Genomic DNA, 112793 nt, shown 5'->3' with positions numbered 1-112793 from the left:
GTCTCCGGACTGGCGGCGTTTTTTGCGGCTGCAGCATCTGAGACGGTCCGCGAGCAGCCGCAGCTGCAAAGAGTGGGGGAGTGACCGCTTTGGCACAGGGGTGGGGCCTGGGAAATTTTGGGGTCGCTAATGTTGGTGCGGGTTTGCGGGCGATTTGAGGCCTGTGGGGCATCTTGGCCGCTTTGGCACCGAATGGGCCGACCAGGGGCACAGAACGGCCAGAATGGGCCGTTAGCGCGCTGAATAGGGCTGCGCGTGGGATTTCAGGTTTCCCTTGTGTATCAGGCGCTTAGGGGGCATGTTTGGCCGCGTAGCCAGGAATCTGCCTCTGTTCCAAGGTCGGAAGTCTTGAGGTCGGAAGCTGTTCCGCTTCCAACCTCAGAATACTTATACAAATCAAAGAGATACTTGGATTGGCTTCAATCTTCATAACTTCCGACCTCGTAGGAGGTTGGTAGTGAGAGATTGAGCATTTAAAGGCGCATCGCAAAGAAAGACGCCCAACCTGCAGGAGGGTGGGCGTCTTTAAAAGTGTGATGGCGAGGCTTTAAAACAACGCTCGCTGCCTTCGTTCTGGTGGGGCTGTCACCCCTAGACTGGCCACGATTCTGACCACCTGACCTTCGGTAAGACCATGTTCTGCAGCGATCTCACGGGCTGTCTTGTCTGAGGCATAGTCCGCCGCGATGCGTGCGTTGCGCACCGCCAGCAGGGCGCGCTCGGCCTTGGGCAGCTGGAAGTGCTGCAAGCCGCCGTACTCCTGGCTGAGCTTTAAAAGATTGTCCAGGCCGATTAGGGCCGCATAGGGGTGGTCGGCTTGAGCGCGGTCCACCGTGGGAAAGTAGACCCGCAGACCGCCATAGACCCTGACCAGGGCCATGGTGGCCTTTAAACCGACCAGGCGCTCAAAGTCCTGCAGCAAAGGTGGCAGCAGGTCAATGGGAACTGGGATGGCGTGGGTCATGTAAAGGAACTCCGGTGTTGAGGCTATTGGCGCAGGGTTGCTTTGGCGCGGTCCAGCATGGACTTCAGGGCTTCGATGACCTTGGATGCCATGGCGGTAGGGAGGAATTTCAGATCAGAGAAGCTGGTGCCGGTTGTCCGGGCCACGAAAGCGAGCAGTGCGGCATCGCCGCTATCTCGCAGGCCTCCTGCCTGGTCGAGCTTTTTCCAGAGCCACTTGATCTTCTCGGGTTGACCAAAGGGTTTAAAGGTGGCTTTCGGTTTAAAGCCCAAGGTGGACATGTGGGCCAGCACCTTGCCACGGCCTGCAGCGTCGAGGTCAGCGGAGCTGGATTTGCCTGTCAGGTTCTGAAGATGGAAGCGGTAGTCATCCTCGCTCCAGCCGAGAGCGGAGCGGCCCTGGTGGATATGACCCAGCTCGCGACGGCGCAGGGCGGCCTCTTGGGTGGGGCTGGAATGAGCTGTAAAGCGGCGCGGACCGTATTGAGTCATGGCATTTAAACAAGTGAGGTGAACAGGCTGCGCTGCGGGTCTGCATCGCGGTGCTGGAGGAAGCAGGAGGGGCAGAGGTGCTGATTGCGGCCAATCTGACGGGCGTGGGCCTTACATAGAGGCGTATCGCAGGTCTTGCTCTGACCAGTAGGTGCTTGGCCGTCGCAGAGATAGTCGCTGGCCACCATGCAGATCTGCTCGTGGCCAGCGATGAGGACGCGGGCACCGCAGGGATCGGGTAGCTTGGAGCCACGCATGTGGACCATGCCGAAAGATGTGCGGTAGTAAGGCATCAGTGCGTTACCTGCGCTGAAGGAAGTGCGGTCACGAGCGCAGCGGCTGCAGGTGTCGTAGCCGAGGCAGAGCAAGTGCCTGCCAGACCAACGCATAGCCGGAAATCGATGATCCCGACCAGGCCCAGCAGCCAGAGGACGATCACGATGGTCCCAACGTGGTGACGAATGGTTTTCATCGCAGTTGCCTCGGTTTTGACGGAATGGCAGCGGTCTCGCCATGAGGCATGCGGACTTGGTTGGGGCGAACCAGCTTGAATTCCACATTTGGCTGATCGGCTTTCACCTCGTAAACAGAGGAGGTGCCACCGTCATAGTGCTCGCGGCACTCGAAAGCGTCTTGCATCAGCTCGGCTACCTTCATCGCTTTTGCAGAGGGCAGCAGATAGTCGTAATGGCCGATGGTTAGGCAGGCCATCTGCACGGCTTTGGCGGGGGCGCGGCTCATGTCAGCAACCCCTGCGCGGGTATGCCGCCAATGCCGTGCTGGAGCTGGGCATCGCGCCCAGCCATAAAGCCAGCTGTGAAGTGACCGGCGTTCAACTTGCGGCCTACCAGCGTGTTTCGAACCTTGCCCTGAGTCATCTCACCGTATTCACGCTGGATGTAGGTGAGCAGCAGTTGCTTGTCTGTCGCAGGTTGGGCGAAAGCTCGCACTTTCTCTTCCACGCCAGCAACCCAGCCCGCCGCGAACTGATCACCGCGCACAGTCTTGGTGGCCTGCTTGCAGTTGCGGGGCTGCTTGGCAATGTGAGCTTGGCGCTGGCGTGCACATTGGCGCACCAACACTTCGCAGGCATAGGCGGCAATCGTGTGCGCATGGCTGATACCAACGAACACCCACTCACGCTTACGGATGAAGTTGCCTGCAGAGTTGAAGTCTTCGCTGACGATGGCGAACTGCTCGCAGCCAAAAGCGCTGGCCACAAGACGGACCAGGCGTAGCTCCCAGGCATTGGCAGCCGAGCTGCTGGCGCGGGCTTTGGCCTCACCCACATCCAGCAGCGAGATATCGGTTTCCTCCAGCTTGAACTGTTCCATGAGCTTTTGTGCCTGGCGCAGAGCAGTCGCTGCCTCGGCCTCATTGGCGCTACGGCTCATGGCCAAGCATTTCTTGATTTTCTTGAGCGCTTCGTCGCGTGTCATTGGGGCTCCTTGGTGTCGATCCAGAGACCGTAGGTGTTTCGACCAAGATGGCGAAGAGGCACGGGATAGCTGGCGGCGGTCGTGATGCGCCAGTTGGGCTTCTGGTCCACCTGGTGGAGAGCCGCTACGGCTTCTTGCACCTTGGTTGCATCAACGTCATCGCTGGCATCAAACGTGACGACGGTTTTCCAGGCTCCTGCGGTGTTGACCTGCAGTTGCGCGGGGCGGCGTTGTGTGGGGGCAATTGGCATGACCACTCCTTTAAACGTCCGTGGGGCCGATGGCCTGCTTGACGCTGCAGCTCAAGACATGACCATTCCCCAAGTCGATATTCAGAACATTGCCGCCCAGGCAGTTCAGCCCAATGACCGTGCGCAAGGTGAAGTCCACGATCTTGGCCGTCTGGACAATGGGCAGGCCTTCTGCACCATCGCAAGTGCAGACCGAGTGCGCGACGTCAGTGGTGGTTGCGGTGCGGGTCGTGCTCATACAGCCGCCAGGTCCAATGGAATGGCCTTGTACTGGTCCGAGTCACCAATACGCTCGTACACACGCACATAGATTGCGGTGCCGGTGGTCTGGATGCTGTCGCGGATGGCTTCCATGGCGCGCTTCCATTCGGCGTCGTCAATCTCCAGGCGCATCAAGTCAAGCACAGCCGAGGTCTTGATCTGGCCCTTCGTGTCCTTGCTGAAGGCGCGGTCTACGATGGCGCGGATGTTGTCGTTGGCTCCCTCGCTCCAACGCGCAATGCACTGGTTGATCAAGGCTTTGGCCGCTTCGATCTCCTCCGTGAACTGAATGCGGTCGGCTACCGAACGCTGCACCTTGTACTTGCCGTCATAGCTGCTGATGGACACATTGCCCTTCTTGCCGCCCAAGGTCACTTCATAGCGCTCGCCAGCAATCTTGATCAGGTCGGCCATATCGCCCAGGGCCTTCTTCTTGAACTCAGACAACGCTTGATTCAGCGCCGAAGCTTGGGTTGCCAAGTTGCGTGCGACCTCATCACGCATCAGGTCTTGCTCGCGCACATTGGCGCGGGGCACCAGATGGCCAAGGGCGTTTTTCATATATCCATCAGGAGTTTTTTCAGACATGGTCATTCCGTTTTTGTGGTGGTTAAAGGTTGCGTGGATCAGCAGCGCTGGCCACGACTGGGGATCTGGCCGAAGTCCAGTGCACCCTGGCGAGCAGGGGTGAATGCGGGCGGCACATAGTTGGTGCCGTGGAAATTGAAGGTGCGGGGTGGAACCAGCTCAACTGGCTCGGCTTGCTTGATCGCTGGGTGTTGCTGCGCAGCCTTCTTGTGCGATGCGCGGGTGCCAGGGAACATGTCATGGGCGGAGGGGCTGATCTCCCAGGTACGGAAATTGGGCGAGAAGCGAACCCATCCAGCGATGCTCAGGTTGTTGAGACGCTTGGTGATCTCATTGGCCGTCTGTCCCTTCATTGCAGAATTCAGCTCGGTACGGTTGGTAGGGCCGAATTTGCGCAGGTAATCGACAATGGCTTTGGACTCCGCGATCAAGGTGGATTGATGGCGCATTGCAGGCTCCTAGTGCAGATATGAAGGGGGCAGCGCATCCGCTTCGGGCATTTGCGCGGATTGGTTCCTGATCTCGGCCTGCAGCATGTCTGCAGCGCTCGCCATGGCATTGCAGGCCCTCGCAACCTGATCCAGGCAGCCACGTTGCTTGGCGGCGTTGAGGTAGGCGGTCATCAAGGCGTTGAGGGCAATTCCGGTTTCGGCATTGCCAAGCACCTGCAGCAACTTGTTGGACAGCTCTTGAACCTGAATGAAGATCTCGTCGCTAGGCATGTTCATGCGAACACCCCACGCATCTCGACATATCCAGTGATGGAGGCAATCAGGAAGCTCAGGGCCATGAGCATCACGAAGAAGAACAGCACCACGGCAACCTTCTCGCGGCGGCTCATGGGCGCATTGCCTGCGTGTTCAATGGTCCAGCTGGGCAGCTGGGGCTTTTGAGTCTTTGAAGACTTAGGCATGAAGGTGTTCTCCTTTAAGTAGTTGAGAGAGACGCTCGCGGTGCATGAGGGTGAAATCGGAGTAGTCGTCGGCGGCGCAAGCGATGGCGTAGCGACGGTCGACCTGGTAGGCCCGCATCAGGCGTTTGGCGCGGCGCTTGATCCAGCCCAGAGGTGGGCGTTGGTAGTCGGCTTCGGACATAGGCAGTGCCAGGTTGATCACCAGCGGCAGCTGGCCGTCTTTACAGAGGTGATGCATTGCTGCCCTCCTGAGCTGTGCTGATGGGGATGACCTTGCGACTGCCTCGGGTCTTTAAAGGGCGGGCAACAGGCGGTGCGCTGGCATCTCGGTGCTTGCATTGACGGCAGGCCTGCCAGTGCTGCATCTCGCGTGGGCTGGATGTCGGAGCCTCGCGGTGTGCATAGGATCGGCATTGCTCAGCGGTGATGACCTGGTCATCACCACCGGACTCCGCTGTGAGGTGCGGGCAGGAGTAGCGGCCAAAGGTGTGGACCACCTTGTCAGCGATGCGGTCTGTCTTTGCCGTGCCATCTCCATAGCAGCCGCTGCCATTGAGTACCTGACTCAATGCAGCAGCGCTGATGCCGAGCTGTCTGGCGACCTGGGCACGCACTGCCCCTGGCTGCTGAACGCGGTTGCTCAGCATGGCAAACCAAGGCTCTGACTGATATGCCAAGTTCATGCCTTGCCCTCCGTCTTGGCAGCTGCTTGAGCAGAGCCGATGGCAGGAGGCGTTGGGCCGAGATCCACGCACAAAACGTAGCGCAAGTGGCCGTCGATGCGCTTGGCACTGATCTGCACCGCATCGGGATACGCGGCGTTCCATTCACGCAGATGGCGGCTGATGCGGGTCTGCAGCGTGGTCGTGTCTTCGCCTGCATCGGCTAGGACGGAGACCGCATCGGCAGAGGTCAGGGCTGTGCGAATCCGAAACAGCGACCAAAGGCGGTAGCGCAGCGTGTGGCCTTTAGGCTGGCGGCGGTTGTGCGCAACCAAGGTCTCAGCGTTGGCTTTGCGTGCAGCTGCTTGCTGTGTAGCTCGGCAAATTTCCAATCCGTTCTCTGTGAGCTGCCAAGTCTGCGGATTGGTAGGACGGCGGTATCCATCAGGAACAGCATGCGGAGCCTGTGTCAAAACGCCGCGCTGTTTGAGCATGGTGCAGGCCAGGCGGGCGGTCTTGGAAGAGCCCAGCTCAGGCAACCAGCCGAACAGATCGGACGATGTGAATGGCTGTGGCTTGCGACCCATTTGACGTGCAAGACCAATCATGGCCACGGGGATGAACCAACCTGCGGGCTTCATTTCGTGGCTCCACGGTTGCGACCCAAAGGCTTGCCTGTGAACTCAGGGCACAGGGGGCGGCCTTTGATGAGGTCCAAGGTGACCTCGTCCCAGCCGTTCGCATCCGCCCAGGCTTCGATATTGGCGATGGCATTGAGCAGCAGACGCATGCGGCCTTCTGCCTGGCGCAGCATCTCGGGCAGCACATCGTCTGCAATCCGAACTTCAGCCTTGGCCGCGACCGTGGCCTTGACGTCCTCCAGGGAGATGGGCTGCAGCTCGACCACCTTGGCCACCCGGCTGGCGATGTGGCCGAAGCGCGCCACCTTCATGGGGAAGTGCTCCATACCAACCAGAAAGCACATGGTTCCGGTCAGGTCGGTGATGTCACGGATGACTTCAAGCAGGCTGGCAGTGGAGCCCACCAGGAAGTCGGCCTCATCAATGATCATGGGGACCATCTCGACGGCCAGCTTGCCGATGATGCGAGCCTGCACCTCCTGATTACGACCAGTCTTGGCCAGCCCCATCTTTTCAGCGAGCACATCCAGCATGGCGCGTTTGGTCCAGGTGCTCTGGGCACGCACAAAGACCCAACCACTATCAGCGGCCCAGCGCTCAGTCAGTTCAGATTTGCCAATGCCGTAGTGGCCTTGGATCAGCACCAGGCCAGCCTCGCGGGCACCACGCTTTTCAACCAGCTTCTGGGCTTCGGACAAGCGCTTGAAGTTTTCAGTTTTGACAAAGCCTCGTTTCACAGTACAGTTCTCCTGCTCGTATTTCTTAAAAAAATCTCTGGCACGCTCTGTGGCGGTGGCACCCGTCACAGAGCACTCTTAAAACCGAGGGCTTCCCCCTCGTTCTTCCACCCCAGACCCCGTCCCTCGTAGTAGTCGCGCAGATCGGCATAGCTGTCTGAAGCCGTGTAAGTGCGCAGCCATTTGCTGTCGGCCTCCGTCCATTCCTCCTGGTTACGCATCAGCCACTCGTAGCGGTCGCTTGGGGTGTCAAAGAAAGGCCTGCCTGCAGCTGCTTGCGCAGCCACTTCCGTGGAGGGAGAGTTGATGGCGGAGACAGGTGTCTCCACGAAGGAGGGCACCGTCACGAATGGGGTGCTTGGCTCCGGCAGGGAAAGGGGTGTGGTGTCCACAGTTGGACCCAGCTCGCGCAGTGCGGTGTCGATCTGCAGCTCGCGGCGCTTGACGGCCTGGGCCACGCGCTTTTCGCGAGCCATCTGAATGACCGGCTTGGGGAAGTAGTCGATGCGGTTGGCATCCCACTGGGCCTCGCAGACGAACTCACCGCCCAGCGTGTAAATCAGCACATAGTTCGGGTTGTGAATGTCGTAGCGCACGCTGACCTCGCGGCCATCGATATCGCGGCGCATCAGATCAGGGGCTTGATAGAGCTGATTGAAGAACTGCACTTGGCCGCGCTTGGCGGTGCGAATCACGCCAGGCATGAACAGCGTGCGCAGCTCCATGGCGTTGAGCATGACCAGCGTGGACGGATCAACACGAGCTTCGAACACTTCCATTGGCGTCATGTGCTTACCGTCAGAACGCTTTGGTAAGCCCCGATGACGGTGCTGTGTGTTGTATTCGTGGACCATCACTTCGATGCCATCCACAAACTGCTTCCAGGTCGGTGCCTTCGGGGTCAGTTGAATGATTTCGCCGGTCTGCTCCGAGCGCTTGATGGCGCGCTGTTCCTTTGCAAGCGATGCAGCGACCTTGCGGAAGGTGCCCGCGTCCACATCGCCACCCTGGTAGCTGCCAAACCTGCGCGCAGCATTGATGGCATGGGTCTGCCAGCTGCGCTCAATAATCCCGTGGCCCTGGGGCTTGCCAGGCAGGCCCAGGCGGTGGTCAATGCCAAGGCGGGCGCAGATGCCATCAATTGGGCAATCCATCGTTTTCGCGGTCTCGCCAGCACCGTTGTCGCCGTAGAGGATTGCAGGGATGCCGTATTGACCCACTGCGTGGCGTAGGGCATCGCCCACTGCAATCACGTTCTCTGAAAGATTGACGGACCATCCCACGATCAGACGAGTGGACACATCCAGCACTACGGTCAGCTCAGGGGCAAATGGCGCTCCATGATCGGGATGGCGAACCTTGGCTTTAAAGGTGTGGCCATCAATCACGAACACATCGCCAAAATCCATCGCGCTGGCATCGCGGCGCATGAATGGCAGCTTGGCATCGCGCTGCGCGCCGGTATGGCGGGACTTGATCAGGGCCACACTGGCTTCTGCAGACTGGCCGAGCTTGTCAAGAACGCGGCGGGCGCGGTGATAGAGGCTGCGCCACTCGTCAAAGTCGCGGCCCAGCATGCGGGTGACTTCTTTGGCTGCGCCGCTGAGCTTGCGAAAGCGGTGGTCCCGGCTATGAAATAGACCCAGCACAGCAGCCACGTCATCAGCGACCTCCGGTGCTTTGGGTTGAGGCGCAGTGGGCAGCAATGCAGTCCAGCCGCCGTCGCGGTGCATGCCAAACCAGCGCTCCAATGAGCGGGCGCTGACTTCATTGCCGCGTGCGCGTTGGTTGGCCTGACGGGCAACCTTGCGGATCTCTTCGCCTGCTTCTCCGGTGACGATGCGAGCCGCCAGCAAGGTGCAAGCACCGCGCAGGCCATGCATCGGTATCAGATCCTGCACCAGGTGAACCAGACGAATGCGAGCATCTGCGAGGTCCTTTTCTGCCTGGCTGGGGATGTGGGCGGCAGGGGCTACAGGCGCGGCGACTGGCAGAAAGCTGCGCACTGCAGGGGTGTCGACAACGGCTAGGGCTTTGGAACCTGCAGCGTGAATTGCTTCTGCTGAGATCGCTGCGCGGGTCTCTTCCGGCAGGGCGCTGCAGTCATATTCCAGACCGCCGCCACCTGTGCGCCCAAGGCGTGGGCGAGAAGGGACGTTCAAGCGGGCGAGCTTGTCACGCACTGCACGTTCAGTCATGACGAAGCAAGGCAGGCCCGCGATTTCTCGGGCAGTGAGCCAAGTCATGGGCGACGCTCCTGGCTGAGTTTGCGGATGTTGCCCTTGCGAGTCACTTCGATCTTCACCGTGCGTGACTGCGCTCGGGTACGTGGCACCGCATAGCGGGTAGGCCAAATCTCTGCGGGCTGTAGTTCCAGTGCAGCCGCCACGATCTGTTCGGCAGCCCACCAATGGGTGGTCAAGACACGCTGAAAGTGTGAGTAGCCATGTGCGTGAGCGAGTTGGCGAAGGCTTACACCTCTCTTTTCGAGTGCAGCCTTCACATCGGCAGGGTGCCAATCAGCTGTTGTCTTACATTTTTGTGTGTCCATGAGCATGATCATAGACACATAAAAATGTGTACGCAACAACTTTATCTACATTGAGGTGTGTTTCCTGTATTTAGAAAAGTGTTGCAAAAAGGGGTTTTTCTCGCTATACGGAACCGCTTTTTTTCATGTGCATGCTTTAATGTGTTCATTGACACACTTAAATGTTTGCTGCTTCAACTGGTATGCCTGTAATGGACACAACTAACACTGATCAAAGAGATGCATACGCCGTGTCGCTTGGTGATCGCATACGTTCGTGCCGCTCAGGAATGACTCGGGATGAATTTGCAGCACTGCTTGAACTGCATGTGAACACCGTGGGGAAGTTCGAGCGCGGGCTCACCATCCCTGATGCGTACACCCTCATGCGGATGGCTGCGATTGGCAAATGCTCACCTGACTGGTTAATGACTGGCGAGACCAAGGCGGCTGGTGTCGAGTTCAGCGTTCAGGCGGTTGAACGCAGTGACTTTGTGTATGTGCCGCACTTTGATGTGGCCATGTCGGCTGGCAATGGTGCGTTCTGTGATGTGGAGCATGTGATCGCCATGCGCCCATTTGATACAGGCTTCATACGCAATGCTTTGGGCATTCATCACAATGAGCTGGCAGTGGTCTCCGTGGTTGGTAACTCCATGGAGCCTTATCTGCGCTCAAAGGACTTGGCGATGCTGGATCTACGCGCCCGTGATGTGTCCACAGAAGGTATCCATGCCATACGTTTGGATGGGGCGCTGATGATCAAGCAGGTGCAGCGCTTGCCTGGCAAGCTGCGCGTGAGCAGTGCTAATACCGAGTACGCACCGTTTGATGTGGATGGTGCGGAAGAACAAAGAGATTTTTCCGTCATAGGCCGAGTGCGCTGGGGAGGCGTCACCTTTGACTGAGGGAGGTATCCATGCAAGTTACGTGTCCTAAGTGCAATCACGTCAACGTAGCGGCTTCGGGTGATCCGCTGGATAGTTGCCCAAGCTGTGGCCTGATTTACTCGCGGTTTGACGCTGCCGCAGCCATGCGTGAGCGCGTTTTTAGGGCTCGCAATACTGGCGATTTTTCCGGTATTCCTCGTGACCAGGTTCCGCAAGAACTGTGGCCGCAAGCTGCGGCGGGGGTGATCGTTACTACCACGCCAATCGTGCCAGGCCGGGCAGTTGCCCAGGTGCTCGATGTCGTTTCAGGCGAGTGTGTCTATGGCGTGAATGTTCTGCGAGATCTTTTATCCGCCGCAGTGGATATTACGGGTGGTCGAAATGGGTCAGCTCAGAAAGTGCTGCGCGATGCCCGAACGGCAGCCATAGCGCAAGTGAAGGGTGAAGCATATGGAATTGGAGCGGATGCCGTGATTGGTCTTCAGTTCACTTTCAACGAAATAGCAGGCGGTGGCAAATCGATGATTTATGCGGTGGCGGCAGGTACCGCAGTGAAATTGTCCGCATGACCAGGCTCGCATCCTGACTGATGCTTTTGCTGCAAAAGATAATTGGCAGCTAAAGGCGTGTGGCGTCGGCCTTGTTTATTGACGATGCTCTTGCAAGCGTGATACCTTAATCAACCACCTTACCCAACTCAGGCCAGCATTTGCGGGCCTTTTTTGTTTGTGCGTGCCCCACGAAAGTCGAGGGTATGGCAAACACATTTTCTCTTGGCAAAACGGTCCTGCGCTTTGGCATCCCACTGGTGCTGGGTGGTGGTGCTTATGTGGGTTATATCTCGGGCTATGAAGACGGCCCGGCCAAGCGCGATGGCACGCCGCAATTTAAAAATGTGGTCTATGCAGATACCCTGGCTGCAGGCCTGCCCACGGCCTGTGTAGGCTTGACCAGGCACGCCAGCCCTGTGCCGGTGGTGCTGGGAGATTACTGGTCCGATGAGCAATGCATGGCAGTGGGCAGCCAGGTGCTGTCCAAGGGGCAGGCCAAGGTGCTGGACTGCATCAAGGTGCCAGTGACTCAACCCATTCTGGATGCCTTCTCCAGCCATGGCCATAACAACGGCGAGCCGGCGACCTGTGCCAGTCGCGCCATGGGCTTGCTCAATGCCAGACGCTATGAAGAGGCCTGCGATGCCTTGGCCCATGCGCCAAGTGGCACGCCAGTCTGGAGCTATACCAAAACCGGAAAGCGCAATGCCAAAGGCGAGTGGGAATATCGCTTTGTTCAAGGTCTCTACAACCGCCGTTTAAAAGAACGTACTGACTGCTTGAAGGGAGTGGCGCTGCTGCGCGCCAACTACGACTTTGCCTCCAGCACCTGGAGGGCGAAGCCATGAAGGTTGATATTTCGGAGGCCGAATGGAGCCTCATTCAAGAGGCCCGCGCCAAGCAAGCCGCGAAGCGCCAAGCGGAAGAATTCCGTCTAGCTGTGGCGGAAACCGCAGCTGGGTTTTTTCGCCATCTGGACCAGGCTGGCCTGGAACCGTCGTTCCCAGAGTTCGTGGGTGGCTTTGGCTATCAGGATGAAGCCGCGACGCTAGTCTACGAATACGTGCTGCAACTGCGGAAGGTGCTCTGGAAATGAAGCGCTTTCTCGACACCATTTGTGTATGGCTGTTGGCGCTGGCCGTGGTGCTGCTCTTTGCGCTCAGCTTTGGAATCAGGCACTACCGACAAGAGGCTCAGACGGCTGGCAATGAGCTGCAGCAGCTACAGGCCAGCGTGAATGCGCAAAACCGAACCGCCACAGCAGAACTGTCGCGACTGACCCTTGAGCGCAATGCGGCCCAGGCCCGGCTGGATCAGCTTTATCAACAGCAGGAAAAAACCGATGTCCTGGCAGTCCAAGAAATCGCTCGCCTTAGCAGTGAGCTTGAGCAGCGCCCTGTGCGGGTGCGCATCGTCGCCAGCTCCACAACCTGTGGGACAGGTTGTGGTGGCCCCCCAGATAAACAGGCCAGCGCCACCGACCCTGGTTCAACAGACACAGCCCAAGCCTACGGGTTACTTCCTGAAAGCAATTCCATCCGCCTTAGAGCAGTGATTGCAGAGGCTGAAACGATCAATGCGGCCTATGCATCTTGCCGGGCCGCTCTGTTTGGCAACAACCCCTAAACGTCATGAGCGAAATCAACAACAACGAACGTCGACAAGAGCTGCTGCTGCTCGGTCAGATCCACGGCCTGGTCCAGTCCCTCAAAGATGGGCAAGACCAGCAAAACCGCCGTATGGACCGGATGGAGCAGCGCATGGAGGAGCACTACAACGGCTTGGATGAACGCCTGCGCGAGGTGGAGAAGAAGGCCGCTGTGGCTGGTGCTCTGTCTGGTGGCGCGGTCGCCGTGGGCACAGCCCTGGTCGTGGAAGGCATCAAGACTTATTTTCGTGGCGGTGGCCTGGGGAACTGATGGCACACGGAAAAGAAAAGCGAACCCAGCTCCGTGGCCTGTACGTGTTTCAGCGCATGGCCATGGAGGCTGCCTGTAAAAAATTGGGCGTTCCCCGCAGCACGGCCAACCGCTGGAAGCAGGAAGCGGCGGACCAGGGCGATGACTGGGAGACGGCTCGCGCAGCAGTGGCCATGGGCGACGAGAACTTCAAGAACCTCTCGGCCAAACTGCTGGAAGACTACCTGGTGCAGCACCAGGCCACCATGAATCTGCTGCGTGATGACAAAGAGATGGGTCCGCGTGAGCGTGCCGAGACCTTGGCCAGCATGAGCGATAGCTTCAACAAGACCATGTCCAGCTTCAAGCGCCTGAATCCCGAACTGGACCGGCAGGCCGTGCAGCTCGACATCATCCAGCGCTTTGCCGCTTTCGCCCAGCAGCGCTTTCCGCAGCACCTTGCTGCGCTGGTGGAGATGCTGGAGCCGTTTGGCGAAGAGCTGGCGAAGGGGCGTTGATGCTTATCCCTTTGATCTCGTTTGTGGCTATCTGGCTGCTGTTTGACGGGCAGTACTTCAAGGCATTCCTGCTTTTGCTGGCCGTCTCGGGAGCCCGCCATGCATGAGTACACCTTTGCCATTGATGCACCGCAGCGGTGGTGCTTGTTGCCAAAGCTGAGCCGCTATGAACGCGGCCAGTGGCAGTTCAAATGGCTGTGCATTTATGTGCACCGCCTCTGGGTGGAGTAGGCGATGGCCAAGAGCAGCAAAGACTTTCTAGCGGGCCTGACCTCTCTGGCTGATGATCTGCGCAAGCAGATCGATGCCAACCTGGACGGCTGGGACACCAACCCTGCAGCCATTGCCGAGCGTCGCCGCAAGGTCTGCGATCCGGTCAATGGCTTCGAGTACTGGGACCGCAACTACTTCCCTCACTATGGCCGGGCCGAGCCCAGCGAGTTGCACAAGTACCTGTACAAGCGCCTGCCGGAGATCATCAACACGCCTGCAGGCCAGCGTGATGCCATTGCCGCGCCGCGTGGTGAGGCGAAGTCCACCAAGATCAGCATGAGCTTTGTGAGCTGGTGCCTGGTCATTGGAGCCAAGTGGTACGCCATCATCGTGATGGACGCTTTTGAGCAGGCAGCCGAGATGCTGGAAGCCATCAAAGCCGAGCTGGAGGCCAACCCGCGCATTGCCAGTGACTTCCCCGAGGCCTGTGGCCAGGGGCGGGTGTGGCGTGCGGGTGTGATCGTGACAGCCCATGGCCGCAAGGTGGAGGCGTTTGGCTCCAGCAAGAAGATCCGGGGCCGTCGCCATGGAGCGCATCGCCCTGATCTGGCGATTTGCGATGACATCGAGAACGACGAGAACGTCAACACACCGGCCCAGCGCGACAAGCTGCAGTCGTTTGTGACCAAGAGCGTGCTGTCCCTGGGGCCTCCAGACGACTCTATGGATGCCATCCTGGTCGGCACCGTGCTGCACTACGACAGTGTGCTGGCACGCTTTTTGAAGAACCCGCTGTGGAATCGCAAAGTCTTTAAAGCCATCATTAAATGGCCGCAGCGTATGGACCTGTGGGAGCAGTTTGAAGGCCTGCTGCTCAATGCCGATACGCCACAGCAGGGCGAAGCCGCCGCGATGGCTCTCTATAAAGAGCAGCAGACTGAGATGGAGCTGGGCGCTCAGGTGTCCTGGCCAGCGCTGCGCCCCTTGGTCAAGCTGATGATTCGCCGCGCCCGTGAAGGGCATGACGCTTTTGACAGCGAGCAGCAGAACGATCCAGTCGCGGGAGAGGATGCACCGTTTGCCAAGAGCATTCAATTCTGGGTCAACCGCCTGGCTGAATGGATTTTCTATGGGGCATGCGACCCGAGTCTGGGCCGGGCAGGCAACAGCCGCGACCCGAGTGCTATCGGGATCGGTGGCTACAACCGCGAGACCGGCGTGATGGACGTGGTCGAGGCCCAGATCAAAAAGCGCGTACCAGACAAGATCATCAGCGACATCATTGAGCTACAGCGCGAGTACTGCTGCATCGTCTGGGGCTTCGAGTCGGTGCAGTTCCAGGAGTTTCTGCGCACCGAGCTGGTCAAGCGCAGCGCCAAGCTGGGCGTACCTGTACCGGCACGGGCACTCATTCCAACCACTGACAAGCTGCTGCGCATTGAAAGCCTGCAGCCCCATATGCACAACGGCCTGATCCGTGTGCACAGCAGTCAGACCACGCTGATTGACCAATTCCGCCACTTTCCCAAAGCCGACCACGATGACGGTCCCGACATGGTGCAGATGCTTTACATGCTGTGCGTCACCGGCGGCATTGCCGCTGCTGCGCAGGGCGGCAACACGAATAACCATCAGGCGCAGACGGCCCGCGAGCGTTACGCGCGCCAGGCATCGCGAATGTTCAGAAAGGCAAGCTAATCATGTCGTGGACTCAACGTTTTATAAATGCTTTTGGCTTTGGGCAGGCAGAACCATCTGAGTCTCGGTCGCAGCCGCTGCGCGAAGCCGTCAGCGCCCAGGGGAATGGCGAGGAAGGATGGCGCAGGCTCAGTGGCGGGCTGGATAGCATCAATGAGCGGGATCTTGCTCCCATGGCTCAAGACCGCATGCAGAAGCTTGCCGAATATCTGTGGCAGAGCAATCTGCTGGCCAACCGCCTGACCGAGCTGCCGCTGGCCTATTTGCTGGCCGAGGGCGTCTCTTTGCAGTGCAAAGATGAAGAGCATCAGGTGCTGCTCAATCAGTTCTGGGCTGACCCCATCAACAACTGGCCTCTCAAGCTGGAAGGCCGGGTGCGCGCCCTGGGTCTGCTGGGCGAGCAGTGCTATATCGCCAATGTGCGAGATGGCGACGGCTTTGTGCGGCTGGGCTATCTGGACCCGCGCCAGATCGCCACCGTGGTCAATGACCCTGGCAACCCTGAGCAGCCCATTGGTGTGGTCACCAAGCGTGACAACCGGGGGCGTCAATACAAGTACCGAGTGATTGTGCTGGGTGAGGACTCAGAGCTGTTCAGTGAGAACACTTGCCGTATTCGCACCGAAGAATTTACAGACGGTGAGTGTCTGCTGTACCAACTCAACAAGTTCCCCAATGGCAGCCGTGGCCGTTCGGATCTTCTGGGCCAGATGGACTGGCTGGATGCCTATGACGAGTTTCTGTTCAATGAGCTGGACCGTATTGGCTATCTACGCTCTTTCGTTTGGGATGTGGAGCTGAAGGGGGCAGATGACACTGCAGTCAAGGCCTACGAAAAAACATTCGTGCCACCTGGACCTAACAGCACGTTTGTGCACAACGACAACGTCTCGCTGACAGCCAAGAGTCCAACGCTCCAGGCCGCCGATACCAGTGAGAGCGCTCGCCTGCTGCGCAATCATGTATTGGGTGGCAGCACCATGCCCGAGCACTGGTTTGGTGGCGGTGGGGATGTGAATCGCGCTGCAGCCACGGAAATGGGTGAGCCCACTTTCAAGATGTACAGCATGCGCCAGGCGTTCCTGAAGATCATGCTGGAAGAGATTGGCCGCCATGTCTTGCTGTGCCATGCTCGCACCAAGGGCATCACGCCAGACTGGTCGGATGATGCATGGCAGGTCACAGCAGTCTTCCCAGAACTGCTCAACCGCGATATCACCAAGTTCGCCAGTGCTATGCAGCAGTTGGTTTCTTCGGTTGTGCAGATGATTGATGCGGGCCTGATGACTGAAGAGACCGCGCTGAAGATCGTGGCCGATGTGGCCCAGCGCTTTGGCCAGGACTTTGATGCCAAGACCGAGCTGGAGGCTGCGCGCAAGGAAGCTGCCGCGCGCAAAGCCAAGAGAGACGCTGAAGACGTTTTCACCAATTTGCCTGCAGATCTGGCTGCAGCACGGGCTGAAGCGTCTGGCGAGAGTCATGCCTAAGAAAGCCAAAAGCGAGCAGGAGCTGGGCCAAAAGCCGGACCAAGCATTTGAGGCTGAGCTGGCCAGGCGTTTACGCGAGCGTGCCCGGCTGCTCTTGACTGGAGAAACCCAGGTTCTGCTGCTGCTCAAAGAGGCCCGCGATCAGATCCTGGTCACGTTGGCAGGCCTTCCTGCCGATTGGCAGCAGCTACAGCTCTCGCGCTTGCTGGGCCAGATTGAGGACGTCCTGGCCGGGGCCACCAGCCGTGCCGGGGCCTTGTTTGAAATGCGCATGCAGGATGCCTGGACCTTGGGCGAGGATTTTGTGGACAAGCCCCTGGCCATCATTGGCCATCGCGTGGAGCTGCAACTGGCTCAGCTCGATGTGGGCGTGCTCAAACAGATGAAATCCTTTGGGTCGCTGCGGCTCAAGGACGTTGGCAACGAAGCCGCCCGCAAGATTGGTCAGCAGCTGGGTCAGACCACTATCGGTGCGCAGACGCCCTACCAGGCCATCCAGGCGGTGCAGAAGATTCTCGGGGCCGAGTCACCCAGGCGCGCGGCCACCATTGTTCGCACGGAAGTCAGCCGGGCTTTTGCCGTGGCATCCAATGAACGCTTGCTGCAGGCCGAGCCCTTGGTGCCAGGCCTGGGCAAGCAGTGGCGGCGCAGTGGCAAGATCCACAGCCGCTGGAATCACGACATCATCGACGGTCAGGTCGTGGAGGTCAGCAAGCCCTTCAAGGTGCCCAATCCTGGTGGTGGCTTTGACAAGATGCAATGTCCTCATGACCCCAGGGCTCCGGTCGAGCAGATCATTCACTGCGGGTGCATATCCATCCCTTGGATGAAGCACTGGAAGGTGATGACGCCTGGGGCCAAGCCCTTTACCGAACGCGAGCTGCAACTGGATGGACGCAAGGCGGCGCTGGATCAGGCGGCGAAGAAAGCGGGGCGGCGAGTGGAATGACGGCTGTGCGCCTTTAAACCACTCGGCAGCGGCCACCCCAAGGGGAGCTTGCCGCAATCGCTGTGGCGAGCGATTTAAAGGTGGTTTAAAGATATCCAGCCCCGCCGATGTGTCTGGCGTTCACATCCTTGCGCCAAATCCTGCTAAATTCCGTCACAACTCCAGCCCTGCATGTCGCAGCGCAATCTCTCAGGCCAGCATTTGCGGGCCTTATTTATTTGTGCCCCTCTAGGCACAGTCACCCCATCGCAATGCCGCGCCCTGCGGCCTACCTTCGATGGAGTGTTCAATGCCCGAATCCGAGACCAAAGAAACCCAGCTGACTGCAGCAGATGCTGCCAAGCTCGTGCAGCGCACCGTCCTTGAGCCTGTGGATGGCAAAGGAAAGTTTCGAGAAAAGCGCGTTCCCGTTTCCGCAGAAGAGGTGCTGTCCTGCAAGGATTACGGCACCCATGTGGTCGTGGTCACCCGCGACGGTCAGAAGTTCACTGGCCAGGCCAAGTAAGCCATGCCGGTCAAGCTCATTCCCCAAGGCAGCGGCTTTGCCCGCCTGACGGAGGCGGTCACTTCCGAGTTTGGTCAGTTGATCGAGCTGGTACGCCAGGCGGTACGCGACAAGCTGCGCCTGACGGTCAATGGCGACTACTACGTGGACATGCGCGGCATCTGGCCTGACCGGGCCGTGGTGCAGGTCAAGGGTCGCCTCTACAGCTACGCCTACACGGTCAACGCAGATAACACCGTGGCGCTGGCTGAAGGCGAAGAGGTGGTGGCGCAGTTTCAGCCTGTGTCTGATAAGACGGGGGTCGTCATTCCCGATATCTCCGAGGCAGACCGTGCAGCGGGGAGAGTCAAGCTTTCAGAGATCGTGCGCGAATCTCAGGAGGCTGTGGCCTTCCGTGAAGCCCAGGACGGCACGATTGAAGTCACGCTGATTCGTGCGGGCCGCAGCGGCAACCGCAACTACTACCCCGACCAGGCACTGCGCGAAGCGGCCCCCATGTTTGAGGGCGTGCGAGTCTTTGCCAAGTCTGATGCCGATCACAGCGCGGGCAGGGGCAAAGACGTGCGCAATCTGATCGGCGGCATCTATAGCGTGCGCTTTGTCGAAGGCAAGACGCCCGACACCGGCAGCCTGGTCGGAACCTTTAAAGCCATCGATCCCAGCGACTCCACGGTCACCAAGATGGTCGGCTCCGTCAAACGGGGCATGCAAGGGCTGCTGGGCTTGTCGATTGACGCGGACGCTCGCACCCGCAAACGCACCAGCGGCAGCGAGACCCTGCGCGAAGCCGTGAAGTTCACCAAGGTTCACTCGGTGGACCTGATTGTCGAGCCAGGCGCGGGCGGCGGCCTGGACCGTCTGACCGAAGCCGCTGCCGATCCAAGTACCTCTCCCCCTGAATCTCAAGAAGGAAGCCAAACCATGCCTTTGTGGAAGCAACGCATGCTGGAGGCCATCAAGGCCAAAGACCCGGCGAAGCATGCCGCCATCAAACTGGACACGATCACCGACGACGAGGTGGTCAATCTGCATGAAGCCGTTTGCGGCCCGCTGGTGCCCGAGCCTGGCACGCAGCGTGTGACAGAAGCTGCAAGCGATAACACGCCTTTGACCCGAGCAGACCTGCAGGCCTTTGAGCTGCGTGGCGCGGCCCGTGAGCGTATCAACGCAGCCAAGCTACCCCAGGCGTCCAAGGATCGTCTGCAGGCCCAGGTTGCAGTGGCAACTGCTGACCGCCTGACGGAAGCAGCGGTGGGTGATTTGATCAAGGCAGAGGGCGACTACGTAGCCCGTCTGACCGAATCGGGCACCGTTCGTGTGCCGATGTTTGGCGAAGGCTCCGTTGTGGTGGGTGACCGTAGCCAGACGATGCGCGACATGATGGACGCTTTCTGGGACCCATCCCACAAGGATCATGGCCGCGTGCAGTCCTTCAAGGAATGCTATATCGAAATGACCGGCGACCGCCTGGTTACTGGCCGCCTGCGCGAATGCGACCAGTCGCGCATGGTGGAGTCTCTGGGCAGTTCGTCTCTGGGCGAAGTGTTGGGTGACAGTGTCGCTCGCCGCATGCTGGCCGAGTATCGCGCTGCCGTGGACTTTGACGGCTGGCGTCAACTGGTCAATGTGGTGCCGGTCAGTGACTTCCGTCAGCAGCACCGGACCCGCTGGGGCGGCTATGGCGATTTACCCGCTGTGGCTGAAGGTGCCGACTACCAGGCGCTGAGCAGCCCGACGGACGAAGAAGCAACCTATGGCGTGACCAAGCGTGGCGGCACTGAAGATGTGACGCTGGAGATGATCAAAAACGACGATGTAGGCGTGATTCGCCGCATCCCGACTAAGCTCTCCCGCGCGGCCAAGCGTACCTTGGCCAAGTTCGTGTTCGACTTCCTGCGCTCGAATGCTGCCATCTATGACAGCAAGGCGCTGTTCCACGCCGATCACAACAATCTGTTCACCGGCGCGCTGGACAAGACCTCCATTGCAGCTCACCGTCTGGCCATGCTCAAGCAGACCGAGCTGACCAGCAACGACCGCATCGGCATCACGCCCACACGCCTGGTGGTGCCGGTGGAGCTGCAGGAAGCCGCTGTCGATCTGTTCAAGCTGTCCACCAATAACGAGAAGACGTTCATTCAGTCGCTGACCATGAACATCATCCCGGTCTGGTACTGGACGGATGCCAACGACTGGTGCACTGCCGCTGATCCTGCCGACATTCCCGGCATCGAAGTGGGCTTCCTGGACGGAAAGCAGGAGCCCGAGCTGTTCGTCCAGGACGCGCCCAACGTGGGCTCTATGTTCTCTGCCGACAAGCTGACTTACAAGCTGCGCCACATCTACGGCGGCGCTGTGTGTGACTACCGCGCCTTTACCAAGGCCGTGGTCGCCTGATCTGACACCTCACCAAGAGCGAAGGTCTGATCGGCCAGGGAGTGGTCCTCCCGTATGAACCAACCCGGCCCGTCCCCACAAGGGGCGGGTTTGCAAAGTCTCCAGCCAATGCAGGTGCCTTTGCAAACCCCAAGGTTGATATCCCATCTTTAAACAATAGGAGCCGCAGTGGCACTTGAGGAATATCAGGTACTGGTCAAGGACATGGTCGGTGATCAGGATGACGTGATTACCACTGAAGTGCGCGACCGCGCCCTTGATGAGGCACGCATACGCTACAGCGCTGATGCGCCGCGCCTTGAGCTGGCCGATATCGTCTGGCCAGCGACTGGCGTGTTTGGCCCGGTACCGGATGGCTGGACGGACAGCTCGGTCATCCAGTCCGTGGAGTTCCCCGTGGGCAAGCGTCCAGCTTCGATGGTATTCGCGGAGACCTATCGCACGGCCACTGGCTGGGGTCTGGAGAGTGAGCAGGCCTTGCCGGGCAATGCTCTGGTGAGAGTGTGCTATCAGTTGCCTCATGTTCTGGATGCCACAGCAGACAGCATCCCTCAACGCCACCGCCTGCCCGTGGCATCGTTTGCCGCCCATCTGCTTTGCCAGCAGTTGGCCACACGCTTTGCGGGTGATCGTGAGACCACGCTGGGCTCTGATATGTCCCGCACAGAGAGCCGCTCGCGCAACTATGCGGCCCGCGCCAAGGACTACCGGGCCGCCTACTTTGCAGGCATTGGTCAACTGGACCCGGCGCTGCAGGACGCGGTCGCAGGCTCCGCTGCATCAGCAGTCACGAGCTGGCCGCGCCGCAACCCGCGCCATCGGCTGGTGAGCAGGGGTGGCCTATGAACCTCAACATCAGCCTGGGCGATCTGAGCGCCATCGAGCGTGGCCTGCGCCAGGAGCCTGACTACACCCGCCAGGTGTTGGAAGCCGCCATGCACCAAGCCACGCTGCTGGTGCAGCGCGAGTGGCAGGAGAACATGCCGCGCGTCAGCGGCATCACGGCCCGCAGCATCACCAGCGATGTGGCCAGCACGCCTGCGGGGGTGCTCGGCATTGTGGGCAGCAGCCAGCCTTCTGCCTTGTTTATTGAGCTGGGCACCCAACCCCACATGCCGCCAATCAAGGCCATCGAGCCCTGGGTCAAGGCTGTGCTGGGCATTCGCGAGCCCAAGGAAGTCAAACGGGTGGCCTTCCTGGTCGCCAAAAAGATCGCCCGCGAGGGCACCGCCCCCCAGCGCCCCATGGAGCGGGCAGCCCTGGCCACGCGCGGCCAGGTCATCGCCATGTTCGAAGGCGCTGCCGCCCAGATTCTCAACTTCATCACAGGAGGCAAGGCATGACTGCCGCCACTTTGTCTGCTGCCCGCAGCGCACTCTTGGCCGTCCTGGCTGGGGTGCCTGCTGTGGGCATGGTGCATTCACGGGAGCGCTTTGCTGCCAGTGAGGCGGATTTTCGCAAGCTCTATCTGTATAGCCCGGCGCAGGCTGACGATGCTTTCGGCTTGGACCCGCATATCCGTGGCTGGTATGTGCGCCGCACTGCGACCACCGAGGTCAACGCCAATGGGCGAATCCTCAACGAGCACCGCTGGCTGATCCGTGGCTACATGGCTTTTAAAGATGCCGTGGAGAGTGAGCTGATCTTTGACGACCTGGTCGAGCGCATCCGCTCTGCCGTGCGCGTGGACACCACGCTCGGTTTGCCTGGCATGTTGGGCGGCTCCACTCAGGAGGAGCGTGGCGTGCAGGTAGCCAGCACTGGCCCTGTCATGTTTGCCGGGGTGCTGTGCCACAGCGCCATGCTGGAGATGAGCACCCGCAGTTGGGTGGAGTGGAGGAAGCCATGAAACCCAGCTCCCGCCGCAAGGCTGCACCGGCCCGGCCCGCCATGGTCTCTGTGACCTTGATGGCGGAGCACGAACACCTCGGGGATTTGCTCCAGCCAGGCACAACTATCTCTGTCCACCCCGGTACTGCTCAGTGGCTTGAGGCCATGGGAGTGGCTGCGCCGACTTCATCCAAATCTCAATCGGTATCTCAACCTGTCAACACAAAGGACTGACCTATGTCTGCTGACGTTATCAAACGCATTTTTGCCCCTGCCGCATTGGTCGGCCAGATCTATGCCCGTGAATACGGGAGCACCACTGCGCCGCTGCCCATTGGCAACGTGCTGGCTGCTGAGCTATCGCACAAGGAGGATGTGAAGAAGCAGCCCAATATGACCACGCTGGGCGGCGGTACGCACTCCGAGATTCGCCGTGTCACGGAGGTGGAGCTGGCGATGACGCTGGCCGACATCAACCCGATCAACCTGGCGCGGGCCACGCAGGGAACGGTCAGCGGAGTGGAGCAGGGCCAGACCAGCAATGAGACTCTGAAGGTGACGCGTGGCGGTTTGCTACGCACCAAGCACTTGCAGCCCAGCAATGTCGTCCTGACCAAGGGCACGACACAAGGCACGGCCACTGTGACCGATGAAGAGCACCTGGACGTGAAGAAAGGCGACCTGGTTGCGCTGGCACACGCTAACGCAACGGATGTGTCGGTGCGTATTGGTGATAGCGTGGCCACGGCCACCGCTCTCACCATGGCCGGCAATTACACGGTCACGGCAGCAGGTATCCAGCTCGATCCCGCTGCACCCGATGTGACGGACGGCAAGGGTATCTGGGTCAGCTACAAGCATGCAACTGTGGGCAGTGTGGTGCCTGCGGCAGGAAACTATGAAGTCCGGCCTGCAGGCATCTTTGTGTTCCAGGACGCGGCAGGCCTGGCTGATGGCGAAGACGTCAAGGTGGCCTACTCATATGTGGGCTATGCCGTGATCGAGGCGCTGACCACCAAGCCCAAGGAGCTGGAAATCATTCTGGAAGGCCTGAATGAAGCCGATGACGGCAAGCTGGCCATTGTGGAAATTTGGCGCGCAAGCCAGGGCGTGGCATCATCCATTGCGCTGCTGCAGGAAAGCGGGTTCATCAATCTGAAGGTGACCGGCTCGGTCCTGATGGACTCCACCAAGGTGGGCGAAGGCATCAGCAAGTACTACCGTGTGCGCAAGACCTGATGCAGCACCAGACCCTTTAAAAGACTAAGGCCAGCACTCGCTGGCCTTTTTTGTTGGTGCCTAAAAACCGACAGTGATGCCTGAGAGCTGCTTTCAGGCAGCGTCACCGTCTTGGGCTGATAAAGATCTGCAGCCCATTCCACAGGACATAGGCACCGAGCAGGCCATAGGCCACCGACGCAAGTGCTATGCCCGCACGCGCAGACACCCCTGCGCCCACCAGGACGGCGATGCATGCAATGAAGGCGATTAGACGTGACATCCCTTCATTGTATGAATCCATGACAGATAAGCAAATCAGCCTGCAGATTGACACCGGGGTCTCGGGACGTGAGTCCATCGTGGGCCTGGCTGACGATCTGGAGAATGTTGCCAAAGTTCTGGAAGGAGAGGTGTCCGCCGAGGCGCGTACGGCTGCGGCTAGGTTGCGAGAGCTGGCTCAGCAGGACGCCGCGATCACCACGTTCACCAAGCTGGAGACCGAGGCTAAGTCATCGGCTGCCAGCTTGCGTCAGGCGGAGACGGAGGCCAAGAACTACGGTCGCCAGATCTCGGCGCTTGGCCCTCCCACAGAAAAAGAAGCAGCCGCGCTTCGGCAGCTCAATGCAGCAGCAGATAGTGCGCGCTCCACCTTCGACCTGCAGAAGCAGGCCCTGTCTCAGGCCCAAGGTGAACTGCAGCGCTTTGGCATAGCTGGCCAGAATGCCCAGCAGGCCCAGCAGCGTTTGCGTCAGGAAGTGGACAAGGTCCGTGAGTCCGTCCAGTCCCTGGTGCCTGCCCACCAGGCTGCGGCGGACGGTGCTCAAGGCGCGGGTGCCAGCATGGTGCGTACCCATCGCCAGATTGGCGATGGCGTGGAGTCCATCAGCAAGCAGCTCGATAGGCTGCAAAAGTTTTATGTCGGCCTTCAGTCGTTGATCGGACTGAAGAATGTGGCGTTAGACCTGGCTGCCACTGCTGACCAGGCCAACAACCTGCAGGCCCGCATGAAGCTGGTCACGGGTGAGGGACAGAACTTCACGCAATCGTGGGAGGGCGTGACCGAGGTGGCGCTGCGCACCCATAGTGCGCTTGAAGACACTGGGGTGCTGTTCTCTCGCATCGCCCAGGCCGGGCGTGATGCCGGTCTGAGTGCCGAGAAGGCCAGCCTGCAGAGCCTGAGTCTCACGGAAACCATCAACCAGGCGGTGCAGATTGGCGGCTCCAGCGCAGAAGCCTCATCTGCCGCCATCACGCAGTTGATCCAGGGCCTGCAAAGCGGCGTGCTGCGTGGCGAGGAATTCAACAGCGTTATGGAGCAGGCTCCGCGCCTGGCGCGCGCTTTGGCTGATGGTCTGGGCGTGACCACGGGCGAGCTGCGCAAGATGGCTGAGTCTGGCCTCCTAACCACGCAGACGGTGATTGCTGCCCTGCAGGGCCAAAGTGCAGCCGTTGCCGCAGAGTTCCAGCGCTTGCCTCCCACCGTGGGCCGGGCCATGCAGGACCTGTCCACGCAGTGGTCCCTGTACGTGCAAAAGGTGGATCAGGCCAATGGTGCTAGCGCTGCAGCGGCCAAAGCCATTCAACTGCTGGCCAATAACCTGCAGAGCATTGCGGGCCTGCTGATGGATTTAGGCCAGGCTGCGGCGGCATTCACTGCATTGCGCCTGGCGCAGCACTTTCTGGGCATTGGCCAGGCCACGCAAGTGGCAGCTACAGGCATTGCTGCTGCCAATGCCCAGCTTGTGGCCACACAGGCGGCAGCCGCAGGAGCTGCTGCCAGCACCAGCCGTTTTGCGGCGGTCATGGGTGGGCTCAAGACTTTCACTCTGGTTGGCATTGTTTCCAACATCAAAGATATCGGCACCTGGATAGGTGAGAGCGCGGCCAAGCTGGCTGGATACAGGGACCGCACCGAGGAGCTGGAAAAGGCGGACAAGGCCGCAGCCGCAGCCGCGCGTGAATTGGCTGCAGCCCGTGCTGCAGAGGCCCAGAAAACCCAGGACGCGGCAGACAAGCTATTTGATCTGTCCAAGGCTGCGCGTAATTCCGTGGCTGAGTTTGAGCAGCTGACAAAGTCCGGAAAAGCCAGTGCTGATGCTTTAAAGAGCGTCACCGAGGGTTTTGATTTAACCAAGATTCAAGGTATCAAGGATTTTGCGGCCACCTTGGATAAGTTGGGCGAGACCGCAAAGATCACGGCCAGCGAAACAGAAGCGGCTTGGGCCAAGGCTTTATCTGGAAAGGATTTGGCGGTATTCGAAGCCAATGCCAGGGCGGCATTTTTGGGCAGCAGCCGTGAAGCGGAGCGCCTGGCGCAATTAACCGATGCGGTTCTGACAGAAGCGATTAAACGCGCAGGCCTGGAATATGACGTGCTTCGGGGGAATATTGCCGCTGCATCTCGCAGCGCAATAAATGACACCCAGGCACTTATTGACCAGATGGACAAACTCAAACAAGAGGGTGTCGACACCGGTCGAGTGCTGAATGCGAGTTTCAGCAAAGCCATTGAAAGCGCGGACAGTGAAGTCGCATTAAAGGCCATTCGTGAACAGATCGAATCGGTGCGCGGTGCATTGGGCCAGCCGCTGGCCGATGGTTTGCTTGACCAGGCCAAAAAGAAAGCCGATGCGCTCAAGGATGCTCTGGACGCTGCCACGCCTGGCATTAATAGCGTGCGCGAGGCATTCAAGCAGTTGGGCATTACCTCGGATGAAACGCTTAAGAAGACGGCAGCCGATGCAAAAGCTGCCTATGACGTGCTGCGCGACAGCGGCACGGCCAGCGCCCGCGAAATGGGCGAGGCCTTTAAAAAGTCTGCCGATGCCGCGATTGCGGCCAACAAGGGCATTGCACCAGCCTGGGTCCAGGCCGAGGCTGCCATGCGCGGATATGAGGTTGCGGTCGACAGCGCCGGTCGGGCCACGCTCAGGCTCAAGGGCTCGGTCGACGACTCCGCTGGTTCACACAATCGTGCAGCGAATGCCATCGACCTGCACCGCACGGCCCTGGAGCGTTTGAACGCCGAGCGTGAGCGGGAAATAGCTGCCCAGGAAAAGGCGAACGAACTGGCCACGCGCGAGCTGCAGCTGCAGGATGCCAAGCGTAGGGCTGGAACCATCCAGAGCCTGGACGCTGTGCCTTCCTTTGAGAGCCAGGCTCAGGCAGATGCCTGGCTGCAGGAAAAGCAACGGCAGTACCAACGTGACAACCCATTCACGACCAATAGCAACGGTGCCCTGGGCAATATGGGCATGGACTTGCTCATGTCGGAATGGCGTGCCGAGGTGGATGCCATGACGCTGCGCAACACCATGAAGGGCAATGGCAATGCCGAAACCTCCAGCAAGACCCCGCTGGAAGCCATGGCCTCGCGCCAGATCTCCACCATCAATCTGCAGCTCAACGGCCAGCCCTATGGGCAGGTCAGCACCGACCCGGCTGGTGCCGCCTCGCTGAACCAGTTTCTCGGTGAGCTGAGCCGCCAGAAAGGGGCCTCGTCCTCATGATCACGCTTACCTACAACGGCACCACCGCCCACATCAGCGACCGCCTGGACTGGCAGGACGAGTTCAGCTGGAGCCCGGTCGACCAGGCCACCAGCTACAGCACCACGGGCGCGCTGCTGGTGGACGTGGCTTTAAAGCAGGCCGGTCGTCCCATCACCTTGATGGGAACCGAGACTGCCGCCTGGATCACGCGGGCGCTGTGCTCGACGCTGCAGGCCTGGGCCGAGCTGCCCGGCATCCAGCTCACGCTGGTGCTGCGTGGCCAGACGAGGCAGGTCATGTTTGACCACGCTAAGGGCGGGTTTACAGGCCAGCCCGTTTTCAAGCTGCAGGACGGCGAGGAATCGCCCGAGCAGCTGTATCTCCCCACTTTCCGATTCATTGAGGTTTGACGATGGCCATTTTGCAAGGCGATATCCAGCTGCGAGCCAGCCGAGTCATGGACGATGTGCCCGAGGGCGGTGGCGGCCCATCCACGGTCGTGATCGAGTCCGGCCAAGAAAACGCCGTGATGCCCGACATTTCCGAGATGGATCGGGCCACGGGCCGCGCCAATCTGCGTCAGGTGCATGTGGGCGTGGATACCGAAGACCGCGACACCTACCAGGGCAGCAATGTCATCGTGGCCAAGCCGCCCGAAGACCCGAATGTCTCCATCACCCTGTTTTCCACGGGCGGGGTTTATGACACCCGCGCCCAGGCACAGGCCCGGCTGGAGGCCTATCTCAACAAGGGGGCCGAGTGGGCGGGCTATCTCTACGAGAACCATATCAAGGGCCAGCGCGTCATTCAGATCTTTCAGCGCCCCGGTACCGAATTGCCTGCGGTGGGCAAGACACTGGTACTGGTCGGCAATGAAGGGCTGGCCAACGAGCAGGAGCAGTATGTGCGCGCCATTCGCGTGACGAGCCTGGAGCGCACCTTCACCTATGACACGGACAAGGACTACAAGGCCTTGATCGTGACCATGGAGCTGTCGGACGCCTTGCGCTATGACTTCACGGGATCTCCGGCCAGCCGCCAGTTCACGCGCCAGGGCAATAGCGCCCATTTGCGTGACACGGTGGTGGCCGACGCGGGTAGCTATGTGGGCGTGACCCCGCTGCAAAAGGCTGCAGCTCTGGGCGATTTCACCATCATTGCTCAAACGATCATGACCCAGATCGTGCCCTCGGCCCAGAGCGAGACGCCGATTCCTGCTGCCATTCCGTATGCGGCGGCGGGCTTCCCGGTCTCTGCGGCCGAGGCCGTGACCTTCAGTACCTCGCAGACCTGGAACACCACCACCAATCTGGCCTTGCCGGGCGGCTGCCTGCCGGGTTCGCTCTCCATCGTGATGGGCGGCGTCACCTTCACCGACAAGGGCGGCATTCTGATGTCGGGCACCCAGCAAATCGGGCTGGTGGACTACGCCAACGGCATTGTTACGTCCAGCTCGGGCAGCTATGACGGCAGCAAAACCATCAGCTACCGGCCAGCCGCCTATATGCAGCGCATGCCGCAGTCCAGCGAGATCCGCATCACGGCAGAGAACCGCAGCCAGAGCTATACCGGCTTCATCACTCCGCTGCCCGCACGCGGCACCCTGAGCTTTAGCTATCGGGCACAGGGGCGCTGGTATGTGCTGTCTGACTCGGGAGACGGCACCCTGCGCGGTACCGACTCCAGCTATGGCGCTGGCACATATAGCGCTGAGACCGGCAGCTTTGTCGTCACGCTGGGAGCCTTGCCCGATGTGGGCAGCTCCATCGTCCAGCAGTGGGGCGTACCGACTCAGGAAACCGTCCAGCCTGCCTCCGATCTGCTGATCAGCCAGACCATCGCCCTGGCCTTGCCTGCAGGGCAGGCGCTGTATCCCGGTGCCTTTGAGGTCAAGTGGATGGATGGCTCGACCCAGCGCACGGCTACGGCCACTGCCGCTTGGCAGCTCCAGGGAGACGCCACCGGCGAGGTGCGTGTGGGCCGCTCCGAAGTGCTGTTTGCTCCCAAGCTGTTGCCCGCCGTGGGCACGGTGCTCGATGTCACGGTCGACACCGCCCCTGCGGTCGAGGTGAACCTGCAGCATCCCTCGCGCAACGGCCAAGGCCGTCTGGCCGTCTCGGCGGGCCAAGGCGCTTTGGTGCCATTCACGGTCGAGGTGGAGTGGAACACCCTGACCGATCAAAGCGTTCTCGGTCTCTACACCCGCGACCAGCTCAAGGAAATGGGCGTGACGCTGGTCGACCCGACCCAGCTCGCCCGCGATGACGGCAACGGAAAGCTGATGCTGAATGGGGTGCAGGTCGGCACGATCAACTACAGCACGGGCGCGGTGGACTTCAATCCTGATGTGGTCATCAAGATCCCCAAGCCGGTTTACTCGTCCAGCCAGGTCAGCGGTGGCGGCTTCAATGGCGAGGTCGCCAAGTACCGCCTCAACTATGAGGGCATCGAGTACCTCAATGCCCCCTCGATCTACCCCAACGACGAAAGCGGCTACGTCAAGCTCCGGTTTCGCACCACGGGCAGCGCAACCCGCCGTACGCTGCAGGTCACGTTCGCGCCCGAGTTTGACCTGGTCACGGGCGTGCAGGCCCCGGTGGTTCCTGGCTCGGTCGTGCTCATGCCTTCCAGCGGTCAGCCCTGGAGCGATGACGGCAGGGGCGTGCTGCGGGTGCTGACCTCGGGCGGCTTTGTGACGCGCGGGTCGGTCAACTACGCCACGGGCCGCGTGGGTCTGACCTCATGGACGCCCGGCAATGCGAACGCACTGCGCCGTGCAGGCTGCATTACCACGCTGGGCGATGCCATCAGCAGCGCCTATGTGTTTCGCACGGCAGCGGCTCCCCTGCGCCCCGGCTCCCTCACGGTGCAAGTGCCCAGGGCTTCGGGCGGATCGCAGAACGTCAGCGCAGGCATTGACGGCACCATCACGGCCCCCGGCGTGGTGGGTACGGTGGACTATGAGACCGGCTTGGTGCGCCTGGGCTTTGGTGCCCTGGTCGTGGCCGCAGGCAATGAGGCAGAGCCCTGGTATGACGCGGCCAACGTTCAGCCGGACGGCAGGATCTTTAAACCGCAACCCGTGGTTGCCAGCGCCTTGCGCTACTCGGCGGTGGCCTATGCCTATCTGCCCATGAATGCCGACATCATCGGCATCGACCCGGTGCGCCTTCCCAGCGACGGCAAGGTGCCCATCTTCCGGTCTGGCTCGCTGTGCGTGGTGGGTCACACCAAGACCAGCGCCCAGCTCAACGTCAGCAACAACATGACCGTCAATCTGGCCCGCGTGCGTCTGTCGCGTGTGGTGGTGCGCGATGCGAATGGCAAGACCCTGAATGGCGGCTATTCCGTCGACCTGGAGGCGGGGCTGGTCACCTTTACCGATGTGTCTGCCATGACCATGCCGGTGACGATTGAGGATCGCATTGAAGACATGGCCACGGCCACGGATGTGCAGATCTCGGGCGAGATCACCTTTAACCGGGCGCTGACCCATGACTATCCCAAGGACGGCACCTATGTCTCCAGTGCTCTGCAGGCCAGCGACCGCCGCGCTCGGGTGAGCTTGGCCTTTGCGCAAAAGACCTGGGTTGATAACGCTTGGTCTGACGCTCTGATGGGGCAGGAGCCGCCCGCCAAGTACGACCAGGGGGTGACGCCCATCGAGATCACCAATGCGGGCGGTAGCACCGAGCGCTGGGTGCTTGAGTTCACGTCAACCAGCCAATTCCGCGTGATTGGCGAGCATGTCGGCGTGATTGCCACGGGCGACATAAACAGCGTCTGCTCGCCGCTCAACCCGGCCACCGGCAAGCCTTATTTCACGGTCAAGCCGCTGGGCTGGGGCAGTGGCTGGGCCGTCGGCAACATCCTGCGCATGAACACGGTGGGGGCCATTTACCCGTTCTGGGTCGTGCGCACCATCCAGCCGGGCCCAGAAACCGGCATCGAGCACAGCTTTTCCATCCTGGCGCGCGGTGATGTGAACCGCCCGCAATCCAACTGAATTCCCGGAGAGAGATATGGCATCCCCTGTAGATACCAGCGTCAAGCACGCATACAGCTCCATGACAGGAGCACCGGCCATTGGCGGCACCGCAGGCTCCCTGATCGGCGCACTCGATGCGTTCCTGGTCAACGGCTGGGGCGCAAAGGCCGTGGATTCGGCGGTCATCAGCAACGGCATCTGCCGCCTCAACTTTGCCAGCGGCAAGAGTGCGGCAGAGGCCCATGTCGTCATCACGGTGGCAGGTGCAACGCCCTCGGCCTTGAATGGCGAGCAGAAGGTGACGGCTGTCGCCAATGGCTGGGTGGAGTTCAAGACAGCGCTGCCGGATGGTGCCGTTACAGGCTCCATCAGCTTCAAGATGGCCCCGCTGGGCTGGGAGAAGGTCTTCAGCAAAACCAATGTGGCTGTGTACCGCCAGATTGATCCGGCCTCGACGCGTATGTACTACCGCGTGGACGATAGCAACGCCTCCTATGCCAGGGTGCAGATGTACGAGGCCATGACAGACGTAGACACTGGCATTGCGGCAGCGCCTACAACGGTCACAGGTGGCTACTACTGGCACAAGCGCTACAGCTCGGGCACCTCCTATTGGGTGTTTGCCGGTGATTCGCGCGGTTTTTACCTTGTCTTGTTTCCGTATAGCACCACGCCGACGAACGCCAGCTATGCCGGTATTTCCTACTACGCGGGCGACCTCAACAGCTTGCGCAGCGGTGATGCCTGGTGCGGGGTGGTGACTGGGGCGACCGACACCGAATTCACGCAGACCAGCGGCTGCATCTTCCAGACAGCCGGATCGACGGGCATTTCCATCAAGCGCCTGGCGCACGGCATCGGCGGGGCAGCGCAAAGCGCCCGCAGGGCACTCGGCAATGTCAACGTCGTGTCTGGCTCGGATAGCTATCTGGGCACGTTTCCGTCCGTGGTTGACAACAGCCTGCAACTGTCTGCGATTCATCTGACGGATGGCCCATCGCCTGCGCCGAGCCGAGGGGTGATGCCGGGCGCTTATCACTGCCCTCAGACCAATGTCTTGGCGGCGCTGGGCGGGAACGTGGCCCTTACAGCTGGGCAAGGATCTTTTACCGGAAAGCAGCTGCTGAGCTTTGCTGTGGGGGTCCCTGCGTCCACGACTGGAATAGGTTTTCTTGAGGTCACCGGCCCATGGAGGTCTTGAGATGGCTGTCTTTCGCTTGATCGGCATCGACGCGCGAGGGGAGTGGCTGGACATCTCCGAGCTGCAGTTATGGGCGCGAGGCCAGCGCGTCGATGCGGGTGCGACGATTTCCTGCAGCCTGCCCCCGCAGGCTGGCGATGTCTCCAGCCTGCTCGACGGCAATCCCGCGACAGGCTGCCGCTGGGCTGCGTCCGATGTCCGTGCGCCTGGGTTCTGGATACAGCTCGATCTCGCTGGCGACCGCGTGGATGAGGTCTATGTCGGTGGGGCGTTGCTTCCCGCCCGAATGACGGTGCTGCGCCCCGGCACAACTCAGCCCTACACGGCATGGCCTGCACTGGTAACCGGTGGTGCATGGTTTCGGGAGGGCGGCAACGTGCTGTCTCAGCTCCTGGCCGCCTCGCCGGCAGGAGCCTGGGGCCTGGATGCGGCGGGGGCAACGCAGGCCGACCTGGTCGGATCGCGCACCGGCATCCGCACGGGTGGCGTCACCTCGTCCACGGTGCTCACTGTCGGCCTGTCGGGTTCGTTTGAGCCGCAGAACAGCGGGCTGGTGGTGATTCCTGCCTCGGGCGTGGATGCGGGGGACTTCTCTCTCGTCATCGATCTGCAGACCGACACAGACCTAAACCTCGTGATTGCTGAGCATGGCTCGGACAACAAGGGGTGGTCTTTGCAAACCGCAGGCTCAGGCCAGACCGTATACGGAGCGGTACCGGGCGGCATCATTGTGGCTATCGGATTAAATGCAGGCGGCGGGCTAACCATGACAACTACCGCTATCAATGACGGTCGGCCCCATCGCATTCTGTTCACCTATAGCGCGCAAAGCGGGCGCAGGCTCTATGTCGATGGCGTGCTGAATTCCAGGGACTATGCAAGCTCTGGAGGGCCTGTCTACAACAGCTCGGAGTTGCATGTGGGTTCGCGTGCTGGCGGCGCTGGCTTGCCTGCTGGCTCTTTGATGAGTGCCTTTGCGATTTTTAACCGTGCCCTGTCGGCTGCGGAGGTTGCGAGTGTGTGCACCGATCCGCGTATCACTCGCACACTGTCCATGCATTGGCATCGTCCCTTGTCTGTCCTGGGATCTGGCCCCGTCTCCCAAGGGCTTCAGGCCATGAGCGCGCACCGTGTACGCAAGCTGATCGACGTGGAATGCGGCGGCCAGGGGCGCATCTACGGCACAGTCGCGCGCAAGAGCACGCCGGCCAATGTGCCGCTGCGCCGCCGTGTGCGCCTGCATCGCAGCGTCGACGGCTATCTGGCGCGTGAGACCTGGAGCAAGGCAGACGGCTCCTATGAATTCCGCGATATCTCCACGCGCTATGAGTGGGATGTGATCGCCTGGGATCACGAGCTGCAGGAGTACTCGACGGTCGCCAATAACCAGCTCGCGGAGGTCGCATGAGTGATCTGCCAGCCTTCGAGATCTCTGCCGCCCACGCTCTGGCCCGCCTGCAGGCGACTCAAGCCTTTGCGGATTCCGGCCCTGCAGCCTCGACCATTGCCCTCTATGACGCCGACGAGCAGTTGCTTGTGACGCTGACGCTGACCAAGCCCTGCGGCCAGATCACCGAGGCGGGCTATCTGGTGCTGACCCAGGCCAGCGGCGGCGGCGACATGATTGTGACCAGTGGGCAGGCTGCTATCGGCGTCTGGGCTACCGGCGACGGCAAGCTGATCGGGCGCGGTCTGGTCACGGACGAGGCGGGCGCTGGGCACTTCAAGCTGCTCGGCAGCACCGGCACCCAGCTCTATGCGGGTGGCAAGGCCATCCTGGGCGAGACAAGGATCGACTGATGCCTGCCGTCGACCTGATCTTTAAACGCGCCCTCACGACCGGCAACCCGGTCGAGCTGGTGTTTGGCGACGATGGCGGCGGCGGGCAGGTGCCCGATGCGACGCTGACCGTTGCCGCGCGCATGCCGGGTCTGCGAGTCAGATCCCTGGTGCATGTGCGCAAGGATCTGGTTGTCGCTGGCCGCATGCCGGGCCTGCGCTGCAGTGCGGTCGTGCGCTACAACACCGACACGCCCCGGCCCGTGGTCGCTGAGGTCGTGGCCGATGCCCAGCAGGCGCAGCCTGTAGAACAGGGCTGGGTCACTGGATGGCAAGACACGGATGCACTGCCTGCGGGCTGGGTGTCGACCGCGCAAGACGCCATGCCCATGCAAGAGCAGCTTGACGTCACTTGGCAGGACGGCAAGCGGCAAGGGGTGGCTGTACAGGGCAGGTTTCAGCAGGCCCGGCCTCTACCTGGAGCAACAACCCAGGCCCGCTGGCAAGAGGCCCAGAGCGTGCGCGCGAGCCTGCAGACCACGGCCGAGGATGCTGCGCCCGTTCGGGCCGGTTGGGCCGTGCGATTTCAGGAGAGCCTGCGCGACCGCCGCCGCATGTTGGAGGCCACGGCCCAGGATGCGATGGGCCTGCAATACCTCTTCACCACTGGCGCAGGCCCATCGGTGCCGCTGTACCGGGGCTTCCAGGCCCGCTACCAGCAGGCCATGAGGCCGCCTGCAGGCAAGTCTCAGGTCAAGCCGCCAGAGCCAGAGAAGCCCGGCTGCTATGAGCAACTGGTGGGCGGCCCCATCAAATTGCTGTTCTGCAAGCCCTGGGCCGCGTCGACCGCGCTGGTCTTTGCATGTTGCAAGGATGACGGCCCGCAGCCGGGCAAGGTCATCGTTCCCGTCCGAAAGGTCTACATCGTGCTCAATCAAATCGTGCTCACGCGCCTGGATACGGGCGTCGAGCTGCCTGCTCTGGCCTTCAATATGTCCCTGGACTTCCAGAGCTGGACGTGGAACTGGACGGCCTCACTGCATAAGGATGCGGCTTTGCACCTTGGCCGTGACACGGACGGCGACCCTGCGCAGTTCCTGGCCAACGTCAATGGCGTGCCGTTCAAGCTGCGCCTGGAGCGCACCAGCCGCGACCGCAGATTCTTGCCCCAGGAGCGCTGGTCTGTCTCAGGGCGCGGCCTTGCAGCAGTGCTGGCCGAGCCTTGGGCCAAGTCCATGTCCTTCGGTAGCCCGACTCAGACGCTGACGGCCCAGCAACTGGCAGCTGAGGTGCTCAAGGTCAACGGCGTCTCCATTGGCTGGGATATCGACTGGCAGTTGGAGGACTGGCAAGTGCCTGCCGGAGCCTGGACGCTGCAGGGCAGCTATATAGACGCCATCAACGATATCGCTGCAGCGGCTGGCGGCTATGTGCAGCCCCATAACACCGACCAGGTGCTGCGCATCCTGCCCAAGTACCCCACGGCACCCTGGCATTGGGATGATGTGGTGCCAGATTTTGAGATTCCGTCAGCCGTGGCAGAAGTGGAGGGTACGGAGTTCGTGGACAAGCCTGACTACAACCGAGTTTTCGTTGGTGGTGTCGGTGCTGGGGTGTTTGGGCCAATCACCAGAGCTGGGACGGCGGGGGAGCTGGTTGCGCCTCAAGTGATGCACGCCTTGATCACTGACACGACGGTGCAAAGGCAGCGCGGTCTTGCTGAATTAGCAAACACGAATAGGCAAGCTATTTTAACTCTGACGATGCCAGTTTTACCAGAGGCAGGTGTGATTTTGCCCGGCAAATTTGTGCGCTATCAGGGTAGTGAAACAGCGATGGGAATAGTGCGTTCCACAGCTGTCAGCTGGGCTGCACCAAGGCTGCGTCAAACACTGGAGATCGAGACCCATGCCTAACCTCTACAAGCAGTTTATTGCGCTGCAATCGCCCAAGCCACTTGAGGTGGGTACGGTCGCTTTTGTGGTCAACGGTGTGGCCACGGTCGACCTGCCAGGCGGTGGTCGACTCCAAGCCAGAGGGGCCGCCCAAGCTGGGCAGCGTGTGTTTGTGCGCGACGGAGTGATCGAGGGCGATGCTCCGAGCCTTACTTATGCGGCAGGGGAGGTGTAGCCACAAAAAAAGAACGGGCGACTTGGCCAAGTGCTGTAACACCTGACCAAGCCCCAACCGCAGATCGAGCCTGCAAGCTGGCAAGGCCCGCTCACCCTGTACAGAGCGCGCTGAGCCTACCAGAGTTTTAAAGGTTTAAAGGCTTGCAAATGGACGATATCCGCTGCGGCAATTGCCGCAAGAAGTTAGGCGAGGGCGTGTATGTGCGCCTGAGCATCAAGTGCCCCAGGTGTGGGGCCTTCAATCAGCTGAGTGCCGTGAGCACCGAACCAGAGCCCCCTGCAGGGCCAACAGCTGAAACCAATGACAAACCCAATCGTGCCCTGGATCGGAGGCAAACGCCGCCTGGTCGATCTGCTTCTGAAACGCTTTCCAGCCCATAGCTGTTACGTCGAGGTCTTTGCCGGTGGGGCGGCGGTCTACTTTGCCCGCCACCCAGCTGATGTCGAAGTCCTCAATGACGTCAACGGTGACCTGGTCAACCTCTACCGGGTGGTGACGCACCACCTGGAAGAGTTTGTGAGGCAGTTTAAGTGGGCCTTGACCAGTAGGCAGGTCTTTAAATGGCTGCAGGACACGCGGCCCGAGACGTTGACGGATATACAGAGGGCGGCCCGGTTCTTCTATCTGCAGCAGCAGAGCTTTGGTGGCAAGGTGGCTGGCCAGACCTTTGGTACGGCCACCACGGCTCCGGCCATCAATTTGCTGCGGATCGAAGAGAACCTCTCAGCTGCGCACTTGCGTATGGCGGGAGGCACTTATATAGAGCAGCTCGACTGGGCGCAGTGTATCGACCGCTATGACAGGGCACACACGCTGTTCTACATGGACCCGCCGTATTGGGAGACCGAGGGCTACGGCGTGCCGTTTGAATGGGAGCAGTACGAGCTGATGGCCAAGAAGCTCAAGGAGATAAAGGGAAAGGCCGTCATCAGTATCAACGACCATCCGGCCATTCGGGAGTGCTTTAAAGACTTTGAGATGGAGTCTTTAAAACTGGACTACACGGTCGGCGGTGGGGCGAACAGAGTGGAGAGAGGCGAGCTGGTTATTTATAGCTGGGCCAGAAGTGAGGAGCCTGCGGGCCTTTTCTGACGCCCGTGCAAGGTCGCGTGCCAAAGGCGGCGCAACGTTTGTGCCAAAGCGCGCGCAAACTTGTGCCAAAGGCGGCGCGACGCAATTAAAGGCTAAGTATTTACCCTTGACTGATTCAAAATGGGTCGGAAACTGTGCAAAATAGAACGAACGTTCGTTTTATTGAGAGTTTCATGGCCTCGTCTCCCGTTTCCCGTTCTTCCACTTCTGCCGCAGCCAGGGATGCGTCGCATGTGCCGGGCCGTTCGTTGCAGCACGGGGAGGCTGGGCCAGCAAAGACCAGCCCAAAGTCTCGCAAGTTGCATGCAGAGGCGCAAGTTGCGGTTAGCCCCAGGAAGGCCGCTGATGCGGCGGCTGCCCGGTCTGCGGGCCGCTCGCTCGCCAAAGGTCAGCAGACCAAGGCCACGATTGTGGAGGCAGCGCTGAATCTGGCAACGCATATCGGCCTGGAAGGCCTGTCGATTGGGGCGATTGCCGAGCTCACGGGCATGAGCAAGTCGGGTGTGTTTGCTCATTTCGGCTCGCGTGAGGAATTGCAGATTTCCGTGGTGCACGAGTACCACGACCGCTTCGAGCAGGAAGTCTTCTACCCGGCCATCGAGGCACCACGCGGCATTCCGCGTCTGCGCGCGCTGTTTGGCAACTGGATGAAGCGCACTTCCATGGAGATCGATTCCGGCTGCATCTATATCAGCGGCGCGGTGGAGTTCGACGATCGCACCGGGCCGGTGCGGGATGCGCTGGCCGAATCCGTCGGCACCTGGCTGGCTGCCATGCGCCGCACGATCGTGCAAAGCCAGGAATGCGGCGATCTGCGAGCCGATGCCGACGCCAGCCAGTTGCTGTTCGAGATTCACGGCCTGATTCTGGCCCTGCACTACGAGGCACGCTTTCTGCATAGCGAGGGCTCGATCGAGCGGGCTCATGCCGGCTTCAACAACATTCTGGCGCGCTATGCCAGCGAACCGCCAGCCGCCTGACGCCACTGACAACCGGCGTCAGTTCCAACCCCCAAAGCAAACCGTTCAACGCGCAACCATTACAGGAGACGACAAATGCCCAGCTACAACCCGCCACTGCGTGACATGCAATTCCTCATGCACGAGGTCTTCAAGGTCACCGAGACCTATCAGCAGATTCCCAAGTATGCGGAGGTCGACGCCGACACCATCAACGCGGTGGTCGAAGAGGCGGGAAAGTTTGCGGCCAATGTCACGTTTCCCCTGAATATCTCCGGCGATGAAGAGGGCTGCACGCTGAACAAGGAGACCCACGAGGTCACCACGCCCAAGGGCTTCAAGCAGGCGTATGCGCAGTTCATCGAAGGCGGCTGGCCGGCACTGTCCTGCGATCCGGAGTATGGCGGCCAGGGTTTGCCGTTCGTGCTCAATTCGGCGCTTTATGAAATGCTCAACAGCGCCAATCAGGCCTGGACCATGTACCCGGGCCTGTCGCATGGAGCCTATGAGGCCTTGCATGCCTACGGGACGCCGGAGCAGAAGAAGATCTACCTGGGCAAGCTGACCAGTGGCGAGTGGACCGGCACCATGTGCCTGACCGAACCCCACTGCGGCACCGACCTCGGCTTGCTGCGCACCAAGGCCGAACCCCTGGCGGACGGCAGCTACAGGATCACCGGCAACAAGATCTTCATCTCGGCCGGCGAGCATGACTTCACCAGCAATATCGTGCATCTCGTGCTGGCGCGTCTGCCCGATGCGCCCGCAGGCTCCAAGGGCATCAGCCTGTTCGTCGTGCCCAAGTTCAAGGTAAATGCCGACGGCTCGCTGGGTGAGCGCAATCCCATCTTCTGCGGTGCGCTGGAGCACAAGATGGGCATTCACGGCAATGCCACGGCCCAGATCAATATCGACGGTGCCATCGGTACCCTGGTGGGTGAGCCCAACAAGGGCCTGCAAGCCATGTTCGTGATGATGAATGCGGCCCGGCTGGGCGTGGGCAACCAGTCGCTGGGACTGACCGAGGTCGCCTATCAGAACGCACTGGCCTATGCCAAGGATCGCCTGCAGATGCGCAGCCTGTCCGGCGTGAAGGCCAAGGACAAGCCGGCCGATCCCATCATCGTTCACCCCGATGTGCGCCGCATGCTGCTCACGGCCAAGGCCTATGCGGAAGGTGGGCGTGCGCTGTCGACATTCTGCGCGCTGCTGCTGGACCAGGAGTTGCATCACCCTGACGGGAAGGTGCGCAAAGACAGCGGCGAGCTGGTGGCTCTGCTGACGCCCATCGTCAAGGCTTTCATCACCGACAACGGCTGGACGGCGACGACCCTGAGCCAGCAGGTCTTCGGCGGCCATGGGTTCATCAAGGAATGGGGCATGGAGCAGTTCGTGCGCGATGCACGCATCAACATGATCTATGAAGGCACGAACGGCATCCAGGCGCTGGATCTGCTGGGTCGCAAGATCCTGGGCAATCAGGGCGCGACGCTCAAGAAGTTCGGCAAGCTGATTGCCCAGCTGGTGGAGGAAGAGGGCGTCAACGAGAAGATGAGCGAGTTCGTCACGCCCATTGCCTTGCTGGGCGAGCAGATGACCAAGTTCACCACGGAGATCGGCTTCAAGGGCATGCAGAACCCCGACGAGGTGGGGGCTTCGGCCGTGGATTATCTGCGGGTGGCCGGTCACCTGGTCTTTGGCTACCTGTTTGCCCGCATGGCCCAGGTGGCGCTGCGCGAGATCGCGGCCGGCAATGCGGACCCCTTCTATCAGGGCAAGCTGCAGACCGCACGCTTCTACTTCGCCAAGCTCTTCCCCGAGACACTGACGCTGATGCGCACCGCTCGCGCCGGCAGCCAGTCCCTGATGGACACCGACGCGGCGTTGGCCTGATGTTCCGCAGGTGCATGCTGTCCTGCTGTTCAATGCATGGCGGCACGCACTGATTCATCCCTTGTTTTGAATATGAAGGACCAGGAAATGAAGAAAATCAAAGCGGTAGCAGCTCTGGTATTGATAGCGGGCGGCATGTCGGCCGCCTGGGCGCAGATGTCGCCCGTAGGCACCTGGCGCAGCATGGATGAAAAGGAAAACACGCCCAAGGCGCAGGTGAAGATCACCGAGGCTGGCGGCGTGGTCACGGGCAAGGTCGAGGCCCTGCTGCGCAAGGGCGCGGATCCCAATGCGCTGTGCACCGAGTGCAAGGACGAACTCAAGGACAAGCCCGTGGTGGGCATGACGCTGATCAGCGGCGTCAAAAAGGTCGAGGGCAAGGACGTCTGGGAAGGCGGCAGGATTCTCGATCCCGAGAACGGCAAGACCTATGCCGTGCGCCTGACGCCCATCGACGAAGGCCAGAAGCTGGAAGTGCGTGGCTCCATCGGGCCTTTCTGGCGCACCCAGACCTGGATCCGCGTCCAGTAATTGAAAGGAAGCCCCCCGCGTCGCTGCGCCTGGATGGTGGCGCGCGCTACGTGCTGGCGCAGGGGGTGCAGCCCTCGCTGCGGGGCGGTGCGGCCGGCTCAGGCTCTGGCCCGGATGCCCTGGCCTGGGGTGCCTCAGTTTCATGCGCTGTGCGTATTATGAATAAATGAAATGAATGCAATCATGTCCCGATTCAACGTGAAAAAAGTCGCCGTGCTGGGCGCGGGCGTGATGGGTGCGCAGATCGCCGCCCATCTGGTCAACGTCAAGGTGCCGGTCATCCTGTTTGACCTGCCCGCGAAGGAAGGCTCCAAGAGCGGCATTGCAGAGCGTGCCATTGCCAATCTGAAGAAGCTCAAGCCTTCGCCGATCGGCGTGGCCGACGATGTGGAGCTGATTCAGCCGGCCAACTACGAAGAGCATATGAAACTGCTCAAGGGCTGCGATCTGGTGATCGAGGCCATTGCAGAGCGCATGGACTGGAAGCTGGACCTGTATCACAAGATCGCGCCTTTCGTCGCCAGGCATGCGCTGCTGGCGTCCAATACCTCGGGCCTGTCGATCACCAAGCTGTCCGAGGCCTTGCCCGACGCCATCAAGCCGCGTTTCTGCGGCATCCACTTCTTCAACCCGCCGCGCTATATGCAGCTGGTGGAGCTGATCAACACTCCGACCACGCAGGCCGAGGTGCTGGATCAGCTCGAAGCCTTTGTCACCAGCACGCTGGGCAAGGGCGTGGTGCGCGCGCACGACACTCCCAACTTCATCGCCAACCGCATCGGCATCGCCGGTATGCTGTCCACGATGAAGGAGGTCGAGAACTTCGGCCTGTCCTTCGACGTGGTGGACGACCTCACGGGCAAGAAGCTGGGCCGCGCTTCCTCGGGCACCTTCCGCACGGCCGACGTGGTGGGCCTGGACACCATGGCCCATGTCGTCAAGACGCTGCAGGACAATCTGAGCCTGGAGACCGACCCCTTCTACGGCAGCTTCGGCACGCCGCCTGTGCTGGCCAAGCTGATCGAGCTGGGCAACCTGGGCCAGAAGACCAAGAAGGGCTTCTACAAGAAGGTCGGTCGCGACATCTTCCAGTTCGAGCTGGACAGCGAGGACTACGTCCCCGCTGGCGGCAAGGCCGACGAGGTCTACGGCCGCATGCTCAAGAAGCCTGCCGCAGAGCGCCTGAAACTGCTGCGCAATGCCGAGGGCAAGGAGGGCCGGTTCCTCTGGGCCATCCTGCGCAACAGCTTCCACTATGCCGCCGTGCACCTGCATTCGATTGCCGACAGCGCACGCGATGTGGATCAGGCGATGCGCTGGGGCTTCGGCATGAAGCAGGGGCCGTTCGAGCTGTGGCAGGAAGCCGGCTGGCTGGAAGTGGCCAAGATGGTGCAGGAGGACATCGACGCCGGCAAGGCGCTGTGCAAGGCGCCGCTGCCCCGATGGGTCTTCGAAGGTCCGGTGGCCGAGGCCGGCGGCGTGCACACGGGCAAGGGCTCGTGGAGTCCTGCGCAGAACCAATTCGTGCCGCGCCGTGTGCTGCCCGTGTACGAGCGCCAGCTCTTCCCCGAGAAACTGCTGGGTGAAACCGATCTGCCCGACTGGCAGACGGCTGGCACGACGATTGCCGAAACCAGGGCGCTGCGCACCTGGACGCTGGACGGCAAGGTCTTGATCGCCAGCATCAAGAACAAGATGCACGCCATCAGCCCCGAAGTCATGGAAGGTCTGATGGAGGCGGTGGATACGGCCGAGAGCGACTTCGACGCCATGGTCATCTGGTCCGGCGATGCGCCCTTCAGCGTGGGCGCGGACCTGGAGGCCACCATGCCTGCCTTTGTGATCGGCGGTGCGGATGCCATCGAGAGCATCGAGCAGGAGCTGCAGAATCTGATGCTGCGCCTGCGTTATGCACAGGTGCCCGTGGTGTCTGCCATTCACGGGCTGGCGCTGGGCGGCGGCTGCGAGATGGCGGTGTATTCGGCGCGCCGCGTGGCCCACATGGAAAGCTATATCGGCCTGGTGGAAGTCGGCGTGGGTCTGGTGCCCGGCGCGGGCGGCCTGACCTATATCGCGCGCCGTGCTGCCGAGAATGCCGCCGCCAGCACCGGCAAGGATTTGCTGCCGTTCCTGACCGAAGGCTTCACGGCCGCGGCCATGGCCAAGGTGGGAACCAGCGCGCTGGAGTCGCGCAAGCTCGGCTATCTGCTGGACAGCGACATCGTCGTGGCCCACAAGGATGAGGTGCTGTTCGTGGCCATCAACGAGGCCAAGGCCATGGCGGCCGGCGGCTGGCGTGCGCCGCACAAGCGCAGCTTCCCCGTGGCGGGCCGCAGCGGCCTGGCAACCATCAAGGGCTCGCTGGTCAATATGCGCGACGGCGGCTTCATCAGCGAGTTCGACCAGCATATTGCGGGCCTGATCGCCAATGTGGTCTGCGGCGGCGATGTCGATGCCGGCACGCTGGTGGATGAGGCCTATCTGATGAGCCTGGAGCGCAAGGCTTTCTGTCATCTGATTGCTCACCCCAAGACCCATGAACGCATTCTGGGCATGCTCAATACCGGCAAGCCGGTACGCAACTGATTCGATATGAGCATCCCCCTGAGTCGCTGCGCGCCTTCCCCTTTCTCTCGCTTTGCGGGAAGGGAAACGCCAGCAACGCTGCGGGGCGGCCCTTGCTCGCTGGCTGCGGGTATGCGCCGCGAAGTAATTGAAGCCTTGCACACAGGTTGAAGAGCTAAGAGACAACCAAGGAATTTGGTCATGAAACAAGTACAAGACGCCTATATCGTTGCTGCCACGCGCACGCCCATCGGTCGCTCGCACAAGGGTTTTTTCCGCAACTACCGTCCCGACGATCTGCTGGCCACCACGCTCAAGGCGGCGCTGGCCCAGGTACCTGGCCTGGACCCCAAGGCGATCGAGGACATCGTCTGCGGTTGCGCGATTCCCGAAGCCCAGCAGGGCCTGAACGTGGCGCGTATCGGTGCTGTCCTGGCGGGACTGCCCACCAGCATCGGCGGCATCACCGTCAACCGTTTCTGCGCCTCCGGTTTGTCGGCCGTGGCCATGGCGGCGGACCGTATCCGCGTCGGTGAAGCCGATGTGATGGTTGCTGCTGGCGTGGAGAGCATGAGCATGGTGCCGATGATGGGCAATGCGCCCAGCCTCTCGCCCAGCATCTTCGAGCGCGATGGCGATGTGGGCATTGCCTACGGCATGGGCCTGACGGCAGAGAAGGTGGCCCAGCAGTGGAAGGTCTCGCGCGAGGCGCAGGATGCGTTTGCACTCGAATCGCACCGCCGTGCGATCGCTGCGCAGCAGGCCGGCGAGTTCGCCGCCGAGATCACGCCGATCGAAGTCACCGACCGCACGCTGAACATCGCCACGGGCGAGACCGTGAGCAGCACGCGCACCGTGAGCCTGGACGAAGGCCCGCGCCCCGATACCAGCCTGGAAGGCCTGGCCAAGCTGCGCACCGTGTTTGCGGCGCGCGGCACGGTCACTGCGGGCAATAGCTCGCAGACCAGCGACGGTGCGGGCGCGCTGATCATTGCCAGCGGCGATGCCGTCAAGTGTTTTGGCCTGACGCCGCTGGCGCGCTTTGTCAGCTATGCCAGCAAGGGCGTGCCGCCAGCCATCATGGGCATTGGCCCCATCGAGGCCATTCCCGCCGCGCTGCGCTACGCAGGTCTCCAGCAGGACGATATCGACTGGTACGAGCTCAACGAGGCCTTTGCGGCCCAGTCCCTGGCCGTCATCAACACCCTGGGTCTGGACCAGAGCAAGGTCAACCCCATGGGCGGTGCGATTGCGCTGGGCCATCCTCTGGGTGCGACCGGCGCCATCCGTGCCGCCACCGTGGTGCATGCGCTGCAGCGCAAGCAGCTCAAGTACGGCATGGTGACCATGTGCGTGGGCATGGGTCAGGGCGCGGCAGGCATCTTCGAGCGCGTCTGAACGCCGCAGCCGCCATGCACACCGAACCGTCACAAGCCCCGGTGCAGGCTGCCGTGCAATGGACGGAGTTGGCCTTGCCCATCTCCAAGGGCTCGGCCGATCTGGTGCTGCGCCAGTGCCAGCCCAGGGCGGCAGCGCCGCTGGCCCAGGTGGTGGTGGCGGGCGCCATGGGCGTGCAGCAAAGCTATTACCAGGCCTTTGCGCGCTGGCTGGCGGAGCAGGGCTATGGCGTCACCACCTTTGACTACCGTGGCCATGGCCTGTCGCTGCACGTGCCGCTGCGCGACGCCAGGGCCGACTTGCTGGACTGGGCCAAGGACTGCGAGCTGGTGGCAACCCAGCTCAAACAGCAGTTTCCCCAGCAACCGCTGATCTGGATCGGCCACAGCGTGGGCTCGCAGCTGCCGGGGCTGGCTTCCATTCCCCTGCCCCTCAACGGCCTGCTGTCCGTGGGCAGCGGCAGCGGCTACTGGCGCGATAACGCGGCGCCCACCCGGCGCATGATCCGGCTGTTCTGGTGGGGTGTCGCTCCGCTGGTCACGGCTTTGTACGGCGCTTTTCCGGGGCGCAAGCTGGGCATCGTGGGCGATCTGCCGGCAGGCGTGATCTGGCAATGGCGTCGCTGGTGCCTGAATCCTCTGTACGCCATAGGGGTGGAGGGGCGCTGGGCCTCCGAAGCCTATGCAGCAGCCCACTACCCCTTGCATGCACTGTATTTCGAGGACGACGAAATGATGTCGCTGGCCAGCGTGCAGTCGCTGGTGGGCTGGTACAAGAGTGCGCCCAGCACGCTGGAGCGTGTCGATCCGGGGCTGGCTCCGGCCGGACGCATAGGCCATCTGGGGTATTTCAAGGAAGAGATGCGCGAGCTACTGTGGCAGCCCCTGCTGCCTTTGCTGCAGAGCTGGCGCAATGGTGATCGCGGCCCAGGCAAACCCTTGTTCGGGCCGCATGAGTCACCTGTTTGACGGCTTTCATTCCCGCCCTTGGGCAACACTGCCAATCATGAGCACAGACCTCCACCCCTTTGATCGTGCCGTGGCGCTGACCGCTACGGGCGTGCCCAATCAGTACCAGGGAACGGCCTCGCCCGATTACTGGAACATGGTCGGCCCTTACGGCGGCATCACGGCCGCCAGCCTCGTGCAGGCCATTCAGCAGCACCCGCAGTGCCTGGGCGAGCCGCTGTCCCTCACCGTCAACTATGCGGCAGCGGTGGGGCCGGGTGCTTTCGAGATCGACGCCAGGCCGGTGCGCACCAACCGCTCCACCCAGCACTGGCTGCTGACGATCACCCAGACCGATGCCCAGGGCCAGGCGCAGATCGTGACCACCGCCACGGCCGTGACGGCGGTGCGCCGCCAGACCTGGAGCGTCAGCGATATGCCCATGCCCGAGGTCCGGGCTGCTGCCGAGGTGGAGCGCGTTCCACCGCTGTTCAAGGCCTCCGAGTGGCTGACCCGCTATGAGATGCGATTCTTGGACGGAATCCTTCCGCGCGAGGAGGACGGTGCCGAGCGCGACAGTCTGACGCGGCTGTGGGTGAGAGACAATCCGCCGCGTCCGCTGGATTTCGCGTCGCTGGCTGCGGTCTGCGACGTGTTCTTTCCGCGGGCGTGGCTGCGCCGCGCCAGGCGTGTGCCGGCGGGTACGGTGTCCATCACCGTCTACTTCCATGCCGGGCGCGAGGAGCTGGCTGCGACCGGCGACGGATTGCTGCTGGCACAGGCGCGCGGGCAGGAGTTCCGCAACGGCTTTTTCGACCAGACGGCCCAGCTGTGGAACCAGTCCGGCCAGATGCTGGCGACCAGCCATCAGATTGTTTACTACAAGGAATAGGGTGCCGAAGCCGGCAAGCTGTTCCCATCCTTCACAAGGCAAGACCATGAGCAATACCCAGGATAGCCAGGACATCCTGGTGCACACCGAAGAGGGCGTGTGCACCATCACCTTCAATCGTGCGGCGAAAAAGAATTCCTTCACCGAGGCCATGTACCGCCTGATGGCGGACGCATTGGCGGCCGCCAAGCTCGACGCTGCCGTGCGCGTGGTGGTGTTCCAGGGCGATATCGCCATCTTCAGCGCAGGCAACGATATCGCGGACTTCCTGACGCAGGCTTCAACGCCCGGCGCCATGGGCGCCGAGGCGCCCGTGTGGCGCTTTCTGCAGGAGGTTTCGGCCTTTCCCAAGCCGCTGATTGCGGCCGTCTGCGGCCCGGCCGTGGGCATCGGCACCACGCTGCTGCTGCATTGCGACCTGGTCTATGCCGGCGATAACGCCGCATTCTCGCTGCCCTTCATCAATCTGGGCGTTTGCCCCGAAGCAGCATCCAGCCTGCTGCTGCCCCAGATGCTGGGTTACCACCGCGCCGCCGAAGCCCTGTTGCTGGGCGAGCCCTTCTTGGCAGAAGCCGCGCTGGAAGTGGGCCTGGTCAACCGGGTGGTTCCTCCCAGCGAATGCAATGCCGTGGCACAGGCCCAGGCCAGGAAGCTGGCGCGCAAGCCCCTGACCTCGCTGATCGAGACCAAGCGCCTGATGAAGGGCGGCCAGGCCAAGGCTGTGGGCGAGCGGATTGTGGAAGAAGGCGCCGTCTTCGCCCGCATGCTGCGCGAGCCTGCGGCCAGGGAAGCCTTGACGGCTTTCATGGAAAAACGCCATCCAGACTTCAGCAAATGCTGAAATCGGGAGTTGCGGCAGCAAGGGGATGCAGCGATAGCGTGCTTTCACCAGGAGCGCCACCCGGATTTCTGCATCTTCCCCGTCCGCGAGGGCTTGGCCGCCGGTAGCCATGCCGATCTGAGAATCGTCCCTTGCGGGGCGATTTTTCTTTGACCGTTTTTCAGGTTTTCCTATGACATCCAGGTCCCAGCCGTCCCGCAGTCAGGCGCAGCCAACGGCCGAGTCCGTGCAGTTCGAGCCGGAGTTCATCTCCGGCTTGCGCGACATCTTTGAAACGCGCGTGGCCTTCAACCAGACGATCGGTCTGAAGATCGGCGAGATCACGCCCACGTGGGTGCAGGGGCGTATCGCCATGCGACCTGACCTGATCGGACATTCGGCCTATCAGCGCATTCATGGCGGCGTGATCAGCGCCGGCCTGGATTCCATGGGCGGGCTGGCCGTGATGGCGGCCATTGCGGCCCAGCATATGGATGACACGCCCGCGCAAAGGCTGCATCGGTTTTCCCGGCTGGGAACGATCGATCTGCGGGTGGACTATATGCGGCCAGGCATCGGCAAGGAGTTTCTGCTCAGCGCCAGAGTGCTGCGCCTGGGCTCGCGGGTGGCGAATACCCAGATGGAGTTTTTGTCCGTGGACGGCGAGTTGCTGTCTACCGGCACGGCCGCCTATATTGTTTCCTGACGCCTATCTGAAATGAGAGCGCCCCGTGCCTGCTGGATAAGGTGAGGGGGCATAGAAATGCGGCAAGTGCCCCCTTGCCTGGGTGCAGCCAGATCTTTCATTGTGTGAGATCAGGCAATGCATGCAAGTAACTGAAACTTGTGAAAGCTTTGCTTACCGTTATTGCGAGATAGGACCAAATGTTGCTGATCAAGCTGCATAGGATGGCGTTTTCTGACTAGGAGATTCCGGCCATGGCTGTGCAAAACCCGTTCTTCGGCAAACGCGAAAACGATAGCTTTCCTTCACGCAATTCCGTCACCGGGCTTTCGACAGCGAATCCTGCAGCGGCTTCGGGCACCGGCTCTTTGAGCAGTGCCGGCCTTGGCACGGCGCCTGCCAGCTCCATGCGTGCTTCGGCGGCACCGGCTGCGCCTGTGGCCGAGGAAACCGGCGGCAGCAAGCTGACCGTCGGCCCGAACATCAAGCTCAAGGGCGTGGAAATCACCGACTGCGACACCTTGGTGGTGGAAGGCACGGTCGAAGCGACGATGAACTCCCGCGTCATCAGGATTGCGGAACAGGGCGCTTTCCACGGAACGGCCGAGATCGATATTGCAGAGATCCACGGCAGGTTCGACGGATCGCTCACCGTGCGTGAAAAGCTGGTGATCTATGGCTCCGGCAAGGTCAGCGGCAAGATCTGCTACGGCAAGGTGGTGATCGAAGAGGGGGGCGAACTGACAGGGCAGATCGAGGCAGGAACCCGTTCCAGCAACAGCAATGCCTCCGCTCCGGCCTGGAGCAAAAGCAGCTCCGCCAGCAGCAGCCCGGTGTCGGCTGCGGCCGGCAGCGGCGAGACTGCGGGCAGCGCTGCAGTGGCCTGAATCTCTGCGCACGGCCCATGAAAAAAGCGACCGTGGAAGGTCGCTTTTTTCATGCTGGGACCCTGGATCAGCTCTTGGCTGCCTGGGCCTGGATTTTTTCGCGCCAGGCGCGTGTCTGCTCCGTATCCGGCAGGGACTGGGGCTTGCCCGTGGCGTCGATGGCCACATAGGTCAGGCGGGCTTCGGTCACCTTCACATACTTGCCCTGGTCGGAAAAGCGCTCGGCAAAGACTTCCACATCCACGGCGACCGAGGTGCGGCCCACATGCTGCACGCCGGCGTAGAAGGACAGGATGTCCCCCACGCGCACGGGTTGCTTGAAGATGAATTCATTGACGGCTACGGTCACCATGCGGGTGTGGCTGATGCGCTGCGGCAGCACCGAGCCGGCCAGGTCCACCTGCGCCATGACCCAGCCACCGAAGATGTCGCCATTGGCATTGACATCGGCAGGCATGGGTACGACTTTGAGAACCAGTTCCTTGTCGGCGGGCAGGGCAACGCTGGGAAGGTCGGGCGAACGGGGGGGCATGGAAATCTGTGACACGAATGGAAAGTTGAAATTGTCCCTCAACATCGGGTTTCTACCATGTTGACTGCAGAAAGCCACTAGCGACGGTTCGGGCAAGTCAGTAGGGGATCACTATGGGGCGGTGTTTGTGGTGCATGGGTGGATGCCACAGTGTCGTGCGGGAGGCCGGCGGCAGACAGTCGGTAAATGTCCCAATACTGGCCGGAGGCGATGTGAGCTCGGCAATGTCGCTCAAGCCTTCCAGTCGCGCTCGTGCAGATCGTGAAGCCTTGCGGCTCCTGCGGCATGCCGGGTTCGGTGAGCAGGGCTTTCTGACTGGCCGCGCAGGGCGAGTTTCTGCCGGGCCTGCGCTGCGCGCCCCCAGGGCAGACCATGGCTGCAGCCCTTGATCCTGGTCAGGGTGAGCGCAAAAGCGACGGGGCAGGCAGAATTCACGGGTACCCTGATTCCCGTCATAGCAATTGACGCCCTCTACCGCGGCTCCGACTGCCTGCAGGGCGATACAGCCCCACAATGCGTTCACAGTTACCTGCAACCCCTGAGGAAGCCGCAGCAGCGGCAAACCAGTCAGACGGCGCCACGCTGCGTCGCCTTTTTCCCTATATCTGGCGCTACAAATGGCATGCGCTGGCAGCGCTGGTGTTCATGATCTGCGCCAAGCTGGCCAATGTGGGCGTGCCCCTCTTGCTCAAGCATCTGGTGGATGCGCTGGATATCAAGCCCGGGCAGGCGCAGGCCGTGCTGGTGGTCCCAGTGGGTCTGCTGGCGGCCTACGGATTGCTGCGCTTTTCCTCCACCCTGTTCACCGAGTTGCGGGATCTGGTCTTTTCCAAGGCCACGCAGGGGGCATCGCGCTCGATCGCGCTATCGACCTTCGAGCATCTGCATGCCCTGAGCCTGCGCTTTCATCTGGAGCGCCAGACCGGCGGCATGACGCGCGACATCGAGCGCGGCGTGCGCAGCACCGAGTCACTGATCTCGTACTCGCTCTACTCCATCCTGCCCACGCTGATCGAGATGGCGCTGGTGCTTGGCATTCTGGCCGTACGTTTCGATATCTGGTTTGCCGTCATTACACTGGCAGCGCTGGTGTTCTATATCGGCTTCACGGTCACCGTGACGGAGTGGCGCACCCGCTTCAGAAAAGAGGCCAATGCCCAGGAGTCGGCGGCCCATACCAAGGCCATTGATTCGCTGCTGAACTACGAGACCGTCAAGTACTTCAACAACGAACAGTTCGAGTCCGCGCGCTATGACGAAAACCTCGAGAACCTGCGTCGCGTGCGGCTCAAGAGCCAGACCACGCTGTCCATGCTCAACTGCGGCCAGCAGCTCATCATCGGAGCGGCGCTGGTGGCCATTCTGTGGCGTGCCACGCAGGGCGTGGTCGACGGCAGGCTGACGCTGGGCGATCTGGTCATGATCAATGCCTTCATGATTCAGCTCTACATCCCGCTGAATTTCCTGGGCGTGATCTACCGCGAGATCAAGCAGAGCCTGACCGACCTGAACCGCATGTTCACGCTCATGGACAAGGAGCGCGAAGTGGCCGATGCGCCCGGTGCCCAGCCCTTGCAGATCGACCATCCGCCGCCCGAGGTGCGCTTTGAGAACGTGCAGTTCGCCTACGATGCTGCGCGGCCCATACTGCACGATGTGAGCTTCACCATTCCTGCGGGCAAGACCGTGGCCGTGGTCGGCCCCTCGGGTTCGGGCAAGAGCACGCTGGCGCGTCTGCTGTTTCGCTTCTATGACGTGCAGGGCGGCCATGTGCGCATTGCCGGACAGGACATCCGCACGGTGACCCAGAGCAGCGTGCGGCACTGCGTGGGCATCGTTCCGCAGGACACGGTCCTGTTCAATGACACGGTGGCCTATAACATTGCCTATGGGCAGCCGGGTGCCACGCAGGAGCAGGTGGTGGCAGCGGCCAAGGCCGCACGCATCCATGACTTCATCGAGCGCACGCCCCAGGGCTACGCCACGCGAGTGGGCGAGCGCGGCCTCAAGCTCTCGGGCGGTGAAAAGCAGCGTGTGGCCATCGCGCGCACCCTGCTCAAGAACCCGCCGATCCTGATCTTTGACGAAGCGACGTCGGCGCTGGACAGCGCCAACGAGCGCGCCATCCAGAACGAGCTGCGCAGCGCGGCGCAAGGCAAGACCTCGCTGGTCATTGCCCATCGCCTGTCCACTGTGGTCGACGCGCACGAGATCCTGGTCATGGACAGCGGCCGCATCATCGAGCGCGGAACGCACGAGGAGCTGCTGGCCGCCGGAGGACGTTACTCCAGCATGTGGAACATGCAGCTCAACCAGGCGGAGTCATCGGAGATTCCCGCCTGAGTGCGGTCACCTCACGCCAGACGTTTGATAAGCCACCTCCGGGTGGCTTTCTTTTTGGCCTCTTCGCTTCCATGTATACATATGGTTAGGTGTTTACCCTTGATTTTGCAATTAAATCGCTGTTTTTTGATTTTTATGTATACATTTCTTCCGTCTTCCAAGAACTAAATGCCCGCGAGACATGCCACCCTCCATTGCCACCGCTGCTGTAGCGGAAGAAAACCATTCCCAGGTCGTGAAGGCGCAGCTGCAGCTGCGCGAAATGATTCTTGCCGGCGAGATGGCGGCCGGAGAGCGCATCTCCGAGCTGGTGCTGGCCGAGCGTCTGGGCATTTCCCGCACCCCCATACGCGCAGCGCTGATGCGGCTTGAGCAGGAGGGCATGCTGGAAGCCACGGCTGGCGGGCGCGGCTACAAGGTGCGCGTGCTGTCCGAAGCCGATGTGTCGGACGCCATCGAGCTGCGCGGTACGCTGGAAGGGCTGGCCGCGCGCATGGCCGCCGAGCGCGGGGTGGATGAAGCCCTGCTGGCGCGAGCCGCACGCTGTCTCGATGCCATTGACCGTGTGCTGGATGCCCAGAACTGGGGGGACGAAGCGTTTTCCGCCTATGTAGCCCTGAACTCCGAATTTCACGACATCCTGCTGGAAATGTCGGGCAGCAGCTTCATGCAGCGTGAACTGGAACGGGTCAAGCGCCTGCCGTTCGCATCCCCCTCCGGCTTTGTGGTGGCCGACTCGGAGTCGCCGCGCGCCCTGCGCAGCCTGATCCTGGCGCAGGAGCAGCACCGCGAAGTGATTGACGCCATCGAGCATCGCGAAGGCGCGCGTGCCGAGGCGCTGATGAAAGAGCACTCGCGCATTGCGCGGCGCAATCTGCGCGAAGCCATGCGCTCGCCCGAGACCACGCGCGTGCCCGGTGCGCAACTGATCCGCGCCAGCCGCTGATGACCGGTACCCGGTGCAGCAGAAGGCGCCCGCACAAGACCGATGAAGACAAGGAGACAGCTACGATGAACAAGCAAGCACAGCCCACCTATCCCCGCAACACCTGGTATGTCGCTGCCACGGCGGCCGAAGTCACGGACAAGCCGCTGGGACGACAGATCTGTGGCGAGCGCATGGTTTTCTACCGCGCCCTGGAAGGCAGGATGGCCGCCGTCGAGGACTTCTGCCCGCATCGCGGCGCACCGCTGTCGCTGGGCCGCGTCTGCGAAGGCAAGCTGGTCTGCGGCTATCACGGGCTGGAGATGGGCTGCGACGGCAAGACGGTTGCCATGCCCGGCCAGCGCGTGCGCGGCTTTCCTGCGATCAAAAGCTATCCGGTGGAAGAGCGTTACGGCTTTGTCTGGGTCTGGCCGGGTGACAAGGATGCGGCCGATGCCGCGCTGATCCCGGATCTGCAATGGCATGACAACCCCGAGTGGGCCTATGACGGCGGTCTGTTCCACATCAAGGCCGACTATCGGCTGATGATCGACAACCTCATGGATCTGACCCACGAGACCTATGTGCATGCCAGCAGCATCGGTCAGGCCGAGATCGACGAGACGCCTTGCAAGACTGAAGTCCTGGGCGACAGCGAAGTGGTCACCAGCCGCTTCATGGAGAACATCGAGGCGCCTCCGTTCTGGAAGATGGCTCTGCGCAGCAACGGTCTGGCCGATGACGTGCCTGTGGACCGCTGGCAGGTCTGCCGCTTCACCCCTCCCAGCCATGTGCTGATCGAAGTCGGTGTGGCACATGCGGGCAAGGGCGGCTATGACGCAGCGGACGAGCACAAGGTCTACAGCATGGTGGTGGACTTCATCACGCCCGAGACCGACGGCAGCATGTGGTACTTCTGGGGCATGGCGCGCAAGTTCAATCCCGGCGATGCCTCGGTGACGGCAGCCATCAAGCAGGGCCAGCACAAGATCTTCAGCGAAGACCTGGAGATGCTGGAGCTGCAGCAGCGCAACCTGGAGGACTATCCACAGCGTCAGCTGCTCAAGCTCAATATCGATGCCGGCGGCGTGCAGTCGCGCAAGATCATTGAGCGCCTGATCGACGAGGAGAAAAACGAGTCGCGCGTTGCGGCGCTGGCTTGAGCGGCGGCAGGCGGGGCAGATCATGTCTGTAGATGGAGTAATCTTGCAGCTCCCCGAATCGGAGTCAGCGCTGTCCACCGGCAGCGCTGGCCTTGCTGAACTGCTGCATGGAATCGCCCACCCCACCCAACCCGCTTTCCCTGGATCTCTACGACCAGCCAGGTCATCTGATTCGACGCGCCCAGCAGATTGCCGCGCTGCTGTTTCGAGAAGTGCTCGGGCCCGAAGTGACACCGGTTCAGTACGCCATCCTGCGCATGCTGCAGGAGTCTCCTGGCATCGACCAGGTGACGCTGGCGCGTCTTGTCGCGCTGGACAACTCGACCACGGCGGATATCGCTGCGCGTCTGGAGAGCAAGGGCTGGATTCATCGAGAGCTGCTGCCAAGGCGTCAGCGTCGCCTGAGCCTGACCCGCGAAGGCGAGGCCATGCTGGCTGCATTCGTGCCCAATGTCTACGAGCTGCAGCAGCGCATGCTCTCGGCGCTGGAGCCCGAGGAGCAGGTGGAGTTCAAGCGTCTGCTGCGCAAGTTCGTGCAGTTGCACGACAGCACTGAAGCCGGCGAGCAAGCGGCGATCAACGGCTAACAGCCCGTTCTGGCGCGGTGGCTTCACTACGATCACGCCGGCCAGCGCCGGCGGTGAACCGGCACGACTAGGGAATTCACTTGTGCTGGATCAAGAGTTCATTCAGTAAACTGAATGTGATTCAGTATGCTGAATGAATGATAAAAAACAAGGAGACAACGATGGAACAGGATTTGCGCGCGCATCTGGACCAGCGGCCCATGACGACCTTCCAATGGTCGGTCATCGCGGTATGCATGGCCCTGAACATGATTGATGGCTTTGACGTGCTGGTGATGGCCTTCACGGCTTCGGCGGTGTCCGGGCACTGGAAGCTCAGCGGCTCGGAGCTGGGCTTTTTGCTCAGTGCCGGCCTCTTCGGCATGGCCGCAGGTTCGCTGCTGCTGGCGCCCCTGGCCGACAGGCTGGGGCGCCGTCCCCTGATCCTGCTGTGCCTGGCCGTGTCCGGGATCGGCATGCTGGGTTCGGCCTGGAGCCAGACGCCCGCGCAGCTTGCCGTGCTGCGCGTGATCACGGGCCTGGGCGTGGGCGGCATTCTGGCGTGCAGCAATGTGATTGCCAGCGAGTACGCCTCACTGCGCTGGCGCAGTCTGGCGGTCACGCTGCAATCGACCGGCTATGCTCTGGGCGCGACGATTGGCGGCAGTATCGCGGTCTGGCTGCTCGCGCACCATGGCTGGCGCTCCGTCTTCATGTTCGGCGGTTTTTCCACGCTGTCGGTGCTGGTGCTGGCCTGGTTTGCCCTTCCGGAGTCCCTGGACTTTCTGCTGGTCAAGCGGCCCGCCAATGCGCTGCAGCGTCTCAACGGACTGATCCGCAAGATGGGCCTGCCCGCCATGCACGCGCTGCCTCGGGCCGTGATTGGAGGCAGCGGTGCAGGCAAGCGCATGGGCCCGCTGCAACTGCTGTCTCCCCAGCTGCTGCGACCCACATTGCTGGTCTGGCTCTCCTTCTTCTCGGTGATGTTCGGCTTCTATTTCGTGATGAGCTGGACGCCCAAGCTGCTGGCAGCCTCGGGGCTGACGCCCGAGCAGGGCGTGACCGCAGGCGTGCTGCTGAGTCTGGGTGGCATTCTGGGCGCGACCTTGCTGGGCCTGCTGGCGGCGCGCTTTGCGATTCACCGTGCGCTGGCGGTCTTCATGGTGGTGACGGCAGTGCTGCTGTGCTCTCTGGTAGGAAGCTCCGGTGCCCTTTGGATGTCATATGCGCTGGCCTTCCTGATTGGCATGTTCGTGAATGCCTGCGTGGCGGGCCTCTATGCGATTGCGCCGGTGGTCTACGGCAGCGATGTGCGCGCCACCGGGGTGGGCTGGGGCATCGGGATCGGTCGCATCGGGGCGATTGTGTCGCCGCTGGTGGCTGGCGGCCTGCTGGATGCCGCCTGGTCGCCCGACCAGCTGTACCTGGGGTATGGCATGGCGTTTGTCCTGGCTGCCGTCATCGTGTCCATGCACCGCATTGCCGGCCCGCAGGCCGAGGGCGGCCGTGCTGCGCCCGAAACCGTGGCTAACGCTCATTGACCGGGAGGATGTCGATGAACCGGATTTCTGAACCCATGAGCGCAAGCGTGCCGGCTTTTCCGCTGGATCAATGGTATGTGGCAGGCTTTGCCTGGGAGCTGAAGGACCAGCCGGTGGCGCGTACCTTGCTGGGCCGGCCTGTGGTCCTGTTCCGCACGGAAGATGGTCGGGTCGCGGCCCTTGAGGATCGTTGCTGTCATCGCGAGTTGCCGCTGTCCTGTGGCACGGTGGAAGCGGCGGGGCTGCGCTGTGGCTACCATGGCCTGCTCTTCAGTCATGAGGGGCAGTGCCTCGAAATACCGGGCCAGGAACGGATTCCGGCCAAGGCCTGCGTGCAGTCCTTCGATCTGCGCGAACGCGACCAGATCCTCTGGATATGGATGGGGGCCACGCCGGACTCCGTGCCGGGCACGCAGCCGCCGGCCTATGCCGTGCACAGCGATCCGCAATATCGTTTTGGTGGTGGCGTGTACCACTACGACGCGCCTTATCAGCTGATTCATGACAACCTGCTGGATCTGAGCCATCTGGGCTATGTGCACCTCAAGACCATCGGCGGCAACGCCCGGGTTCACATGAACGCGGATCTCAAGGTCAGTCAGCACGGGGATTGCGTGAGGGTTGTGCGCTGGATGCCTGACTCCGATCCCCCGCCGACCTATGCACAGGCCTGGCCTTTCCGGGGACGCATCGACCGCTGGCAGGAGGTGGAGTTCCATCCCTCGCATGTGCGTATCTGGACCGGTGCCATGGATGCCGGCCAGGACAGACTGGACAACCCGGCGCGCGAAGGATTCCATATGCGCGGCTTTCACGGCGTGACGCCGGAGACGGAGACCAGCGCGCATTATTTCTGGACGATTGCGACCAATCCGCATCCGCAGATGCAGGACACCACGCAGCTGGTGATCGATCAGACGGCGGCCACTTTCGAGGAAGACAAGGTGGTCATCGAAGCCCAGTTCCGCAACCAGCAGCGGTTTGGTTCACGCGCCGTGGTGGATATCCACGTGGATGTGGGGCCCAACCGTGCGCGGCGCGTGATTGAGCGGTTGCGCCAGGCTGGCGCGCAAGCCTCGCAGGCGATGGCCTAGTGACGCACAAGCAAAAGAGAAGTACCCGAGATGAAGAGTGAAACCACGGTTGAGGTGCGCATTGCGCACAAGCAGGAGCAGGCAGCCGGTATCTGCAGCCTGGAATTGCGGGCCCTGGACGGCGGCAACCTTGCGCCGTTCAGTGCCGGCTCGCACATCGATGTGCACCTGCCTGGCGGGCTGGTGCGCCAGTATTCGCTGAGCAACGACCCGGCAGAGCTGGATCGCTATGTGATTGCCGTGCTGCGCGAGCCCGCCTCGCGCGGTGGCTCGGCGGCCGTGCATGAGCAGCTGCAGGCCGGCCAGCAGATCACCATCAGCCACCCGCGCAACCATTTCGAGCTGCATGCGCCGGCCCGCAAGCATTTGCTGCTGGCAGGCGGCATCGGCATCACGCCGATTCTGGCCATGGTCCGCCAACTGGCGCGTGACGGTGCGGATTTCGCCTTGCATTACTGTGGTCGCTCGCGTGAGCGTATGGCGTTCGTCCAGGCCATCGAGGCGGCGCATTGGGCCGACAAGGCGCAGATCCATGTGGATGACGCGAATGGAAAGTCATCGCTGGGACTGGGCGAGCTGCTGCAGCAAAGAGACCATGGTCAGCATCTGTATGTCTGCGGTCCCAAGGGATTCATGGACGCCGTGCTCGACACGGCGCGAGCGGCGGGCTGGCCTGCGGAGCAACTGCACTATGAATTCTTTGCTGCCGAAGTGGAGCACCGTGCCGACGACGAGAGCTTCGAGGTGGAAGTCGCCAGCACCGGCCAGGTGGTGCGCGTCACGCCGGCGCAAACCGTGGTGCAGGCGCTGGAGTCCATCGGCGTCTGCGTCCAGACCTCGTGCGAGCAGGGCGTCTGCGGCACCTGCCTGACGCGCGTCATCTCGGGTCAGCCCGATCACCGCGACATGTATCTGACCGAAGACGAGCAGGCGGCCAACGACCAGTTCCTGCCTTGCTGCTCGCGTGCCAGGTCCGGCCGTCTGGTGCTGGATCTGTGATGCAGGACGTGGGCAGGTTTTGACCATGCGCGGGCAGGGCTGGCGCAGCCTGCTCAAAATAGGCGTTTTCCATGAAAGCGCCGCGTTCCCGCCATGAAGCCTGCCCTGCTAGTTCTGAATCTCCAGGTCCCCGCCCATCTGCAGCAGATGGAGCAGACCTTTGCCGACTTTGATGTGATCTATGCGCCCGATGCCGATCAGGCCGAGGCCGCAATCGCCGCCCACGGCGCGCGCGTGAAATGCGTGTGCACGATTGGTGCGACGGGCCTGTCGGCCGCGCAGATGCAGCGCATGCCCGGGCTTTCGCTGGTCTGCGCCATGGGCGCGGGCTATGAGAACATCGATGTGGCCCATGCCAAGGCGCACGGGATTGCCGTCGGCAACGGCGTGGGCACCAACGACGACTGCGTGGCCGACCACGCCATGGGCCTGCTGATCGCCGCGGTGCGCGGCATCGTCAAGCTGGACAAGGCCACGCGCGCCGGCATCTGGCGCTCGGCCCTGCCGCTGCCGGCCAATGTCTCGGGCAAGCGCCTGGGCATCGTGGGACTGGGCCAGATCGGCGCCAAGATCGCCAGGCGCGCTGCCGCCTTCGACATGCCCGTCGGCTATCACAACCGCAAGCCGCGCGAGGGTGTCGACTACCGCTACTTTGACGATCTGCTGGCGCTGGCTACCTGGGCCGATGTGCTGCTGGTGGCCACGCCCGGTGGCACTGGCACCCGCCATCTGATCAATGCCGAGGTGCTCGAGGCGCTGGGCGAGAAAGGCGTGCTGGTGAATATCGCTCGCGGTTCGGTGGTCGATACCGCAGCGCTGGCCGAAGCCGTGCGCGCAGGCCGTCTGGCCGGTGCCGGGCTGGACGTCTACGAGAGCGAGCCGCTGCCACCGCAGGAACTGATGGCTCTGGACGCCGTGGTGCTGACGCCCCATGTGGGCGGCTGGTCGCCCGAGGCGGTGCAGAACTCGGTGGACCGCTTCATCGCCAATATGCGCTGCCATCTGGATGGCAAGCCCTTGGTCTCGCCCATCTGAGTGCTATTGAATTGAAAGCTTTTTGCGCTTGATGTTGTTGTATTTCAATACGATTTGGCATTGAAAATACCTTATACAAAGCGCTTGTAGCTTTGATATTCATAGCAAAAAATCCCCGCCACGGCAAGCCGTGCGGGGATTTTTACCATCTGCGGCGCCGTGCAGCTGGCGCAGCCCAAGGCGAGGGACACCGAGCAAGGGCCGCCCCGCAGCGAGGGTGTCGTCCCCCTCCCGAAGAGAGAGGGGGAAGCCGCGTAGCGGCTCAGGGGGAGTTTATTTCTGACTGGCTGCAATGGCCTTTTCGGCCTTGTCGACCAGCGGTGCGCCGATCTGGCTCTTCCACTTGTCGAACACGGGGCGCGTGGCCTTGACAAAGGCTTCGCGCTCGGCAGCGTTAGGCGTGGTCACGGTCACGCCCAGGCCGGCCAGGTCCTTGAGCAGAGGCTTGTCTGCTTCGACCAGACCCTTGCGAGCGATGGCGATTTCCTCCTTGGCGGCATCCAGCGCGGCTTGCTTGACGATGGCCTGGTCAGCCGGTGTCCAGCTGTTCCAGATGTCCTTGTTCACCACAAAGATCAGCGGATCGTTCATATATCCCCACATGGTCAGATGCTTCTGGCCCACGGACTGCAGCTTGGCCGCCATGTACACGCCAATAGGGTTCTCCTGGCCGTCCACGGCGCCGCTGGCCATGGCGGGCTGGGCATCGGCCCAGCTCATCTGCGTGGGGTTGGCGCCCAGGGCCGTGAAGGTGTCCAGGAACAGGGGCGAGCCCACGACTCGGATCTTCATGCCCCTGAGGTCGGCAGGTGTCTTGATGGCGTGCTTGGAGTTGGAGATTTCGCGGTAGCCGTTCTCACCCCAGGCCAGAGGCACCACGCCGCTCTTTTCCAGGGTCTTGAAGATTTCCTGGCCCACTTCGCCCTGGGTCACGGCATCCACGGCCTTGAAGTTGGGGAAGAGGAAGGGCATGGAGAACAGGTTCAGCGACTTGACCTGGGGCGACCAGTTGATGGTCGAGCCCACGGCCATGTCGATCACGCCCTGGCGCAGCGCGGAGAACTCGCGGGTCTGGTCGCCTTGCACCAGCGAGGTGCCGGGGTAGAGCTTGATGTTGATGCGGCCCTGGGTGCGCTCGCGCACCTTGTCGGCCCACAGCTCGCCGCCCTTGCCCCAGGGGAAGGCCGTGCCCAGCACCAGGGACATGCGGTATTCGCTCTTGTACTTGGCCTGGGCCATGGCCAGGGGCGAAGCAAAAGCCAGAGCGGCGGCTGTCGCCACGGCGGATGCGAGGAAGGTACGAAGTTTCATTTGGTTTGTCTCCCTTTCAGAAACGAAAAAATGCTTTGCTTGTTAGATGCATTGCACATGGAAAATGCATGACCCATCTCCGCGGACACCGCGCAAGGACCGAAGCTGGCCGCGCCAGCAGCGCTGGTGTCGTCCCTTTCCCGCGCAGCGAAACAGAGGGGCGTGGCGGGGCCGCCCAGGCATAGCCGCTCCGGGAATCAATAGCCAAGTCTTGCCGGCAGCCAGAGCGCGAGCTGCGGGAAGGCAATGACCAGAATCATCACCGCGAACATGGACAGCAGCATCCAGCCCACCCAGCGCACGGTGGACTCCATGCGCACGCCGGCGATGCGGCAACTGACCATCAGATTCACGGCCAGTGGCGGCGTGAACTGGCCCAGCGCCACCTTGAGCGTCAGGATCACGCCAAACCAGACGGGATCCCAGTGGTAGTGATTCATGATGGGCAGCAGCAGCGGCACAAAGATCAGGAAGATCGAGATGCCGTCGAGGAACATGCCGACGGTGATCAGCAGCAGGATCAGCAGCCCCAGAACGCCGTATTCGCCGAGACCGGAATTCACGATGGCATTGGCCACAGGATCGATCACACCCAGGGTGGACAGCGAGAAGGCGAAAATGCCGGCCAACGACACCACCAGAAGGATCACGGCGGACAGCTCGCCCGCTTCGCGCAGGATCGGGAAGAGGTCGCGCACGCCGATGGTGCGGTGAATCGCCATGCCGACGAACAGCCCGTAGAACACGGCAACCACGGCGGCTTCGGTGGGCGTGAACCAGCCCATGCGCATGCCCCCCAGGATCAGCACCGGAGCAGCCAGGCCCCAGGAGGCCTCGCGCAGGCTCCTCCAGAACGGCGGTCGGGGCATGGAGGCTTCGAGCGCACCCATCTTGTGCTTGCGCGACATCCACACGGCTGGAATGATGAGCGCAATGCCGGCGAGTACGCCGGGAACCATGCCGGCCGCGAAAAGGGCCGGCACCGAAGCGCCGGGCACCAGCACCGAGTAGATGATGAAAGCCACCGAAGGCGGAATCAGGATGTCCGTCGCTGCGGCCGCTCCGACCACGCTGGCGGAGAAGCTCTTGGGATAGCCCGCGCGGCTCATGGCGGCAATCATCACGCCGCCCACGGCCGCCGCATTGGCCGGCCCGGACCCCGAGATGCCGCCCAGGAACATGGCCACGGCAATCGCCACCAGCGGCAGCATGCCCGGGCCTCGGCCCACGATGGCCACGGCAAAGTTCACCAGCCGCAGCGCAACGCCCGAGCGATCGAAGATGGAGCCCACGAGCACGAACATGGGAATCGCCAGCAGCGGATATTTGCCCAGTCCGGCGTAGAAGTTCTGCGGCACGGCCAGCAGGCCGAACCACTGCGTATCGGCATTGGCCAGGGCAATCGCGGCCGCCCCGGCCAGGCCGAGGGCCGCGCCGATGGGCACGCCGATGAACATCAGGCCCAGAAAGGCCACGAACAGCAAGGTGGCGATCATGCGATCTCCTTGCTGTGGTCTTTTTCCACGGGCTCGTCAGGGAAGGCGCCGGGCTTGCCCTGGCGGATGAACAGGCCGATGGCGCGCAGCGTGATCAGGGCGGAGACCACGGGCAGCCAGATCGAATACCACCACTGGGGCAGGCCGATGCCGGGCGAGGTCTCCTCGAAGCGGAAGTCGTCCCAGACCACGCGCACGCTGAGCACGGCAATGATGGCAAACAGCAGCGCCACCATCAGCGAGCCGAACCGTGCCAGAGCCTTGCGGCGATTGGCGGATCCGCTGTCCGAGAAAAACTCGATGCGGATATGCTGATTGCGGGCCACAGCGGCGGAACCTGCGACCAGGGCCAGCAAAATCATCAGAAATACGGAGATTTCCTCGGTCCAGGCAAAAGAAGAATTGGTGAAGTAGCGCACCAGCACATTGGCAAACGTGATCAGGGCCAGGGCGGCCATGATGATCACGGTCAGCCAGTCTTCAATGCGCAGGGAGCGAGGCTCGTCCGGGCGCGAGCCGGCATCGGCGGCACCATCGGTCTCGGGAGGAGTGGAGGACATGAACGCGGAAAGTCAGAAAAACACACAGGGGTCAGGGCAGCTCGCCAGAATGGCGTGATCCGCGCGCACTCGATGAAAATGCCCTTATGTTCATGACTTACGCAAAACGGGTTCAGGCAAGACGATTGCCTCGGGAGGCTGGCCGTTGTTGCATTCTTGTTTGCGCAAGTCCTTATGTTGTTCCTTGACCTTCGCGGCGTTGTGCGCCGGGACGGCTTGGAGCGAGTCGACACACCGGATAGATGTGAGCAAATATTATCAAGGTATCTATGTCGCATGGCTTACGTCGGGCAGCAGGCATTACCCTAGGGTCTGAAGAGTAGGGCGGGCTTGGCGCCGAGTCCGTGCGGTGTCCCGTTTAGCCGCCAACAAGGATGACCTCCGTTGCACAGCTTTGGTGCGGGGCAGCGGATAATGACAGTCTATGGAAACCAAATGGCTTGAAGATTTTGTCAGCCTTGCTGAAACCCGCAGTTTCAGCCGCTCGGCCCAGCTGCGCCACGTCACGCAGCCTGCGTTCTCGCGCCGCATCCAGGCGCTGGAGGCCTGGGCGGGCACGGATCTGGTCGACAGAAGCTCGTACCCGACGCGACTGACGCCAGCAGGCAAGACCATGTACGAGCAGGCGCTGGAGATTCTGCAGTCCCTGCAGAGCACCCGCACCATGCTGCGCGCCCACGTCAGTGCAGGCAAGGGCATGGTGGGCTTCGCTGTGCCGCATACGCTGGCGTTCACGTTTTTCCCGAACTGGGTGTCGGCCGTGCACGAGAAGTTCGGACCCTTCCGCAGCCGTTTGTTCGCCCTCAATGTGCACGATGCGGTGATGCGCCTCGTGGAGGGTGGCTGCGATCTGCTGATTGCCTACTACCACTCTTCCCAGCCATTCCAGCTGGACCCTTCGCGCTATGAAATGGTGAGCCTCGGGCATGAGGTTCTGGCTCCCTACTCCAAGCCGGACGAGAACGGAAACCCCATCTTTGTCCTGCCCGGGCGCCAGGGCCAGCCGCTGCCCTACCTGGGTTACGCCGCTGGCGCCTATCTGGGCCGCGTGACGGAGCTCATCCTCAAGGAGGCGGCCGAGGCCGTGCACCTGGAGCGTGTCTATGAAACCGACATGGCCGAGGGCCTCAAGGCCATGGCGCTTGAGGGCCATGGCGTGGCCTTTCTACCCTACAGCGCAGTACGTGGCGAATTGGAGTCCGGCCGGCTGGTGCGCGCCGTGCCCGAGGGGGTGACCGGTTTTCAGATGGACATGGAAGTGCGTGCCTATCGGGAAAAACCCACAGGCGATGCCCCCCAGGGGGGTGCCGCCGCGCTCTGGAACTTCCTCAAGGAGCAGGGCGAGATTGCCGGTGGCGAGGTCAAGGCTGTGTAACCTGATCGAGTGTTGCTTTTCTTCCAAAAGGGCCAACTGGCCCTTTTTTTGCTTGTATGCCCATCGGGTCGTGATTTCCGGCATTTTCCTGGTGAAAACCCTAATGTTATGCATCGGGTTAATACTGAATATGCAAGTTGTGCATAAGGATTTTTGCCATCGGCATTGGCTTGTGAAATCACGAAAGCATTAGAGTTCGCAGCTTGCACAAAAAGAGGTGCTGCTTTGCAACACAAGATTGAGGCGGTGAGTAGGTGGTTGCCTTCCTGAATTCCCTACGGGAAAAGTCTTAGAAATGATTGCAATTCAGCCATCTTCATGACTGCACAATGTGTGCAGTACATTTGTTAACGCAACCTGTCCACCCTCACAAAGGGCGATGCGTTAAGGAGTGGCAAGCGTTTTTGGTCCTTACCAATAGGAGATCCGTATGAAGAAGCATTTGTTGGCCATCGCCGTAACCGCACTGGCAACTGGCACCGTGTTTGCACAGGCCAATGACACCCTGGCCAAGATCAAGTCCACCGGCAGCGTCACTCTGGGCGTGCGTGAGTCGTCCGGCCTGGGCTATACGCTGGGCAATGGCAAATATGTGGGCTTCCATACCGAAATGGGTGAGCGCATCCTCAAGGACATCCAGAAGCAACTGGGCCTGACAGCGCTGGAAGTGAAGTACCAGCCCGTGACTTCGCAAAACCGTATTCCTCTGGTGCAGAACGGCACCGTGGACATCGAGTGCGGCTCCACCACCAACAACACGGCTCGTCAGAAGGACGCAGCCTTCGCCTTCACCACCTATGTGGAAGAAGTGCGTATCGCCACCCGTGCCAACTCTGGCATCACCGGCATCAAGGACCTGAACGGCAAGACCATCGTGACCACGACGGGAACGACTTCCGTTCAGACCCTGCGCAAGAACAAGCGCGCCGATGGCCTGACCTTCAAGGAAGTGATGGGCAAGGACCACGCCGACAGCTTCCTGATGCTGGAAACCGGGCGTGCCGACGCTTTCATCATGGACGGTTCGATCCTGGCCGCCAATATCTCCAAGTCCAAGGCTCCCAACGACTACAAGATCGTGGGTGAAGTGCTGTCGGTGGAACCCATCGCCTGCATGATGCGCAAGGACGATCCCGCCTTCAAGAAGGCAGTGGATGACTCCATCGTGCGTCAGATCAAGGATGGTTCGCTGACCAAGCTGTACGACAAGTGGTTCCTGCAGCCGATTCCCCCCAACAACGTGAAGGTGGGCCTGCCACTTTCGGCGGCCACCAAGGATGCGTGGGCTCACCCCAACGACAAGCCCATGGAAGCTTACGAAGTCAAGTAATTCCGCCCTATAGGTGTACCGCCCCTTCTGCCAAGCGGTTAGAAGGGGCTTTTTTGTTGCGAGGGCCGGTGTGAGCGTTTGCCCTCATAAACCAAGAATGAAAGAGGTGCTCGTATGAGTTGGGATTGGCAGGTGTTCTGTCAGGACACCATTACCCAAGAGGTCGGGCAGAGTTGTTTTGGCAAGAACGGCGACATCACCTATCTGGACTGGATGATGTCGGCGTGGGGCTGGACCGTGTCGGTGGCTTTGCTGTCGCTGATCATTGCTCTGGTGTTGGGCTCAGTCATCGGTACCTTGCGTACCTTGCCCGACCGTCCGTGGATCGTGCGCCTGGGCAATGCCTGGGTGGAGCTGTTCCGCAATATTCCCTTGCTGGTCCAGGTGTTCATCTGGTACCACGTGGTTCCGGCCATCTTCCCGGCCATGAAGTCCCTGCCGGGCTTTGTGCTGGTGGTGTTCGCTATCGGTTTCTTCACGTCGGCGCGTATTGCCGAGCAGGTGCGCTCCGGTATCCAGGCCTTGCCACGTGGTCAGCGCTATGCCGGCATGGCCGTGGGTTTCACGACCTTTCAGACCTATCGCTATGTGCTGCTGCCGATGGCTTTTCGAATCATCATTCCGCCGCTGACCAGCGAGGCCATGAACGTGTTCAAGAACTCGTCCGTGGCATTTGCCGTGTCCGTGGCCGAATTGACCATGTTTGCCATGCAGGCCCAGGAAGAGACCGCCCGTGGCGTCGAAATTTATATGGCTGTGACAGGTCTGTATGTGATTTCTGCCTTCATCATCAACCGCATCATGGCCTTCATCGAGAAGCGTTCTCGCGTTCCCGGCCTGATTGCAGCCAGCGGTGGAGGCCACTGATATGAATCTCAACCTCGACTGGTCGTTTTTCTCGTGGGATCTGTTCAGCAACTTTGTGCTGAAGGGACTGTACTTCAGCGTGTCTCTGACCGTGATCGCCACGCTGGGCGGCATCTTCTTCGGCACCTTGCTGGCGCTGATGCGCCTGTCGGGCAAGAAGTGGCTGGATCTGCCTGCCACCATCTATGTCAACGGCATGCGCTCCATCCCGCTGGTGATGGTGATCCTGTGGTTCTTCCTGCTGATGCCGATGCTGATCGGCAGACCCATCGGCGCGGAGACCTCGGCCATCATCACCTTCGTGGCCTTCGAAGCCGCATATTTCTCCGAGATCATGCGTGCCGGCATCCAGTCCATTCCTCGTGGACAGGTGTTCGCCGGCCAGGCGCTGGGCATGACCTACGGTCAGAACATGCGTCTGGTGGTGCTGCCCCAGGCCTTCCGCAACATGCTGCCCGTGCTGCTGACCCAGACCATCATCCTGTTTCAGGACACGTCGCTGGTCTATGCGATCGGTGCCTACGACATGCTCAAGGGCTTCGAAATTGCCGGCAAGAACTTCGGCCGACCCATCGAATCCTATCTGGCGGCTGCCGTGACCTATTTTGTGATCTGCTTTGCACTGTCTTGGTTCGTCAAGCGTCTGCACAAGAAGATCGCCATCATCCGTTAAGCCGGCTCCCTTTGAGGAATTGCAATGATTGAACTCAAGAACGTTTCCAAGTGGTACGGCAGCTTTCAGGTGCTGTCCGATTGCTCCACCAATATCAACAAGGGCGAGGTGGTGGTGGTGTGCGGCCCTTCGGGCTCTGGCAAGTCCACGCTGATCAAGACCATCAATGCGCTGGAGCCCTTCCAGAAGGGCGAGATCTTTGTGGACGGCACGGCCGTGCACGACCCCAAGACCGATCTGCCCAAGCTGCGCAGCCGCGTGGGCATGGTGTTCCAGCACTTTGAGCTGTTCCCCCATCTGTCGGTGACGGAGAACCTGACCATCGCGCAGATGAAGGTGCTGGGCCGCAGCGCGGCCGATGCCAAGACCCGTGGCCTCAAGATGCTGGACCGCGTGGGCCTGACCGCTCACAAGGACAAGTTCCCCGGTCAGCTCTCCGGCGGCCAGCAGCAGCGCGTGGCCATTGCGCGCGCGCTGTCGATGGATCCCATCGTCATGCTGTTCGATGAACCCACTTCGGCGCTGGACCCTGAGATGGTGGGCGAGGTGCTGGATGTGATGATGGGCCTGGCCAACGAAGGCATGACCATGATGTGCGTGACCCATGAAATGGGTTTTGCACGCAAGGTTGCCAGCCGTGTGATCTTCATGGATGTGGGTGGCAAGATTCTGGAAGACTGCAGCAAGGAGGAATTCTTCGGCCACCCCGAAAACCGCCAGCCGCGTACCAAGGAATTTCTCAACAAGATCCTGCAGCACTGATGCGGCAAGGCCATCCGAAAAAGGCGCTCGTGGGAGCGCCTTTTTTCATGGCTTCGCGCGGGGTCCGTTGCTCAGCATTGCAGCACGCCGCGCGGCTCGCGCATCAGCGTGCTCTGGCCAAAAAGACTTCGCACCAGATCCACCACCAGTTCTGCCGTCTGGTTGCGCAGATCCAGTGCCGGATTCAGCTCCACGATGTCCAGCGATGCAAGGCGGCCGGTGTCGGCGATCATTTCCATGCACAACTGGGCCTCGCGGTAGGTGGGGCCGCCGCGTACCGGTGTGCCCGTGCCGGGGGCAATATCGGGATCCAGGAAGTCCACGTCGAAACTCAGATGCAGATGGATGTCCCTGTCGTTGCGTCCCAGCAGGCTGACCAGCGCACGGCGCATCACTTCACGCATGCCCAGCTCGTCGATGGCGCGCATGTCGTAGACCTCCAGCCCCAGCTCTCGGATCATGTGCTTCTCGCTCTCGTCCACGCTGCGCAGGCCGATCTGGCAGAACGATGAGGCGGGCAGGGCGGGCGTCGCTCCGGACAGCGCAGCCAGCTCCACAGGCCCCAGCCCGCAGAGGCTCGACACCGGCATGCCGTGCAGGTTGCCCGTGGGTGAACTTTCAGGGGTGTTGCAATCCGAATGGGCATCGAGCCAGAGCACGCGCAACTGCTTGCCCGTGGCGCGGCAATGACGGGCCACGGCGCTGATGGAGCCTGTGGCCAGCGTGTGGTCGCCGCCCAGCACGATGGGCAGCCGGTTTTGCTGCAGCACCTTCAATACCGCGTCGTGTGCGATTTGGTTCCAGCGCAGGCATTCGGCTAGGTTGCGCAGGCCCTGGGCATCGCGCGCGCCACGCGGATTGCCGGGGCCCGCCAGATTTCCCAGATCGCTGACCTGCACGCCCAGTCGCTCAAGCGCCGGACCGAGCTGAGCCACGCGCAGGGCATCGGGTCCCATGGCGGCGCCCAGGCGCGAGGCTCCGACATCGGTGGGCAGGCCGATCAGTGTGGACGAGTTGTGTGTCATGGGACGCTCCGATTCAGGCGGTTCTACGCGCTGCAAGATTGATGACCTGAGGACCCGAAGCCTGCCTGACCATGGCAAACAGATCCTTGGGGTCGGCGAGTTCGGGGACCAGCTCGATCTGCGACAGCAGGCCCGCTTCACCAGCCAGGCGGTACATGGTGCGCAGCGCCGAGTAGTCCTCCAGCGCGAAGCCCACGGAGTCGAAGAGGGTGATCTGGGCAGCCGAAGTCCGGCCTGGCGCCTGCTTCTGCAGCACGCGCCAGAGCTCGGTCACGGCAAAGTCGGCCGGCATTTGCTGCAGCTCGCCCTCGGTGCGTGTCTGCGGCTCGTATTCGACGAAGACCTGCGCGCGCTGCAGGGCGCTGGCATCGAACTCGGTCTTGCCGGGGCAATCGCCACCCACGGCATTGATATGCATGCCCGGCTCCAGCCAATGCCCGGGGATGATGGTGGCGCGGGTCTTGTCGGCGGTGGCCGTGGTCACGATGTCGGTGCCGGCCACGGCATCGCGCACGCCGGTGCAGATGATGGCCGTAGCGCAAAAGTCGGGCAGGAACGGCTGCAGGTTTCGCAGCAGCTTTTGCGAGGCCGCCACGTCGATGTCGAACAGTCGCAGCTCGCGCACGCCCAGCAGCTCCATGAAGGCCAGCGCCTGGAATTCGCTTTGCGAGCCATTGCCGATCAGCGCCATGCTGCGGTTGCCGGCGCGCGCCAGATGGCGCGCGGCCATGGCGGACGTGGCGGCAGTGCGCAAAGCCGTGGTCAGCGTCAGTTCGCTGACAAAGCGCGGCATGCCGGTGGCGACATCGGCCAGTGCGCCGAACGCCATCACGGTGGGCAGGCCCAGGCGCGGATTGTGCGGGTGACCATTGACGTATTTGAAGGCGTAGTCCCGCGCATCGGCCACCGGCATCAGCTCGATCACACCGCTGGCGGAATGGGCGGCGGTGCGCGCGCTTTTGTCGAAGTCCTGCCAGCGGCCGAAGTCCGCTTCCAGGGCTTCGCAGACCAGACGCAGCACCTGGGGAATGCCGATGCGCGCGACCAGCCGGGCCGCATCGCTGGCGCTGAGAAAGTCGGTCCGCAATGGGGTGCCGGGCAAGGCTTGAGGAATCGACATAAGACATCCTCCTTGGCTTCATTCTTGAGGATTTCTGTGCCGAACGCCAGAGAAAAGCCAGACGGGTGAAGCCTGGGCCGTGCCCGGACCCATTCCGGTCCGCATGCGCACGCTGCTGGCTGCAGGACTGTCGTCAGCGAAGATGGGACAATATCGGCCATGACTCAGCAGACCATCACGATTACCCGCCCCGATGACTGGCACTTGCATGTGCGCGATGGCGATGCCATGCGCTGTGTGGTGCCGCACACTGCCCGCCAGATGGGCCGTGCCATCATCATGCCCAACCTCAAGCCCCCGGTCACCACGGCGGAGATGGCAGCGGACTACCGCGCCCGCATTCTGTCGGCGGTGCCCGCAGGCAGCCGGTTCCAGCCGCTGATGACGCTGTATCTGACGGACAACCTGGGCCCCGACGAAATCGTGCGCGCCAAGGCGGCTGGCGTGGTGGCCTGCAAGCTCTATCCCGCAGGTGCCACGACCAATTCCGACCATGGCGTGACCGATCTGCGCAAGATCTACCCGACGCTGCAAGCCATGCAGCGCGAAGGCTTGGTCCTGCTGGTACACGGTGAAGTGACCGATCAGAGCATCGACCTGTTCGACCGCGAAGCGGTGTTCATCGAGCAGCAGCTCAAGCCTCTGCGCCAGGATTTCCCCGAGCTCAAGATCGTCATGGAGCATGTGACGACCAAGGAAGCCGCCGAGTACGTGGCCGCCGCCGACGATTTCCTGGCGGCCACCATCACGCCCCAGCATCTGCTGTTCAACCGCAATGCCATCTTCCTGGGCGGCGTGCGACCGCACTTCTATTGCCTGCCGGTCCTCAAGCGCGAAACCCATCGCCTGGCACTGGTGCAGGCCGCCACCAGCGGCAGCAGCAAATTCTTCCTGGGCACGGACAGCGCTCCCCATGCCGCGCACCTGAAGGAAGCCGCGACCGGCTGCGCCGGCTGCTACAGCGCTCACGCCGCCATCGAGATGTATGCGGAGGTGTTTGACGGCGTTGGCGCCCTGGACAAGCTGGAAGCCTTTGCCTCCTTCAACGGCGCCGATTTCTACGGCCTGCCACGCAACACCGACACCATCACCCTGGTCAAGGAAAGCTGGACACCTCCCGTGAGCTTTGAATACGGCGAAGGTGCGCAGCTCAAGCCTCTGCGCTTTGGCGAAGCCTTGCCCTGGAAGATGCTGGATTAAAAACAGTAGCTGTAAGCGCCTGTGTTCACTTGAATCAAAGGTGTTTTCGGTCTGAAATCAAGAAAGGAGTTGCGCAAGCTGCTCCTTTTTTAATTTGGCTTTACGCAAGGCCTCGGTTAGGCTTGGCCAAACAGCGCTCAGGAGATTGCATGCCCAACGATGTCCAGCCCAGGATTGCCTTGCTGATCGATGCGGACAACGCGCCCGCGGAGATGATTGACGAGATATTGACCGAGCTGTCCACCTTCGGCCTGATCAATATCCGCCGTGCCTATGGCAACTGGACCAAGGCCGGTCTGCATGGCTGGCAGAGCAAGCTGCTCGAATATGCCGTGCGGCCCATGCAGCAGTTCGATTACTCCAAGGGCAAGAACGCGACCGACATGGCCATGACGGTGGATGCCATGGAGCTGCTCTATACCGAAAAGCCCGATGCCTTCGGCATCGTCTCCTCGGATGCCGACTTCACCCCGCTGGTCATGCATTTGCGCGCCAAGGGCGCTGCCGTCTATGGATTCGGGGCGGAGCAGACGCCCAAGGCTTTCGTCAACGCCTGTTCGCGCTTTCTGTATTTCGATGCGCTCAAGGAGCTGGGCGACGGCATTGTCAGTCGCAGCGAGCGCCGTGAGGCTCTGGAGGCTGACGCCCTGACGCGCGCAGCGACCGCAGCCAGCCCTGCGCTGGGGCCGAATCCCAGTACCGGCAATGGCCGGGTGGCTGGCGGCACCGGTGTGGCCGCACCGGCCTGCACCACGCTGCGCGTGCCCTCGCATTTGCTCAAGGAAGACAGGCAGCTCATTGCCATGCTGCGCGATGCCGTCAAGGCCACCCAGGACGAGGCCGGCTGGGCGCGTGTGGCGGCGGTGGGTACGCATATCGGCAACAAGCTGTCCTTCGATGCGCGCAACTATGGCTATGCATCGCTGACCAAGCTCATGGCCGCGACCCAGGCGTTCGAGCTGCGTGACGAAGGTACGGCCCGCGTGGCGGTGCGCGATCTGCGCGGACTCCGGGAGGAGGCAGCTTGAGGCAGCCCACGGCCATGGCGTCCTGGGATTGGGCCATCGACTGGCAGGCCCCCTGGCTGGCCCCGCTGCAAGCATTGGGTCGCCAGGTGCATGAGCAGGTGCTGGGCGGTGCCGGCGTGGCCCGGGCCTTGCAGGAGGTCGCTGCCGCCCACGGACTGCTGCCGGGCTGGCAGTTTGTCGATCAGCTGCAACTGCCTGCCGGTGAGGCCTATGAGGCCTTTATCCACAGCCGGCGCTGCATTCCCACACGCGACAACCTGCATGACTTCTTCAACGGCCTGGTCTGGCTGCACTGGCCGCTACTGAAGCAGCGGCTCAACGCGCTGCAGGCAGCCGAGATAGCGCGCCAGGGCGTGGGAGCGCAGCGCGGGCGCCTGCGCGACTCGATCACGGTGCTGGACGAAAACGGCGGCCTGCTGCTGGCGCCTCAGGCTCTGTGCGATGCGCTGCGCGACAAGCGCTGGCAGGAGCTGTTCGTGGGCCGGCGGGCGCTGTGGGAGCAGGCGCGTTTCCTGCCCATAGGCCATGCCCTGCTGGAAAAGCTGGTCCAGCCGCGCAAGGCCATCACGGCGCATGTGATCTGTGTACCGACGCAGCAGGCGCCGCGCCTGGCATCGCCGGCCGAGGCCGATGGCTGGTTGTGCGAACAGCTGCGCACACAGTCTTGTAATCTGGCCGACAAGCCCTATCTACCAATTCCCATATTGGGAATCCCGGACTGGTGCCTGCAAAACCAGAACTTTTCCTTCTATGATGACTCTCTAGTTTTCCGAGCCCCACGTACCGCACAAACAACACAACAACGGGTACGGCCAGAAAGAGAACTGGCTTGATGCGCATTCGCCCTGCACAGGCGGTGCCTCAAGGGTTCTGGTCATTTTGTCCCCTGTGTGGAGTACACCCTCGATGAAACGTATTGCCTTATTTCTACTGACCAATATCGCCGTGGTGGCGGTATTGGGCATCGTCGCCAGCTTGCTGGGCGTCAACCGCTACCTCACTGCCAACGGCCTCAACCTGGGCGCCCTGCTGGGCTTTGCCTTCATCATGGGTTTTGGCGGTGCCATCATCTCGCTGCTGATCTCCAAGCCCATGGCCAAGTGGACATCGGGCGTGCAGGTCATCAACGAGCCGCGCAATGCCGACGAGGCCTGGATCGTCAACACCGTGCGCGGCTTTGCCGAGAAGGCCGGCATCGGCATGCCCGAAGTCGGCATCTATGAGGGCGAGCCCAACGCCTTTGCGACCGGCGCCTTCAAGAACTCGGCCCTGGTGGCGGTGTCCACCGGTCTGCTCGAAGGCATGACGCGTGAAGAGGTCGAGGCCGTGATCGGTCACGAAGTGGCCCACATCGCCAATGGCGACATGGTGACCATGACGCTGATCCAGGGCGTGATGAATACCTTTGTGGTCTTCCTCTCGCGGGTGATCGGCTATGCGGTCGATTCCTTTCTGCGTCGCAACGACGAGCAAAGCACGGGACCCGGCATCGGCTACATGATCACCACCGTGGTGCTGGATATCCTGCTGGGCTTTGTGGCCGCCATCATCGTGGCCTGGTTCTCGCGCCAGCGCGAGTTCCGTGCCGACGCGGGGGCCGCCCAGCTCATGGGTCGCAAGCAGCCCATGATGAATGCGCTGGCCCGTCTGGGCGGCATGCATCCGGGCGAGCTGCCAAAAAGCGTGGCAGCCATGGGCATTACAGGCGGCATCGGCCAGCTGTTCTCGACCCATCCCCCCATCGAACAACGCATTGCTGCACTGCAAAATGCCCGTTGATCCCACGGATCTGTAAACGGCAGTAGCCGGTCTTTACCGCTGCTTCACAAGCCCCTGTCAACAACCGGCAGGGGCTTTTGCGTTGTAAGAACACCTACATGTCCCCGGACTTTCAGGAGTTGTGATGTTCTTCATCTCTCAAACCATGACCCGCCGCCTGCTGCCGGCCCTGCTGCTGGGCGGCTCGGCTGCCCTGCTTGCGGGCTGTGTGGTGGCTCCGGCCTATCCGGCTTATGGAGCCGAGGTGGTCGCGGGCGACGTCTATGCACCCATGGCCCCGCCTCCCTTGATCAACGAGGTGATTCCGGTGGCGCCCTCGCCGGCCTATGTCTGGATCGGCGGCTCCTGGGGCTGGGGCGGCGGACGCTACAACTGGCGTCCCGGTCGCTGGGCCATGCCGCCACGTCCCGGTTACGGCTGGCATGAAGGGGGCTGGAACCATGGCCCGGGTGGCTGGCATCATGGCGGTGGCCATTGGGGACCGCGCCGCTGAGGGCGTCCGCTAGGTGACAAGAGAGGGCACAAGCCCGCTAGGCGGGCCATGCCGGCATCGCTAGAGTCGGATGCAGGAGGTTTGCCGTGAATCCTGCTCTTGTCACCCGCCGCGAAGGCGCTGTTCTCGTTCTCTCCAACAACAACCAGGCCGCGCGCAATGCGCTGTCGCCCGAGTATTACCACGCGGTCATGGAAGCGCTGCGTGCGGCGTCCACCGATGCCTCGGTGGCCGCCGTGATCCTCACGGGCGAGGGCGGTCATTTCTGCGCTGGCGGCGATCTGAACCAGCTGGCAACGCGGCGGGAGATGCCGCCGGCCGAACGCCGCCTCAGGCTCGAGGATCTCAACCACCTGATGCGTGCCATACGCGACTGCCCCAAGCCCGTGATCGCGGCGGTAGAGGGCGCTGCTGCGGGGGCAGGCCTGTCTCTGGCCATGGCTTGCGACATGCTGGTGGCGGCAAGGTCGGCGGTTTTCTCGGTGGCCTATGTGAAGGTCGGCCTCACCCCCGATGGCGGCGCGACCTCGTTTCTGGCCGAGTTCTTGTCCCGTCAGTTGCTGACCGAGCTCTGCCTGACGGGTGAGCGCATCAGCGGCGAGCGCATGCATGCGTATGGCTGCATCAACCGTTTGACGGAGCCGGGCCAGGCCTTGGCCCAAGCGCTGGAGCTGGCGCGGCAACTGGCCCTGGGGCCGGAGGTGGCGACTGCGCGTATCAAGGCACTGTGCCGGGTGGCTCACAGCCACAGCCTGGAGCAGCAGCTGGCGCTGGAGGCTGACTACATGGTCGAGGCCCAGGGCAGCGAGGAGTCCCGCGAAGGCATTGCGGCCTTTCTGGAAAAGCGTGCGCCCGACTTTGCCAGGCTGCGCGGAGCCTGATGGAGCGCTCCCAGCGGCCTAGCGAACCGTGTAGTTGAGCTGGAACATCACGCCGGCATTGCCCAGCACATTGATCTGGGCTCCCCAGTTCCGGTTGAAGTCATAGCCCACGGCCGGAATGGCCGTGATGCCCCAGCCATGCCGGTTGTTGAACGGGATCTTCTTGTTGTACGGAAACTTGTAGCCGTGAATGATGCCGCCCGTGACCTTGAAGAAAAGGCCTGGCACGCTGTCAAACGGCCTGAAGCGCCAGCCGTAGTAGGCGTACTGGCTGGGCTGACCGAATGAATTCCTGAAATAGGCAAAGCCTGCGATATGGCGTTCGTCCAGCTCCTTCTCGGCCTGGATCAGCCAGACATAGGCATGCTTTTGTTCGTCAGGCTCGAAATCGTTTTCCTTTTTGGCATCGGAGAAATGCCAGTCCAGGGGGGCGTAGCCAAACATCCAGCCCGACAGCGCAGAGGGCTTGTCGGCGGCAGTGTCTGCCGCAGCAGCTAAATCACTGGTTTGAGCGCTGGCACTGGCGGCAGCCAGCCAGCAGGCCAGTCCCAGGGTGACAGAGGCAGGTGCGAGTCGCAGAGGTTTCATGGTGACGCTTGGCGTGCGATGAAGTCCCCAGCGTACCGATGCCAAGCCTGGCGCAATGTCAGTCAGCGTCCAAAAACTTGTAAGAGCCATGACTTCCGGTGTGCTCGCGCCCCTCAAAGGCAGCCAGCCGGGGGGCTGGCATGCCTGGGGCGCAACGAGGCAGGCCGCGTGGCTTACAGGGCGCCGCCCGAGCCGCGTGCGCCCGAGGAGGGTACTGACACGCCGAGAATCGCCGCAGCCACGGCCTCGCCGACCTTGATGCCGTCGACACCGGCCGACAGAATGCCGCCCGCGTAACTGGCACCTTCACCGGCCGGGTACAGACCGCGCGTGTTGTCGCTCTGGAAGTCGGCGCCGCGGCCGATCTTGACCGGGGACGAGGTGCGTGTTTCCACACCAGTCAGCACGGCATCCTTCATGTCGTAGCCGCGAATCTTCTTGCCAAAGGCGGGCAGGGCCTCGCGCATGGCTTCGATCGCATAGGCGGGCAGTGCCTGGTGCAGATCGCCGAGGCTGATGCCGGGCTTGTAGGAGGGCTGAACTTCGCCAAATTCGGTGGATGGCTTGCCAGCCACAAAGTCGCCCACGAGCTGGCCGGGCGCACTGTAGTTCTGGCCGCCGAGCACATAGGCTTTGGACTCCAGCTGGCGCTGCAGCACAATGCCGGAGAGCGGGTGATGCTCGCCTTTTTGCAGCTTTTCGACGCCAAAGGTCTTGCCGTCGAAGGCCCAGGCAAAGCTCTCGGCGTCCTGCGGGTAGTCCTCGGGGCTGATGGCGCAGACCATGCCGGCATTGGCATTGCGCTCGGCGCGCGAATACTGGCTCATGCCGTTGGTGACGACGCGCCCGGGTTCGCTGGTCGCGGCCACCACGGTGCCGCCCGGGCACATGCAGAAGCTGTAGACGGCGCGGCCGTTTTTGGCATGGTGCACCAGCTTGTAGTCGGCAGCGCCCAGCAGCGGATGGCCGGCATCCTTGCCCCAGCGGGCGCGGTCGATCACGCTTTGCGGATGTTCGATGCGAAAGCCCACGGAGAAGGGCTTGGCCTCCATGGCCACGCCGCGCTCGTAGAACATGGCAAAAGTGTCGCGCGAGCTGTGGCCCAGAGCCATCACGGCATGATGGGTGGGCAGCGCATAGCTTTGGCCCGTGGCCTGGTCGAGCACCTGCAGGCCGACCAGCTGGCGCTGGCCGTCGACCTCTTCGATCTGCACATCGGTCACGCGCTGCTCGAAGCGGATTTCGCCGCCCAGGCGCACGATTTCCTCACGAATGCCTTCGACCAGCTTGACCAGCTTGAAAGTGCCGATATGGGGGTGAGCCGCGTAGAGAATTTCGGGCGGAGCACCATAGGTCACGAACTCTGTCAGCACCTTGCGGCCCAGATGGCGCGGGTCCTTGATCTGGCTGTAGAGCTTGCCGTCGGAGAAGGTGCCGGCGCCGCCTTCGCCGTATTGCACATTGGACTCGGGCGTCAGCTCGCGCTTGCGCCACAGGCGCCAGGTGTCCTTGGTGCGCTCGCGCACGGTCTTGCCGCGCTCCAGCACGATGGGCTTGAAGCCCATCTGGGCCAGCACCAGTGCGGCAAACATGCCGCAGGGGCCAAAGCCCACGACCACGGGGCGCTCGCTCAGATCCGTCGGGGCCTGGCCCACGGGTTTCCAGCGCATGTCGGGAGTGGGATTGACATGGGGATGGTTGGCAAACTGCGTCAGCAGTGCGACCTCATGGCTCTCGTCGGCCAATGTGATGTCGATAATGTAGACGGCCAGCAGTTCTGCCTTGCGCGCGTCGAAGCTGCGTTTGTGCACATGCACCTTGGCGATGGCGGAGGCCGGAACGCCCAGACGCTCGGCTGCGAGCTGCGCGAGCTTGTCCGTGGGCTGATATTCGGTGTGGTTCTCGGGGTGGTATTCAACTGCCGAGAGAGGAAGTTTGAGTTCTGCGATCCGGATCATGGCTTGTACCTATCAAGCAAGGGTCTGGATGGTAAGCCAAAGCCCGTGGGCCGGCTTGGCGCGGCCGGGGTGACCTTGGCACCAGATCGGTGAACCCATCAATTTCCGTAGCGCATGGAGATTGCTGGGAAAGACATGCGGCGCATTCTTGTGTCGCATTGGTGCAGAAAGGGTTGGGCACGGTCTGCGGTGACGGTTGCAGAGCAAGCAGGGGGCGACTCTCGGACGAGTCTGCATTGCCCATGACCCAGCTGCAGTCTGCATCCGTAAAGCTTTCCTCGGCCTCGCGTGCAACTCCGTGCAGAAGCCGGTTGCGGCAAGCCTCGGCCCTACCCGGGGCACTGCCTTTCCTGCCGGTGCCCGGCCGTGTCGCGTCCGCCGCAATCGCTGCGGCGACGGCCCTGGCGGACGGGCCAAAGGCGGCGATAGCGGAGCCATCATCGCTGCAGTGCGCCGTACCACCGCATTTGCGGCCGCCTGACCTGCGAGGTCACCTTCGATCCCGACCACCCGCTGTTGCCCGAGTGCTCGGATGTCAGCGATGGCCGGGATGGCCTGCGGACGCACATGCAGACTCGCCTGGTCTAAGAGCGCTGCGAGCCGGTGGTGGTGACGGTTGTCGAGATCTGGCCGGGCAGGACGGCTTGGGTCTGCACCCGGGCATGATGCTCCCGCCTCCGCCCGGACGCTGAATCAGGCTTCATATCACCAGTCTGGAGTAGCCGATTCCGGCTGCTTTTTCCACGCGGATCTGCGCTGGAATACGCTCCTTGAGCGCTTCCACATGGCTGATGACGCCAATCATCTTGCCGCTGGCGTTGAGCGCATCCAGCGCGGCCAGCGCGGCCAGGGCGATCTCCAGCGTGTCGCCGTCCAGCGTGCCGAAGCCTTCGTCCAGGAACAGCGAGTCAATCGAGGTCTTGCTGCTGACCAGATCCGACAGTGCCAGTGCCAGTGCCAGGCTGACCAGAAAGGCCTCTCCACCGGAGAGCGTGCGCGTGTCGCGCGCCACATCGCCCTGCCAGCCGTCCACGATGTCCAGCTCCAGCTCGCCCGTGGGCTTGCGCCGCAGCAGATAGCGACCGTGCAGGCGCTCCAGGTGCCGGTTGGCCAGGTGCAGCAGATGGTCTAGCGTCAGCCCCTGCGCAAACTTGCGGAATTTGTCCCCCCTGGCGGAGCCGATCAGGCTGTCCAGGTGTTGCCAGAGATCGCAGTCCTTTTCCTGCTCGGCGATCCGGGCCAGCAGGGCTTGCCGCCCCGCGCGGCGCTCGTCGTCGTCTGCCAGGCGTGCGCGGTGCGCGCCCAGCTGCTCGGCCTGCCGGGCGCGCTCGGCTTCCAGCTGCGTGATCTGTTCGCCGATGCTCTCGGGCGTTTCGGCGCTGAGCGCCCGTGCCTGAAGCTCCGCCAGGCGCTGGCTGGCGTCGGCCAGCAAGGTGGCTGCGCGTTGTGCCGCGCCCTGAAGTCGGTCGCTGAGTGCCTGCAGACCTTGCTGTTCGGCGTCTGGCAGCAGGGCCGAGACGTACTGCGCTTCGTCGGAGAAGGGGCTGGCCTGCAGCGCCTGCTGCCATTCGGCCAGGGTCTGCTGCGTCGATCGCTGCAACTGCTCAAGGTTGGCTTGTGCCTGGCTTGTCTGACCTTGCAGGGTGGCCAGTCGCTGCGATGTCTGCTCCAGCAGGGTGATGCTGTCATGCAGCGTTGCGGCGGGCGGTGCGGTACAGGCAGGGGCGTCGGCGGGCAGACCGGGCAGGGCCTGGCTGCGCTGCTGCCAGTGCTCGGCTTCTTCTGTGGCCTGCGTGACCTGGCGTTGCAGCAGCTCGATCTCCTGGGACAGCGTTTGCATGGATTGTTGCTGGCGCTGCCATTGCTGCCATTCCCGCTGGCGCTCAGCCAGCCAGTCGGCCGTGTCCGGGCCGTCGGGCAAGGCATAGCCCGCCTTTTGCAGGGCATGCTGCAAGCGGGTCTGCAGATCCCCGGACTGCTGCAGCAGGGAATGCAGTGCCTGCGTGGTCTCCTGCTGCTGGCTCAGGTGGCTCTGCAGAGACTGCCGGGTGCTAGCCTGTGCATGTGCGATCTGCTGCCGATGCTGCAAGGCCGCCTGACAGGCCTCTTTGGCCTGTTGCAGCTGTTGCTCGGCCGTTTCGGCATCGGCCAGGCTCTGCTGCAGCCGTGCAATCTGCTGCTGCGCTTCAGCGCACGCGGTGTGCAGTGCCTCGGGCTGCTGCCATGCCGCCTCATCCAGCGGCGCCGTGCTCTGTGCGCGCAAGTCCGCCCAGCGTGCCAGCCACTTCTCCATCTGCTGGGCAATGGTTTCCTGTTGCTCCTGCAGATGGCGCTGCCGGCCCTGGGCCGTGGCCAGCGCGGTGTTGAGCTGCTCGCCCTGGCGCTGCAGCGATTCCAGCGCGCTCTGTGCCTGCTGCAGTGCAGCGGCGGTCGCAGAGACGTCCAGCCCCGCGTACTCGGTGATGGCCGGGTGATCCTGGGAACCGCACAGCGGGCAGGCTTGGCCGGGTTGCAGCGCGGCGCGGTGGGCTTGCAGGCTTTGGATGAGACGCTCCTGGTCAAGCAGGGATTGCTTGTCGCTCACCGTGTCCTTGAGTGCCTTGTACTGCATACGCAAGGCATCGCGTTGTGCAAGCTGCTCCTGAACACAGGCGTCAATGTCGCTCAGCGCCAGCGCATTGCGCTGCCGCTGTACCTCCAGGGGCTGGCGCAGCGCGGCGTGCTCCTGCAACTGCTGCCAGAGATGCAGCTGGCGTTCCGCGCTCTGCCAGTGGCTGCGCAGCTGAGACAGGCCTCCATGCAGGTCCAGCAGCTGCGCAAGGGCTTGCTCTGATGCCTGCTGTTTCTGCTGCGCCAGGGCAACCTGCTGTACCGACTGCGAGCATTGCTGTGCCTGGACTTCGGCTTGCTGTTGCAGGTGCCGGGCCGCTTGCTGCAACTGCATTGACTGCGCTTCTGTCTGAGCGGCCTGCCGCTGCAGTTGCTGGTCTTGCTGCAGCTGCTCGCGCCAGCCACTGAGGTTTTCACCCAGCAGGGCGTGGCGGGCGTGAGCCTGCATCCATGTCGTCAGGTCGTCCTGCCGCGCCTGCGCGGACTGAAGTTGCAGCCGAGACTGCTGCAGCTGATCGTCTGCCAATTGCCGGGCCCGGCGATGCTGCTGCCATTGCGCGGCCTGGGCCTGCAGCCGCAGCGCATGCAACTGCCGCAACTGCTCGGCCTGCGCGCTTTGCTGGTCTTGTGCCTGTCGCCAGCGCCGGTGCATGGGCTGGATGGCCTGCGCGGGTCCATGGGCCTTCAGGCGCAGCAAATCGTGCGCGGCATCATTCAGCGCTTGCTGTGCGCTCGCCTGCGCACTGCGCGCCTGCTCCACCTCCTGCATGGCCTGCATGGTCTGTGCCTGCCAGCGGTGCACGGTTTGCAGCTGCTGGTGGCGCGTCTGCAGCTCCGTCAGTCCGCTCTGGAGCAGCGCCGCCTGGGATTGCAGCTGCTCGCGCGTACCCGCATCCAGAAGCGGCATGCCTTGTGCCTGGGCCTGCTGTTTTTCCAGGGCCTGGCGGGCGTCGCGCGCGCTCTCGAACACGGACTGCGAGATGCGGCCGTAGATATCGGTGCCGGTCAGCTCTTCGAGCAGTTCGGCGCGCTCATTGGCCGTGGCCTGCAGGAAGGCGGCAAAGCCTCCCTGGGCCAGCAGCATGGACTTGGTGAAGCGTGCAAAGTCCAGCCCGGTGATCTCGGCGATGCGACGGGCTTTGTCCTTGACGTGGGTGGTGAGTATGCTGCCGTCCGCCACCCGAGCCAGCTCCACCCGGGGCGCTTGCAGGGCAGCGTCCGGTTTGCCACGCGCGCGGCGCTGGCTCCAGAACGCGCGATAGGCGATGCCTTTGACTTCGAACTCCACCTCGGCTTCGCACTCACCGGTGTGGCGCGTCATGATGTCGTTGCTGCCGCTGATGCTGTCGAGCCGTGGCGTCTGGTGGTAGAGCGCGAGACAGATGGCATCGAGCAGCGTGGACTTGCCTGCCCCCGTGGGGCCTGTGATGGCAAACAAGCCGTTGTCGGAAAAAGGGGCGGCAGTGAAGTCGATGTTCCACTCACCCTTGAGCGAGTTCAGGTTCTTCAGCCGCAGTTTGAGAATTCTCATTCGACAGCTCCCGTCTGGTCATGCAGGCCGTGCAGCACCCGTTGATAGCGCTCGGTCAGCGCCGATTGCAGCGGTGGATCCAGGTGTTCCTGAGCCAGCCGTCGTGCGAACACGTCGAGCGGGGTGAGCTCGTCCAGTGACTCGCGGGCCTGGCCTGACAGCTGTGCCGCGGCCTGACCGCGTCTGCGCTTGATGCGCAGAATCTCCACGGGCAGTGATTCGGCCATGGCCTGCACGCGCGCCGTGAGGTCGGACAGGTAGTCGTCTTCCTCTACCGTCACTTCGAGCCAGACCGGCTGATCGGCGTGTGCCCGGGCTGATGCAGATTCCAGCAAGACAGGCATCTGCGCCAGACTGCCGGCAATGGAGGCCATGGGCTGGAACATCGGAACGGGCAGGGCGGTGACGGCCTGCAGTCCGTCGGCATTCAGGTCCACCAGCAGGACCTGCTTGCTCTGCCGGGCCTCGTCAAAGCCCAGCGCGAGGGGAGAGCCGCTGTAGCGGATGTGATCGAACCCTCCGACCAGCTGTGGCTTGTGGATGTGGCCGAGAGCGAGGTAGCAGACGGGCGGGAACGCGCTGGTCGGAAAGGCCTCCAGTGCACCCACGTAGATCTCACGCACCGATTCATTGCTGCTGGCGCCCACCGTGGTCAGGTGACCGGTGGCGATGATGGGCAGCCGCTCGCCCAGGCTGTCCAGCATCTCCTGTTGCCGCTGCAAGGCTGCTGCATACACGCGCTGGTAGGTGGAGCCTATTGCGGCTTGCAGCGCCTGCTGCTTGTCCTGAGCGCTTTGACCGGCCTGGCTTTGCTGTACATCGCGGGGGCGGATGAAGGGCAGGGCGCAGACGATGCAGCCAGGCCTGCGTGCCGGGCCGCGCAGCGGCAGCGTGACGACATGCCGGGCCTCGTCGCCGGTCGAGCTGACGACCTGAGCGCCCAGGTGAGCCAGCAGCTCGCGGCTTTCGTCGAGCACGCTGACCGAGTCGTGGTTGCCCGCCAGCAGCAGCAGGGCCGCGCCTGCGTCGTGCAGGCCCACGATGAGCTGGTTGTACAGCTCGCGTGCATAGCTGGGAGGGGCTCCGGTGTCGAAGATGTCGCCGGCGATCAGCACGGCATCCACGGCATGGGTCTGAACCTGGACGAGCAACCAGTCGATCAGGGACTGATGCTCGGCCTGGCGGCTGCGGCCCATGAAGTGCTGGCCCAGATGCCAGTCTGAGGTATGGAGAAGACGCATGCGGCGATGGTATGCGAGCCGGCGCGCATGCGCGCTCTGATTCGCCATCGAGTTGCGGTTGCGCCGGCCCCCGGACCCGGCTGCCACCCCGGATCAGATCCATGGGCCCTGCCTGCGCTCCAGGCGCAGTTGGTCGAGCGCGCCGCCACCGTGGTCAGGGGACATTGGCCGCAGAGCGGCGTGCAGGCGGCGGGTCGGCACGGCTTCAGCGCTTGCCGCTGCGCTTGGACGTCCAGTAGCCGAATTCTTCTTTGCCGACTTCATAGTCCAGCTCCTGCAGGCGGGCCTGCAGGTTCTGCTGCACATCGGCCACGGCCTGGTTGTAGATGCTGGGGCCGATTTCCGCGAGAAAGAAGTTTAGCAGGGCACCGGATTGCATATTGCCTATGGGCTCGTCCATGTTTTCGCGGAAATAGCGTTCCAGCGAGGCCATGGCCTGCTGCTGTGCGTGTTTGGGCAGTTCTATGCTCATCGATCAAGCGTTCCTGTCAGTTTCGGGTGCATCAAGGGTCTGATGGTCTGGGATGATTGTGGCGTATCGTGCTCCGTCCGCGCCCGGCAGCCTTCGCCGCGCGGGCCTGGCATGCAGACGCGGCTGGATGGACGCGGGCTCGGCGTTCTGGTTCAAGCAGGCCGCCAGGCCCCATCGGGGCGCGCAACGGTGCAGGGAGCCCGATTTCCAGTTTCGGTCCCGGTGCTCGGCAGTCCGCATCTATTGCTGCACCACGTGCACTTATCATGTGCATATGCCCATGTTGATAGGGGGTGGTGGCACCAATACGATGGCGTCTTCATCATTGCCAAGGAAAAGCCATGGCCCATGCCATTCGAATCTACAGCGCAGGTGCGCCCGAAGTGATGCAGCTTGAAGCGCTGGATCTGCCCCCTCCGGGACCGGGCGAGGTTCTGCTCGAACAGACCGCCATGGGGGTCAATCCTCTGGACGTCAACCAGCGCAAGGGCCTGGTACCGATTGCGCTGCCGTCGGGGCTGGGCCTGGAAGGCGCTGGGATCGTGGCTGCGGTGGGCACCGGAGTCTCGGACCTGAAGCCAGGCGATCGTGTCGGCTACGCGACCGGTCCGCTGGGCGGCTATGCCAGTGCGCGCCTGTTTCCCGCCGATCGCCTGGTCAGGCTTCCAGACGCGGTGGGGGATGACGTTGCCGCGTCGGTCCTGTTCAAGGGCATCACGGCCCAGTATCTGCTCAAGACAACCGCTCAGGTGAAGCAGGGCAGTCGCGTGCTGATCTATGGCGCTGCAGGGGCGCTGGGGCAGCTGATGTGCGCGTGGGCAACGCATCTCGGTGCCCAGGTGCTGGGCGTCGTCTCCAAGCCGGCCAGCGTGGAGCGTGCCAAGGCGGCGGGGTGCGACCAGGTGTTTGTCTTCGATGCGCAGTCACTGCCTTCCCAGGTGATCCAGGCCACCCAGGGGTGCAAGGTGGACGTGGTTTACGACTCCATCGGTAAAGACACGTTCTTCGCATCGCTGGACTGTCTGCGACCCCGAGGGCTGATGGTGTCGCTTGGCGCCACATCGGGCCAGCCGCCGGCTGTCGATCCGGGTGTGCTCAATGCCAAGGGTTCGCTGTTTCTGACCCGTCCGTCTCTGGCCGCACATACGGCGACGATCGAGGAGTATCAGCGTCGTGCGCAGGACGTGCTGGATGCCATCGCGGGCGGAATCATCCAGCCCCGCGTCTGGAAAAGCTACGCGCTCAAGGATGCAGCTGCGGCGCACGCCGACCTGGAGCAAGGACGCTCGCAAGGCTCGATCATTCTCACCCCCTGAATCCCGACAGGCACCATGGACATACTCGACAGTCAGCGCACGGACGAACTCGCCACGTTGCTGGCACTGGCTGACCGGGGGTCTTTTGCCGCTGCCGCTCGCTCTCTCGGGCGTCACCCTTCCGTGCTCTCCAAGCGCTTGCAGGCGCTGGAGCGGAGACTGGGCGTGCGCCTGGTGGAGCGCACCACACGTCAGCTGCATTTCACCCGCGAAGGCCGGCAATTGGTCGATAAGGTGCGACAGGCCGGCCAGCTGATCCGGGATGCGGAGCAGGAAGCGGCGCAGGGTGCGCAGCAAACGCGAGGGCGGCTGCGCCTTTCCATGCCTGCGACCATGGGGCGGCGCTGGATCAGCCCCATGCTGGCCGAGTTTTCGCTGGCCTATCCCGAGGTTGCGCTGGAAGTGGAGTACAGCGAACGCATCGTGGACATCGTGGGAGAGCATTTTGATGCCGCCATACGCATCGGCCATCTGGTGGACAGCAGGCTGGTGGCCACGCGGCTGTGTGACCAGTACCGCCTGCTGTGCGCATCCGCCCGCTATCTCGAGCGCCATGAGGCGCCTCAAACACCAGAGGATCTCGCCCGTCACAACTGCCTGGGCTACACCGGCCTTCTGGACTTTCCGCAATGGAGACTGGTTCGCTGCGCAGGGAAGAAGGCGGCCAAGGCTGTGGAATCGGTGCGCGTCAGCGGCTCCATCCTCAGCAACGACAACGAGGCGCTGCTGCATGCAGCCATCCGGGGCGTGGGCATCATTGCCGGCAGCGACTGGCATCTCATGCCTTGCGTCCATGCCGGGGAGCTCATCCGGATATTGCCGCAGTGGACATTGGGAGATGCAGGCGGCATCTACCTGGTACGCCCGTCGGGGCAGTACAGCACGGGCGCCATGAAGGCGTTCAAGCAATGGGTGACGGAGGCTTTTGCGCAAGCGCCCTGGCGGACCGCCAGCCGCTGAGCTGCCCCCGAGTCCTGTGGCTCCAGGGGACGATCCACGCATCTGATGTGCCGGACAGTGGCAGCGCAAGGCCTGGTGAGGGGCCGCCGCGCGATGACTAGGCGTCGCTCTTGCTTCCCAGCCAGGCCGCACTATTGAGAAAGAAGCGTACCAGCTCGCTTTGACGACGGGCACCGGTCTTGGAGAAGATGGAACGCAAGTGCGCTCTTGCCGTATTGAGGCGGATGCCAAGCGTCTTGGCGGCCTCCTCCAGCGTCAGGCCATGGGTCAGCTCGATCACCAACGAGGTTTCTGCAGATGTGAGCTGGAACAGCTGCTGGGCCAGATGTGCGGACGGATCGGCCTTGCCATCCGTGTTGCGCATGAACACCGCGACGCAGGGGCGGTTCTCGGCCTCCGCTTTTTCGCCCGAGGAAATGCTCTGCACGACAAGGCCCCAGTTGAGCTGGCCCGAAGGACGCGCAATCGAAATGCCTTCGGTCATGACCGAGGCCGATGTCCGGGAGAATAGCAAGGCATCCTTGATCAGGCGCTGCAGCTTGCGGTTGTCGCTCGCATATTCAGCTTCCAGCATGCCGTCGGAAATCCTGATTCCATCCTGGGCATCGAGAATGCCGTTGGCTGCAGGATTGCTCTCCAGCAGTCGGCCATGCTGATCCAGGATGACCACCCCGACCATCAAGCGGGCCGTGACGCTGCTGTACAGCGACATGACCTGACGATCATGGTGAAGCGCCAGATGCATGTTCAGTGCGCGGCGGATGTGCGGCATGATCATGCGCCCCAGGTCCCGATCCCGCTGGCTGAACGCGGGCTCCGATTCGGGACGCGTGATCCGCAGGCCGTAGACACTGCCATCGGTGGTCACGATGTCTGCAGCCATCACATGGAAAATATTGTGCAGACGGCACCAGTCCTTGTAATAGACACAGCTGCGCCACTCGCTTTCCGACATGAGGTCCGGAATGGTCATGAACTGCTCCTTGGGCATGCCAAGGAACGGACTGTGCTCGCTGTAGACGTCATGCGTGAGCAAGCCCTCGAGGCCGCCCGATGCAGTGACCACCAGACCGATATTGTCCCCCTCGGTCTGGCGGATGATCAGCACGGCAAAATTGCTTCGCATGTGCGTGCGAATCACTTCCAGGCAGGATACCCAGGCCTCCGGCAAGGACGCCGCGTCATAGAGGTGATTGATGAACTCGCTGAAACGCTCCGCGCTGATCAGCTCTGCGGTCGCCGGGCTCTGCATTGCGGCCGACGAGCCATCCTTGATTGCAACACTCATGGACGCTTGTGCGTAATCGATGGATTTCAGTTTGCCGTAGGTGGGGCTCATGGCGGTGACCTCTTGCTGCATCGCATTATCAGCGCCACATTGCCTGCCTTCGGTCGATAGGATTTGATCCTTTTTATCACGGGTCCGTGTATCCGCTGGCGCAGATATTCCCTGTCCTGAGGGCTGCCGGAAAGCGAGCTCCGGATTGCCGGCACATGGCCCCGGACTCTGCCCTGGAAAGGATATCCGGGGTCGCAGGCCGCCGAGGACGGGGCCCGTGGCGCCTCAATCATCAAAATCCCAGAGTTCATGCAGGTCCAGGCGCAGGCGGCTGTCGCTTTCCAGCATGTCCATGCGCGCCATGCGTTCTGCCAGCACGGCATCGGCGAGCACACGGCGCGCAGCCAGCAGCTCGGGCAGGCCCGACTCGCCGGCACGATAGGCGCGCATTGCACGATCGGCCGCACTGCGCTGAAGTTCCACCGCCCGTGCCTGTGCCGTGGCTGCAGCACGCCTGCCGCTGAGCTGATTCCAGAGCACATCGAACTCTGCGCCCAGGCGCCTCGCCACGGCCAGGCGAAGCGACAGAGCCGCATCGGCCTCGGCCAGCGTGGCCGCAGCCTGTGACTGTCGATACGCGGAGCCCAGTGGCAGACTGAGGCTCACCCCCGCGATGCGTTCGGCACCGCCACGCTCGCTGCTGGCGAACACGCCGATCGTGGGGTCCGGGCGACGTTCGAGATCCGTGCGGCGCGCTCTGTGCAGCGCCAGGTTCTCCTCGGACTGTGCGAGCAGATACTCGTGGCTGTGCTCGATGTAGCGCGAGCGCAGCTGAGTCTCCGAACCGGCCGGGAGTGGCGGGGGCAGGTTTGCCGAATCGCCTGCCATGCCGACCGCGGGGCACAGATCGGGAAAGCGTGCGCAGAGTTCGGCCCGCGCCGAGGTCCGCGCAGCCTCTGCTGCGGCCAGCGCGGCCTGCATGCGCGCCTGTTCGGCGGCTGCCAGTTCGGTCTCAAGCCTGGCCGCGTCGCCAGCCCGTAGACGGCGCTCGGTGATACGCGCCAGCTCCGCAGCGGCATCGGCATTGCCCTGCGCCGCCTGCAGGGTCTGCGCAGCGCGCAGCACTGAAAACCACAATGCAAGCAACTGGCGTGCCGTCTCGTGCCGGGCATCCTGCGCCGCCACGATGCCGGTGGTCCGGGTCGCTTCGGCCAGCTCGGCATCCACGGCTGCCTTGCCCCAGAGTCGCAGCGGTCGCTCCAGGGCGATCTGGCCTTCGGTGAAACGCTGACCGGAGCCATCATGGGTCCAGCGGCGCTGGCCCGAGGCCCGAACCACGGTTTCATGAGGGCCGCTGCGCAGACCGTCGGCGCGGGCCTGGGCGGCCCTTCTTGACGCATCGGCTGCCTGCACGGCGGGTGACTGCTCTATCGCCAGGCGTACCGCAGTCTCGGCAGGCAGATAGCTCTGGGCCTGCGCTGCCCCTGCAAGCAGCAACGCTGCGGCCAAGCCACGCAGCAAACGGACAGGCATGGCAAGGCGCGGGAAGCAGGATCTGAAACTGCCTGTAGCAGTCTGGCAAAAAGCGTTTGCAACTTTCATGCGTGTATCTCCTTGGCGCGACGCGCCACGCCAAAGCGTTCGAACAGCATTGGCAGCAGCAACAGGGTCAGTGCCGTGGAGCTGATCAGACCCCCAGCCACGACGACGGCCAGGGGGCGCTGGATTTCCGAGCCCGGGCCGGTGGCCAGCAGCAGCGGCACCATGCCCAGAGCCGTGATGCAGGCTGTCATCAGCACAGGCCTCAGGCGGTCACGCACGCCTTGGCGCACTGCCCGGGTCAGCTCCATGCCCGATGCCAGCAGCGCGTTGAAGTGCGAGACCAGCACCACGCCGTTGAGCACGGCAATGCCCAGCAACGCAATAAAGCCCACCGAGGCGGGCACCGACAGGTATTCGCCGCTCAGGCGCAACGCGGCCATGCCACCCACGAGCGCAAACGGGATGTTGGCGATGACCAGCAAGGCCTGCCGCGTCGAGCGGAAGGTGAGAACCAGCAACACGAAGATGGCCGAGAGGGCCAAAGGCACGACCAAGGCCAGGCGGGCGGCTGCGCGCTGCTGGTTTTCGAACTGGCCGCCCCAGACAATGCGCAGACTCTGGAGATCGGGGTCGGCTGTCACGGATGCCTGGGCCTCGCTGACAAAGCTGGCGAGATCGCGCCCCTCGACGTTGACCTGCACCACGGCAAAGCGCGCTCCGTCCTCATGGTCGATACGCACCGGGCCGTCCTGAGGGGACAGTGTCGCGAGCGAAGTGAGAGGCCAGACCGTGCCGTCGGGTGCGGTCACCAGCAAGCTTGCCAGCCCTTCGGGCGAGTGTCGCAGCGCGGCTTCACCACGAAGCAGCAGCGGTGTGCGCACCATGCCCTCGGGCACGATGCCGATACGCTCACCCTCGACCAGTGCGCGCAACTGGGCCTGGAGGGCATCACCGGAAAAGCCGGACTGCCCGAGTGCTGCGCGATTGAGCGCAACCTGCAGGTATTGCACGCCGCTGTTGCTGGGCGCAATGACTTCGGAGGCCCCGGAAATGCTGCGCATGCGCGACGCAATCGCCCGGGCTGCGGCATCGATCCTGGCCAGGTCGGTGCCGAAGATCTTGATGGCCACATCGCCGCGCGCACCCGTCAGCATCTCGGAGACGCGCATCTCGATGGGCTGTGTGAAGCCGTAGATCAGGCCCGGAAAGCCGTCCATCACGCGGCGGATCGCATCGGCGATGTCCTCCTTGGTGCCGCGCCATTCGGCCCTTGGCCGGAGCACCAGAAAGGTGTCGGTCTCGTTGAGGCCCATGGGGTCGAGTCCCAGGTCGTCCGAGCCCGTTCGCGCCACGATGGAGCGGATTTCCGGCACGCCTTCGAGCAGGGCCTGCTGCACGCGCCGGTCCATGTCCAGCGAGGCGGGTAGCGAGATCGACGGAGACTTCTGCAGCTGAACGATGAGATCGCCTTCGTCCATGGTCGGCATGAACGTCTTGCCCACGGACAGGTAAAGGGCCGTCGCGCCGGCCAGCGTGGCCAGTGCGATGCCGAACACCGTGCGCCGGTGCGAGAGGCTCCAGGCCTGAAGCCGGGCAAAGCCGCCGGACAGCTTGCGCATCAGCCAGGGGGCATCGCTGGCATGCGAGCGCAGCAGCAGCGAAGCCAGCGCGGGAACCACGGTGAAGGCAATGAGCACGGAAGCACCCAGGGCCAGAACGATGGTCAGTGCAACCGGCGCAAACAGCTTGCCTTCCAGGCCCTGCAGCGTCAGCAACGGCAGGAAGACAATGGCGATGATGGACACGCCTGCCAGCATGGGGGCCGACACGGCCGACACGGCATCCCGGATCAACCCGGCGCGGTTCGAGGCTGTAGCCTCCGAGCCGTCTTCCTGCCGGTGAGCCAGCGCGGTCTCGATGTTCTCCACCACGACCACCGAGGCATCCACCAGCATGCCCAAGGCGATGGCCAGACCGCCCAGGCTCATCAGGTTGGCCGTCAGGCCCACATGGCGCATGAGAAGGAACGTGGTCAGCATGGACAGCGGGAGCGTGGCGGCGACCACCAGCGCAGCACGCAGTCCGCCAAGAAACAGGTAGAGGATGATGACGACCAGCACACTGGCCTCGACCAGAGCGCGCACCACGGTGCCGGCGGCGCGCGAGACCAGCTCGCCGCGGTTGTAGAACACCCGGGTGCTCATGCCCTCGGGCAGGCGTGGCGCCAGTTCGTCGAGCCTGGCTTGCACCGCATCGACCAGGCGGCGAGCATCCACGCCGCGCAATCCCAGCACCAGCCCCTGCACCGCCTCGCCCTGTCCGTCGCGGCTGACGGCGCCGTTGCGCGTGGCCTCTCCCAGGCGCACCGTCGCCACATCTCCTACCGTGGATGCCGCCTGGCCGTTGCGGGCCGGCACGACCACGACGGCACGCAAATCGTCGAGACCTCGCACTCCCCCTTCAACGCGCACCACCCAATGCTCTTCACCACGATCCAGCCGGCCTGCTCCGTCGTTGCGATTGTTGGCCTGGAGTGCCTGACGCAGCTGGTCGAGCGTCACGCCGCGAGCGCGCAGCCGCTGCGGGTCGGGAATCACCTCATAGCCGCGCACCATGCCGCCCAGGGCATTCACGTCGGCAACGCCTGCAACGGTGCGCAGCGCGGGTCGTATCACCCAATCCAGCACATGACGGCGTTCGGCCAGCGAGTGGCTGTCGCTGTCAACGGTGAACATGAACATCTCGCCCAGCGGCGTGGTGATGGGTGCCAGGCCTCCCTCCGCCGTGGCCGGAAGGTCGCGCTGCATGCCCGCCAGCCGCTCGGACACCTGCTGGCGGGCCCAGTACACATCCGTGCCCTCCGAGAAATCCACGGTCACGTCGCTGATGCCGTATTTGGAGACCGAGCGCACGATGGTCTTGTGCGGCAGACCCAGCAGCTCCTGCTCGACGGGCGTGGAGACGCGCTGCTCCACCTCTTCGGGCGTCATGCCTGGCACTTTCAGAATCACCTTGACCTGTGTGGGCGAGATGTCGGGAAAGGCATCGATGGGCAGTTGCACATAGGCCCAGGCGCCCGCGAGCGCCATGGCCGCTGCCGCGAGCAGCACGAGAGCACGCTGGCGCAGCGAGAAATCGATTAGCTTGGCCAGCATCACTCACCTCCGGACATCAGGCTTTTGAGTGCAGCGATCCCCGCCACCGCAATCCGCGCACCCATCGGCAGCACGCCGTGCACCACGGCCGTCGCCTCGTCACGTGTCTCGACCGACAGCGCTGCAAAGCGCACGCTCTTGCCGGTTTCAATGAACACGCCGGTCTGGCCTCTCCAGTACACGAGTGCTGCCGCAGGAATGCGCAGACGGTCAGCGGTATCGGCCCGCGCACTGTCCGCGCCAGGTGCCTTGAGCGTCAGCATGGCCGTGACACTCTCGCCCAGACGCAAATCGCCGTTGTGGCTCAGCGCCACACGCACGCGCATCCCGGCACTGCCGTCGCCCACGGGCGCTATGCCCTCGACCTTGCCGGCGGCGCCGCGCGTGGCGACCTGTACACGGTCTCCGACGGAGGGCAGCGGCAGCTCGCGCCCCAGCAGCAGATCCAGCTCCAGGCCCTTGGGATCGGCCACCCGCACCACCGCTGCCGAAGCCTCCACGCGTGCGCCGGGCTGGACCATGACTTCGGTCACGATGCCTGCGCGTGGCGCCAGCAGCTGGGCCTCGCTGGCTGCCAGCTTCACACCGCTGGCAGCCAGTTCGGCGCGTCTGGCCTGGGCCATGGCTGCCGCTTCGCTGGCATGCGCCTGGGTGGACTGCCATCGACTGGCGGCGATGATTCCGTCATCATGGAGCTGTCGGTCGCGCGCCAGGGCCTGTTGTGCCAGGCGGGACTGCGACTCGGCTTCCGCCAGTGCGCGACGCGCTTCATAGAGCTGGGGGCTGGTGAACGTCGCCACGGGCTGTCCTGCCCGCACGGACTGTCCGACCGCGACCAGCACACGCGGCAGCGCCCCGGCATAGGGCGCGGCGACGACGGCCTGGGCGTCGGGCCTGAGCACGACACGCGCATGGGCCGAAACGTTGAGCTCTGCGGAGCCCTGTATGGATTGAAAGCGCACACCCAGGGTTCGCGCCTGCTCGGGGGATAAGGGCACGGCCTCGGCGGCGATGCCCGCGACCGGCAGCGCAAGTGCGCCGGCCAGCAGCCATTGGAGGAAAGACATTCCTGACTCCGGAAAAGGAAAAGACATGCCACCATGCACAGGCATGGAGGCCGACCGGCCTGTGCAAGGCCTGGGAGATCAGGAAAATGAGGGCGGAGCCTGGGCCGGAGACGGCCGGATGATGCGGCCTTGCCAATGTGAAAGTCTGTGCGCCGGCCGTGGGCGCGGAACGGGTCTGGCGGCAATGCAGCGCATGAGCGAGGCGCGCAGGCCCAAGGTCAGCAGAGCCAGCCACATCACGGCCAGCAGCGGTGCAGGCAGCAGGTCCAGCGGCTGCAGTGCATTTTGCACATCCACCTCAAAAGGCTCGGCCAGGGCCTGATCGTCGAGCTGCTCGCCGAGCGCGTCGTGTTTGCTGAACAGATGGAAATGAGAATCAGCCATTCTCGAAGGCGTCGTGTGCACATGCAGGCCGGATTGATTCGGAGTCCCGAAGTGGCCGTGCAGCAGCGGAATCAGCAGTTGCGCTGCCATGATCAGCAGCAGCAATGCGCTCCGCAGAGAAAGTCTCTGAATGGCACGCGACATGCGAACGATTGTAGCGCTGCGGTGTTCGGGGCCGCAGCGCAATCCATGGGTCCTGGATCGGGCATTCCGCCGACAGGACGTGCGGGGCGCGCAGCCGGCCGCTGCGGGCAAGGACTGCAGCGCTGCAGTCCTGACGTCGGCCCGCCATGTCGGCTGGGCCGGCTCACTGCGCGGCTTCGTCCTGGTCGGCCAGGAAGCCGCCGCTCTGGTGCGCCCAGAGCTTGGCGTAGATGCCGCCGCGCTGCAGCAGTTGCTGGTGCGTTCCCTCCTCCACGATATGGCCTTCGTTCATCACGATGAGGCGGTCCATGGCCGCGATGGTGGACAGGCGGTGGGCAATCGCGATCACGGTCTTGCCGTCCATCAGCGAATCCAGGCTTTCCTGGATGGCGGCTTCCACCTCGCTGTCCAGAGCGCTGGTGGCTTCGTCGAGCAGCAAAATGGGCGCGTCCTTGAGCATTACGCGCGCAATCGCCACACGCTGGCGCTGGCCGCCCGAGAGTTTGATGCCGCGTTCGCCGACCTGGGCGTCGTAGCCGCTGCGGCCTTTGAGGTCGGTGAGCGTGGCGATGAAGTCCGAAGCCTCGGCCTTGTCGGCAGCGGCTCGCATCTCGGCTTCGCTGGCGTCGGGGCGGCCGTAGAGGATGTTGTCGCGCATGGAGCGATGCAGCAGCGAGGTGTCCTGCGTCACCATGCCGATGGCGCTGCGCAGGCTGTCCTGCGTCACGTCGCGGATGTCCTGGCCGTCGATGGTGATGCGCCCGCCTTGCGGCTCGTGAAAGCGCAGCAGCAGGTTGACCAGCGTGGACTTGCCCGCCCCCGAACGGCCGATCAGTCCGATGCGCTCGCCGGGACGGATGTGCAGGTTCAGATGGTCCAGCACCTTTTTGCCGTCCGCCTTGTAGCCAAAGCTCACGTCCTCGAAGGCAATGGCCCCTCGCGTGACCTGCAGCGGTCTGGCCGAGGGCGCATCGACGATGGTGCGCGGCTTGGTCAGTGTGGTGATGCCGTCCTGGATGGTGCCCACGTTCTCGAACAGGCCCGTCATCTGCCACATCACCCAGTGCGAGTAGCCCATCAGCCGCAGCGCCATGGCAATCACGGCCGCCACCACGCCGGCGGAGGCCTGACCCTGCGTCCACAGATACAGCGCCGTGCCTCCGCTGCCCAGCAGCAGCAGGGCAATCATCAGGTGGTTGGTGATCTCGAACAGGCTGACCAGACGCATCTGCGCATAGCCCGTGGCCTTGAAGGCCTCCATGGCATTGCGCGCGTATTCGGCTTCGCGACGCGTGTGGGCAAACAGCTTGACCGTGGCGATGTTGGTGTAGGCATCGGTGACGCGGCCTGTCATCATGGAGCGTGCATCGGCCTGCTCCTTGCCGATCTGGCCCAGGCGCGGCACAAAATAGAAGCAGGCGGCGGCATAGGCGGCGAACCAGAGCGCAAACGGAACCATCAGCCGCCACTCGAAACTGGCGGCCAGGATCAGAATGCCGATCATGTAGACGCCCACGCCCACAAACACGTCGACCACCATGAACACCACTTCGCGCACCGACAGCGCGGTCTGCATGATCTTGGTGGTGATGCGACCGGCAAACTCGTCCGCATAGAAGGACATGCTCTGGCCCAGCATCAGCTTGTGGAACACCCAGCGCAGCCGCATGGGGAAGTTGATGGCCAGCACCTGGTGCATCACGGTGGTATGCAGGGCCAGCAGCGCCACGCTGCCCAGCAGGATGGCGGCAATGCCCAGCACCGTGGCCTGTTGTTCGGCCCAGAAGTTGGCGGGCGAGACCGTCCCCAGCCAATCCACCACGCGGCCCATGATGGCGAACAGCACCGCTTCGTAGGCGGCCAGCAGGGCCGAGGTCAGGGTCATCAGGCCAATCCAGCCGCGCATGCCCTGGGTACAGGCCCAGACAAAGGCAAAGAATCCCTTGGGCGGAACCCTGGGCTCCTGGCCGGGATAGGGGGCTACCTGTTTTTCAAAAAATCGGAACAAGATGGACATACTCCCGTGTCATGCTTGTGGCATATCGTGACTCCATGGTAGGGGAGTGCCCGGTTTTGGTGTCAAGTACACGGTAAGACCGCTTGTCCCATGGGCGATTGGCATGGCCTGATGAAGGGCCGCGAGCCCCGACCATGGCGATCCGCGCGACAGGCATGAAAAACGCCGCAACGGGTGCGGCGTGGCAGGGAGGCGCGCAGCGAAATCAGGCGTTGGGCAGGAAGCCTTCGACCGACAGATAGCGCTCGCCGGTGTCGTAGGCAAAGCCCAGCACCCGGGCGCTGGCAGGCAGCTCGGGCAGCTTCTGGGCAATGGCGGCCAGCGTGGCACCCGAGGAAATGCCGACCAGCAGGCCTTCCTCGCGGGCGGCGCGGCGCGCGTATTCGCGTGCGGGCTCGGCCTCCACCTGGATCACGCCGTCAAGCAGGCTGACGTCCAGATTCTTGGGCACAAAGCCGGCTCCGATACCCTGGATGGGGTGGGGCGCGGGCTGACCGCCGGAGATCACGGGCGATGCCGCCGGCTCCACCGCATAGACCTTGAGGTTGGGAAATTTGGCCTTGAGCACCTTGGCCACGCCAGACAGGTGACCGCCCGTGCCCACGCCGGTGATGAAGGCGTCGAGGCCATCGGGGAAATCGCGCAGGATTTCCTGGGCTGTGGTGGCTTCATGCACGGCCACGTTGGCGGGGTTCTCGAACTGCTGGGGAATCCAGGCCCCCGGCGTCTGGGCGGCCAGTTCCTGGGCGCGGGCGATGGCGCCCTTCATGCCTTTTTCCTTCGGTGTCAGATCGAACGATGCGCCATAGGCCAGCATCAGGCGGCGTCGCTCGATGCTCATGCTCTCGGGCATGACCAGGATCAGCTTGTAGCCCTTGACGGCTGCGACAAGGGCCAGGCCCACGCCGGTGTTGCCGCTGGTGGGCTCGATGATCACGCCGCCGGGACGGAGTGCGCCGGATTTCTCGGCATCCTCCACCATGGACAGCGCAATACGATCCTTGATGGAGCCGCCCGGGTTGCTGCGCTCGGACTTGATCCAGACGTTGGTATTGCTTCCGAACAGGCGGTTGATGTGAATGACGGGCGTGTCGCCAATCGTTTGCAGAATGTTGTCAGCTCTCATCGGACCTCCACGAATAAGGATGGTGGGACAGTGGATCGCAGCGCAGTCTCTCTGCGCGGACACAATGCATTGTGCACGCAAGCGTTCTGCGAATGGGCTATATCGATATGACCCGGAAAGCGGGCAAGGCCTCTGGCGATGATTAACATCGCTGCATGAATCTACGGTTTCTGGAAACCTTTGTGCTGCTGGCCGAGCTGCGCAACTTCCGCATGACGGCCGAGCGGCTTTTCACCACCCAGGCGGCGGTCTCCAGCCGCATCGCCACGCTGGAGCAGGATTTCGGGGTGCGCCTCTTCGATCGCGGCGTGCGCGAAGTCACGCTCACGGCCGACGGTGCCAAGGCCCTGGTGCATGCCGAGCGCATGCTCAGGCTGATGCGCGAGATGCGCGAGGACATGCTGGACAAGCAGGCCTATGCGGGCGTGATCCGCATCGGTGCCATCGAATCCATCGTGCACAGCTGGTTCCCCGACTTTCTCGCGCTGCTGCAGCAGCGCTATCCGCGCCTGCAGGTGGAGATCGCCTGCGACACCACCATTCACCTGTCGGAGCAGCTTCACAAGGGCCAGCTCGATATCTCGCTGCAGGCCAAGTCTGTCTCCAGCGGCACCATCGCCAATCTGTCGCTGGGCGAGTTCGCCATGGCCTGGGTGGGCAGCCCCAAGCTGGGCATCGGTGACGAGACCCTGAGCCTGGCCGAGCTGGCAGCGTTTCCCATCATGAGCTTCGCGCGCGGCTCCGAGCCGTATGCGGTGATCGAGCGGTTGTTCAGCGCCGAGGGCAGCGCCTCTTTGCACATGAACTGCATTGCCTCTGTGGCGACCATGATCCGCGTGGTCTGCGACGGCCTGGGCGTGGCGGCCGTGCCACCGGCCATCATCCAGCGAGAGCTGGCCGAGCAGCGCCTGCGCCTGCTGCGCGTGGATCGCGAGTTCCCCTCGCTGCCGCTGGTGGCCTGCTGGCGCAACGATCACCAGAACCCGCTGGCCGAAACCGTGGTGCGCGCCGCCGAAGAGGTGGCCACGGCCTTTGCGCTGAACCACGGCCAGGCCGTGGCGCGGCTGCCCACACCCCTTCTGGCAGGGGACGCATAAAGCGCAGAGGCAAACACCGTGGGTGCCGGCGCCAATGCCATGCCGAGCATGGGGTGTGCCTCAGTACTAAATAAAAAAGGAGCTGCTAGCGCCTTATGCATATCGATTTCAGAGTGTTTTCTATCTGAAATCGATTGCAGTCAAGCGCTAGCAGCTCCTGTTTTTTTGCTCTGCAATCAGGCCTGGGCCAGTAAAGCCTCCACGGCCAGCGCCACCGACAGCAGGCGCTGGTCCTGACCGGCCGTGCCGGCCAGGCTCAGGCCCACGGGCGCTTCGCCCGCGCGGTGGCAGGGCAGGGACACCGCGCAGCCGTCGAGGAAGTTGATCAGCGTGGGATTGCGCAGCATCAGCCCGTTGGCCGCGAAATAGGCTTCTTCGCTGGCCTGCAGCTCGGCAATCTTGGGCGCGATCACGGGCACCGTGGGCATGAGCATCAGGTCGTGATCGGCCATCTGCGCTTCCACTCGGGCAATCCACTGCTGGCGGAGTGCCAGCAGCTCGATATAGTCGGCCGCGCTGATGTCCTTGCCGCGCAGAATGCGCGTGCCCACGCGCGGATCGTATTCGCCCAGGCGGCCGGCGCCGTCGATATGGCTGCGGTGCCAGGCCCAGGCCTCAGCGGCCGTGAAGCCGCCCTTGGCATTGATCTGCGCAAGCTCGGAGAAGGGCGGCACCACGGCCTCGGTGATCTGCACGCCGGCTGCGTACAGCAGCGACAGCGCACGCTGCCAGGCGGCGGCCACGGTGCTGTCCATGCCTTCCAGTACCACATTCTTGGGCACCAGCAGGCGCAGGCCTTGCAGCGAGGCCGCGTGCAGCTCGCCATGCGATTGGCCCGACAGCACCGCGTCCAGCGCGGCGCAGCAGCGCACGCTGGGCGCCAGCGGGCCGATGGAGTCCAGATTGGCCGACAGCGGCAGCACGCCCTGCATGGGCACGCGGCGCGCCGTGGGCTTGAAGCCGGTCAGGCCGCACAGCGCCGAGGGAATGCGCACCGAGCCGCCGGTGTCCGAGCCGATGGCGGCCAGCGCCATGCCGTCGGTCACCGAGATGGCCGCGCCGGAGGACGAGCCGCCGGGAATGCGGCCGCCGTCGTTTTCCCGCTGCCAGGGATTGCGCGGCGTGCCGTAGTGCGGATTCAGCCCCAGGCCCGAGTAGGCGAACTCGGTCATATTGGTCGTGCCCACGATGACCGCGCCCGCGCGGCGCAGGCGCTGCACGACTTCGGCCGTCTGCGTGGCGGGTGCGGCATCGGCCAGCAGCCTGGAGCCGCCCAGCGTGGGGTGGCCCGCGATGTCGAACAGATCCTTGACCGAGATGGGCAGGCCTTCGAGGGGCGAGCGTGCCAGGCCAGCCGAGCGCAGCGCATCGCTGGCGCGGGCTTCCGCCAGGGCCTGCTCGGGCAGCAGGCGCGTAAAGACGCGCGGGCCTTCGCCTCGCGTGGCGCGCTCCAGTGCCTGCTCGGCCAGTTGCAGGGCGCTGGTCTGGCCTTGGGCCAGGCGCTCGGAGACCAGGTCCAGGCGGGGAGAGACTGAAGTCATGGGCAGCTCCGTGTTCAGGCGACGATGTCCAGCAGCTCGCTGCGGTAGCGGTGGCGGATGCTTCGCTGGCTGCGCGGGTCGTACAGCTCCATGGCGAACTGCGTGGCAGGGCGGATGCCGCCGATGGCGGCCATGGTGCCGCAGGTCATGCCGCAGCCTTCGGGCAGCTGGCTCTGGCCGCCGGTGTAGCCCGCGATCAGGTCCTGGGGCGTGCGCAGGCTGGCCAGCGTGCCCTCCTGGTACAGCACTTCGCGGCCGTCCTCCACGATCCACGAGCGCAGGATCAGCTCGTCCCAGTGGCCGGCCACTTCGGCGAAGCGCCAGGCCTGGGTGGCCACGGGCTTGATGCAGGCCTGCTTGGAGAAGGCCACGCTATAGGCTTCGAGCTTGCGGTCGGTGTGGTCCGAGGCCAGGCTCACGAACATCTCGCCGTCATGGCTGAAGACGAAGACCTCTGCCTCGCCCGAGGAGTCCGGGCCGAGTACCTGCAGCGTGCTGCTCTGGCTCAGCTGGTTGCTGGCGATGCGATAGTACAGCGGCACGGCGCTGGGGCGCGGAATGCCGAGCGCGGCCAGCTCCTCGATGTGGTGCTCGATGGCCGCATGGTCGCGTCCGGCCCAGCCGGCGATGATGAGGGTGTCGAAGAGAGGGGCCAGGGTCTGGCCTTCGGGGGTGGTGAATTGCAGTTGCATGGCGCAAGTCTCAGGAAAGGGAAGGCGGGGCCGGGAACCCCGCAGGGCGGCGCTGTGCCGGCAGCGTCAGGCGGTCACTGCTTCTTGACGAAGAGCACGACCAGGAAGGCGGCGAGAAACTCCAGCGCGGCCACGAAGTACAGCCCCGAGGACAACGATCCGGTGCTGGTCTTGAGCGCGCCGATCATGTAGGGCGCCACAAAGCCGGCCAGGTTGCCGATGGAGTTGATGAGGGCGATGCCGCCGGCGGCCGCCGTGCCGGCCAGAAAGGCCGAGGGGATGGACCAGAACACGGGGAAGGCGGCGAGGATGCCGACGGAAGCCAGCGTCAGCGCGCACAGGGCCAGCACGGCGTTGTGCAGGAGCATGCCGGTCAGGATCAGGCCTGCGGCGGCGATCAAGGCGGCAATGGCGCTGTGCATGCGGCGCTCGCCGGTCTTGTCCGAATGCATGCCGTTCCAGACCATGGCCAGCGTGCCTGCGAGAAAGGGAATGGCCGAGATCAGGCCGATCTGCAGATTGTTCTGGATGCCGATCTCCTTGATGATGGACGGCGACCAGAAGGCGATCGTGGCGTTGCCGCTGACGATGCAGAAGTACACGGCGGCGCACAGCCAGACGCGGTAGTTGCGGCAGGCATCGGCGAAGGAATGCTGCTTGTGGCCTTGCTGGCTTTCCTCGGCCACGGCGGCGCTGACGGCGCGCTGCTCGGCGGCACTCAGCCACCTGGCGTTCTCGGGTTTCTCGGGCAGCCAGGCCAGCACGAAGAAGCCGGCGATCACCGAGGGAATGCCTTCAAGGATGAACAGCCATTGCCAGTTGGCCAGATGCCCCACGTCCTGCATGCCGTTCATGATGGCGCCCGCGATCGGGCCACCCACCGCACCGGCAATGGCGAACGAGGTCATGAACAGGCCGTTGATGCGGGCGCGGTGGCGGGCCGGGAACCAGTAGGTCAGATACAGCACCACGCCGGGGAAGAAACCTGCCTCGACCACGCCGAGGATGAAGCGCAGCACGTAGAACATGGCGGGTGTGGTCACATAGGCCATGGCCATGGAGGCTGCGCCCCAGAGGATGGTGATGCGCGCCAGCGTCTTGCGTGCGCCGATCTTCTCCAGCAGCAGGTTGCTGGGGACTTCGAACAGGAAGTAGCCGATGAAGAAGATGCCGGCTCCCAGGCCGTAGACGGTCTCGCTGAACTGCAGGTCCTGCAGCATCTGCAGCTTGGCGAAGCCGACGTTGACACGGTCTATCCAGGCCAGGACAAAGAGAAAGACCAGAAAGGGGATCAGGCGCCAGGTGATCTTGCGGTAGGTGGCATCCATGTCTTGGTGCGCGTGCGCACCGGCATGGCTGGCAGGCGGGTGGGTGGCGGAAGCCGGGCTGCTCATGGGGAGTCTCCTGTGTTCGAAAGTGCGAAGGGCACATGGGGCGCTTGTGCCGGCGCTCCTGTGTGGCCAGGGAACCTTGGGATGCGGCGGGGGCCGGTGTTCCTGTGGCGGCAGTATCGAAAGGCAGCGAGGGGCTGTCCAACAAGAAATTCTGAGCAGTCCTGAATGCAAATCCTTATGAGCAGAGGTGGTGCGGGTGGTGCACCGGAACGAGGCAGGAGAGCACCGATGAGGTGCGGGAAAACCCTTGAGTCCATGCGCGCCTGATGGTGGCGTCGGGCCGCTCAAGATCCAGGTCGGCAGCAGCTGCCAGAGACTGATGCTTGATTCACATCAATTTGAAGGGCGATGGCGTTTCCCCTGGGGCCGGCAATCGGGAACAATGGGGCAAAGTCTGTTTGAGGGAGGACGATTCTTGCTCACGTTCAACACAATTCTGGTGCTGCTGGGGGTCTGTTGCGTAGGCCTGCTGATCGGTTTTTCCTGGCGCGAGCAGCGCTGGGGACCCTGGGTCATGCTGGTGTTCGTGGTGAGTCTGCTGTCCCTGATGAGCTACGCGATTCTCAATCTGCTGCTTTAGCCGTGCAGGCCAGGGCGGGCCGCGTGCGCAGCGGGGCCTTCCACAGCTCCGCCAGCAGAAGGCCGGCAATCGTCATGACGCCGCCTACGGCGTGGTAGGCCGCCAGGGGCTCGTTCAGGGCGACTGCCGCGATCAGCGCGGTGAAGACCGGGATCAGGTTGAAGAACATGCTCGAACGCCCGGGCCCCAGCGTCTGCACCGCCTTCATCCACAGCAGTGGCGCGGCGATGGAGGCCATGATGCCGGCGTAACCGACCAGCGGCAGGTTGCCGGCGTCAAGCCCGGTCTTGGGCGAAAAGAGATAAAGCGGCAGTTGCACGATCACGGCCACCAGCACCTGCAGGTACAGCAGCTGCACCGTGGCCAGGCGCGGCATGGGCCAGCGCTTGAGCAGGATGTTGTAGACCGCATAGGCCAGCATGGCCAGGAACATCATGGCGTCACCCAGGTTCAGTCCCTCGGACGCCAGATGGCCGAGGTGGCCCGACGAAACCACCAGCGCGACCCCCAGAATGGCCAGCAGCGAGCCCCAGATGGCACCCTGCGTCAGTGGCTGGCCCAGCATGAACACGGCCAGGGCCAGCACCAGCATGGGCGTGAGCGAACCGATGATGCCCATGTGCGTGGCCGTGGTGAAGTGAGCGGCGTAATAGGCCAGGCTCTGGTAGATGACCATGCCCAGCACGCCCAGAACGACGATCCGTGGCAGCAGGGGCCTGATGTCGGCGCGCTGGCGCCAGATCGAAGGCAGGACGAAGGGCGTGAACAGCACGGCGGCCACCAGCCAGCGAAAGAACCCGATCTCGGCCGCGCTGATGCTGTCTGCGGCCAGCTTGCTAACCACGGTGTTGAGCGACCAGATCAGCACTGCGCCCAGCGGTAACAGGTATGCACCCATATGAAACTCCTTGAGATGCTTATGATGCGCTTGACGCATTTGAAGCGCATTGCTGATTTCAGACATTTCATCACTCAAGCCGGACGAACCCATGCCTGCCTCTGCCCCGACACCCGGCCCGGCCGCCAAGCGGTATGCCGTACAGATACTGGACACCGACAAAGTTCCAGGCAGCTATTACTTCCGCTATGACGAATTCGGAGAACACAGCGAGGCTCCTCCGCACAGCCACCGCTGGGGACATCTGAACTATGCGGCCCACGGCAGCCTGAACATGGACGTGCCCAGCGGCCATATCCTGTGCCCGCCGCAGCACGGGGTGTGGATTCCGCCGGGCGTGGTGCACAGCTGCTATCTGCAGCATGCGGTGCAGTACCGTTCCGTCTACCTGGCCCCCGATCTGTGTGCGGATCTGCCGCAGACGGCGGGCTGCATGCGCCTGGGGCCGATTGTCAAAGCCGTGCTGGCAGATTTTGGTACCAGGGGCGTGCAGATCCCGGTGACGGACGCCGATCTGCGGCTGGCCCGGGTGGTGCATGACCAGCTGCGTGCCACGCCGCTGGAGCTGAGCTTTCTGCCCGTAGCCCGGCATCCCGCTCTGGTACAGGTGCTGGATGCCATGCAGTCGCGTCCCGACGATCACCGCAGTCTGGCCGAATGGGCCCAGACGGTGCACATGACGGAACGAACCCTGGCCCGCCACTGCCAGCGCGAGCTGGGCATGAGCCTGGGGGAATGGCGCCAGCGCATGCGCTACCTGCAGGCGATCGACGCGCTGGAGGCCGGCCATACCGTGCAGCGCATCGCCTACGACCTGGGCTACAGCACGCCTTCGGCCTTTATTGCGATGTTCCAGCGCGAGTCGGGACTGCCGCCCGAGCAGTTCAGGCGCGAGTTCTGTGCAAGTTCTTTCTGAACGCGGGATAATGCGTGCCGTGAAGTGCGCCAGACCGCCGCTGGTACTAGCCGAAAGGCCGACGCTTGCGTTGGGTCGAAAGACCGTACTGGAGGAACGTCCGGACTGCACAGGGCGGCGTAGCAGCTAACAGCTGCCCACCGTGAGGTGAGGATCAGAGCAACAGAGACGAGTCTGGCAGGAGTGCCGCAAGGCAGACCAACCAGGGTGAAACGGGCAATCTCTACGCGCAGCAATACCAAGTAGGCACACGTTGACGGGGCCCCCGGAGTGTGCGGGTAGGTAGCACCGAGCCATCAGGCGACTGATGGCCAAGATTAATGGCGGTCACATGGCGGGCAACCGTCGTGCACAGAATCCGGCTTATCGGCGCACTTCACACTTTCTTCCTCGGCCGGGCACAGCCCCGGCGAATCCCCGGCATTCACTCCACCATCAGCGCGAACAGCTGATGGCGGTGATGGATATCGAGCCGTGCAAAGGCGCGATTGCGATAGGTCTTGACCGTGGCAGCGCTCAGCCCGAGATCGGCCGCAATGCCATCCTGGGTCATGCCGCGCAGCAGACGCAGGCAGACCTCGAGTTCGCGCGCCGTCAGACCCGGTGCCAGCGCACGCAGACGAGCCGGCCACCTCTCATCGCCGGCAGCCATGTTCGCCGTCAGCGCCAGGTGTTTGTGCGTCAGGGCCATCAAGGCGCTGGAAAGGTCCGCGAAGTCGCTCAGATGCCGGTCGGCAATGGGTTTCTGGTGCGCATGGCGATAGAGGTTGACGGCAAACACCGAGCCGTCGGGACCGGGCTCGGCAATCGAGATGCGCTCTGCCACGCCATGCGCGTCATACACGCACTGGCGATGCAGCGGCGTGACTTCGTTGGCCTGCACATGAACGAGACTGCGTGCGCCGGGCGTCCGCATGTGTCCGGGCCATTCCTGGCCCCAGCTTCTGTCTTCGTGCTGCGGTCCCGCGAGATAGGCGCTCCAGCACTGGCGCGTCGTGTCCAGAACGCCCAGGGAGGCCGAGAGAAACAGCCGCGGCCGGCAGCTGCCGATGCGGTACACCGACAGCGAGGCGGTGGGCGCAATCGCGCTCAGCTGCGCCAGTGCGGTCTGGGCAAAACAGCTCTGTCCCAGTTGCTCCACCAGGCCGGCCATCAAGGCGCTGGCCTGGGCCATGCCGCCAGCCGGCATGGTGTCAGTCGTCGCGGGTAGCTTCCAGGTTCTCATCGGTGTGTGTTGGCGTGGCCTGTCATCTTCTTGGGGGACAGCGGGTTCTTCAACAGTGCTTACGCTCATGTCCCTGTACATAGACATTGCAAGGAGAGCCATGCTGTCGCCCAACCATGATTTCCAGATCGCGGTACCCCGGCTGCGCCACTTCGCCGAATTTCGCGTGCAGGTGGGGCCGGCGCAGGAGGTGGGCGAAACGACACGCGGCTTGCGGCGCGTGATTCCCATCGTCGGCGGGCAGGTGCAGGGCGAGGGCTGGTCGGCGCGTGTGCTACCGGGCGGGGCCGACTTCCAGCTGCTGATCAGCGCGGAAGTGGCGGAGCTGGACGCGCGCTATGTCATCGAAACCGACGGCGCAGAGCTGATCTATGTGAGCAATCAGGCGTTGCGCACCGGGCCGGCCGAGTTGATGGAGCGCCTGCGTCGCGGCGACGTGGTCGATCCCTCGGCGATCTACTTTCGCTGTGCACCACGCTTCGAGACGGCTTCCAGGCGCTTTGCCTGGCTGGGGCAGCGTCTGTTCGTGGGCGCGGGAGCGCGCTTTCCCGAGGAGGTCGTCATGCGGTTTTTCGAAGTGCTGTGAAACAGCATCGCAACCAGGAGACACACCATGAAGGTACTGCAAGTACGGAGTCTTTCCACCCTCTCTTCAGCGCCGGCCCGGCGACGTCGGCTGCTGGCCGCAGCCCTGCTGGCAGGCTGCGGCTGTGCCGCAGGCGTCGCTCAGGGCCAGACGGTTTATCCGAGCAAGACCGTGCGCATGATTGTGGGCTTTCCCGCAGGCACCGGGCCCGACGTGGTGGCCCGGCTGCTGGCACACAAGCTCTCCGAGGCCTGGGGCGGCGTGGGCGTGGTGGTGGACAACAAGCCCGGTGCCGCGGGCCTGATTGCAGCCAGCGAGGCAGCGCGCGCACCGGCCGACGGCTACACCATCATGCTGGCCGAGACCGGACAGCTCAGCATCGCACCCAACACCTATCAGCGGCTGGCCTACAACCCGCGCAGGGATTTCGCCCCCGTCAGCCAGGTGGTGAGTTCCGATTTCGTGCTGCTGGTCAATCCCGAAAAGGTCAAGGCGCGCAACGTGAGGGACTTCGTGGCCTGGACACGGCAGCAAAACGGCTTGTTCATGGCCACTTTCGGAGCGGGCACTCCGGGGCATTTCGGGGCCTATCTGTTTGGCGATGCCGTGCAGTCCAGGCCCGAAGTGGTGCACTACAAGAGCACCTCGGACGCCCTGAGCGGCATTTTCAGCGGCGATGTGCAGGGCGTGTTCGCTTCCTCCGGCATGGCGATCCCGCAGGTGCGTGCCGGCAAGCTGGTGGCCCTCGCAAGCACGGGCAGCGCGCGCGTGGAGCAACTGCCCGATCTGCCGACCATGAAGGAGCAGGGCTTTGGCAACCTGGAGTTCAGCTCCTGGTTCGGCATCGTGGCGCCCGCCAGGACGCCGGTGGACGTGGTGAGCAAGCTCAATGCCGATCTTCTCAAGGTCCTGCAATCGGGCGACGGCAGGGCTCGGCTGCAGGAGGCCGGCTTCAGGGTCACGGGCACCAGTGCGCAGCAGTTTGCCGAGATCATTGCGGCCGATACCGTCAAGTGGGGCAGGGCGGTGGCCGCGACGGGCTTCAAGGCGGATTGAGCGGGCCGCGACCGAACCGGCCTGGCTCGCGCGAGGGTCGATCCGGTCAGAACCTTTCCCAGGGCATGAGATAGCGCCACTGCCCCTCGGGCACCTTGGCCAGCGAAACCCGGCCAAGGCGCAGCCGCCGCATGCTGACCACCGTCAGGCCGATGGCGGCGCACATCTTCTCGATCTCCTCGGGCGCAATGCCCTTGAGCGCAAAGCGCAGATGGTGCTCGCTCTGCCAGCTCACATGGCAGGGCGGCATGCGGCGATGCCCGTTGCCGCCGGGGATCGGAAGACCTTCGTACAGGATCTCCAGGCCATCTTCGATGATCTGGCCCTCCACGCCGACGATGATTTCCTGCTCCAGCCACTGGCCTTCCTCGGCCAGCTTGCGCGCCACGCGCTTGTCCTGGGTGTAGACGATGAGGCCGCTGGCGGGCAGGGGAATCGTCAGAAACGACTCCAGATTCCTGAAGTGATGATCCAGCACCAGCTGGGGCATGGGCGTGTCCAGCTTGGCCTTGGTATCTTCGCGCAGCAACGAATGCGCGCTGCGCACGCGGCCATAGGCCGGGCCCTGAGTCATGCCCGCAGGCTTGTTCATCAGGATGGTGACGGGCGGAATGGCTTCAGGCTTGGCATCCTTGCGCAGGACCACTTCCTGGTCCGGGCGCACACGGGTCTCGGGCACTTGGACCACTTTGCCGTCCACCTGGACATGGCCCGCGACGATATGGAGCTCGGCCTCGCGGCGCGAGCATTGCTCTTGCTCCGCCACGCGCTTGGCCAGGCGGATGCTTTCTTGTTCAGGCAGGGATTCAGACATGGCGAGAGCTTAATGCTCCGGGCATGTCCTGGTTGTCCACAGGTCTAGCGCACGCTATCTGCCAAGGCACAGCTTCTGAATGCGCTCCACATGCGCCAGCAGCGATTGCTGGGCCACGGGCCACAGGGCGGGGGGTGTGTCGGCATAGGCTATCGCCACCCAGTCCTGAATGCTGCCGTCCGGCTTGGTGCGCATGGCCTGATGGACCTTGGCCTCACGCGCCAGGCGGTGGGCCTTGAGGCGGGTGATCTGGTGCTGCGCAAAGCCGAGCACATAGCCGTGGGCGGGCAGGATGTAGCGAATGTCGTGCTCCAGGCACAGGGCATGCAGCCGGTCCAGCGAATCGAGGTAATCGATCATGTTGCCGTCCGGCGGGCTGATGACGGTGGTGCTGCCATTGAGGATGTGATCGCCACTGAACAGCAATGCATCCTCCACCAGCAGAAAGCACAGGTGGTTCGCCGCATGGCCGGGCGTGAAGATGGCCTGCAGCGTGTGCGTGATCTCGCCTTCTTCCCCTTGTCCGCGAAGTGTGATGCGCTCTCCGTCCTGTAGCGTCACCTCGGGCCTGAAGCGGCTGTTGTTGCGGGCAGTGGGCGCAGACGGCAGGCCCATGATCGGGGGGCGGGCATGTCCGGAGAGCAGGACCATGGCCTGCAGCGGGGAGGCGCCCGGCGAGTGATCGGGGTGGGAGTGGGTGCAGACGATGTAGCGGATATCGCCTCCGGCTGCGTCGTGCAGCCGTTGCAGATGTTCGGCATCGTTGGGTCCGGGGTCGATGGCGATATAGCCGGTATGTGCATCGCCGACCAGATAGCTGTTGGTGCCGGGGCCGGTCATCATGCCGGGGTTGGGAGCCGTCAGCCGCATCAGGTTCTTGCGCAGGGGGACGGCTTTTTCAAACTGCCAGTCGAGATGGTGTGCGGCCTGACCGTCGGGGTGGACCATCTCCAGTTCGCCGTAGGCCATATCGGTTTCCAGATACCGGGTGTCCTGTCCCTTGAGGTAGCCCGCGCGAGGGTGGGCGTGCCACAGCGGCTTCTCGCTCCGGAGGGCATCCAGAACGGCCTGTGTATCGGCATAGCCCGTCAGGCGCTGCAAGGTGCTCAGGGTGGGAAAGAGAATGAAAAGTCGCTTTTCCTCGAAGCGCTCAAGGGCTTGCTGGGGACGGATCCAGGTGGGCTCGAACTGCTCGGTCTCGTCGGCCACTGCCGTCTGGCCCTCGGGCATGCGGGCCACCAAGAACGGCACGTTGAAGCGCTTTGGCAGGTTCAGCGGTGCCGTCCAGTGGGCCAGATACCACAGCTGATCCACGGCAAGGCTCCAGCCGCGCGCACGGCATTGCTCGTACAGCGATGCCTTGCGATCCAGCTGCTGGACTTCGGCCGCGGGAACAGGCTGGCCGGCCCGGTCATAGGCCAGCAGGATGCCCAGCTCTTCGAAAGTCTCGCGAATCCCGGCCAGGGCCTGGGTGATGCGCTCGGTACCGCCAATCTCCACCATGCCGGGACGAACCCGGGCCAGCACATGATTGCCCGGGTCGGCATCCTGATCCTCCAGCCCCCCACCGGGGAAGACATAGGCATTGGCAAAAATACCCTGGTCGGCGCGCCGCGTCATCAGCACTTCGAAACCGGTGCCGTCGGCGCAGTCGCGCAGCAACAGCAAGGTCGAGGCATCGCGGGCGGGCACCGGCTCGCGCTGGGGCTGAAGAAGCTGGCTGGGACGGGGCTGGCTGGATGATGTCATGAGGTCACATTATGCGAATTCGCCGGCCTCGTGCATGTCGCACCCGGACTAGTCGCGCACTGCAGTGCCCCGAATCGGGGAAAGCACTGAGAGCAATCGCTTCCGGATGTCTTGCATTTAGTTATTTTAAATAACAATAATCATGCAAAAGGAATGGTTATGACTCATAAAGAAATTGCAGTGGAGTTTCGTGGCGAAGCCGAGCAGGTCGCCGTCATTCGCCTGATGCGTGCCACCAAGCGCAATGCCCTGTCCGATGGCCTGGTGCTGGGTCTTCGCGATGTGTTCATGAATCTGCCTGCGGGTGTACGGGCGGCCGTGGTGGACGGCGATGGCCCGCATTTTTGCGCCGGCCTGGATCTGAGCGAGCTCAGCGAGCGCGACGCGGCCCAGGGCGTTCTGCACTCACGCATGTGGCATGAGGCGCTGCGCCAGGTGCAGTTCGGCGCCGTACCCGTGGTGGCGGCCTTGCATGGAGCGGTGGTTGGAGGCGGTCTGGAGCTGGCCAGCGCCTGTCATATCCGTGTGGCCGACAGCAGCACTTTCTACGCCCTGCCCGAAGGCTCGCGCGGCATTTTCGTGGGCGGTGGCGGCTCGGTGCGCATTCCGCGCCTGATCGGCGCGGCGCGAATGGCCGACATGATGTTCACGGGCCGCGTTTACAAGGCCGAAGAGGGTGAGCGCATCGGTCTGTCTCAGTATCTGGTGCCCGAGGGGCAGGCGCTGGACAAGGCGGTGGAACTGGCGCTGCGGATTGCCGAAAACGCCCCCATGACCAATTACGCGCTGATGCATGCGCTGCCCCGGATTGCCGATCAGCCCGCCGATCAGGGTCTGATGACGGAAGCTCTGATGGCTGCCGTGGCGCAGAGCGCGCCGGAGGCCAAGTTCCGTTTGCAGGAATTTCTGTCCGGGCGGGCCGCCAAGGTCAGCAAGGACTGAAGCAGCACTCTCGAAAAACAACGCTGTGGAGACAAAGACAATGCAGGAGACAAACACAGCCATGCAGGCTCCCGGCCAGGTGGCCGAGGAGGGCAGGCCCCGCTACCGCGCGCTGGAGTTCGGCGTGCGCAGCATCCGGGTCAGGGACGCGGGTGACGGTACTTTCTACGTGCGCTCCGACCAGGAGCTGGGAGTGCATGCCGTGCGCATGACGGACCAGCTGGTGCACTGGGCGAAGACCACGCCGCGGCAGACCTTCATCGCCCAGCGTGAGCGACTGGCCGACGGCAGCACGGGCGACTGGCAATCCATCAGCTATGAGCGCACGCTGGCTGCGGCGCGCAGCATCGCGCAGGCCTTGCTCGACAGAAAGCTCTCGGCGCAGCGTCCCGTCATCATCCTCAGCGAGAACGATCTGGACCATGCCATGCTGGCCATGGGCTGCCTCTATGCAGGCGTCCCCTATTGTTCGGTCTCCACGGCCTACTCCCTGGTCAGCACCGATTACGCCAAGCTGCGCCATGTGGTCGATACGCTCACGCCCGGCCTGATCTTTGCCGCCGATGCGGCGCGCTATGACAAGGCGGTCCGCGCCGTGCTCCCCGAGGGGTGTGAGGTGGTGTACCGCAAGCCGCTCGTGGATGCTCGGGCCGGTACCTTGTTTGCCGACCTGCTGGCGACAGAGCCCACGTCTGCGGTGGATGCCGCGATGCAGGCCACCGGGCCTGACACCATTACCAAGTTCCTGTTCACTTCGGGGTCGACCAAGCTGCCCAAGGCCGTGATCAACACCCATGGAATGTGGTGTGCCAACCAGCAGCAGATTGCCCAGACCATGCCGGACATGGTCAAGGGGCCGCCCGTGCTGGTGGACTGGCTGCCCTGGAATCACACGTTCGGCGGCAACAAGAACATCGGCCTCGCGCTCTATCACGGTGGCACTGTCTATATCGACGAAGGCAAGCCCACGGCGGCGGGGATTGCCGAGACGCTGCGCAATCTGCGCGAGATCTCTCCCACGGTCTATTTCAACGTCCCCACAGGCTTCGAGTACATCGCGCGTGCCATGGAGAGCGATGCGCAGTTGCGCAGCAGCCTGCTCAAGCGCGTCAAGATGTTCTTCTATGCCGGTGCCTCCCTGGCGCAACCCGTCTGGGACAGCCTGCACCGCACCCAGGAGGCCGAGTGCGGCGAGCGCATCGTGATGGGAACGGGTCTCGGCATGACCGAGTCCTCGCCTTCGGCCCTGTTCATCAACCGACCCGATGTGCGTTCCGGAGACCTGGGCGTACCGGTGCCGGGTCTGGAGCTCAAGCTGGCGCCTGTGGAGGGAAAGCTGGAGGTACGCTATCGCGGCCCGAACATCACGCCCGGCTACTGGCGTGCGCCGGAGGCGACCCTCGAGGCATTCGATGAGGAAGGATTTTTCCGCACCGGCGATGCCGTGCAGTGGCGCGACCCTCTGGATCGAAACCAGGGCCTGCGCTTTGATGGCCGCATTGCCGAAGACTTCAAGCTGGCCACAGGCACGTTTGTCAATGTGGGGCCGCTGCGTGCGCGGATCATCCATGCCGGTGCGCCCTACATCCAGGACGTGGTGCTGACCGGCCTGGATCGCAAGGAGGTGGGGGCCATCGTATTCGGGACGCCGGCTTGCGCGGCCTTGAGCGGCCTGGGCGCAGGAGCGACGCTGGAGCAGATCATGCACAGCGCGCCGGTGCAGCAGCATTTGCAGGCGGTTCTGGACCAGCTGGCGAAGACGGCAACCGGCAGTGCCAACCGCATCGCGCGGGCCGTGGCGGCAATCAAGCCGCCTTCGCTGGACCTGGGCGAAGTCACGGACAAGGGCTCTATCAACCAGCGTGCCGTTCTCCAGCATCGCTCGGATGTCGTGAGCGGCCTGTACGACGAGACACTGCCCCTGATTCTGAAGCCCAGTCCATGAGCCTCAACAGGCCTGGGCCCGATGACAGACAGCGCAAGCAGCTTTGAAAAGGATAGTGATATGCAAGTTCAGGATCAGATTGCCATCGTGACCGGTGGCGCCTCGGGCCTCGGTGAAGCCACGGCGCGCGCGCTGGCTGCCGCAGGAGCCCGGGTTGCCGTACTGGATCGGCAGATCGACAAGGCCAAGGCGGTGGCTGCCGAGATCGGTGCCATGGCGCTGGAGTGCGATATCTGCGATGCGGCCAGCGTCACAGCCGCACTGGATGCCGTTCGCGAGCATTGGGGCGGCGATGCACGCATCCTCATGAATGTGGCCGGAATCGGTACGGCCAGGCGTGTGATCGGCCGTGACGGCGAGCCTGCACCGCTGGAAGACTTTGAGCGCGTGATTCGTGTCAACCTGATTGGCAGCTACAACATGACGCGGCTGTTTGCCGCACGCTGCGCCAGGCTGGCGGCGCTGGAGGATGGCGCTCGTGGCGTGATTCTCTATACCGCCTCGGTGGCGGCCTTTGACGGTCAGGTGGGGCAGCAGGCCTACAGCGCCTCCAAGGGCGGATTGGTCGGAATGACGCTGCCCATGGCACGGGATCTGGCCCAGCACGGCATTCGTGTCTGCACTGTGGCGCCGGGCCTGTTCGCCACACCGTTGATGCAGGAGTTGCCCGAGCCTGTGCAGCAATCGCTGGCGGCTTCCATTCCCTTCCCCTCGCGTCTGGGCAAGCCTTCGGAGTTTGCCGATCTGGCCGTGCATATCGTGCACAACGATCATCTCAACGGCGAGGTGATTCGCCTGGATGGAGCGCTGCGTATGGCACCGCGCTGAGGCAACGCGGGCTGGCGACAGCCCGCTGGTTCGCTTTCGAGACGTTGGTTGATTCCACAGGACCGAAGAGTCCGTATTTCAAGCAGGAGACAAGTCATGCAAGGTCGTCGCAATTTCGTCAAAGGCATGGGCGCTGGCGCAGCGCTG

The 112793-nt window shown here is 62.9% G+C and carries 108 protein-coding genes and 1 other RNA gene; 67 read left to right on the top strand and 42 right to left on the bottom strand.

The features are described 5' to 3' along the window. Positions 1–547: 547 nt before the first annotated feature. The 16 genes from E2583_RS15095 to E2583_RS15020 form a co-directional block, all read right to left on the bottom strand. Positions 548–964, bottom strand: a complete 417-nt coding sequence (locus E2583_RS15095) for a Mor transcription activator family protein (protein ID WP_280006937.1) — start codon at positions 962–964, stop codon at positions 548–550. Between the two features lie 23 nt (positions 965–987). Next, positions 988–1455, bottom strand: coding sequence for a regulatory protein GemA (locus tag E2583_RS15090; protein ID WP_280006938.1), 468 nt, complete (start codon positions 1453–1455; stop codon positions 988–990). A 468-nt stretch (positions 1456–1923) separates the two neighbouring features. Continuing rightward, positions 1924–2196, bottom strand: coding sequence for a hypothetical protein (locus E2583_RS15085; protein ID WP_280006940.1), 273 nt, complete (start codon positions 2194–2196; stop codon positions 1924–1926). Continuing rightward, entirely contained in the window at positions 2193–2894 is a 702-nt protein-coding gene (locus E2583_RS15080; protein ID WP_280006942.1) for a DUF2786 domain-containing protein, read from the bottom strand. Before E2583_RS15080 ends, E2583_RS15085 begins: the two co-directional genes overlap by 4 nt. Further along, a complete protein-coding gene (locus tag E2583_RS15075) occupies positions 2891–3145 on the bottom strand; it encodes a hypothetical protein (protein ID WP_280006943.1) in 255 nt (84 codons plus the stop codon). Before E2583_RS15075 ends, E2583_RS15080 begins: the two co-directional genes overlap by 4 nt. Positions 3146–3155: 10 nt before the next feature. Next, the gene (locus tag E2583_RS15070) at positions 3156–3383 is read right to left on the bottom strand and encodes a hypothetical protein (protein ID WP_280006945.1); all 228 of its coding nucleotides are present in this window, start codon (positions 3381–3383) and stop codon (positions 3156–3158) included. Beyond that, positions 3380–3967 carry a DUF3164 family protein gene (locus E2583_RS15065; RefSeq protein ID WP_280006946.1) on the bottom strand — a complete coding sequence of 196 codons (588 nt, stop codon included), beginning with the start codon at positions 3965–3967 and terminating at the stop codon, positions 3380–3382. Before E2583_RS15065 ends, E2583_RS15070 begins: the two co-directional genes overlap by 4 nt. Before the next feature lie 65 nt (positions 3968–4032). Further along, positions 4033–4443, bottom strand: coding sequence for a hypothetical protein (locus tag E2583_RS15060; protein WP_280006948.1), 411 nt, complete (start codon positions 4441–4443; stop codon positions 4033–4035). Positions 4444–4452: 9 nt separating this feature from the next. Continuing rightward, complete coding sequence (locus E2583_RS15055) at positions 4453–4722, bottom strand: hypothetical protein (protein ID WP_280006949.1); 270 nt, start codon at positions 4720–4722, stop codon at positions 4453–4455. Beyond that, on the bottom strand, positions 4719–4907 hold the full coding sequence (locus tag E2583_RS15050; protein WP_280006951.1) for a hypothetical protein: 189 nt from the start codon (positions 4905–4907) through the stop codon (positions 4719–4721). The genes E2583_RS15055 and E2583_RS15050 overlap by 4 nt, the downstream gene beginning before the upstream one ends. Continuing rightward, the gene (locus tag E2583_RS15045; RefSeq protein ID WP_280006952.1) at positions 4900–5145 is read right to left on the bottom strand and encodes a hypothetical protein; all 246 of its coding nucleotides are present in this window, start codon (positions 5143–5145) and stop codon (positions 4900–4902) included. Before E2583_RS15045 ends, E2583_RS15050 begins: the two co-directional genes overlap by 8 nt. Beyond that, entirely contained in the window at positions 5129–5590 is a 462-nt protein-coding gene (locus E2583_RS15040) for a hypothetical protein (RefSeq protein ID WP_280006954.1), read from the bottom strand. The genes E2583_RS15045 and E2583_RS15040 overlap by 17 nt, the downstream gene beginning before the upstream one ends. Beyond that, positions 5587–6183: a hypothetical protein gene (locus E2583_RS15035; RefSeq protein WP_291596996.1), complete on the bottom strand. Its 597-nt coding sequence runs from the start codon at positions 6181–6183 to the stop codon at positions 5587–5589. Before E2583_RS15035 ends, E2583_RS15040 begins: the two co-directional genes overlap by 4 nt. A 23-nt stretch (positions 6184–6206) precedes the next feature. Next, the gene (locus E2583_RS15030; protein WP_280006957.1) at positions 6207–6947 is read right to left on the bottom strand and encodes an AAA family ATPase; all 741 of its coding nucleotides are present in this window, start codon (positions 6945–6947) and stop codon (positions 6207–6209) included. A 65-nt stretch (positions 6948–7012) separates the two neighbouring features. Next, positions 7013–9193, bottom strand: a complete 2181-nt coding sequence (locus E2583_RS15025) for a Mu transposase C-terminal domain-containing protein (RefSeq protein WP_280006958.1) — start codon at positions 9191–9193, stop codon at positions 7013–7015. Then, positions 9190–9498, bottom strand: coding sequence for a helix-turn-helix transcriptional regulator (locus E2583_RS15020; RefSeq protein ID WP_280006959.1), 309 nt, complete (start codon positions 9496–9498; stop codon positions 9190–9192). The genes E2583_RS15025 and E2583_RS15020 overlap by 4 nt, the downstream gene beginning before the upstream one ends. A 161-nt stretch (positions 9499–9659) precedes the next feature. On the opposite strand from E2583_RS15020, the gene E2583_RS15015 reads away from it, so the two are divergent. The 37 genes from E2583_RS15015 to E2583_RS14835 all read left to right on the top strand — a co-directional run bounded on the left by E2583_RS15015 (position 9660) and on the right by E2583_RS14835 (position 48895). After that, positions 9660–10385, top strand: coding sequence for an XRE family transcriptional regulator (locus tag E2583_RS15015; RefSeq protein WP_280006961.1), 726 nt, complete (start codon positions 9660–9662; stop codon positions 10383–10385). Between the two features lie 11 nt (positions 10386–10396). Further along, positions 10397–10936, top strand: coding sequence for a heavy metal-binding domain-containing protein (locus E2583_RS15010; protein WP_280006963.1), 540 nt, complete (start codon positions 10397–10399; stop codon positions 10934–10936). Between the two features lie 185 nt (positions 10937–11121). Next, positions 11122–11766: a lysozyme gene (locus E2583_RS15005; RefSeq protein ID WP_280006965.1), complete on the top strand. Its 645-nt coding sequence runs from the start codon at positions 11122–11124 to the stop codon at positions 11764–11766. Next, the gene (locus E2583_RS15000; RefSeq protein WP_280006967.1) at positions 11763–12014 is read left to right on the top strand and encodes a hypothetical protein; all 252 of its coding nucleotides are present in this window, start codon (positions 11763–11765) and stop codon (positions 12012–12014) included. Before E2583_RS15005 ends, E2583_RS15000 begins: the two co-directional genes overlap by 4 nt. After that, a complete protein-coding gene (locus E2583_RS14995; RefSeq protein ID WP_280006968.1) occupies positions 12011–12544 on the top strand; it encodes a hypothetical protein in 534 nt (177 codons plus the stop codon). The genes E2583_RS15000 and E2583_RS14995 overlap by 4 nt, the downstream gene beginning before the upstream one ends. A 5-nt stretch (positions 12545–12549) precedes the next feature. After that, complete coding sequence (locus E2583_RS14990; protein ID WP_280006969.1) at positions 12550–12837, top strand: hypothetical protein; 288 nt, start codon at positions 12550–12552, stop codon at positions 12835–12837. Continuing rightward, entirely contained in the window at positions 12837–13334 is a 498-nt protein-coding gene (locus E2583_RS14985; protein ID WP_280006971.1) for a DUF1804 family protein, read from the top strand. Before E2583_RS14990 ends, E2583_RS14985 begins: the two co-directional genes overlap by 1 nt. Positions 13335–13433: 99 nt before the next feature. Beyond that, positions 13434–13565, top strand: a complete 132-nt coding sequence (locus E2583_RS14980) for a hypothetical protein (RefSeq protein WP_280006973.1) — start codon at positions 13434–13436, stop codon at positions 13563–13565. A 3-nt stretch (positions 13566–13568) separates the two neighbouring features. Then, complete coding sequence (terL, locus tag E2583_RS14975) at positions 13569–15245, top strand: phage terminase large subunit (RefSeq protein WP_280006974.1); 1677 nt, start codon at positions 13569–13571, stop codon at positions 15243–15245. 173 nt (positions 15246–15418) lie between these two features. Then, complete coding sequence (locus E2583_RS14970) at positions 15419–16732, top strand: hypothetical protein (RefSeq protein ID WP_280006976.1); 1314 nt, start codon at positions 15419–15421, stop codon at positions 16730–16732. Next, the gene (locus tag E2583_RS14965) at positions 16725–17681 is read left to right on the top strand and encodes a hypothetical protein (protein ID WP_280006978.1); all 957 of its coding nucleotides are present in this window, start codon (positions 16725–16727) and stop codon (positions 17679–17681) included. The genes E2583_RS14970 and E2583_RS14965 overlap by 8 nt, the downstream gene beginning before the upstream one ends. Positions 17682–17970: 289 nt before the next feature. After that, positions 17971–18186 (top strand): hypothetical protein, encoded by a 216-nt coding sequence (locus tag E2583_RS14960; RefSeq protein ID WP_280006980.1) that lies wholly within the window; start codon positions 17971–17973, stop codon positions 18184–18186. A gap of 3 nt (positions 18187–18189) precedes the next feature. Continuing rightward, positions 18190–20583, top strand: coding sequence for a hypothetical protein (locus E2583_RS14955; RefSeq protein ID WP_280006981.1), 2394 nt, complete (start codon positions 18190–18192; stop codon positions 20581–20583). 168 nt (positions 20584–20751) lie between these two features. Further along, positions 20752–21429 carry a hypothetical protein gene (locus E2583_RS14950; protein ID WP_280006982.1) on the top strand — a complete coding sequence of 226 codons (678 nt, stop codon included), beginning with the start codon at positions 20752–20754 and terminating at the stop codon, positions 21427–21429. After that, complete coding sequence (locus E2583_RS14945; protein ID WP_280006983.1) at positions 21426–21926, top strand: hypothetical protein; 501 nt, start codon at positions 21426–21428, stop codon at positions 21924–21926. The genes E2583_RS14950 and E2583_RS14945 overlap by 4 nt, the downstream gene beginning before the upstream one ends. After that, positions 21923–22432, top strand: coding sequence for a hypothetical protein (locus E2583_RS14940; protein ID WP_280006984.1), 510 nt, complete (start codon positions 21923–21925; stop codon positions 22430–22432). Before E2583_RS14945 ends, E2583_RS14940 begins: the two co-directional genes overlap by 4 nt. A gap of 218 nt (positions 22433–22650) precedes the next feature. Then, entirely contained in the window at positions 22651–23652 is a 1002-nt protein-coding gene (locus tag E2583_RS14935) for a hypothetical protein (protein ID WP_280006986.1), read from the top strand. Between the two features lie 281 nt (positions 23653–23933). Further along, on the top strand, positions 23934–27143 hold the full coding sequence (locus tag E2583_RS14930) for a tape measure protein (RefSeq protein ID WP_280006987.1): 3210 nt from the start codon (positions 23934–23936) through the stop codon (positions 27141–27143). Next, positions 27140–27535, top strand: a complete 396-nt coding sequence (locus E2583_RS14925) for a hypothetical protein (RefSeq protein WP_043007965.1) — start codon at positions 27140–27142, stop codon at positions 27533–27535. The genes E2583_RS14930 and E2583_RS14925 overlap by 4 nt, the downstream gene beginning before the upstream one ends. Positions 27536–27537: 2 nt before the next feature. Further along, the gene (locus E2583_RS14920) at positions 27538–31131 is read left to right on the top strand and encodes a hypothetical protein (protein ID WP_280006990.1); all 3594 of its coding nucleotides are present in this window, start codon (positions 27538–27540) and stop codon (positions 31129–31131) included. A 16-nt stretch (positions 31132–31147) separates the two neighbouring features. Further along, positions 31148–32314, top strand: a complete 1167-nt coding sequence (locus E2583_RS14915) for a hypothetical protein (protein WP_280006991.1) — start codon at positions 31148–31150, stop codon at positions 32312–32314. A 1-nt stretch (position 32315) separates the two neighbouring features. Next, positions 32316–33722, top strand: a complete 1407-nt coding sequence (locus tag E2583_RS14910) for a LamG-like jellyroll fold domain-containing protein (RefSeq protein WP_280006993.1) — start codon at positions 32316–32318, stop codon at positions 33720–33722. Further along, the gene (locus E2583_RS14905) at positions 33719–34114 is read left to right on the top strand and encodes a hypothetical protein (protein ID WP_280006995.1); all 396 of its coding nucleotides are present in this window, start codon (positions 33719–33721) and stop codon (positions 34112–34114) included. The genes E2583_RS14910 and E2583_RS14905 overlap by 4 nt, the downstream gene beginning before the upstream one ends. Beyond that, on the top strand, positions 34114–36009 hold the full coding sequence (locus E2583_RS14900; RefSeq protein WP_280006996.1) for a hypothetical protein: 1896 nt from the start codon (positions 34114–34116) through the stop codon (positions 36007–36009). The genes E2583_RS14905 and E2583_RS14900 overlap by 1 nt, the downstream gene beginning before the upstream one ends. Then, entirely contained in the window at positions 36002–36223 is a 222-nt protein-coding gene (locus E2583_RS14895) for a hypothetical protein (RefSeq protein WP_280006997.1), read from the top strand. Before E2583_RS14900 ends, E2583_RS14895 begins: the two co-directional genes overlap by 8 nt. A 149-nt stretch (positions 36224–36372) precedes the next feature. Continuing rightward, the gene (locus tag E2583_RS14890; RefSeq protein WP_280006998.1) at positions 36373–36606 is read left to right on the top strand and encodes a Com family DNA-binding transcriptional regulator; all 234 of its coding nucleotides are present in this window, start codon (positions 36373–36375) and stop codon (positions 36604–36606) included. Beyond that, positions 36527–37318, top strand: coding sequence for a DNA adenine methylase (locus tag E2583_RS14885; RefSeq protein WP_280006999.1), 792 nt, complete (start codon positions 36527–36529; stop codon positions 37316–37318). Before E2583_RS14890 ends, E2583_RS14885 begins: the two co-directional genes overlap by 80 nt. Before the next feature lie 173 nt (positions 37319–37491). Continuing rightward, positions 37492–38298: a TetR/AcrR family transcriptional regulator gene (locus E2583_RS14880; protein WP_291596995.1), complete on the top strand. Its 807-nt coding sequence runs from the start codon at positions 37492–37494 to the stop codon at positions 38296–38298. 75 nt (positions 38299–38373) lie between these two features. Beyond that, positions 38374–40170 (top strand): acyl-CoA dehydrogenase C-terminal domain-containing protein, encoded by a 1797-nt coding sequence (locus E2583_RS14875; protein WP_291596994.1) that lies wholly within the window; start codon positions 38374–38376, stop codon positions 40168–40170. Between the two features lie 87 nt (positions 40171–40257). Further along, positions 40258–40701: a DUF2147 domain-containing protein gene (locus E2583_RS14870; RefSeq protein WP_291596993.1), complete on the top strand. Its 444-nt coding sequence runs from the start codon at positions 40258–40260 to the stop codon at positions 40699–40701. Between the two features lie 183 nt (positions 40702–40884). Then, complete coding sequence (locus tag E2583_RS14865; RefSeq protein WP_291596991.1) at positions 40885–43287, top strand: 3-hydroxyacyl-CoA dehydrogenase/enoyl-CoA hydratase family protein; 2403 nt, start codon at positions 40885–40887, stop codon at positions 43285–43287. Positions 43288–43467: 180 nt separating this feature from the next. Further along, positions 43468–44664 (top strand): acetyl-CoA C-acyltransferase, encoded by a 1197-nt coding sequence (locus E2583_RS14860; RefSeq protein WP_291596990.1) that lies wholly within the window; start codon positions 43468–43470, stop codon positions 44662–44664. 14 nt (positions 44665–44678) lie between these two features. Continuing rightward, complete coding sequence (locus tag E2583_RS14855; RefSeq protein WP_291596987.1) at positions 44679–45632, top strand: alpha/beta fold hydrolase; 954 nt, start codon at positions 44679–44681, stop codon at positions 45630–45632. Between the two features lie 37 nt (positions 45633–45669). Then, positions 45670–46503, top strand: coding sequence for a thioesterase family protein (locus tag E2583_RS14850; RefSeq protein ID WP_291596985.1), 834 nt, complete (start codon positions 45670–45672; stop codon positions 46501–46503). 46 nt (positions 46504–46549) lie between these two features. Beyond that, positions 46550–47344: an enoyl-CoA hydratase gene (locus tag E2583_RS14845; RefSeq protein ID WP_291596983.1), complete on the top strand. Its 795-nt coding sequence runs from the start codon at positions 46550–46552 to the stop codon at positions 47342–47344. 172 nt (positions 47345–47516) lie between these two features. After that, positions 47517–48029 carry a thioesterase family protein gene (locus E2583_RS14840; protein ID WP_291596981.1) on the top strand — a complete coding sequence of 171 codons (513 nt, stop codon included), beginning with the start codon at positions 47517–47519 and terminating at the stop codon, positions 48027–48029. A gap of 233 nt (positions 48030–48262) precedes the next feature. After that, positions 48263–48895, top strand: coding sequence for a polymer-forming cytoskeletal protein (locus E2583_RS14835; protein ID WP_291596979.1), 633 nt, complete (start codon positions 48263–48265; stop codon positions 48893–48895). 67 nt (positions 48896–48962) lie between these two features. Here E2583_RS14835 and E2583_RS14830 read toward each other — a convergent pair whose 3' ends face one another. Further along, positions 48963–49427, bottom strand: coding sequence for an acyl-CoA thioesterase (locus E2583_RS14830; protein ID WP_291596978.1), 465 nt, complete (start codon positions 49425–49427; stop codon positions 48963–48965). Between the two features lie 231 nt (positions 49428–49658). Then, positions 49659–49862 (bottom strand): hypothetical protein, encoded by a 204-nt coding sequence (locus tag E2583_RS14825; protein WP_291596976.1) that lies wholly within the window; start codon positions 49860–49862, stop codon positions 49659–49661. Between the two features lie 78 nt (positions 49863–49940). On the opposite strand from E2583_RS14825, the gene E2583_RS14820 reads away from it, so the two are divergent. From E2583_RS14820 to E2583_RS14785, 8 genes are all read left to right on the top strand, one after another. Next, positions 49941–51770 (top strand): ABC transporter ATP-binding protein/permease, encoded by a 1830-nt coding sequence (locus E2583_RS14820; RefSeq protein ID WP_291596974.1) that lies wholly within the window; start codon positions 49941–49943, stop codon positions 51768–51770. Positions 51771–51951: 181 nt separating this feature from the next. Beyond that, positions 51952–52716: a GntR family transcriptional regulator gene (locus E2583_RS14815; protein WP_291596972.1), complete on the top strand. Its 765-nt coding sequence runs from the start codon at positions 51952–51954 to the stop codon at positions 52714–52716. Positions 52717–52781: 65 nt separating this feature from the next. Continuing rightward, positions 52782–53858 carry an aromatic ring-hydroxylating dioxygenase subunit alpha gene (locus E2583_RS14810; protein ID WP_291596970.1) on the top strand — a complete coding sequence of 359 codons (1077 nt, stop codon included), beginning with the start codon at positions 52782–52784 and terminating at the stop codon, positions 53856–53858. Between the two features lie 107 nt (positions 53859–53965). Continuing rightward, a complete protein-coding gene (locus E2583_RS14805) occupies positions 53966–54445 on the top strand; it encodes a MarR family transcriptional regulator (protein WP_291596968.1) in 480 nt (159 codons plus the stop codon). A gap of 161 nt (positions 54446–54606) precedes the next feature. Next, positions 54607–55965, top strand: coding sequence for an MFS transporter (locus E2583_RS14800; protein WP_291596965.1), 1359 nt, complete (start codon positions 54607–54609; stop codon positions 55963–55965). A gap of 14 nt (positions 55966–55979) precedes the next feature. Further along, positions 55980–57059 carry a Rieske 2Fe-2S domain-containing protein gene (locus E2583_RS14795; RefSeq protein WP_291596963.1) on the top strand — a complete coding sequence of 360 codons (1080 nt, stop codon included), beginning with the start codon at positions 55980–55982 and terminating at the stop codon, positions 57057–57059. A 30-nt stretch (positions 57060–57089) separates the two neighbouring features. Next, entirely contained in the window at positions 57090–58058 is a 969-nt protein-coding gene (locus tag E2583_RS14790; protein ID WP_291596961.1) for a PDR/VanB family oxidoreductase, read from the top strand. Between the two features lie 93 nt (positions 58059–58151). Continuing rightward, a complete protein-coding gene (locus E2583_RS14785) occupies positions 58152–59093 on the top strand; it encodes a 2-hydroxyacid dehydrogenase (protein WP_291596959.1) in 942 nt (313 codons plus the stop codon). Between the two features lie 273 nt (positions 59094–59366). Here the strand turns inward: E2583_RS14785 and E2583_RS14780 are convergent, their stop codons facing one another. The 3 genes from E2583_RS14780 to E2583_RS14770 form a co-directional block, all read right to left on the bottom strand. Further along, entirely contained in the window at positions 59367–60404 is a 1038-nt protein-coding gene (locus E2583_RS14780) for a DctP family TRAP transporter solute-binding subunit (protein WP_291596957.1), read from the bottom strand. A 197-nt stretch (positions 60405–60601) separates the two neighbouring features. Then, positions 60602–61900: a TRAP transporter large permease gene (locus E2583_RS14775; protein ID WP_291596956.1), complete on the bottom strand. Its 1299-nt coding sequence runs from the start codon at positions 61898–61900 to the stop codon at positions 60602–60604. After that, on the bottom strand, positions 61897–62460 hold the full coding sequence (locus E2583_RS14770; protein ID WP_291596955.1) for a TRAP transporter small permease: 564 nt from the start codon (positions 62458–62460) through the stop codon (positions 61897–61899). Before E2583_RS14770 ends, E2583_RS14775 begins: the two co-directional genes overlap by 4 nt. Positions 62461–62884: 424 nt before the next feature. Between E2583_RS14770 and E2583_RS14765 the strand changes: the two genes are divergently transcribed. The 5 genes from E2583_RS14765 to E2583_RS14745 all read left to right on the top strand — a co-directional run bounded on the left by E2583_RS14765 (position 62885) and on the right by E2583_RS14745 (position 67467). Then, on the top strand, positions 62885–63835 hold the full coding sequence (locus E2583_RS14765; RefSeq protein ID WP_291596954.1) for a LysR family transcriptional regulator: 951 nt from the start codon (positions 62885–62887) through the stop codon (positions 63833–63835). Between the two features lie 430 nt (positions 63836–64265). Continuing rightward, entirely contained in the window at positions 64266–65165 is a 900-nt protein-coding gene (locus E2583_RS14760; protein ID WP_291596952.1) for a transporter substrate-binding domain-containing protein, read from the top strand. A 114-nt stretch (positions 65166–65279) separates the two neighbouring features. After that, positions 65280–66032, top strand: a complete 753-nt coding sequence (locus E2583_RS14755; RefSeq protein WP_291596950.1) for an amino acid ABC transporter permease — start codon at positions 65280–65282, stop codon at positions 66030–66032. Between the two features lies 1 nt (position 66033). Then, entirely contained in the window at positions 66034–66705 is a 672-nt protein-coding gene (locus E2583_RS14750; protein WP_280040338.1) for an amino acid ABC transporter permease, read from the top strand. Between the two features lie 24 nt (positions 66706–66729). Then, complete coding sequence (locus tag E2583_RS14745; RefSeq protein WP_003051120.1) at positions 66730–67467, top strand: amino acid ABC transporter ATP-binding protein; 738 nt, start codon at positions 66730–66732, stop codon at positions 67465–67467. 71 nt (positions 67468–67538) lie between these two features. Here E2583_RS14745 and rocF read toward each other — a convergent pair whose 3' ends face one another. Both rocF and E2583_RS14735 read right to left on the bottom strand, forming a co-directional pair. Then, a complete protein-coding gene (gene rocF, locus E2583_RS14740) occupies positions 67539–68492 on the bottom strand; it encodes an arginase (protein ID WP_291596946.1) in 954 nt (317 codons plus the stop codon). Between the two features lie 13 nt (positions 68493–68505). Then, a complete protein-coding gene (locus E2583_RS14735) occupies positions 68506–69612 on the bottom strand; it encodes an ornithine cyclodeaminase (RefSeq protein WP_291596944.1) in 1107 nt (368 codons plus the stop codon). Positions 69613–69762: 150 nt separating this feature from the next. Between E2583_RS14735 and pyrC the strand changes: the two genes are divergently transcribed. The 6 genes from pyrC to E2583_RS14705 all read left to right on the top strand — a co-directional run bounded on the left by pyrC (position 69763) and on the right by E2583_RS14705 (position 74993). Next, a complete protein-coding gene (gene pyrC, locus E2583_RS14730; RefSeq protein ID WP_291597071.1) occupies positions 69763–70812 on the top strand; it encodes a dihydroorotase in 1050 nt (349 codons plus the stop codon). Between the two features lie 149 nt (positions 70813–70961). Continuing rightward, complete coding sequence (locus E2583_RS14725) at positions 70962–71840, top strand: NYN domain-containing protein (RefSeq protein WP_291596942.1); 879 nt, start codon at positions 70962–70964, stop codon at positions 71838–71840. 14 nt (positions 71841–71854) lie between these two features. Beyond that, positions 71855–72673 carry a DUF3025 domain-containing protein gene (locus tag E2583_RS14720; protein WP_291597069.1) on the top strand — a complete coding sequence of 273 codons (819 nt, stop codon included), beginning with the start codon at positions 71855–71857 and terminating at the stop codon, positions 72671–72673. Between the two features lie 73 nt (positions 72674–72746). Continuing rightward, positions 72747–73619 (top strand): protease HtpX, encoded by an 873-nt coding sequence (htpX, locus tag E2583_RS14715; RefSeq protein WP_291596940.1) that lies wholly within the window; start codon positions 72747–72749, stop codon positions 73617–73619. A 124-nt stretch (positions 73620–73743) separates the two neighbouring features. Beyond that, positions 73744–74112: a hypothetical protein gene (locus tag E2583_RS14710; RefSeq protein ID WP_291596938.1), complete on the top strand. Its 369-nt coding sequence runs from the start codon at positions 73744–73746 to the stop codon at positions 74110–74112. A gap of 86 nt (positions 74113–74198) precedes the next feature. Further along, on the top strand, positions 74199–74993 hold the full coding sequence (locus E2583_RS14705) for an oxepin-CoA hydrolase, alternative type (protein WP_291596936.1): 795 nt from the start codon (positions 74199–74201) through the stop codon (positions 74991–74993). Between the two features lie 18 nt (positions 74994–75011). Here the strand turns inward: E2583_RS14705 and E2583_RS14700 are convergent, their stop codons facing one another. The 5 genes from E2583_RS14700 to E2583_RS14680 all read right to left on the bottom strand — a co-directional run bounded on the left by E2583_RS14700 (position 75012) and on the right by E2583_RS14680 (position 83393). Continuing rightward, the gene (locus E2583_RS14700; RefSeq protein WP_291596935.1) at positions 75012–75581 is read right to left on the bottom strand and encodes a hypothetical protein; all 570 of its coding nucleotides are present in this window, start codon (positions 75579–75581) and stop codon (positions 75012–75014) included. Positions 75582–75754: 173 nt separating this feature from the next. Beyond that, positions 75755–77539 (bottom strand): NAD(P)/FAD-dependent oxidoreductase, encoded by a 1785-nt coding sequence (locus tag E2583_RS14695; protein ID WP_291596933.1) that lies wholly within the window; start codon positions 77537–77539, stop codon positions 75755–75757. Between the two features lie 700 nt (positions 77540–78239). Continuing rightward, positions 78240–81680, bottom strand: coding sequence for an SbcC/MukB-like Walker B domain-containing protein (locus E2583_RS14690; protein ID WP_291596931.1), 3441 nt, complete (start codon positions 81678–81680; stop codon positions 78240–78242). Further along, positions 81677–82921 (bottom strand): exonuclease subunit SbcD, encoded by a 1245-nt coding sequence (gene sbcD / locus E2583_RS14685; RefSeq protein WP_291596929.1) that lies wholly within the window; start codon positions 82919–82921, stop codon positions 81677–81679. The genes E2583_RS14690 and sbcD overlap by 4 nt, the downstream gene beginning before the upstream one ends. A 205-nt stretch (positions 82922–83126) precedes the next feature. Continuing rightward, entirely contained in the window at positions 83127–83393 is a 267-nt protein-coding gene (locus tag E2583_RS14680; RefSeq protein WP_291596927.1) for a DUF2164 domain-containing protein, read from the bottom strand. A 341-nt stretch (positions 83394–83734) separates the two neighbouring features. Here E2583_RS14680 and E2583_RS14675 point away from each other — a divergent pair, with 341 nt between their 5' ends. Together E2583_RS14675 and E2583_RS14670 are read left to right on the top strand one after the other, a co-directional pair. Further along, entirely contained in the window at positions 83735–84709 is a 975-nt protein-coding gene (locus E2583_RS14675) for a quinone oxidoreductase (RefSeq protein ID WP_291596926.1), read from the top strand. A gap of 15 nt (positions 84710–84724) precedes the next feature. Further along, positions 84725–85669 (top strand): LysR family transcriptional regulator, encoded by a 945-nt coding sequence (locus E2583_RS14670; protein ID WP_291596924.1) that lies wholly within the window; start codon positions 84725–84727, stop codon positions 85667–85669. Positions 85670–85766: 97 nt separating this feature from the next. On the opposite strand, the gene E2583_RS14665 is transcribed toward E2583_RS14670, so the two are convergent. From E2583_RS14665 to cysK, 7 genes are all read right to left on the bottom strand, one after another. Beyond that, the gene (locus E2583_RS14665) at positions 85767–87008 is read right to left on the bottom strand and encodes a LuxR family transcriptional regulator (RefSeq protein ID WP_291596922.1); all 1242 of its coding nucleotides are present in this window, start codon (positions 87006–87008) and stop codon (positions 85767–85769) included. 225 nt (positions 87009–87233) lie between these two features. Further along, entirely contained in the window at positions 87234–88481 is a 1248-nt protein-coding gene (locus tag E2583_RS14660) for a TolC family protein (protein ID WP_291597067.1), read from the bottom strand. A gap of 65 nt (positions 88482–88546) precedes the next feature. Beyond that, a complete protein-coding gene (locus tag E2583_RS14655) occupies positions 88547–91645 on the bottom strand; it encodes a CusA/CzcA family heavy metal efflux RND transporter (RefSeq protein ID WP_291596920.1) in 3099 nt (1032 codons plus the stop codon). Next, positions 91645–92712: an efflux RND transporter periplasmic adaptor subunit gene (locus tag E2583_RS14650; protein WP_291596919.1), complete on the bottom strand. Its 1068-nt coding sequence runs from the start codon at positions 92710–92712 to the stop codon at positions 91645–91647. The genes E2583_RS14655 and E2583_RS14650 overlap by 1 nt, the downstream gene beginning before the upstream one ends. Positions 92713–92790: 78 nt before the next feature. Continuing rightward, positions 92791–93240: a hypothetical protein gene (locus E2583_RS14645; RefSeq protein ID WP_291596917.1), complete on the bottom strand. Its 450-nt coding sequence runs from the start codon at positions 93238–93240 to the stop codon at positions 92791–92793. 163 nt (positions 93241–93403) lie between these two features. Beyond that, the gene (locus E2583_RS14640; protein WP_291597065.1) at positions 93404–95248 is read right to left on the bottom strand and encodes an ABC transporter ATP-binding protein; all 1845 of its coding nucleotides are present in this window, start codon (positions 95246–95248) and stop codon (positions 93404–93406) included. Positions 95249–95462: 214 nt separating this feature from the next. Beyond that, positions 95463–96383, bottom strand: coding sequence for a cysteine synthase A (gene cysK, locus E2583_RS14635; protein WP_291596915.1), 921 nt, complete (start codon positions 96381–96383; stop codon positions 95463–95465). 155 nt (positions 96384–96538) lie between these two features. Here cysK and E2583_RS14630 point away from each other — a divergent pair, with 155 nt between their 5' ends. After that, on the top strand, positions 96539–97480 hold the full coding sequence (locus E2583_RS14630) for a LysR family transcriptional regulator (protein ID WP_291596913.1): 942 nt from the start codon (positions 96539–96541) through the stop codon (positions 97478–97480). Positions 97481–97656: 176 nt separating this feature from the next. Here E2583_RS14630 and E2583_RS14625 read toward each other — a convergent pair whose 3' ends face one another. From E2583_RS14625 to E2583_RS14615, 3 genes are all read right to left on the bottom strand, one after another. Then, positions 97657–99021, bottom strand: coding sequence for an amidase (locus tag E2583_RS14625; RefSeq protein ID WP_291596911.1), 1365 nt, complete (start codon positions 99019–99021; stop codon positions 97657–97659). Positions 99022–99035: 14 nt separating this feature from the next. After that, entirely contained in the window at positions 99036–99713 is a 678-nt protein-coding gene (locus E2583_RS14620) for a DUF2848 domain-containing protein (protein ID WP_291596909.1), read from the bottom strand. 74 nt (positions 99714–99787) lie between these two features. Then, positions 99788–101107 carry an MFS transporter gene (locus E2583_RS14615; RefSeq protein WP_291596907.1) on the bottom strand — a complete coding sequence of 440 codons (1320 nt, stop codon included), beginning with the start codon at positions 101105–101107 and terminating at the stop codon, positions 99788–99790. Positions 101108–101522: 415 nt separating this feature from the next. On the opposite strand from E2583_RS14615, the gene E2583_RS14610 reads away from it, so the two are divergent. Continuing rightward, a complete protein-coding gene (locus E2583_RS14610) occupies positions 101523–101687 on the top strand; it encodes a hypothetical protein (protein WP_291596905.1) in 165 nt (54 codons plus the stop codon). Here the strand turns inward: E2583_RS14610 and E2583_RS14605 are convergent. After that, positions 101671–102585 carry a DMT family transporter gene (locus E2583_RS14605; protein ID WP_291596903.1) on the bottom strand — a complete coding sequence of 305 codons (915 nt, stop codon included), beginning with the start codon at positions 102583–102585 and terminating at the stop codon, positions 101671–101673. The two genes, E2583_RS14610 and E2583_RS14605, sit on opposite strands and share 17 nt — an antisense overlap. 91 nt (positions 102586–102676) lie before the next feature. Here E2583_RS14605 and E2583_RS14600 point away from each other — a divergent pair, with 91 nt between their 5' ends. Beyond that, complete coding sequence (locus tag E2583_RS14600; RefSeq protein WP_291596901.1) at positions 102677–103501, top strand: helix-turn-helix transcriptional regulator; 825 nt, start codon at positions 102677–102679, stop codon at positions 103499–103501. Between the two features lie 21 nt (positions 103502–103522). Beyond that, an RNA gene (gene rnpB / locus E2583_RS14595) (RNase P RNA component class A) lies at positions 103523–103883 on the top strand. Between the two features lie 42 nt (positions 103884–103925). Here the strand turns inward: rnpB and E2583_RS14590 are convergent. Further along, positions 103926–104726 (bottom strand): helix-turn-helix transcriptional regulator, encoded by an 801-nt coding sequence (locus E2583_RS14590; RefSeq protein ID WP_291596899.1) that lies wholly within the window; start codon positions 104724–104726, stop codon positions 103926–103928. 100 nt (positions 104727–104826) lie between these two features. Between E2583_RS14590 and E2583_RS14585 the strand changes: the two genes are divergently transcribed. Beyond that, on the top strand, positions 104827–105312 hold the full coding sequence (locus E2583_RS14585; RefSeq protein WP_291596897.1) for a DUF3237 domain-containing protein: 486 nt from the start codon (positions 104827–104829) through the stop codon (positions 105310–105312). Positions 105313–105339: 27 nt separating this feature from the next. Continuing rightward, positions 105340–106368, top strand: a complete 1029-nt coding sequence (locus tag E2583_RS14580; protein WP_291596896.1) for a tripartite tricarboxylate transporter substrate binding protein — start codon at positions 105340–105342, stop codon at positions 106366–106368. 46 nt (positions 106369–106414) lie between these two features. Here the strand turns inward: E2583_RS14580 and E2583_RS14575 are convergent, their stop codons facing one another. Both E2583_RS14575 and E2583_RS14570 read right to left on the bottom strand, forming a co-directional pair. Next, positions 106415–107182 carry a pseudouridine synthase gene (locus E2583_RS14575; RefSeq protein ID WP_291596895.1) on the bottom strand — a complete coding sequence of 256 codons (768 nt, stop codon included), beginning with the start codon at positions 107180–107182 and terminating at the stop codon, positions 106415–106417. Between the two features lie 54 nt (positions 107183–107236). Beyond that, entirely contained in the window at positions 107237–108931 is a 1695-nt protein-coding gene (locus E2583_RS14570) for an MBL fold metallo-hydrolase (RefSeq protein ID WP_291596893.1), read from the bottom strand. 159 nt (positions 108932–109090) lie between these two features. Here E2583_RS14570 and E2583_RS14565 point away from each other — a divergent pair, with 159 nt between their 5' ends. The 3 genes from E2583_RS14565 to E2583_RS14555 are packed head-to-tail and all read left to right on the top strand — an operon-like array spanning position 109091 to position 112646. Continuing rightward, positions 109091–109873 carry a crotonase/enoyl-CoA hydratase family protein gene (locus E2583_RS14565; protein ID WP_291596892.1) on the top strand — a complete coding sequence of 261 codons (783 nt, stop codon included), beginning with the start codon at positions 109091–109093 and terminating at the stop codon, positions 109871–109873. Positions 109874–109913: 40 nt separating this feature from the next. Continuing rightward, on the top strand, positions 109914–111818 hold the full coding sequence (locus tag E2583_RS14560; RefSeq protein WP_291596890.1) for a feruloyl-CoA synthase: 1905 nt from the start codon (positions 109914–109916) through the stop codon (positions 111816–111818). A gap of 60 nt (positions 111819–111878) precedes the next feature. Beyond that, on the top strand, positions 111879–112646 hold the full coding sequence (locus E2583_RS14555; protein ID WP_291596888.1) for an SDR family NAD(P)-dependent oxidoreductase: 768 nt from the start codon (positions 111879–111881) through the stop codon (positions 112644–112646). Positions 112647–112793 lie beyond the last annotated feature (147 nt).

It is taken from the genome of Comamonas sp., from assembly GCF_009360615.1.
In the GTDB taxonomy this organism is placed as follows: Bacteria; Pseudomonadota; Gammaproteobacteria; order Burkholderiales; family Burkholderiaceae_C; genus Comamonas.
Note: the sequence above shows the minus strand (reverse complement) of the source record. Positions and strands in the feature narration are given on the sequence as shown.

Coding starts and splice junctions, on each gene's coding strand:
- E2583_RS14850 (WP_291596985.1), top strand. CDS start 45,670: ATGAGCACAGACCTCCACCCCTTTGATCGTGCCGTGGCGCTGACCGCT.
- E2583_RS14865 (WP_291596991.1), top strand. CDS start 40,885: ATGTCCCGATTCAACGTGAAAAAAGTCGCCGTGCTGGGCGCGGGCGTG.
- E2583_RS14750 (WP_280040338.1), top strand. CDS start 66,034: ATGAATCTCAACCTCGACTGGTCGTTTTTCTCGTGGGATCTGTTCAGC.
- E2583_RS14590 (WP_291596899.1), bottom strand. CDS start 104,726: ATGAGAACCTGGAAGCTACCCGCGACGACTGACACCATGCCGGCTGGC.
- E2583_RS14690 (WP_291596931.1), bottom strand. CDS start 81,680: ATGAGAATTCTCAAACTGCGGCTGAAGAACCTGAACTCGCTCAAGGGT.
- E2583_RS14775 (WP_291596956.1), bottom strand. CDS start 61,900: ATGATCGCCACCTTGCTGTTCGTGGCCTTTCTGGGCCTGATGTTCATC.
- E2583_RS14840 (WP_291596981.1), top strand. CDS start 47,517: ATGACATCCAGGTCCCAGCCGTCCCGCAGTCAGGCGCAGCCAACGGCC.
- E2583_RS14860 (WP_291596990.1), top strand. CDS start 43,468: ATGAAACAAGTACAAGACGCCTATATCGTTGCTGCCACGCGCACGCCC.
- E2583_RS14780 (WP_291596957.1), bottom strand. CDS start 60,404: ATGAAACTTCGTACCTTCCTCGCATCCGCCGTGGCGACAGCCGCCGCT.
- E2583_RS14945 (WP_280006983.1), top strand. CDS start 21,426: ATGAACCTCAACATCAGCCTGGGCGATCTGAGCGCCATCGAGCGTGGC.
- E2583_RS14580 (WP_291596896.1), top strand. CDS start 105,340: ATGAAGGTACTGCAAGTACGGAGTCTTTCCACCCTCTCTTCAGCGCCG.
- E2583_RS14880 (WP_291596995.1), top strand. CDS start 37,492: ATGGCCTCGTCTCCCGTTTCCCGTTCTTCCACTTCTGCCGCAGCCAGG.
- E2583_RS14845 (WP_291596983.1), top strand. CDS start 46,550: ATGAGCAATACCCAGGATAGCCAGGACATCCTGGTGCACACCGAAGAG.
- E2583_RS14915 (WP_280006991.1), top strand. CDS start 31,148: ATGGCATCCCCTGTAGATACCAGCGTCAAGCACGCATACAGCTCCATG.
- E2583_RS14940 (WP_280006984.1), top strand. CDS start 21,923: ATGACTGCCGCCACTTTGTCTGCTGCCCGCAGCGCACTCTTGGCCGTC.
- E2583_RS14575 (WP_291596895.1), bottom strand. CDS start 107,182: ATGTCTGAATCCCTGCCTGAACAAGAAAGCATCCGCCTGGCCAAGCGC.
- E2583_RS15020 (WP_280006959.1), bottom strand. CDS start 9,498: ATGGACACACAAAAATGTAAGACAACAGCTGATTGGCACCCTGCCGAT.
- htpX (WP_291596940.1), top strand. CDS start 72,747: ATGAAACGTATTGCCTTATTTCTACTGACCAATATCGCCGTGGTGGCG.
- E2583_RS14625 (WP_291596911.1), bottom strand. CDS start 99,021: ATGACTTCAGTCTCTCCCCGCCTGGACCTGGTCTCCGAGCGCCTGGCC.
- E2583_RS14835 (WP_291596979.1), top strand. CDS start 48,263: ATGGCTGTGCAAAACCCGTTCTTCGGCAAACGCGAAAACGATAGCTTT.
- E2583_RS14905 (WP_280006995.1), top strand. CDS start 33,719: ATGAGTGATCTGCCAGCCTTCGAGATCTCTGCCGCCCACGCTCTGGCC.
- cysK (WP_291596915.1), bottom strand. CDS start 96,383: ATGAGAGCTGACAACATTCTGCAAACGATTGGCGACACGCCCGTCATT.
- E2583_RS14620 (WP_291596909.1), bottom strand. CDS start 99,713: ATGCAACTGCAATTCACCACCCCCGAAGGCCAGACCCTGGCCCCTCTC.
- E2583_RS15095 (WP_280006937.1), bottom strand. CDS start 964: ATGACCCACGCCATCCCAGTTCCCATTGACCTGCTGCCACCTTTGCTG.
- sbcD (WP_291596929.1), bottom strand. CDS start 82,921: ATGCGTCTTCTCCATACCTCAGACTGGCATCTGGGCCAGCACTTCATG.
- E2583_RS14670 (WP_291596924.1), top strand. CDS start 84,725: ATGGACATACTCGACAGTCAGCGCACGGACGAACTCGCCACGTTGCTG.
- E2583_RS15050 (WP_280006951.1), bottom strand. CDS start 4,907: ATGCCTAAGTCTTCAAAGACTCAAAAGCCCCAGCTGCCCAGCTGGACC.
- E2583_RS14565 (WP_291596892.1), top strand. CDS start 109,091: ATGACTCATAAAGAAATTGCAGTGGAGTTTCGTGGCGAAGCCGAGCAG.
- E2583_RS14960 (WP_280006980.1), top strand. CDS start 17,971: ATGCCCGAATCCGAGACCAAAGAAACCCAGCTGACTGCAGCAGATGCT.
- E2583_RS15045 (WP_280006952.1), bottom strand. CDS start 5,145: ATGCATCACCTCTGTAAAGACGGCCAGCTGCCGCTGGTGATCAACCTG.
- E2583_RS14630 (WP_291596913.1), top strand. CDS start 96,539: ATGAATCTACGGTTTCTGGAAACCTTTGTGCTGCTGGCCGAGCTGCGC.
- E2583_RS14970 (WP_280006976.1), top strand. CDS start 15,419: ATGGCTCAAGACCGCATGCAGAAGCTTGCCGAATATCTGTGGCAGAGC.
- E2583_RS14770 (WP_291596955.1), bottom strand. CDS start 62,460: ATGTCCTCCACTCCTCCCGAGACCGATGGTGCCGCCGATGCCGGCTCG.
- E2583_RS14965 (WP_280006978.1), top strand. CDS start 16,725: ATGCCTAAGAAAGCCAAAAGCGAGCAGGAGCTGGGCCAAAAGCCGGAC.
- E2583_RS14735 (WP_291596944.1), bottom strand. CDS start 69,612: ATGTCGATTCCTCAAGCCTTGCCCGGCACCCCATTGCGGACCGACTTT.
- E2583_RS14995 (WP_280006968.1), top strand. CDS start 12,011: ATGAAGCGCTTTCTCGACACCATTTGTGTATGGCTGTTGGCGCTGGCC.
- E2583_RS14810 (WP_291596970.1), top strand. CDS start 52,782: ATGAACAAGCAAGCACAGCCCACCTATCCCCGCAACACCTGGTATGTC.
- E2583_RS14805 (WP_291596968.1), top strand. CDS start 53,966: ATGGAATCGCCCACCCCACCCAACCCGCTTTCCCTGGATCTCTACGAC.
- E2583_RS15075 (WP_280006943.1), bottom strand. CDS start 3,145: ATGCCAATTGCCCCCACACAACGCCGCCCCGCGCAACTGCAGGTCAAC.
- E2583_RS14910 (WP_280006993.1), top strand. CDS start 32,316: ATGGCTGTCTTTCGCTTGATCGGCATCGACGCGCGAGGGGAGTGGCTG.
- E2583_RS15060 (WP_280006948.1), bottom strand. CDS start 4,443: ATGCGCCATCAATCCACCTTGATCGCGGAGTCCAAAGCCATTGTCGAT.
- E2583_RS14990 (WP_280006969.1), top strand. CDS start 12,550: ATGAGCGAAATCAACAACAACGAACGTCGACAAGAGCTGCTGCTGCTC.
- E2583_RS14605 (WP_291596903.1), bottom strand. CDS start 102,585: ATGGGTGCATACCTGTTACCGCTGGGCGCAGTGCTGATCTGGTCGCTC.
- E2583_RS14675 (WP_291596926.1), top strand. CDS start 83,735: ATGGCCCATGCCATTCGAATCTACAGCGCAGGTGCGCCCGAAGTGATG.
- E2583_RS14920 (WP_280006990.1), top strand. CDS start 27,538: ATGGCCATTTTGCAAGGCGATATCCAGCTGCGAGCCAGCCGAGTCATG.
- E2583_RS14800 (WP_291596965.1), top strand. CDS start 54,607: ATGGAACAGGATTTGCGCGCGCATCTGGACCAGCGGCCCATGACGACC.
- E2583_RS14585 (WP_291596897.1), top strand. CDS start 104,827: ATGCTGTCGCCCAACCATGATTTCCAGATCGCGGTACCCCGGCTGCGC.
- E2583_RS14650 (WP_291596919.1), bottom strand. CDS start 92,712: ATGTCTTTCCTCCAATGGCTGCTGGCCGGCGCACTTGCGCTGCCGGTC.
- E2583_RS14745 (WP_003051120.1), top strand. CDS start 66,730: ATGATTGAACTCAAGAACGTTTCCAAGTGGTACGGCAGCTTTCAGGTG.
- rocF (WP_291596946.1), bottom strand. CDS start 68,492: ATGACACACAACTCGTCCACACTGATCGGCCTGCCCACCGATGTCGGA.
- E2583_RS14600 (WP_291596901.1), top strand. CDS start 102,677: ATGCCTGCCTCTGCCCCGACACCCGGCCCGGCCGCCAAGCGGTATGCC.
- E2583_RS14900 (WP_280006996.1), top strand. CDS start 34,114: ATGCCTGCCGTCGACCTGATCTTTAAACGCGCCCTCACGACCGGCAAC.
- E2583_RS14795 (WP_291596963.1), top strand. CDS start 55,980: ATGAACCGGATTTCTGAACCCATGAGCGCAAGCGTGCCGGCTTTTCCG.
- E2583_RS14785 (WP_291596959.1), top strand. CDS start 58,152: ATGAAGCCTGCCCTGCTAGTTCTGAATCTCCAGGTCCCCGCCCATCTG.
- E2583_RS15005 (WP_280006965.1), top strand. CDS start 11,122: ATGGCAAACACATTTTCTCTTGGCAAAACGGTCCTGCGCTTTGGCATC.
- E2583_RS14985 (WP_280006971.1), top strand. CDS start 12,837: ATGGCACACGGAAAAGAAAAGCGAACCCAGCTCCGTGGCCTGTACGTG.
- E2583_RS14895 (WP_280006997.1), top strand. CDS start 36,002: ATGCCTAACCTCTACAAGCAGTTTATTGCGCTGCAATCGCCCAAGCCA.
- E2583_RS14710 (WP_291596938.1), top strand. CDS start 73,744: ATGTTCTTCATCTCTCAAACCATGACCCGCCGCCTGCTGCCGGCCCTG.
- E2583_RS14660 (WP_291597067.1), bottom strand. CDS start 88,481: ATGCCTGTCCGTTTGCTGCGTGGCTTGGCCGCAGCGTTGCTGCTTGCA.
- E2583_RS14570 (WP_291596893.1), bottom strand. CDS start 108,931: ATGACATCATCCAGCCAGCCCCGTCCCAGCCAGCTTCTTCAGCCCCAG.
- E2583_RS15065 (WP_280006946.1), bottom strand. CDS start 3,967: ATGAAAAACGCCCTTGGCCATCTGGTGCCCCGCGCCAATGTGCGCGAG.
- E2583_RS15070 (WP_280006945.1), bottom strand. CDS start 3,383: ATGAGCACGACCCGCACCGCAACCACCACTGACGTCGCGCACTCGGTC.
- E2583_RS14815 (WP_291596972.1), top strand. CDS start 51,952: ATGCCACCCTCCATTGCCACCGCTGCTGTAGCGGAAGAAAACCATTCC.
- E2583_RS14885 (WP_280006999.1), top strand. CDS start 36,527: ATGACAAACCCAATCGTGCCCTGGATCGGAGGCAAACGCCGCCTGGTC.
- E2583_RS14765 (WP_291596954.1), top strand. CDS start 62,885: ATGGAAACCAAATGGCTTGAAGATTTTGTCAGCCTTGCTGAAACCCGC.
- E2583_RS14925 (WP_043007965.1), top strand. CDS start 27,140: ATGATCACGCTTACCTACAACGGCACCACCGCCCACATCAGCGACCGC.
- E2583_RS15090 (WP_280006938.1), bottom strand. CDS start 1,455: ATGACTCAATACGGTCCGCGCCGCTTTACAGCTCATTCCAGCCCCACC.
- E2583_RS14680 (WP_291596927.1), bottom strand. CDS start 83,393: ATGAGCATAGAACTGCCCAAACACGCACAGCAGCAGGCCATGGCCTCG.
- E2583_RS14555 (WP_291596888.1), top strand. CDS start 111,879: ATGCAAGTTCAGGATCAGATTGCCATCGTGACCGGTGGCGCCTCGGGC.
- E2583_RS14830 (WP_291596978.1), bottom strand. CDS start 49,427: ATGCCCCCCCGTTCGCCCGACCTTCCCAGCGTTGCCCTGCCCGCCGAC.
- E2583_RS14820 (WP_291596974.1), top strand. CDS start 49,941: ATGCGTTCACAGTTACCTGCAACCCCTGAGGAAGCCGCAGCAGCGGCA.
- E2583_RS14935 (WP_280006986.1), top strand. CDS start 22,651: ATGTCTGCTGACGTTATCAAACGCATTTTTGCCCCTGCCGCATTGGTC.
- E2583_RS14560 (WP_291596890.1), top strand. CDS start 109,914: ATGCAGGAGACAAACACAGCCATGCAGGCTCCCGGCCAGGTGGCCGAG.
- E2583_RS14955 (WP_280006981.1), top strand. CDS start 18,190: ATGCCGGTCAAGCTCATTCCCCAAGGCAGCGGCTTTGCCCGCCTGACG.
- E2583_RS15015 (WP_280006961.1), top strand. CDS start 9,660: ATGTTTGCTGCTTCAACTGGTATGCCTGTAATGGACACAACTAACACT.
- E2583_RS15010 (WP_280006963.1), top strand. CDS start 10,397: ATGCAAGTTACGTGTCCTAAGTGCAATCACGTCAACGTAGCGGCTTCG.
- E2583_RS14665 (WP_291596922.1), bottom strand. CDS start 87,008: ATGAGCCCCACCTACGGCAAACTGAAATCCATCGATTACGCACAAGCG.
- E2583_RS14645 (WP_291596917.1), bottom strand. CDS start 93,240: ATGTCGCGTGCCATTCAGAGACTTTCTCTGCGGAGCGCATTGCTGCTG.
- E2583_RS15085 (WP_280006940.1), bottom strand. CDS start 2,196: ATGAGCCGCGCCCCCGCCAAAGCCGTGCAGATGGCCTGCCTAACCATC.
- E2583_RS15080 (WP_280006942.1), bottom strand. CDS start 2,894: ATGACACGCGACGAAGCGCTCAAGAAAATCAAGAAATGCTTGGCCATG.
- E2583_RS14655 (WP_291596920.1), bottom strand. CDS start 91,645: ATGCTGGCCAAGCTAATCGATTTCTCGCTGCGCCAGCGTGCTCTCGTG.
- E2583_RS14720 (WP_291597069.1), top strand. CDS start 71,855: ATGGCGTCCTGGGATTGGGCCATCGACTGGCAGGCCCCCTGGCTGGCC.
- E2583_RS14890 (WP_280006998.1), top strand. CDS start 36,373: ATGGACGATATCCGCTGCGGCAATTGCCGCAAGAAGTTAGGCGAGGGC.
- E2583_RS14755 (WP_291596950.1), top strand. CDS start 65,280: ATGAGTTGGGATTGGCAGGTGTTCTGTCAGGACACCATTACCCAAGAG.
- E2583_RS14930 (WP_280006987.1), top strand. CDS start 23,934: ATGACAGATAAGCAAATCAGCCTGCAGATTGACACCGGGGTCTCGGGA.
- E2583_RS14875 (WP_291596994.1), top strand. CDS start 38,374: ATGCCCAGCTACAACCCGCCACTGCGTGACATGCAATTCCTCATGCAC.
- E2583_RS15025 (WP_280006958.1), bottom strand. CDS start 9,193: ATGACTTGGCTCACTGCCCGAGAAATCGCGGGCCTGCCTTGCTTCGTC.
- E2583_RS14725 (WP_291596942.1), top strand. CDS start 70,962: ATGCCCAACGATGTCCAGCCCAGGATTGCCTTGCTGATCGATGCGGAC.
- E2583_RS14790 (WP_291596961.1), top strand. CDS start 57,090: ATGAAGAGTGAAACCACGGTTGAGGTGCGCATTGCGCACAAGCAGGAG.
- E2583_RS14855 (WP_291596987.1), top strand. CDS start 44,679: ATGCACACCGAACCGTCACAAGCCCCGGTGCAGGCTGCCGTGCAATGG.
- E2583_RS14615 (WP_291596907.1), bottom strand. CDS start 101,107: ATGAGCAGCCCGGCTTCCGCCACCCACCCGCCTGCCAGCCATGCCGGT.
- E2583_RS14870 (WP_291596993.1), top strand. CDS start 40,258: ATGAAGAAAATCAAAGCGGTAGCAGCTCTGGTATTGATAGCGGGCGGC.
- E2583_RS14980 (WP_280006973.1), top strand. CDS start 13,434: ATGCATGAGTACACCTTTGCCATTGATGCACCGCAGCGGTGGTGCTTG.
- E2583_RS15055 (WP_280006949.1), bottom strand. CDS start 4,722: ATGAACATGCCTAGCGACGAGATCTTCATTCAGGTTCAAGAGCTGTCC.
- E2583_RS15040 (WP_280006954.1), bottom strand. CDS start 5,590: ATGAACTTGGCATATCAGTCAGAGCCTTGGTTTGCCATGCTGAGCAAC.
- E2583_RS14700 (WP_291596935.1), bottom strand. CDS start 75,581: ATGAAACCTCTGCGACTCGCACCTGCCTCTGTCACCCTGGGACTGGCC.
- E2583_RS14695 (WP_291596933.1), bottom strand. CDS start 77,539: ATGATCCGGATCGCAGAACTCAAACTTCCTCTCTCGGCAGTTGAATAC.
- E2583_RS15000 (WP_280006967.1), top strand. CDS start 11,763: ATGAAGGTTGATATTTCGGAGGCCGAATGGAGCCTCATTCAAGAGGCC.
- terL (WP_280006974.1), top strand. CDS start 13,569: ATGGCCAAGAGCAGCAAAGACTTTCTAGCGGGCCTGACCTCTCTGGCT.
- E2583_RS14760 (WP_291596952.1), top strand. CDS start 64,266: ATGAAGAAGCATTTGTTGGCCATCGCCGTAACCGCACTGGCAACTGGC.